At 54.2% G+C, this 115,343-nt stretch carries 106 protein-coding genes and 3 tRNA genes (2 of these 109 cut by a window edge); 56 read left to right on the forward strand and 53 right to left on the reverse strand.

Going from position 1 to position 115,343, the window contains the following annotated elements; translation table 11 throughout:
- A protein-coding gene (locus KWG64_RS05535; protein ID WP_218521177.1) for an MFS transporter crosses the window boundary here: on the forward strand, nucleotides 1-1,056 show its 3' portion. It extends 474 nt beyond the left edge of the window; only the last 1,056 of its 1,530 coding nucleotides appear in the window; its start codon lies beyond the left edge, outside the window; it ends in the stop codon at nucleotides 1,054-1,056.
- Between the two features lie 38 nt (nucleotides 1,057-1,094).
- On the opposite strand, the gene KWG64_RS05540 is transcribed toward KWG64_RS05535, so the two are convergent.
- The gene (locus tag KWG64_RS05540; RefSeq protein ID WP_218521178.1) at nucleotides 1,095-1,673 is read right to left on the reverse strand and encodes a GNAT family N-acetyltransferase; all 579 of its coding nucleotides are present in this window, start codon (nucleotides 1,671-1,673) and stop codon (nucleotides 1,095-1,097) included.
- Between the two features lie 192 nt (nucleotides 1,674-1,865).
- On the opposite strand from KWG64_RS05540, the gene dapF reads away from it, so the two are divergent.
- From dapF to aroQ, 5 genes are all read left to right on the forward strand, one after another.
- Nucleotides 1,866-2,705: a diaminopimelate epimerase gene (gene dapF / locus KWG64_RS05545; RefSeq protein WP_370628603.1), complete on the forward strand. Its 840-nt coding sequence runs from the start codon at nucleotides 1,866-1,868 to the stop codon at nucleotides 2,703-2,705.
- Nucleotides 2,706-3,030: 325 nt separating this feature from the next.
- Nucleotides 3,031-4,410, forward strand: coding sequence for an aromatic acid/H+ symport family MFS transporter (locus KWG64_RS05550; RefSeq protein WP_218521179.1), 1,380 nt, complete (start codon nucleotides 3,031-3,033; stop codon nucleotides 4,408-4,410).
- A 92-nt stretch (nucleotides 4,411-4,502) separates the two neighbouring features.
- Nucleotides 4,503-5,765 (forward strand): gallate dioxygenase, encoded by a 1,263-nt coding sequence (locus KWG64_RS05555; RefSeq protein ID WP_218521180.1) that lies wholly within the window; start codon nucleotides 4,503-4,505, stop codon nucleotides 5,763-5,765.
- Nucleotides 5,762-6,595 (forward strand): amidohydrolase, encoded by an 834-nt coding sequence (locus tag KWG64_RS05560; RefSeq protein ID WP_218521181.1) that lies wholly within the window; start codon nucleotides 5,762-5,764, stop codon nucleotides 6,593-6,595. The genes KWG64_RS05555 and KWG64_RS05560 overlap by 4 nt, the downstream gene beginning before the upstream one ends.
- A 15-nt stretch (nucleotides 6,596-6,610) precedes the next feature.
- Entirely contained in the window at nucleotides 6,611-7,051 is a 441-nt protein-coding gene (gene aroQ, locus KWG64_RS05565) for a type II 3-dehydroquinate dehydratase (RefSeq protein ID WP_218521182.1), read from the forward strand.
- A gap of 4 nt (nucleotides 7,052-7,055) precedes the next feature.
- Here aroQ and KWG64_RS05570 read toward each other — a convergent pair whose 3' ends face one another.
- A complete protein-coding gene (locus KWG64_RS05570; protein ID WP_218521183.1) occupies nucleotides 7,056-8,270 on the reverse strand; it encodes a LysR family transcriptional regulator in 1,215 nt (404 codons plus the stop codon).
- Between the two features lie 151 nt (nucleotides 8,271-8,421).
- Here KWG64_RS05570 and galB point away from each other — a divergent pair, with 151 nt between their 5' ends.
- Genes galB through KWG64_RS05590 form a run of 4 tightly spaced genes read left to right on the forward strand, consistent with a single transcriptional unit; the run spans nucleotide 8,422 to nucleotide 11,910 of the window.
- Nucleotides 8,422-9,168, forward strand: a complete 747-nt coding sequence (gene galB, locus KWG64_RS05575) for a 4-oxalmesaconate hydratase (protein ID WP_218521184.1) — start codon at nucleotides 8,422-8,424, stop codon at nucleotides 9,166-9,168.
- Entirely contained in the window at nucleotides 9,165-9,890 is a 726-nt protein-coding gene (locus tag KWG64_RS05580) for a 4-carboxy-4-hydroxy-2-oxoadipate aldolase/oxaloacetate decarboxylase (RefSeq protein WP_218521185.1), read from the forward strand. The genes galB and KWG64_RS05580 overlap by 4 nt, the downstream gene beginning before the upstream one ends.
- 9 nt (nucleotides 9,891-9,899) lie before the next feature.
- Complete coding sequence (locus KWG64_RS05585) at nucleotides 9,900-11,024, forward strand: 4-oxalomesaconate tautomerase (RefSeq protein ID WP_218521186.1); 1,125 nt, start codon at nucleotides 9,900-9,902, stop codon at nucleotides 11,022-11,024.
- Nucleotides 11,017-11,910 (forward strand): DUF1932 domain-containing protein, encoded by an 894-nt coding sequence (locus KWG64_RS05590; protein WP_218521187.1) that lies wholly within the window; start codon nucleotides 11,017-11,019, stop codon nucleotides 11,908-11,910. The genes KWG64_RS05585 and KWG64_RS05590 overlap by 8 nt, the downstream gene beginning before the upstream one ends.
- 701 nt (nucleotides 11,911-12,611) lie before the next feature.
- On the opposite strand, the gene KWG64_RS05595 is transcribed toward KWG64_RS05590, so the two are convergent.
- From KWG64_RS05595 to KWG64_RS05625, 7 genes are all read right to left on the reverse strand, one after another.
- Complete coding sequence (locus KWG64_RS05595; RefSeq protein ID WP_218521188.1) at nucleotides 12,612-13,568, reverse strand: ABC transporter ATP-binding protein; 957 nt, start codon at nucleotides 13,566-13,568, stop codon at nucleotides 12,612-12,614.
- Complete coding sequence (locus KWG64_RS05600) at nucleotides 13,568-14,581, reverse strand: ABC transporter ATP-binding protein (protein ID WP_195812611.1); 1,014 nt, start codon at nucleotides 14,579-14,581, stop codon at nucleotides 13,568-13,570. The genes KWG64_RS05595 and KWG64_RS05600 overlap by 1 nt, the downstream gene beginning before the upstream one ends.
- 1 nt (nucleotide 14,582) lies before the next feature.
- On the reverse strand, nucleotides 14,583-15,494 hold the full coding sequence (gene ddpC, locus KWG64_RS05605; protein ID WP_152326901.1) for a D,D-dipeptide ABC transporter permease: 912 nt from the start codon (nucleotides 15,492-15,494) through the stop codon (nucleotides 14,583-14,585).
- Between the two features lie 4 nt (nucleotides 15,495-15,498).
- The gene (locus tag KWG64_RS05610; protein WP_195824515.1) at nucleotides 15,499-16,515 is read right to left on the reverse strand and encodes an ABC transporter permease; all 1,017 of its coding nucleotides are present in this window, start codon (nucleotides 16,513-16,515) and stop codon (nucleotides 15,499-15,501) included.
- Nucleotides 16,516-16,673: 158 nt separating this feature from the next.
- On the reverse strand, nucleotides 16,674-18,254 hold the full coding sequence (locus KWG64_RS05615; protein ID WP_218521189.1) for an ABC transporter substrate-binding protein: 1,581 nt from the start codon (nucleotides 18,252-18,254) through the stop codon (nucleotides 16,674-16,676).
- Nucleotides 18,255-18,300: 46 nt separating this feature from the next.
- Nucleotides 18,301-18,882, reverse strand: a complete 582-nt coding sequence (ddpX, locus tag KWG64_RS05620) for a D-alanyl-D-alanine dipeptidase (protein WP_218521190.1) — start codon at nucleotides 18,880-18,882, stop codon at nucleotides 18,301-18,303.
- Between the two features lie 30 nt (nucleotides 18,883-18,912).
- Complete coding sequence (locus KWG64_RS05625; protein ID WP_218521191.1) at nucleotides 18,913-19,785, reverse strand: MurR/RpiR family transcriptional regulator; 873 nt, start codon at nucleotides 19,783-19,785, stop codon at nucleotides 18,913-18,915.
- A 407-nt stretch (nucleotides 19,786-20,192) separates the two neighbouring features.
- Here KWG64_RS05625 and KWG64_RS05630 point away from each other — a divergent pair.
- Nucleotides 20,193-20,268 (forward strand) — tRNA-Asn (locus KWG64_RS05630).
- A 50-nt stretch (nucleotides 20,269-20,318) separates the two neighbouring features.
- On the opposite strand, the gene KWG64_RS05635 is transcribed toward KWG64_RS05630, so the two are convergent.
- Nucleotides 20,319-22,082, reverse strand: a complete 1,764-nt coding sequence (locus KWG64_RS05635; protein ID WP_218521192.1) for an EAL domain-containing protein — start codon at nucleotides 22,080-22,082, stop codon at nucleotides 20,319-20,321.
- 398 nt (nucleotides 22,083-22,480) lie between these two features.
- Here KWG64_RS05635 and KWG64_RS05640 point away from each other — a divergent pair, with 398 nt between their 5' ends.
- Nucleotides 22,481-23,239 carry an EAL domain-containing protein gene (locus KWG64_RS05640; protein ID WP_195812615.1) on the forward strand — a complete coding sequence of 253 codons (759 nt, stop codon included), beginning with the start codon at nucleotides 22,481-22,483 and terminating at the stop codon, nucleotides 23,237-23,239.
- 68 nt (nucleotides 23,240-23,307) lie between these two features.
- On the opposite strand, the gene KWG64_RS05645 is transcribed toward KWG64_RS05640, so the two are convergent.
- Entirely contained in the window at nucleotides 23,308-24,222 is a 915-nt protein-coding gene (locus KWG64_RS05645; protein WP_218521193.1) for a GGDEF domain-containing protein, read from the reverse strand.
- A gap of 725 nt (nucleotides 24,223-24,947) precedes the next feature.
- Here KWG64_RS05645 and KWG64_RS05650 point away from each other — a divergent pair.
- A complete protein-coding gene (locus KWG64_RS05650; protein WP_218521194.1) occupies nucleotides 24,948-26,237 on the forward strand; it encodes a glycoside hydrolase family 68 protein in 1,290 nt (429 codons plus the stop codon).
- Between the two features lie 175 nt (nucleotides 26,238-26,412).
- On the opposite strand, the gene KWG64_RS05655 is transcribed toward KWG64_RS05650, so the two are convergent.
- From KWG64_RS05655 to KWG64_RS05665, 3 genes are read right to left on the reverse strand one after another with little or no spacing between them, the layout of a single operon-like run.
- Nucleotides 26,413-26,715 carry a PTS sugar transporter subunit IIB gene (locus KWG64_RS05655; protein WP_218521195.1) on the reverse strand — a complete coding sequence of 101 codons (303 nt, stop codon included), beginning with the start codon at nucleotides 26,713-26,715 and terminating at the stop codon, nucleotides 26,413-26,415.
- A gap of 12 nt (nucleotides 26,716-26,727) precedes the next feature.
- Nucleotides 26,728-28,038: a PTS sugar transporter subunit IIC gene (locus tag KWG64_RS05660; protein WP_255562093.1), complete on the reverse strand. Its 1,311-nt coding sequence runs from the start codon at nucleotides 28,036-28,038 to the stop codon at nucleotides 26,728-26,730.
- A 13-nt stretch (nucleotides 28,039-28,051) separates the two neighbouring features.
- On the reverse strand, nucleotides 28,052-29,470 hold the full coding sequence (locus KWG64_RS05665; RefSeq protein WP_218521196.1) for a glycoside hydrolase family 1 protein: 1,419 nt from the start codon (nucleotides 29,468-29,470) through the stop codon (nucleotides 28,052-28,054).
- Between the two features lie 441 nt (nucleotides 29,471-29,911).
- Here KWG64_RS05665 and KWG64_RS05670 point away from each other — a divergent pair.
- A tRNA-Ser gene (locus KWG64_RS05670) sits at nucleotides 29,912-30,001 on the forward strand.
- A gap of 314 nt (nucleotides 30,002-30,315) precedes the next feature.
- Here the strand turns inward: KWG64_RS05670 and astE are convergent.
- The 5 genes from astE to KWG64_RS05695 are packed head-to-tail and all read right to left on the reverse strand — an operon-like array spanning nucleotide 30,316 to nucleotide 36,483.
- Nucleotides 30,316-31,296 (reverse strand): succinylglutamate desuccinylase, encoded by a 981-nt coding sequence (gene astE, locus KWG64_RS05675; protein ID WP_218521197.1) that lies wholly within the window; start codon nucleotides 31,294-31,296, stop codon nucleotides 30,316-30,318.
- A gap of 18 nt (nucleotides 31,297-31,314) precedes the next feature.
- Nucleotides 31,315-32,658: an N-succinylarginine dihydrolase gene (gene astB, locus KWG64_RS05680; protein WP_218521198.1), complete on the reverse strand. Its 1,344-nt coding sequence runs from the start codon at nucleotides 32,656-32,658 to the stop codon at nucleotides 31,315-31,317.
- An 11-nt stretch (nucleotides 32,659-32,669) separates the two neighbouring features.
- Complete coding sequence (gene astD, locus KWG64_RS05685; protein ID WP_195812620.1) at nucleotides 32,670-34,148, reverse strand: succinylglutamate-semialdehyde dehydrogenase; 1,479 nt, start codon at nucleotides 34,146-34,148, stop codon at nucleotides 32,670-32,672.
- Nucleotides 34,145-35,218, reverse strand: a complete 1,074-nt coding sequence (astA, locus tag KWG64_RS05690; RefSeq protein ID WP_218521199.1) for an arginine N-succinyltransferase — start codon at nucleotides 35,216-35,218, stop codon at nucleotides 34,145-34,147. The genes astD and astA overlap by 4 nt, the downstream gene beginning before the upstream one ends.
- Nucleotides 35,219-35,262: 44 nt before the next feature.
- A complete protein-coding gene (locus KWG64_RS05695; RefSeq protein ID WP_218521200.1) occupies nucleotides 35,263-36,483 on the reverse strand; it encodes an aspartate aminotransferase family protein in 1,221 nt (406 codons plus the stop codon).
- Between the two features lie 765 nt (nucleotides 36,484-37,248).
- On the opposite strand from KWG64_RS05695, the gene KWG64_RS05700 reads away from it, so the two are divergent.
- From KWG64_RS05700 to KWG64_RS05735, 8 genes are all read left to right on the forward strand, one after another.
- Complete coding sequence (locus KWG64_RS05700) at nucleotides 37,249-38,238, forward strand: autoinducer 2 ABC transporter substrate-binding protein (RefSeq protein ID WP_195812623.1); 990 nt, start codon at nucleotides 37,249-37,251, stop codon at nucleotides 38,236-38,238.
- A 151-nt stretch (nucleotides 38,239-38,389) separates the two neighbouring features.
- Nucleotides 38,390-39,928, forward strand: a complete 1,539-nt coding sequence (locus tag KWG64_RS05705) for a sugar ABC transporter ATP-binding protein (RefSeq protein ID WP_218521201.1) — start codon at nucleotides 38,390-38,392, stop codon at nucleotides 39,926-39,928.
- Nucleotides 39,921-40,910 (forward strand): ABC transporter permease, encoded by a 990-nt coding sequence (locus tag KWG64_RS05710; protein ID WP_218521202.1) that lies wholly within the window; start codon nucleotides 39,921-39,923, stop codon nucleotides 40,908-40,910. Before KWG64_RS05705 ends, KWG64_RS05710 begins: the two co-directional genes overlap by 8 nt.
- A 1-nt stretch (nucleotide 40,911) precedes the next feature.
- Entirely contained in the window at nucleotides 40,912-41,865 is a 954-nt protein-coding gene (locus KWG64_RS05715; RefSeq protein ID WP_218521203.1) for an ABC transporter permease, read from the forward strand.
- Between the two features lie 29 nt (nucleotides 41,866-41,894).
- A complete protein-coding gene (locus KWG64_RS05720; RefSeq protein WP_218521204.1) occupies nucleotides 41,895-43,535 on the forward strand; it encodes an FGGY-family carbohydrate kinase in 1,641 nt (546 codons plus the stop codon).
- Nucleotides 43,532-44,140, forward strand: coding sequence for an SIS domain-containing protein (locus tag KWG64_RS05725; protein WP_218521205.1), 609 nt, complete (start codon nucleotides 43,532-43,534; stop codon nucleotides 44,138-44,140). Before KWG64_RS05720 ends, KWG64_RS05725 begins: the two co-directional genes overlap by 4 nt.
- Before the next feature lie 144 nt (nucleotides 44,141-44,284).
- Complete coding sequence (locus KWG64_RS05730) at nucleotides 44,285-44,653, forward strand: hypothetical protein (protein WP_218521206.1); 369 nt, start codon at nucleotides 44,285-44,287, stop codon at nucleotides 44,651-44,653.
- Nucleotides 44,653-45,138 (forward strand): YbjP/YqhG family protein, encoded by a 486-nt coding sequence (locus KWG64_RS05735; protein ID WP_218521207.1) that lies wholly within the window; start codon nucleotides 44,653-44,655, stop codon nucleotides 45,136-45,138. Before KWG64_RS05730 ends, KWG64_RS05735 begins: the two co-directional genes overlap by 1 nt.
- Before the next feature lie 51 nt (nucleotides 45,139-45,189).
- Here the strand turns inward: KWG64_RS05735 and KWG64_RS05740 are convergent, their stop codons facing one another.
- The gene (locus KWG64_RS05740) at nucleotides 45,190-46,623 is read right to left on the reverse strand and encodes a PLP-dependent aminotransferase family protein (protein ID WP_218521208.1); all 1,434 of its coding nucleotides are present in this window, start codon (nucleotides 46,621-46,623) and stop codon (nucleotides 45,190-45,192) included.
- A gap of 368 nt (nucleotides 46,624-46,991) precedes the next feature.
- Between KWG64_RS05740 and spy the strand changes: the two genes are divergently transcribed.
- The 3 genes from spy (at nucleotide 46,992) to KWG64_RS05755 (ending at nucleotide 50,172) form a co-directional block, all read left to right on the forward strand.
- Nucleotides 46,992-47,501: an ATP-independent periplasmic protein-refolding chaperone Spy gene (spy, locus tag KWG64_RS05745; RefSeq protein WP_218521209.1), complete on the forward strand. Its 510-nt coding sequence runs from the start codon at nucleotides 46,992-46,994 to the stop codon at nucleotides 47,499-47,501.
- Between the two features lie 306 nt (nucleotides 47,502-47,807).
- Nucleotides 47,808-49,874 (forward strand): carbon starvation CstA family protein, encoded by a 2,067-nt coding sequence (locus KWG64_RS05750; protein ID WP_218521210.1) that lies wholly within the window; start codon nucleotides 47,808-47,810, stop codon nucleotides 49,872-49,874.
- Nucleotides 49,867-50,172 carry a YbdD/YjiX family protein gene (locus KWG64_RS05755; protein ID WP_195812634.1) on the forward strand — a complete coding sequence of 102 codons (306 nt, stop codon included), beginning with the start codon at nucleotides 49,867-49,869 and terminating at the stop codon, nucleotides 50,170-50,172. The genes KWG64_RS05750 and KWG64_RS05755 overlap by 8 nt, the downstream gene beginning before the upstream one ends.
- 53 nt (nucleotides 50,173-50,225) lie before the next feature.
- Here the strand turns inward: KWG64_RS05755 and nac are convergent, their stop codons facing one another.
- From nac to KWG64_RS05770, 3 genes are all read right to left on the reverse strand, one after another.
- Nucleotides 50,226-51,152, reverse strand: a complete 927-nt coding sequence (gene nac / locus KWG64_RS05760) for a nitrogen assimilation transcriptional regulator NAC (RefSeq protein ID WP_195812635.1) — start codon at nucleotides 51,150-51,152, stop codon at nucleotides 50,226-50,228.
- Between the two features lie 318 nt (nucleotides 51,153-51,470).
- Complete coding sequence (locus tag KWG64_RS05765) at nucleotides 51,471-52,256, reverse strand: SDR family oxidoreductase (RefSeq protein ID WP_218521211.1); 786 nt, start codon at nucleotides 52,254-52,256, stop codon at nucleotides 51,471-51,473.
- Between the two features lie 49 nt (nucleotides 52,257-52,305).
- Nucleotides 52,306-53,205 (reverse strand): GntR family transcriptional regulator, encoded by a 900-nt coding sequence (locus KWG64_RS05770; RefSeq protein ID WP_218521212.1) that lies wholly within the window; start codon nucleotides 53,203-53,205, stop codon nucleotides 52,306-52,308.
- Between the two features lie 192 nt (nucleotides 53,206-53,397).
- Between KWG64_RS05770 and KWG64_RS05775 the strand changes: the two genes are divergently transcribed.
- From KWG64_RS05775 to KWG64_RS05815, 9 genes are all read left to right on the forward strand, one after another.
- Entirely contained in the window at nucleotides 53,398-54,216 is an 819-nt protein-coding gene (locus KWG64_RS05775; RefSeq protein ID WP_218521213.1) for an ABC transporter substrate-binding protein, read from the forward strand.
- A 49-nt stretch (nucleotides 54,217-54,265) separates the two neighbouring features.
- On the forward strand, nucleotides 54,266-54,979 hold the full coding sequence (locus tag KWG64_RS05780) for an amino acid ABC transporter permease (RefSeq protein ID WP_101078755.1): 714 nt from the start codon (nucleotides 54,266-54,268) through the stop codon (nucleotides 54,977-54,979).
- Nucleotides 54,980-54,989: 10 nt separating this feature from the next.
- Nucleotides 54,990-55,733: an amino acid ABC transporter ATP-binding protein gene (locus tag KWG64_RS05785; RefSeq protein WP_152326870.1), complete on the forward strand. Its 744-nt coding sequence runs from the start codon at nucleotides 54,990-54,992 to the stop codon at nucleotides 55,731-55,733.
- Between the two features lie 82 nt (nucleotides 55,734-55,815).
- Entirely contained in the window at nucleotides 55,816-56,979 is a 1,164-nt protein-coding gene (locus KWG64_RS05790; RefSeq protein WP_218521214.1) for a M20 family metallopeptidase, read from the forward strand.
- Between the two features lie 10 nt (nucleotides 56,980-56,989).
- Nucleotides 56,990-58,087 (forward strand): mandelate racemase/muconate lactonizing enzyme family protein, encoded by a 1,098-nt coding sequence (locus KWG64_RS05795; protein WP_218521215.1) that lies wholly within the window; start codon nucleotides 56,990-56,992, stop codon nucleotides 58,085-58,087.
- Nucleotides 58,084-59,274, forward strand: a complete 1,191-nt coding sequence (locus KWG64_RS05800) for a Xaa-Pro peptidase family protein (protein WP_229893159.1) — start codon at nucleotides 58,084-58,086, stop codon at nucleotides 59,272-59,274. Before KWG64_RS05795 ends, KWG64_RS05800 begins: the two co-directional genes overlap by 4 nt.
- Nucleotides 59,275-59,310: 36 nt before the next feature.
- Nucleotides 59,311-60,231, forward strand: coding sequence for a dihydrodipicolinate synthase family protein (locus KWG64_RS05805; protein WP_218521216.1), 921 nt, complete (start codon nucleotides 59,311-59,313; stop codon nucleotides 60,229-60,231).
- A gap of 220 nt (nucleotides 60,232-60,451) precedes the next feature.
- The gene (gene vapB, locus KWG64_RS05810; protein WP_152326865.1) at nucleotides 60,452-60,685 is read left to right on the forward strand and encodes a type II toxin-antitoxin system VapB family antitoxin; all 234 of its coding nucleotides are present in this window, start codon (nucleotides 60,452-60,454) and stop codon (nucleotides 60,683-60,685) included.
- Nucleotides 60,685-61,104, forward strand: a complete 420-nt coding sequence (locus tag KWG64_RS05815; RefSeq protein WP_218521217.1) for a type II toxin-antitoxin system VapC family toxin — start codon at nucleotides 60,685-60,687, stop codon at nucleotides 61,102-61,104. The genes vapB and KWG64_RS05815 overlap by 1 nt, the downstream gene beginning before the upstream one ends.
- Here KWG64_RS05815 and KWG64_RS05820 read toward each other — a convergent pair.
- Nucleotides 61,090-62,292: a gamma-glutamyl-gamma-aminobutyrate hydrolase family protein gene (locus tag KWG64_RS05820; RefSeq protein ID WP_218521218.1), complete on the reverse strand. Its 1,203-nt coding sequence runs from the start codon at nucleotides 62,290-62,292 to the stop codon at nucleotides 61,090-61,092. The genes KWG64_RS05815 and KWG64_RS05820 overlap by 15 nt on opposite strands.
- A gap of 204 nt (nucleotides 62,293-62,496) precedes the next feature.
- Here KWG64_RS05820 and KWG64_RS05825 point away from each other — a divergent pair, with 204 nt between their 5' ends.
- The 4 genes from KWG64_RS05825 (at nucleotide 62,497) to KWG64_RS05840 (ending at nucleotide 66,389) form a co-directional block, all read left to right on the forward strand.
- Nucleotides 62,497-63,705: a pyridoxal phosphate-dependent aminotransferase gene (locus KWG64_RS05825; protein WP_218521219.1), complete on the forward strand. Its 1,209-nt coding sequence runs from the start codon at nucleotides 62,497-62,499 to the stop codon at nucleotides 63,703-63,705.
- Between the two features lie 150 nt (nucleotides 63,706-63,855).
- A tRNA-Asn gene (locus KWG64_RS05830) sits at nucleotides 63,856-63,931 on the forward strand.
- A gap of 307 nt (nucleotides 63,932-64,238) precedes the next feature.
- On the forward strand, nucleotides 64,239-65,558 hold the full coding sequence (shiA, locus tag KWG64_RS05835; protein ID WP_218521220.1) for a shikimate transporter: 1,320 nt from the start codon (nucleotides 64,239-64,241) through the stop codon (nucleotides 65,556-65,558).
- Nucleotides 65,559-65,690: 132 nt separating this feature from the next.
- Nucleotides 65,691-66,389 carry an RluA family pseudouridine synthase gene (locus KWG64_RS05840; protein WP_218521221.1) on the forward strand — a complete coding sequence of 233 codons (699 nt, stop codon included), beginning with the start codon at nucleotides 65,691-65,693 and terminating at the stop codon, nucleotides 66,387-66,389.
- A gap of 6 nt (nucleotides 66,390-66,395) precedes the next feature.
- On the opposite strand, the gene KWG64_RS05845 is transcribed toward KWG64_RS05840, so the two are convergent.
- The 4 genes from KWG64_RS05845 to KWG64_RS05860 form a co-directional block, all read right to left on the reverse strand.
- The gene (locus KWG64_RS05845; protein ID WP_195824454.1) at nucleotides 66,396-66,935 is read right to left on the reverse strand and encodes a DUF2058 domain-containing protein; all 540 of its coding nucleotides are present in this window, start codon (nucleotides 66,933-66,935) and stop codon (nucleotides 66,396-66,398) included.
- A gap of 58 nt (nucleotides 66,936-66,993) precedes the next feature.
- Entirely contained in the window at nucleotides 66,994-68,922 is a 1,929-nt protein-coding gene (dhaR, locus tag KWG64_RS05850; RefSeq protein ID WP_218521222.1) for a dihydroxyacetone kinase operon transcriptional regulator DhaR, read from the reverse strand.
- Nucleotides 68,923-69,034: 112 nt separating this feature from the next.
- Nucleotides 69,035-70,132, reverse strand: a complete 1,098-nt coding sequence (locus KWG64_RS05855; protein ID WP_218521223.1) for a glycerol dehydrogenase — start codon at nucleotides 70,130-70,132, stop codon at nucleotides 69,035-69,037.
- Nucleotides 70,133-70,314: 182 nt separating this feature from the next.
- Nucleotides 70,315-70,539: a hypothetical protein gene (locus tag KWG64_RS05860; protein WP_218521224.1), complete on the reverse strand. Its 225-nt coding sequence runs from the start codon at nucleotides 70,537-70,539 to the stop codon at nucleotides 70,315-70,317.
- Between the two features lie 182 nt (nucleotides 70,540-70,721).
- Between KWG64_RS05860 and dhaK the strand changes: the two genes are divergently transcribed.
- From dhaK to KWG64_RS05885, 5 genes are all read left to right on the forward strand, one after another.
- Nucleotides 70,722-71,792 (forward strand): dihydroxyacetone kinase subunit DhaK, encoded by a 1,071-nt coding sequence (dhaK, locus tag KWG64_RS05865; protein WP_218521225.1) that lies wholly within the window; start codon nucleotides 70,722-70,724, stop codon nucleotides 71,790-71,792.
- 10 nt (nucleotides 71,793-71,802) lie between these two features.
- The gene (gene dhaL, locus KWG64_RS05870) at nucleotides 71,803-72,435 is read left to right on the forward strand and encodes a dihydroxyacetone kinase subunit DhaL (protein WP_218521226.1); all 633 of its coding nucleotides are present in this window, start codon (nucleotides 71,803-71,805) and stop codon (nucleotides 72,433-72,435) included.
- A 10-nt stretch (nucleotides 72,436-72,445) separates the two neighbouring features.
- A complete protein-coding gene (gene dhaM / locus KWG64_RS05875) occupies nucleotides 72,446-73,885 on the forward strand; it encodes a dihydroxyacetone kinase phosphoryl donor subunit DhaM (protein ID WP_218521227.1) in 1,440 nt (479 codons plus the stop codon).
- A 76-nt stretch (nucleotides 73,886-73,961) separates the two neighbouring features.
- Complete coding sequence (locus KWG64_RS05880) at nucleotides 73,962-75,536, forward strand: AMP nucleosidase (RefSeq protein WP_255533945.1); 1,575 nt, start codon at nucleotides 73,962-73,964, stop codon at nucleotides 75,534-75,536.
- A 114-nt stretch (nucleotides 75,537-75,650) separates the two neighbouring features.
- On the forward strand, nucleotides 75,651-77,081 hold the full coding sequence (locus tag KWG64_RS05885) for an EmmdR/YeeO family multidrug/toxin efflux MATE transporter (RefSeq protein WP_305080195.1): 1,431 nt from the start codon (nucleotides 75,651-75,653) through the stop codon (nucleotides 77,079-77,081).
- Nucleotides 77,082-77,090: 9 nt separating this feature from the next.
- On the opposite strand, the gene KWG64_RS05890 is transcribed toward KWG64_RS05885, so the two are convergent.
- Both KWG64_RS05890 and KWG64_RS05895 read right to left on the reverse strand, forming a co-directional pair.
- Nucleotides 77,091-77,777 (reverse strand): response regulator, encoded by a 687-nt coding sequence (locus KWG64_RS05890; protein ID WP_195824705.1) that lies wholly within the window; start codon nucleotides 77,775-77,777, stop codon nucleotides 77,091-77,093.
- 3 nt (nucleotides 77,778-77,780) lie between these two features.
- Nucleotides 77,781-79,409 (reverse strand): sensor histidine kinase, encoded by a 1,629-nt coding sequence (locus tag KWG64_RS05895; protein ID WP_218521228.1) that lies wholly within the window; start codon nucleotides 79,407-79,409, stop codon nucleotides 77,781-77,783.
- A gap of 375 nt (nucleotides 79,410-79,784) precedes the next feature.
- Here KWG64_RS05895 and KWG64_RS05900 point away from each other — a divergent pair, with 375 nt between their 5' ends.
- The 9 genes from KWG64_RS05900 to KWG64_RS05940 all read left to right on the forward strand — a co-directional run bounded on the left by KWG64_RS05900 (nucleotide 79,785) and on the right by KWG64_RS05940 (nucleotide 87,878).
- Nucleotides 79,785-81,149, forward strand: a complete 1,365-nt coding sequence (locus KWG64_RS05900; RefSeq protein ID WP_152326848.1) for a 2-hydroxycarboxylate transporter family protein — start codon at nucleotides 79,785-79,787, stop codon at nucleotides 81,147-81,149.
- A gap of 58 nt (nucleotides 81,150-81,207) precedes the next feature.
- Complete coding sequence (locus KWG64_RS05905) at nucleotides 81,208-82,077, forward strand: fumarylacetoacetate hydrolase family protein (RefSeq protein ID WP_218521229.1); 870 nt, start codon at nucleotides 81,208-81,210, stop codon at nucleotides 82,075-82,077.
- 73 nt (nucleotides 82,078-82,150) lie between these two features.
- Entirely contained in the window at nucleotides 82,151-83,245 is a 1,095-nt protein-coding gene (gene citC, locus KWG64_RS05910) for a [citrate (pro-3S)-lyase] ligase (RefSeq protein ID WP_218521230.1), read from the forward strand.
- Between the two features lie 15 nt (nucleotides 83,246-83,260).
- The gene (citD, locus tag KWG64_RS05915; RefSeq protein WP_218521231.1) at nucleotides 83,261-83,551 is read left to right on the forward strand and encodes a citrate lyase acyl carrier protein; all 291 of its coding nucleotides are present in this window, start codon (nucleotides 83,261-83,263) and stop codon (nucleotides 83,549-83,551) included.
- On the forward strand, nucleotides 83,548-84,423 hold the full coding sequence (gene citE / locus KWG64_RS05920) for a citrate (pro-3S)-lyase subunit beta (protein WP_101075837.1): 876 nt from the start codon (nucleotides 83,548-83,550) through the stop codon (nucleotides 84,421-84,423). Before citD ends, citE begins: the two co-directional genes overlap by 4 nt.
- 30 nt (nucleotides 84,424-84,453) lie before the next feature.
- Nucleotides 84,454-85,980 carry a citrate lyase subunit alpha gene (citF, locus tag KWG64_RS05925; protein WP_218521232.1) on the forward strand — a complete coding sequence of 509 codons (1,527 nt, stop codon included), beginning with the start codon at nucleotides 84,454-84,456 and terminating at the stop codon, nucleotides 85,978-85,980.
- Complete coding sequence (gene citX / locus KWG64_RS05930; protein WP_218521233.1) at nucleotides 85,980-86,519, forward strand: citrate lyase holo-[acyl-carrier protein] synthase; 540 nt, start codon at nucleotides 85,980-85,982, stop codon at nucleotides 86,517-86,519. Before citF ends, citX begins: the two co-directional genes overlap by 1 nt.
- Nucleotides 86,497-87,336, forward strand: coding sequence for a triphosphoribosyl-dephospho-CoA synthase CitG (citG, locus tag KWG64_RS05935; protein WP_218521234.1), 840 nt, complete (start codon nucleotides 86,497-86,499; stop codon nucleotides 87,334-87,336). The genes citX and citG overlap by 23 nt, the downstream gene beginning before the upstream one ends.
- Nucleotides 87,333-87,878, forward strand: coding sequence for an alpha/beta hydrolase (locus KWG64_RS05940; protein ID WP_218521235.1), 546 nt, complete (start codon nucleotides 87,333-87,335; stop codon nucleotides 87,876-87,878). The genes citG and KWG64_RS05940 overlap by 4 nt, the downstream gene beginning before the upstream one ends.
- Before the next feature lie 8 nt (nucleotides 87,879-87,886).
- Here the strand turns inward: KWG64_RS05940 and KWG64_RS05945 are convergent, their stop codons facing one another.
- Together KWG64_RS05945 and KWG64_RS05950 are read right to left on the reverse strand one after the other, a co-directional pair.
- On the reverse strand, nucleotides 87,887-88,363 hold the full coding sequence (locus tag KWG64_RS05945) for a DUF805 domain-containing protein (protein WP_218521236.1): 477 nt from the start codon (nucleotides 88,361-88,363) through the stop codon (nucleotides 87,887-87,889).
- A 92-nt stretch (nucleotides 88,364-88,455) separates the two neighbouring features.
- On the reverse strand, nucleotides 88,456-89,523 hold the full coding sequence (locus KWG64_RS05950; protein ID WP_165058031.1) for a LacI family DNA-binding transcriptional regulator: 1,068 nt from the start codon (nucleotides 89,521-89,523) through the stop codon (nucleotides 88,456-88,458).
- Nucleotides 89,524-89,800: 277 nt separating this feature from the next.
- On the opposite strand from KWG64_RS05950, the gene KWG64_RS05955 reads away from it, so the two are divergent.
- Entirely contained in the window at nucleotides 89,801-91,057 is a 1,257-nt protein-coding gene (locus KWG64_RS05955) for a maltoporin (protein ID WP_152326838.1), read from the forward strand.
- A gap of 345 nt (nucleotides 91,058-91,402) precedes the next feature.
- On the opposite strand, the gene KWG64_RS05960 is transcribed toward KWG64_RS05955, so the two are convergent.
- The 6 genes from KWG64_RS05960 to KWG64_RS05985 form a co-directional block, all read right to left on the reverse strand.
- Nucleotides 91,403-91,720, reverse strand: a complete 318-nt coding sequence (locus KWG64_RS05960; RefSeq protein ID WP_195812664.1) for a glucose PTS transporter subunit EIIB — start codon at nucleotides 91,718-91,720, stop codon at nucleotides 91,403-91,405.
- 74 nt (nucleotides 91,721-91,794) lie between these two features.
- The gene (locus KWG64_RS05965; RefSeq protein WP_218521237.1) at nucleotides 91,795-93,858 is read right to left on the reverse strand and encodes a beta-galactosidase; all 2,064 of its coding nucleotides are present in this window, start codon (nucleotides 93,856-93,858) and stop codon (nucleotides 91,795-91,797) included.
- Between the two features lie 63 nt (nucleotides 93,859-93,921).
- Entirely contained in the window at nucleotides 93,922-95,073 is a 1,152-nt protein-coding gene (locus KWG64_RS05970; RefSeq protein ID WP_370628609.1) for an arabinogalactan endo-beta-1,4-galactanase, read from the reverse strand.
- 64 nt (nucleotides 95,074-95,137) lie between these two features.
- A complete protein-coding gene (locus KWG64_RS05975; protein WP_195812667.1) occupies nucleotides 95,138-95,989 on the reverse strand; it encodes a sugar ABC transporter permease in 852 nt (283 codons plus the stop codon).
- 14 nt (nucleotides 95,990-96,003) lie between these two features.
- Complete coding sequence (locus KWG64_RS05980) at nucleotides 96,004-97,305, reverse strand: carbohydrate ABC transporter permease (protein WP_195824704.1); 1,302 nt, start codon at nucleotides 97,303-97,305, stop codon at nucleotides 96,004-96,006.
- A 101-nt stretch (nucleotides 97,306-97,406) separates the two neighbouring features.
- Nucleotides 97,407-98,633 carry an extracellular solute-binding protein gene (locus tag KWG64_RS05985; protein ID WP_195812668.1) on the reverse strand — a complete coding sequence of 409 codons (1,227 nt, stop codon included), beginning with the start codon at nucleotides 98,631-98,633 and terminating at the stop codon, nucleotides 97,407-97,409.
- Nucleotides 98,634-98,909: 276 nt separating this feature from the next.
- Between KWG64_RS05985 and KWG64_RS05990 the strand changes: the two genes are divergently transcribed.
- The gene (locus KWG64_RS05990) at nucleotides 98,910-100,013 is read left to right on the forward strand and encodes an ABC transporter ATP-binding protein (RefSeq protein WP_195824435.1); all 1,104 of its coding nucleotides are present in this window, start codon (nucleotides 98,910-98,912) and stop codon (nucleotides 100,011-100,013) included.
- A gap of 140 nt (nucleotides 100,014-100,153) precedes the next feature.
- Complete coding sequence (locus KWG64_RS05995; RefSeq protein WP_218521239.1) at nucleotides 100,154-101,113, forward strand: D-2-hydroxyacid dehydrogenase family protein; 960 nt, start codon at nucleotides 100,154-100,156, stop codon at nucleotides 101,111-101,113.
- Nucleotides 101,114-101,176: 63 nt separating this feature from the next.
- Here the strand turns inward: KWG64_RS05995 and tmaR are convergent, their stop codons facing one another.
- The 3 genes from tmaR to KWG64_RS06010 form a co-directional block, all read right to left on the reverse strand.
- Nucleotides 101,177-101,509 (reverse strand): PTS system regulator TmaR, encoded by a 333-nt coding sequence (tmaR, locus tag KWG64_RS06000; RefSeq protein ID WP_152326830.1) that lies wholly within the window; start codon nucleotides 101,507-101,509, stop codon nucleotides 101,177-101,179.
- Between the two features lie 160 nt (nucleotides 101,510-101,669).
- Nucleotides 101,670-102,767 (reverse strand): FUSC family protein, encoded by a 1,098-nt coding sequence (locus KWG64_RS06005; protein ID WP_152326829.1) that lies wholly within the window; start codon nucleotides 102,765-102,767, stop codon nucleotides 101,670-101,672.
- A gap of 507 nt (nucleotides 102,768-103,274) precedes the next feature.
- Nucleotides 103,275-103,655, reverse strand: coding sequence for a DNA repair protein (locus tag KWG64_RS06010; RefSeq protein WP_218521240.1), 381 nt, complete (start codon nucleotides 103,653-103,655; stop codon nucleotides 103,275-103,277).
- Nucleotides 103,656-104,142: 487 nt separating this feature from the next.
- Between KWG64_RS06010 and KWG64_RS06015 the strand changes: the two genes are divergently transcribed.
- Entirely contained in the window at nucleotides 104,143-105,204 is a 1,062-nt protein-coding gene (locus KWG64_RS06015; RefSeq protein WP_218521241.1) for an acyltransferase, read from the forward strand.
- On the opposite strand, the gene KWG64_RS06020 is transcribed toward KWG64_RS06015, so the two are convergent.
- From KWG64_RS06020 to KWG64_RS06070, 12 genes are all read right to left on the reverse strand, one after another.
- Complete coding sequence (locus tag KWG64_RS06020; RefSeq protein WP_218521242.1) at nucleotides 105,205-105,600, reverse strand: tail fiber assembly protein; 396 nt, start codon at nucleotides 105,598-105,600, stop codon at nucleotides 105,205-105,207.
- Nucleotides 105,600-107,264, reverse strand: coding sequence for a phage tail protein (locus KWG64_RS06025; RefSeq protein ID WP_218521243.1), 1,665 nt, complete (start codon nucleotides 107,262-107,264; stop codon nucleotides 105,600-105,602). Before KWG64_RS06025 ends, KWG64_RS06020 begins: the two co-directional genes overlap by 1 nt.
- A gap of 64 nt (nucleotides 107,265-107,328) precedes the next feature.
- Nucleotides 107,329-107,991, reverse strand: coding sequence for a hypothetical protein (locus KWG64_RS06030; protein ID WP_218521244.1), 663 nt, complete (start codon nucleotides 107,989-107,991; stop codon nucleotides 107,329-107,331).
- Nucleotides 107,992-109,119, reverse strand: a complete 1,128-nt coding sequence (locus tag KWG64_RS06035) for a baseplate J/gp47 family protein (protein WP_255562094.1) — start codon at nucleotides 109,117-109,119, stop codon at nucleotides 107,992-107,994. It lies immediately after the preceding gene.
- 4 nt (nucleotides 109,120-109,123) lie between these two features.
- Nucleotides 109,124-109,378: a hypothetical protein gene (locus KWG64_RS06040; RefSeq protein ID WP_255562095.1), complete on the reverse strand. Its 255-nt coding sequence runs from the start codon at nucleotides 109,376-109,378 to the stop codon at nucleotides 109,124-109,126.
- A 118-nt stretch (nucleotides 109,379-109,496) separates the two neighbouring features.
- A complete protein-coding gene (locus KWG64_RS06045; RefSeq protein WP_255562096.1) occupies nucleotides 109,497-110,114 on the reverse strand; it encodes a phage baseplate assembly protein V in 618 nt (205 codons plus the stop codon).
- A gap of 8 nt (nucleotides 110,115-110,122) precedes the next feature.
- Nucleotides 110,123-111,238, reverse strand: a complete 1,116-nt coding sequence (locus tag KWG64_RS06050; RefSeq protein ID WP_218521247.1) for a phage late control D family protein — start codon at nucleotides 111,236-111,238, stop codon at nucleotides 110,123-110,125.
- Entirely contained in the window at nucleotides 111,238-112,230 is a 993-nt protein-coding gene (locus tag KWG64_RS06055) for a hypothetical protein (RefSeq protein ID WP_218521248.1), read from the reverse strand. Before KWG64_RS06055 ends, KWG64_RS06050 begins: the two co-directional genes overlap by 1 nt.
- Before the next feature lie 10 nt (nucleotides 112,231-112,240).
- A complete protein-coding gene (locus KWG64_RS06060) occupies nucleotides 112,241-113,935 on the reverse strand; it encodes a hypothetical protein (RefSeq protein ID WP_255562097.1) in 1,695 nt (564 codons plus the stop codon).
- Nucleotides 113,928-114,497, reverse strand: a complete 570-nt coding sequence (locus KWG64_RS25610) for a hypothetical protein (protein ID WP_255562098.1) — start codon at nucleotides 114,495-114,497, stop codon at nucleotides 113,928-113,930. Before KWG64_RS25610 ends, KWG64_RS06060 begins: the two co-directional genes overlap by 8 nt.
- A gap of 66 nt (nucleotides 114,498-114,563) precedes the next feature.
- Nucleotides 114,564-114,929: a hypothetical protein gene (locus KWG64_RS06065; protein ID WP_218521249.1), complete on the reverse strand. Its 366-nt coding sequence runs from the start codon at nucleotides 114,927-114,929 to the stop codon at nucleotides 114,564-114,566.
- Nucleotides 114,930-114,990: 61 nt separating this feature from the next.
- Nucleotides 114,991-115,343, reverse strand: the 3' portion of a protein-coding gene (locus KWG64_RS06070; RefSeq protein WP_218521250.1) for a hypothetical protein. It continues 85 nt past the right edge of the window; 353 of the gene's 438 nt are visible here — the last part of the coding sequence; the start codon falls outside the window, past its right edge — the gene reads right to left on this strand; the stop codon is at nucleotides 114,991-114,993.

The following is a 115,343-nucleotide window of genomic DNA, read 5'->3' on the forward strand; positions in this document are numbered from 1 at the left end:
ATTTCGGGCTTCTCTATCGGTGCCGTGCTGGCGGCGCAGGCATACAGCTACATCGTTCCGGCTTTCGGCTGGCGGATGCTGTTTTACATCGGATTACTGCCGATCGTTTTCGCGCTGTGGCTGCGTAAAAATCTGCCCGAAGCCGAAGACTGGAAAGAATCTCAGCGCCAAAACCAGCAAAGCAAACAGCCCAGTGACCGCAATATGGTCGATATTCTCTATCGCAGCCGCCTCAGTTATCTCAACATCGGGCTGACTCTTTTTGCCGCCGCCGCGCTGTACGCCTGTTTCACCGGCATGGTGTCTGCGCCTTTCATCGCCGTGCTCGGCATTGCCTGCGCCGCCATTTTCATCTGCTTCATGGTGCAAACCAGCGGCGAACGCTGGCCGACCGGTGTGATGCTGATGCTGGTGGTGTTTTGCGCCTTTCTGTATTCGTGGCCGATCCAGGCATTGTTACCGACATACCTGAAAATAGATCTGGGTTATGACCCGCATACCGTCGGCAACGTCCTGTTCTTCAGCGGGTTCGGCGCGGCGGTCGGCTGTTGCGTCGGCGGCTTCCTCGGCGACTGGCTGGGCACACGCAAAGCCTACGTCACCAGCCTGCTGATTTCTCAGTTGCTGATTATTCCGCTGTTCGCCATCAAAGGTTCGGACATGCTTTTCCTCGGCGGGCTGCTGTTCTTACAGCAAATGCTCGGTCAGGGCATTGCGGGTTTACTGCCTAAACTGCTCGGCGGATATTTTGATACCGAACAGCGCGCGGCCGGTCTGGGTTTCACCTATAACGTCGGTGCGCTGGGCGGCGCACTGGCACCGATACTGGGCGCGTCGATTTCTCAGCATCTCAGCCTCGGCACTGCGCTGGGTTCGCTGTCATTCAGCCTGACGTTTGTCGTTATTTTGCTGATTGGTTTTGATATGCCTTCCCGGGTACAGCGTTGGATCCGCCCTTCCGGCCTGAGAACGCACGACGCCATCGACGGCCAGCCCTTCAGCGGCGCAGCGGGGGTAAAACCGGCGTTTCAGAAACCGGGATGCGCGCGCAGTTAAACCGGCAGACAGCAAAAGGGCCGCTCAGGCCCTTTTCTTTATGCCAAATTCCCGCGTTTAAGCCGGTACAGGCAATGCTCCTCAAGCCAGTTTCCCTTCTCCACCGCCGGATGATTGAAGTTTTCACTGATATCACACGTCATCCCCATTTTCTTCATCACCGCCTGCGAACGCACATTCGGCAGGGCTGTAAAGGCCACGATTTCATCCAGCCCGGGCTGTTCAAATCCGGCATTCAGCGCTGCATGCGCCGCCTCGCTGCAATAGCCTTTTCCCCACACGTCAGCACGAAGCCGCCAGCCGATTTCCACACACGGCGTAAACGGCAAATCATAACCGGGCGTATGCAGGCCAACAAAACCGATAAACTCACCGGTGTCACGCAGCTCAACCGCCCAGATCCCCCAGCCGCGCACTGCAATCAAATCCCGGCAACGGGTGAGCATCTCGTCGCTTTTTTCACGGGTCATTGTGGACGGAAAAAACTCCATCACCCGCGGGTCAGCATTCATTTCGGCAAACGGATCGGCATCGCTGTCGCGCCACTGCCGCAGCGTCAGGCGGGGAGTCACGATTTTCAGTGGCGGAAAGGCCACCGGAACGGTAAAGATTTCCATGAATAACTCCTTGTTGTGGCTCGCGGAATAACCGGCGAAAGTGTTTATTACCACACGCGGCGCGAATTTTACATTCGTGAACTCATCAGCCCGGAAATCCGCGTGGTAAATCCCGTCAAAATAAAGCTGACAAACCGCCGTTTTCCCATTACATGTATTCATATCAATGATGAATATATTGGGATCACAAACATGCTTTTTCACCGCTATCACGGGCTGGGTAACGATTATCTGGTCTGCCACCACAGCGTCGCCAGCCTGCTGACAAATCAGCAAATTCAGCGCATCTGTGACCGCCATTACGGCATCGGTTCTGACGGATTACTGATCGACATCGATGACGCAGAAATCCCGACATTGCGCATCATCAATCCCGACGGATCCGAGGCGGAGAAAAGCGGCAACGGCCTGCGCATTTACGCCCGTTATCTGTTTGATATTGGCCGCGTCGGGCATGCGCCGTTTCTGGTGAATACGCTGGGCGGTCAGGTGCGTTGCGAAGTCACCGAAGGCGCGCATCAGGTGATTGTGGATATGGGGCAGGCAAAATTTTCGCCGTCGGCGTTACCGGCGAACATCGAAGGCGACGACGCGCTGGCGTTACCGCTGGTCGTCGGCGGGCATCAGCTCAGCGCCACACTGGTGTCGATGGGCAATCCGCATTGCGTGATATTGGTGAAAAAGCTCGACCTGGATTTAGTCAGACAACTGGGCGCAGAAATAGAAACGCTGGCGATTTTCCCGAAACGCACCAACGTACAGTTTGTTGAAGTGACGGACCGCAACAATATCAGCATCGGGATCTGGGAACGCGGGGCCGGTTACACGCTGGCATCCGGCAGCAGCAGTTGCGCCGCCGCCAGCGCCATGCGCAAACTCGGACACGTGGACGACAACGTCACGGTGCATATGCCGGGCGGCACACTGGCGATAAGCTTCAGCGGTGATTTTCAGGTCAGCATGCGCGGACCGGTGCAAAAAATCGCCTCCGTCACGCTCGATGACGACTGCTTTTGGGACATGTCGGAATAAATTTCCTCCGCCCTTTTCTCCCCGCTCTCTTTTCATTTTCACATTAACCTCCCCCGACGGCAGCCAGCCTGCCGTTATTCGGTTACCCGTCGTGATAAACAAAACTCATACCTGCATAATGATTTTATGGCAGACAGCGCGCTTTCCAGCCCCTAAGTTGGTTATCAGGAAGCACCACAATGAATAACCAACTCATTGTTTAATAAATAAAATAATCTTAATAAAACCCCATCACGGCGCGCCGGTGTGCTCCGGAAGTCAGTGAGTATTTTTTCAAAGTTTTAATCCGATCACATATTAATAAAAAAAACAGAGAGCGTACCCTATGAGCAACAACACCATCGTGGATGTTAAAACGTGGATAGACGAACGCCCGATATCAAAATATCAATGGGTGGTTCTGGGGCTGTGTTTCATCATCATTATGTTCGACGGCTACGACGCGGCGGTGATGGGTTTTATCGCCCCGGCGCTGATTGAAGACTGGGGCATCAGCCGTGCGGAAATGGGGCCGATCCTGGGTGCCGCCATGTTCGGCGTCGCCATCGGCGCACTGATTGCCGGGCCAAACGCCGACCGGTTCGGGCGAAAACGCGTCCTGATGTGGTCCATTCTCTGCTTCGCCCTGTTCAGCCTGCTGAGCACTTTCGCCCGCACGCCGATGGAAATGGCCATTTTGCGCTTTCTCACCGGCCTCGGTTTAGGCGCGGTCATGCCCAACACCGTCACGCTGGTCTCGGAATATATGCCTGAGCGCCGCCGCAGCCTGATGATCACCGTGATGTACAGCGGCTTTAACGTCGGCTCCGGTGCCGGTGGCTTTGTCGCCGCCGGTTTGTTACCGCATTTTGGCTGGAAAGCAGTGATCTTCGCAGGCGGCATTGTGCCGCTGCTGATGCTGCCATTGCTGATGTGGATCCTGCCGGAATCGGCGATGTACATGGTGGTGCGCAACGTTGCGAAAGAGAAGATCGCCAAAGTACTGACCCGCGCCGGTGGCCTGTTCAGCGCGGAAACTAAATTCGTCCTCAAGGCGCCGGTGATTCAGAAAAAAGCCAAAGTCTTCCAGTTGTTCACCAACGGTTACGCCAAAGGCACGGTTGTCCTGTGGGTCACGTATTTCATGGGGTTGTTCGTGATTTACCTGCTCAACGGCTGGCTGCCAACCATTATGCGTAACGGCGGTTTCTCGCTGGAACGCGCCGCCATCGTCGCCGGTTTATTCCAGCTCGGGGGCACCTTCGGCGGCCTGATGGTTGGCGGTCTGATGGACAAATTCACCGCGAAACGCGTCATCGCCGGTTTCTACATCATGGGCATGGTAAGCCTGCTGTCGCAGGGTATCGGCAACTTCGGCCCGGACGTGCTGGCGCTTCTGGTCTTCATCAGCGGCGTGTGTATTAACGGCGCACAGACCGGGCTTCAGGCGTTTTCCCCGGCCTTCTACCCGACCGAAATGCGGGCCACCGGCGTCTGCTGGATGCACGGCATTGGCCGCAGCGGCGCCATTATCAGCTCGTCTATGGGCGGCATCCTGCTGGGGGTTTTCTCCGGCGAGAACATGATCTTCATTATTCTGGCGTTGCCTGCCCTGCTGGCCGGCCTGAGTATTCTTTTGCACCGCGCGGCACACCCGGCCGAGATGATCAAAGGCGTTGATATTACTGACATCCCGGAGTTGTCGCGCACCATGAACATCCGCTAACCTTGCGTTAGCCTCCTGATAATTAGAAACATAAATACACTGACGCAGCGGCTGCGTTGCGATTACCCTACAAAAAGTTCAGAGGATTTAAGATGGCTAAGATCATAGGCGGTTTAGCGGTTTCACATACCCCGACTATCGGTTTTGCAGTGGATCACAACAAACAGGACGAAAGCGCCTGGGCACCGATTTTCGAGAGTTTTGCGCCGATGCAAAAATGGCTCGAAGAAAAGAAACCCGACGCGCTGGTGTATATCTTCAACGACCACGTCACGTCCTTTTTCTTTGATCACTATTCGGCGTTTACGTTAGGCATTGATGATCACTACGAAGTCGCGGATGAAGGCGGCGGCCCGCGCGACCTGCCGCCGGTGAAAGGCCATGCGGCGCTGTCTCAGCACATCGGTGCCAGCCTGATGGCAGACGAATTTGATATGTCGTTCTTCCAGGACAAACCGCTGGATCACGGCCTGTTCTCGCCGCTTTCCGCACTGATGCCGCATGAAAGCGGCTGGCCGACGCAAATCGTTCCGCTGCAAATTGGCGTGTTGCAGTTCCCGATCCCGACGGCGCGCCGTTGCTACAAACTCGGTCAGGCGCTGCGCCGCGCCATCGAAAGTTTTCCGGAAGATCTGAACGTGGCGATTGTCGCCACCGGCGGCGTTTCCCATCAGGTTCACGGCGAACGTTGCGGCTTTAACAACCCGCAATGGGACGAACAGTTTGTCGATATGATCGTGAACGACCCGGAACGTCTGACCGAAATGACGCTGGCGGAATTCGCCACGCTTGGCGGGCTGGAAGGTTCGGAAGTCATCATGTGGCTGGTGATGCGCGGCGCACTTTCCGCCAACGTGAAGAAACTGCATCAGGCCTATTACCTGCCGTCGATGACCGGTATTGCGACGCTGATCCTCGAAAATCAGTCCCGCGAAGCGCCGGTGGACGTGCAGCAGCGTCAGCGCGATAAAATCGCACAACAGCTGGCGGGCGTGGAAAAACTGCCGGGCACCTATCCGTTTACTCAGGCGCGCAGCCTGAAAGCGTTCCGCATGAACCGGTTCCTGCATCGCCTGATCCAGCCCGCGTGGCGCGAGCGTTTCCTCACTGACCAGAACGCGATGTTTGCCGAAAACAAACTGACCGCTGATGAACAAAAACTCCTGCGCGAACTCGACTGGCGCGGGATGATTCATTACGGCGTGAGCTTCTTCCTGCTGGAAAAACTCGGTGCCGTGGTGGGCGTGTCCAACTTACATATTTATTCCGCGATGCGCGGTGAAACGCTGGAGGAATTCCAGAAGACCCGCAATCAGCAAGTTCTCTACTCGGTAGCAGGTAAAGCGAAAGCATGACGATATTTGAGCAACCCAAGATCGACACCCATCATCACGTGTTTGATCCGGCGCGCTTCCCGTACCTTCCGGACACGCCGTACCGTCCGGAAGGACACGAGATTGGCACCGCCGATTATTACCGCGCGGTGATGCAAGCCTACAACATCCGCCACTCCCTGATTGTCGGCCCGACGTCAGGGTATAACACCGACAGCTCATGCCTGCTGGATGCGCTGGAAAAAGGCAATGGCCGCTTCAGGGGCATCGCCGTGGTGCCTTTTGAACTTCCGCTGGATAGACTCGCCGCGCTCAAACAGGCCGGCGTGGTCGGTATCGCGATGAATGTGGCGATGCTCGGCACGGCACCTTTTTTACACCTCGACGCCCTGATGGGACGCCTGACCGAACTGGACATGTTCGCCGCCATTCAGGTACAAGGCGACCAGTTGCTGGCACTTTTGCCGCTGATCAACCGCACGAAAACCCGTTTGCTCATCGATCACTCCGGCCGCCCCGATGTGACGCAGGGCTTGCAGCAACCGGCGTTTCAGGCGCTGTTACAGCTCGCGAGCCAGCAACGCACCTGGGTGAAACTGTCCGGCTTATCGAAATTCAGCCGTCAGCCTTTTCCGTATCAGGACGGCCACGCTTATCAGCACGCGCTGCTTGAGGCATTCGGCGCGGAACATTGCATGTGGGGTTCCGACTGGCCGTTCCTGCGCGCAGAACACCGGATGGATCTCGGCACGTTGCTGATGCTGGTGGAACACTTATTCCCGGATGAGAAAACGCGGCACCAGATCCTGTGGCAGACGCCAAAAGACCTGTTTGGTTTTGCAGATTACTGAAGAAAGGAAGACCCGATGAACTACAAAATTGCCGTCTTTAACGGCCCGAACCTGAATCTGCTCGGCACCCGCGAACCGGAAACTTACGGTTATGACACGCTGGCCACCATCGAAACACTGTGTCATCAGACCGGGAAAAGCTGCGGTGCGGAAATCGAATTTTTCCAGACCAACCACGAAGGCGATTTGATCGACCGCATTCAGGCCTGCCGCGGCACCACCGACGCCATCGTGCTGAACGCCGCCGCCTGGACCCACACGTCTGTCGCCCTGCGCGACGCCGTCACCGCCGTCAGCCTGCCGCTGTACGAAGTGCATATCACCAACGTGCATAAACGCGACGCGTTCCGCCACCACTCATTCCTCTCCGACGTTTCCGTCGGTGTCATCTGCGGTTTCGGCATTCAGGGCTACGAATACGCCATCCGCCAGGCGGTGGTGAACTTGAGTCAGTGAACCGCTAGCTGCAAACCTGCCGGATTTCCTCCACCAGCGCCTGTGCGGCGGGGGAAAGCAGGCTTCCTGCGCGGAAAGTCAGGCCGATGGCGCGGTGTGTATCGGCCAGATCCAGCGGCAGTTTTATCAGCTCGCCGCTTTCCAGTTCATGCTCAAGCTGGCGGGCGGAAACGGCGGCCAGCATATCCGAACCGAGCAGCAAGCCGCGCACGATGCCCAGATCGCCGCTTTCCACCACCGGATCGGGCGGCGGAATTTCCATCGCGGTAAAGCTGTTGTCCAGTAAACGTCGCGCCGGGGTTTCCGCCCGCGGTAAGACCCAGCGCGCGGTACGCAGATGTTCCTGCGTTACCGGTTCACTGAGCAGCGGATGCCCTTTTCGCGCCAGAATCACCATGCTTTCAGTGAACAGCGTTTCTGTCACCATATCCGCCGCATAATCGCTCGAACGCAGCGCGCCGAATATGAAATCCACCTCGCCCGAACGCAACTCAGACGCCAGCGCGCTGAACGCGCTTTCATTGGTGATCACTTTGACGCCGCCGTAACGCTGCGTCAGCCCGATGATCGCCTGCGGCAGCAAACGTGTTCGCCCGAGCGGCAGCGCGCCGACCTGCACGGTGCCTTCCAGCACGCCACGACGGGCGGCGATATCGGCGGGAATATGCCGCAGTTCGTTAAGCGCACGACGCAAATTCGGCACGATATCCTGCCCTGCCAGCGACGGCATCATGCCGTGCGGCGTGCGTTCCAGCAGCGCCAGACCGGCACCGTTTTCCAGCACTTTTAATGCCGCGCTAACCGCAGGCTGGCTCAGCCCGAGCAGCGTGGCGACCGTCTGCATATGCCGCGTTTTACACAGCGAAATGAAAATCTGTAAACGACGCACGTTAAACAGATACAGCGGTTCAGTTTCGCTGCGCGTTTGCCCGGCTTTGCCGTGTAATTTCGCCAGCTGCGACGGGATCAGCCGCAGTTCGGCAATTGCCCGGCGCGCACGCGGCAGCACGCATTTACCAAAATCGGTGAGCAGCATTCCGTTGGCATGACGTTCAAACAAAGGCACGTCGAGAGCCTGTTCCAGATCGCGGATCGCCCGCGTCACCGCCGACTGCGTGCGGTAAAGCTCATCGGCGGCACGCGATACACTTCCCTGATCGACCACCTGACAAAAAGCGCGTATTTGCATCAGGTTACTCAGCATCTCGTCTTGTGCCATCCCCTTCTCCCGTCAGGTTTTTTTTCGTGACATCCCTCAGCAATATAAATAAAACGCATACCCCCTGCAATCAAATGAATTACCCGCCGCAGGCTCGGACTGACAGCATGGAACTCAGGCAATCTGATCACCCTAAACCCAGGATCTATCCATGACTCAGCCAAAAAAAGATGAAAGCAAAAGTGCATTAGTCGTCAGCGCCCACTCCGCCGATTTCGTCTGGCGTGCAGGCGGTGCCATCGCGAAACATACGCAGGCCGGTTACGCCGTTCACATCGTTTGCCTGTCTTTCGGCGAGCGCGGCGAATCCGCCAAGCTGTGGCGCAAAGGCAATATGACCGAAGAGATTGTGAAAGCATCCCGTCGCGAGGAAGCGATGGCCGCGGCTGAAATTCTGGGTGCTACCGTCGAGTTTTTTGATATGGGCGATTATCCGCTGCGTGCTGATAAAGCATCGCTGTTCAGCCTGGCCGATGTTTACCGCCGCGTGCAGCCGCATTTCGTTCTGACGCATTCCCTGAAAGACCCGTACAACTACGATCATCCGATGGCCACCCATCTGGCGCAGGAAGCGCGGATTATCGCCCAGGCTGAAGGTTATAAACCCGGCGAAACCATCGTCGGCGCACCGCCGGTTTACTGTTTCGAGCCGCATCAGCCGGAACAGTGCGAATGGAAACCTGACGTGCTGCTCGACATCACTGACGTCTGGGACAAAAAATATCAGGCGATTCAGTGCATGGCCGGTCAGGAACATTTGTGGGAATACTACACCCGCGTCGCCCAGCAGCGCGGCGTTCAGGCCAAGCGCAACGTCGGCATCACCAGCACCAAAAACATCGTTTACGGCGAAGGTTATCAGAGCATCTTCCCGCGCGTGACGGAGGATTTAGCATGAGCTTAACCGGCAAAAAAGGCGTGGTGGTGCGCAATATTCCACGGGCAAATTCTGTTGATGTCACGGCGCTGGCCGCTTTTGGCGTGGCCACCGTTCACGAAGCGCAGGGCCGTACCGGATTGCTGGATCCGGCAATCCGGCCGATCCAGCAAGATTGCGCTATTTCCGGCAGCGCCGTCACCGTGCTCACCGCACCGGGCGATAACTGGATGTTCCACGTCGCCGTCGAACAATGTCAGCCGGGCGATATTCTGGTGGTCGCACCGACGTCGCCCTGCTCCGACGGATTCTTTGGCGATCTGCTGGCCACTTCGCTGAAAGCACGCGGCGTGGTCGGGCTGGTGGCAGATCTTGGCGTGCGCGATACCAAAACGCTGCGTGATATGGGGTTCCGCGTGTGGTCACGGGCGGTTTATGCGCAGGGTACGGTGAAAGAAACGCTCGGATCGGTCAACGTTCCGGTGGTCTGCGCCGGTCAGCTGGTGTATCCGGGCGATGCCATTGTGGCGGATGACGACGGCGTGGTAGTGGTTCGCCGCGAAGACGTCGCGCGGGTGCGTGAAGCCAGCCGCCAGCGGGAAGCGCTGGAAGAAAGCAAACGGGCGCGGATGGCCGATGGCGAACTCGGGCTGGATATTTACAACATGCGTCCGCGTCTGGCCGAAAAAGGGCTGAAATATTACGACTCTACCGCGGAGCTGGAACTGGCCGCCAAACGCTGAGGAACCGTTATGCCACAGACCCGAATTCCCTGCCTGTTAATGCGCGGCGGCACGTCTAAAGGCGCCTTCTTTCTGGCTGACGATCTGCCGCGGGACCCGGCTTTACGCGACCGCGTTTTGCTGGCCGTTATGGGGTCACCCGATCCGCGCCAGATAGACGGGCTGGGCGGTGCCGATCCGCTGACCAGCAAAGTGGCCGTTATCCGCCCTTCTGCCCGCGCTGACGCCGATGTCGATTACCTGTTTGCGCAGGTTAACGTGGACAACGCCGTCGTGGACTACGGCCAGAACTGCGGCAATATTCTGGCCGCCGTCGGCCCGTTCGCCCTCGAACGGAATCTGATTGCCGCCCGAAACGGCATCACGCCGGTGCGTATTTATATGGAAAACACCGGGCAGATTGCCACGGCGCATGTCCCGGTTGAAGACGGTCAGGTTTGCTATCAGGGCGATTTGCGCATCGACGGCGTGCCGGGCACGGCGGCAAAAATCAGCGTGGAATTTGCGGATATCGCCGGTTCCAGCTGTGGCGCATTACTGCCTACGGGCAATGCGCGGGACGTTTTCGACGGTACCGAAGTCACCTGTATCGATAACGGCATGCCGGTGGTTCTGCTGCGCGCGGCAGACTTAGGCCGCAGCGGCTATGAAAGCCGTGAACAGCTCGACGCCGATTCTGAGCTGAAAGCGCGTCTCGAATCGATCCGTTTACAGGCTGGTTTTAAAATGAATCTCGGCGACGTTTCACAACGTACGGTGCCTAAAATGACGCTCATCGCGGAACCGCGAAACGGCGGCGCAATTTCCAGCCGGACGTTCATTCCGCACCGCTGCCACGCCTCGATTGGCGTGCTCGGTGCGGTCAGCGTCGCCGGTGCCTGTCTGATCCCCGGCTCGGTGACTGAGGGGCTGGCGCACACGCCGTCCGGCGAGATTCATGGCGCGGCATCGCTTATCAGTGTGGAACACCCGACCGGCGAATTCAGCGTAGAGCTGCAACTCGACCCCGCAAAAGACGGCGCACAACGGCTGGCCGGATGCGCCCTTCTGCGCACCGCCCGCCTGATTTTTGAAGGCCGCGTCGCCATTCCCGCCAGCGTCTGGAGCGGCCACCAGGAGGCAGAGCATGACTGACATTACCCGTATAGCGATAATCGGTTTAGGCGAGGTCGGCACCATCCTTGCCACCGATTTGAAACAGCAGGATCCGGCGCCGGACATCGTCGCGTTCGATAAACAAACCGGCTCCGGCATCATCCGCGAACGCGCACAACGCGCAGGGATCCGGCTGGCAGATTCACTGTGCGAAGCGCTCGCAGGCAGCCAGATTATTTTCTCCGCCGTGACCGCAGCGGAATCCCTGAACGTCGCCACCGCCGCTGCGCCTCATATCACGGCGCAGCACACCTTTCTCGATCTGAACTCCGTTTCCCCGAACACCAAACGCGCCGCGATGGCCGCAATAGAACAGGCTGGCGGCCATTACATCGACGTCGCCGTCATGGCCCCTTATCCGCCCGCACGGCTGAAAACACCGCTATTACTGGGCGGCACACACGCGCATACCGTCAGCGAATGGCTGAACCAGTGCGGGTTTAACAGCAAAGTCCACAGCAACGTGGTCGGCGAAGCATCGGCCATCAAAATGTGCCGCAGCGTGATGATCAAAGGGCTGGAAGCCCTGACCGCCGAATGCCTGAGCGCTGCGCGTCAGTACGGTGTCGAAAACGAAGTGCTGGCCTCGCTGCACGCCAGTTTCCCGTCACTCGGCTGGGACGACAAATTGCCGCATTACCTGATCAGCCGGATTGCCGAACACGGAAAGCGCCGCGCCGAGGAAATGCGGGAAGTGGTAAAAACCCTGGAAGATGCCGGCGTCGCAGGCGCCATGAGCAGTGGGATTGTGCGCGTGCAACAAGGGGTTGTTGATGAACTGGCGGCAAAAGGGGTGAGGTATTCGGACCTTGAGCCGTTTAATTGGGTGAGTATGGTGGATCTGATTATGTCTGGCCGGACATAAAGCGGCTTGAATGTACGGATGCCACGAACTGGCGGTTCTAAATGCTGACCGGGAAAGTTTCGGTTTTACACTTGCAGTGAGAGGCTCGCGTTTGACCGGGAAAGTTTCGGTTTTTCAATTGCGGTGATCGCTCAACTCAGGTCAAAACCTTGGGTTGCCACCCAAACCGGCCTCAAGGGTGGTCTGTCGCCACCACCCTTGAGAATCCCGGGCTCTTTAACTGCGCGCTATCGCTGGGTCGACGGACATGTTCTGGCATATCGGCGTGTGGCGCAAAATCTTGCCGCTTCGCGGTGCCTTCCCAACGGGCTTCGAGCCTTGCGGTCTCGAACCCTCGGTCAGCAAAATTTCTGAGCGCGCCAGCTTGCCTTTCTTAAAGATAAAACCAGTCCGCTTTTGAATTGAGAAAGCCATTGGCCGCTTTCAAAACGACGTTGAGTGAGAGGTGAGAAACGGCGAGAGTCTCTTTTCTCGCTGGTTCGAATCCGAAATGAGAGGACCGCGCAGCGGCGGCGTTTGCGGCACTAGCCGGAGCTTCTGGAACATAGCCAGCGAGCGGCAGCGCGCAGTTAAAAAAGCGCGGGTGTCCAGAGGGCGCGCGCTTACGCGCCCTTTGGGCCAGTTTGGGCGGCGAGCCCAAGGTTTTACCAGTTTGGGTGGCAACCCAAGGTTTTGATGTTTATTACGGTTACAAAGCGCTCTTATGCCCGCTCCGGCATAACCCGATGACATCTCACACTGATCCCCTCATTTCCCCCACGCAGATCCTGCGGTAATTGGCATCCATCGCCCGCCAGCGGGCATCGCTCCCGGAAATAGCATCCCATCGGGAGGTTCCGGTTGCTCGGTAACTCCCCTTTTTTATCGACGACGCCGTCATCTAACAGCCGTCCGGCGCGGGGCACGGAATCGAGCAGCAAACGGGTGTACGGATGCTGTGGTTCTGTCAGCACTTTTTCTGCGGCGCCCAGTTCGACGATCTGCCCGAGGTACATTACCGCCACGCGGTCACTCATGTGGCGCACGACGGAAACGTTATGGGAAATCAGCACGAACGTCAGGCCGCGCTGGCGTTGCAGTTCCACCAGCAGGTTGAGGATCTGCGCCTGTACGGAAATATCCAGCGCCGAGGTAGGTTCGTCGAGCACGATGATGTCCGGCTCTGACGACAACGCGCGAGCGATGGAAATGCGCTGGCGCTGACCGCCGGAGAATTCATGCGGTAAACGTTCCAGATATTCTTTGCGGATGCCGACCTGCTCGGCCAGCGTGGCGGCAAGTTCGCGGCGTTCGCGGCTGCTGTTGTGTTTCTGCACAAATACCGGTTCGGTGATAATTCGCCAGACGGGCAGACGCGGATCGAGCGACGATTGCGGATCCTGAAACACCATTTGCATGCCGGAACCGAACCACGAATTATCATGACGCGCCCGGTGAACTTCTCCGCTGCTTGGCTTTTGCAACCCCATCAGCAACTGAGCCAGCGTGCTTTTACCGCAACCGGATTCGCCGACTATCCCCAGCGTTTCGCCGCGAATGATATTCAGATCCAGCCCGTTGAGCGCGTGGACGTAACCGGTCGGTTTGCCGCGCCAGTTAAAACTGGCGGGGAAACGCACGCGGACATCCTGCAATTCGACTAACGCTTCAGCAATCATCAGGAAATCTCCTCAGTGCGGTGGATGGGGATTTGCGGATGCCAGCAGGCCACCGACTGACGCGGAAATTGCGGCAACGGCGCGAGCCCCGGCGTTTGGGTGCAGCGGTCATCGGCGTGATTACAGCGTCCGCGAAACGCACAGCCCTGCGGCAGTTTCGAGAGATTCGGCACAGTGCCCGGAATGGCTTTGAGCAGGCTGCGCGGTTCGCCATTTTCAGGCGCTGCCTGCAACAGGCCGATGGAATACGGGTGCGACGGCGAGTCGATCACGTCCGTCGTATTGCCGCTTTCAATCACATGCCCGGCATACATCACGTACACGCGGTCGCAAAGTTGTGAAACCACCGCCATGTCGTGGGTGATAAATAAGACGGCGGTGCCACTGGCGCGGGCTTTACGCTGCAAAAGGCGAAGAACCTGACGCTGGACGGTGACATCCAGCGCAGTCGTCGGTTCATCGGCGATAATCAGTTCGGGTTCGCAGGAAAACGCCATCGCAATCAGCACGCGCTGGCGCATGCCGCCGGAAAGCTCGAACGGATAACGCGACATCACCTGCTCCGCGTCAGCAATCTGCATATCCTCCAGCAGGCCGGTGGCTTTTTTCCAGGCCTGCGCTTTGCTGATTTTCTGGTGCAGGCAGATCACCTCGCACATCTGCCGCCCGATTTTGCGCGTCGGGTTCAGCGCGTTCATCGGTTCCTGAAAAATCATCGCCACCCGCGCGCCGCGAAGCGTACGCATCTGTTCTTCACTGGCGTGGACCACATCGGTGCCCAGCATGCGTAATTCGCCGCCCGTCACGGTAAAACCGTCCGGTGGCAGAAGACGCATCGCCATCATCGCCGTGACTGATTTACCGGAACCGGATTCACCGACTACGCCGACAATTTCGCCCGCACGGACCGACAGCGATACCTGATTGAGCGCTTTCACTTCGCCGCCGTAGACCGGGAAAACCAGTTGCAGGTTGTCGATTTCCAGAACCGGCGCGTTGTTTTGTTCCGCCATTTCAGCGCCCTCTGCTTTTCGGATCGAGCAGGTCGCGCAGACCGTCGCCGAACAGGTTAAAACCGGTGGCGGTGATCAGGATCGCCACGCCGGGGAATGCGGAATACCACCACTGGTCGAGAATATAATTGCGGCCATTCGATACCATCGCGCCCCATTCGGCGGTCGGTTGCTGTGCGCCAAGGCCGATAAACCCTAAGGTTGCGGCCATCAGAATCGAGGTGCCGATATCAAGTGATGCCTGCACCACCAGCGGCGGCATCACGTTGCGCAAAACGTGCCAGGTAATAAGATGCCAGCGCGATGCGCCAAAGGTGCGCGTGGCCTGCATGTACGCCTGATGACGCAGCATCAGTGTCTGGCCGCGCGCCAGCCGGACGTAAAACGGAATGCGCACCACGGCAATCGCCAGCATCGCGTTGAACAGACTCGGCCCGAGCGCCGCCGCGAGCGCCATTGTTAAGACCAGCGACGGCACCGACAGCATGATGTCCATGCAGCGCATAATCAGCGCGTCCACCACACCGCCGACCACGCCGGAAAAACAGCCAAGCAGTGAGCCAATCGTGCCCGCAATAATCACCACCGCCAGCCCGGCGGCAACCGATTGCTGGCTGCCGATCAGCACGCGGCTGAACAGGTCGCGACCGACTTCATCGGTGCCAAACCAGTGCGCGGCAGACGGTGCCTGCAAGCGGTCGGTGAGGCTGATGGCGTTCGGATCGTGCGGCACCAGCCACGGCGAAAAAATCATGATAAAAAGGACGATGAGCATGATCGCCAGCCCGAGCATCGTCAGCGGGCTGCGGCTCAGCAGATGGAACGTCCGCCGCCAGGTGGCGAAGCGCGGTTTGACGTCCGGCGGCACAATACCCGCACGGTGATTATTCACGCCAGGTTCAATTACAGACATTCGCTCACCCCTCCCGGCCAATGCGCGGGTCAATCCACACATACAGCAAATCCACGCACAAATTGACGATGACGTAAGCAAACGACACCACCACCGCAAAGCCCATCACCGCCGGGAAATCCAGCGCCTGAATAGAATTCACCACATAAGCGCCCATCCCCGGCCAGGCGAAAACCGTTTCGGTCAGCACCGCGCCGTAAAGCAGATCGCCCATCGCCAGCCCGAGTACGGTCACGGACGGGATCAGCGCATTCGGCAGCGCGTGACTCAGAATCACCCGCCAGCGCGATAAGCCGTTGGCACGCGCGGTGCGGATATAATCTTCACTCAGTTGTTCAAGCATCGCAGAACGGATTTGCCGCGCCACAATACCCATGTGGACGAACGCCAGCGTCAGCGCGGGCATCGCCAGATGCTGAAGACTGTTCCAGAACGTGTCCCAGTTACCAGTCAGCAGCGAATCGAGCACATAAAAGCCGGTGATATTGGCCGGCGGATCCAGCCAGTCGTCCAGCCTGCCGCCGCCCGGCAACAGGTTCAGATGTCCATAGAAGAGAATTATCACGCCCAGCCCCAGCCAGAATGCCGGGGTGGAAATCCCCAGAACCGACAGCAAACGCACCAGATGATCGGGGAATTTATTGCGGTACACCGCCGACAGCACGCCCAGCGGAATACCCAGCACGATGGCCAGAAACAACGCGCTGACGGCCAGCTCGAGCGTGGCGGGGAAGAAAGCCCTGAGATCGTCGAGAACCGGCCTGCCGGTGCGGATCGACGTCCCCAAATCGCCGTGCAACAGGTCGCTCACATAACGGAAAAACTGCACATACAAAGGCTGATTCAGCCCGAGCTGCTCGCGGATATGTTCGACCATTTCGTTGCTTGCACGGTCACCCGCCAGCAGACGCGCCGGATCGCCGGGGATCATGTGCGAAATGATAAAAGTGATGACGCAAACGCCCGCCATCACCAGTATCAAACCCCAGCATCGCTGACGGATAAGAGTCCAGAAAGTCATATTTCCCCTTAAAACCCTTCATATTTCGCGCTGCTGATGCGTTGGCTGCGCTCACTCACCCCGGTCACATAGTTCACTATGCTCCCGGGGATTCCTTCACTTGCCGCCTTTCCGCAACCCGAACTATTTTGGGTTTAAAGCGGAAATCCTGCGGATAATTACTTCTTGCTCATTTGGGCAACGTTAAAGACCTGCTCAAGCATCGGGTTGAAAACGAAACCTTTGACGTCTTTGTTCATCGCGACCTGATAGTTTTTCTGGAACAGATAGACATACGCCGCTTCGTCGATGACAATTTTCTGCGCCTGCTGGTAGTAATCCGTCCGCTGTTTCTGATCCGTTACCGACACCGCTTTTTTCAGCAGCGCATCGACGTCAGGATTGGAATAGAACGAACGGTTGCCCGGCAGCCCTTTTTTGTCGGACTCGAACCAGTAGTTCATGAACATGTACGGATCGGCGAAATCCGGGCTCCAGTTACCGATCGAAATGTCGTAATCGCCCTGCCCGATACGGTCGCGCATGGTGGCGTTCGCCAGTTTTTCCAGCTTCACGTTGATCCCGGCCTGACCGAGGCTGGCCTGTACGGCAAGCGCGATGGATTCCCAGTTCGGATCGTTATCGGAATAGAGGAAATCCAGCGCCTGCGGCTTGTCTTTCACTTTTTCCAGATCGGCTTTCGCCTGTGTCAGATCCAGGGTGTATTGTTTGGCCGTCGGGTCAAAACCCCACATGCCATCCGGGATCGGCCCGCGCATTTGTTTGGCGTTACCGCCGAGAATGCCCTTCACCATGCCCTGATAATCCACCGCAGAAGAAATCGCGCGGCGCAAATCCACCTGATTAAGCGGCGTTTTGGCGTTGTTGAGATACAGATACGTCACGCGCAGCGACGGGAATTCCTCAACCGCTACTTTGTCTTCTTTCTTCAGCGCCGCCAGCTGGTCCATCGGCAGGGAATCGGCAATGTCCAGATCACCGCGCGACAGTTGCAGACGGCGCGTGGCGCTCTCACCAATAATCTTGACCGTGACACGCTTAAAGGCCGGTTTTGCCCCGTTGTAGTGCGGGTTCGGCACCAGCACCAGTTGCTGGCCTTTCTGCCAGCGATCAAGTTTATACGGGCCGGAACCGGCGGTATGACCGGCCAGCCAGGCCTTGCCTTCATCAGCCGGATTGGCTTTGGAAATTGCCGGATTCACAATGCCCGCACCGTCATTGGCCAGCGTATACAGGAACGGCGCAAATGGCGTTTTCAGCGTGAACGTGACAGTCAGCGGATCCACCACCGTCACCGTCATGTCTTTTGGAAAGGCTTCCGACGGCCCCTGCGCAATTTTCATCAGGCGCTCAAACGACCATTTCACCGCACCGGCATTGACGTCGGTGCCGTCGTCGAATTTCGCGCCCGGCTTGAGTTTAAATGTCCAGACCAGTTGATCCGGCGACGCCGTCCAGCTGGCCGCTAAGTCCCCTTCCACCTGCGTGGAGCCTTTGCCGTTTTCGGTTTTGTACTGCACCAGACGCTGATACGCCGGATACGTCACCGTCCAGTCGTTGTTGTCGATTGTCACCGCCGGATCCAGCGTTTGCGGGTCAGCGGCTTTACCGATCACCAGCATGTCTTTCGGAACGGCGGCCTGCGCGGCAAAACTCAAACCTGACAGGGCGAGAAAAATGGCACCGGCGATCCGTGTTTTATGGGTTTTACGGAACGTGCTGATTGCTGTGTTGCTCATCGGAGAACTCCTGGCTTCATGAAAAGTGATAAGAGACTTGCAATGATTACGCGGCGTTAACCGGCGGATAGCAGCCGAACCGCTCGTCCAACAACGGATACGTTTTGGCATCCGGTAATTCGAAGTGCCACCACTCGCTGGTGATGCCTTTAAAACCGCCCGACGCCATCACGGCGTTGAGCAGTAAACGGTTTCGCTGGATCACCGGCGGCAAATCCGGGTAAAACGGGTGCGAAACTTCGGTCATTTCATCAAATCCCGCGCCCATATCCAGCACATCGCCCTGTTCATCAAGCAGCGTCAGATCGACCGCCACGCCCCGGCTGTGGTGCGAACCGAGTTTGATATCCACGACGTAATCCGGATTCGGGAATGCCGCCCATAAACAGGCCTGCGCCGCCTGCGGCCGGTAGGCGTCGTAGATTTTCAGCCGGAATCCCGCCAGCTTCGCGACCGCATTGCAGCGCACCAGCGCAGCGGCCGCGTCGGGGTGCAGCAGGCAGCGCGATTCACGGTAAATCGGCTGACCGGTCAGGTTATCGGCGGTGGCATATTTCAGGTCGATCACCGCGTCTGGCAGGCTTTGCGCCAGATCAATCAGGGCAACGTCGGGTATTTTTGTGTTCATCAATAAACTCTGTCCGCTGGTTTTAGAAAATTACGATTCAAATTGTCCGAGCTGTTTCTGCAAAATCCGGTTGTTCGCCAGCCGCTGTTCCACATCGTTCCCGCGCAGTTCCAGCACCGAAGAACACAGCAGGTTGAAGAGGCAGCTGAGCGGCGCCATCGAATCCCAGAACTGGCCGGTATCCGTTTTCACCTGCAATAAATCGACCGGATAATCGCGCGCCCACGGACAGTAAATGTCGGTGATCAGCGCCACGTTCAGGCCACGTTCGCAGGCCGCTTCGCAATAGGTTTGCGCCATTTTTGAGTAAGCGCGGGTATCGGTCACCACCAGATAAGGCTGCGCGAATTCCGAATTTAGCGATTCCACGTAAGTGCCGGAAAGCCCGTCGGCGAAATAGACTTTCGGGCGAAGATATTCGAGATAGCTCGCAAAATTATTGGCGATGCCCCGCACCGACTGAATGCCGAGAATAAACACCGCGTCGGCCTCTGCCAGACGGCGGCTGACCTGCGCAAAACTGTCGGTCTGCGCCAGCTGATAAACATGATTAATGGCTTCAAGTTCGAGCGTCAGCGATTGCTCTAATTTTTCCTGTTGCGGCTGTTTGCTACGTTCGCGGTAAGCGCCCAGGCGGTCAGTGACGACCCACGGTTGATAGGCAGTTCCGCTTTGCTGGCGCAGCGTTTGCTTGAAATCATCCAGGTTGCGGTAGCCCAGGCTGCGCAGGTAACGCCCGACAGAAATGCCGCTGGTCGCCGCGCTGCGCGCAATGCTGTCGGCGGTTTCGAACGGAATTTGCGCCAGATTCGCCAGCAGATATGCGGCAATGCGCTTCCCCGTCGGCGTTTGCGCGGAGAATGACGCTTCGATTTGTTCAATCACATCCTGCGCTGGCTGCATCGGTTAATCCCCTGTTGCTGCTTTTGTTGCTTCATTGTCAAAAAACTAGCCGTTGTTAGTAAAATAACAATGCACGGGGTGTGCCAGTTCCCACAAATGTGTGAAATTTGTGCAGCAGATCGGAGTTTGTGACGATTTAATGAACAAAAAGTGGCAAAGAACGTGCTTGGAAATTTGTAAAACGCTGCTTACACGCAACCACTGCACAACAATCAGGCAACTTGTGGTTGTTTTTAGTGCAAAGGGTTTACGGGAAGATGAGAAAAGAAGTAAAAATGGGAGAGGATTTAATCACTTTGTCTTAAGAGTCAACAAGTTGGATATTAAGAGAGCACTCAGGCAAGTTTTTGCGTTAACCCTTTGACATGCCCACAGCCAGTCGCTATTATTCGCCCCGTTCCAACGATTCCTCTGTAGTTCAGTCGGTAGAACGGCGGACTGTTAATCCGTATGTCACTGGTTCGAGTCCAGTCAGAGGAGCCATATTAGAGACGCCCGCTTAAGGAAACTTAAGCGGGCGTTTTGCTTTTGGATTAAACCTGACTTTTATTTCTGTCGTGATACCAGACTTCCAAATCACCGGCCCTCATCGGCCTGGCGTAAACATAACCCTGTACCTCGTCACACCCCAACCCACGCAGGATGTCGACCGTTTGGTCATCTTCCACACCTTCGGCCAGTACTACGTAATCGAGTTGCTTAAGCAACCTGACAACGTTGCGCACAATGATTCGGCTGGCTTTATCGCTGGCAATTTTACTGACTATCGAACGGTCGAGTTTAATGATGTCCATGGGGATCTGACGCAGATAATTGATATTGCTGTAGCCCGAACCAAAATCATCCAGTGAAATTTTAAATCCGCGTAACTTCAGCATCTCAAGCCCGTTGAGAGCCGCCGGGCTTTCCAGCATTTTCTCCGTTTCCAGACACTCCACACCCAGCAAAGCGGGTGTCAGCCCGGCATTTCGCATTTTATGGTCGAGTTCATCCGCAAAATCGGGCCGCGAAAAATCACTGGCGGCCAGATTAATTGAAACAGGCAGAGAAATTCCCTGATCGCGCCACAGTCCTAACTGGGCGATGGCATGATCAATCACCCACCCCGTGAGTTCCCGCATCAGGCTGGTCCGTTCCACCAGCGGGATAAACAACCCCGGTAAAACCTCACCGTGCGTAGCATGCTTCCAGCGCAGCAGCGCTTCGACGCCCGTAATCTGACCGGTCAGCAGCGAAACTTTCGGCTGATAGACCAGATACAATCCCCGGTCTTCGTGGAGCGCCTCTCTCAGCCCCGTGAGCAGGCTGAAATCATTCTTCTTACGGTTATCCAGCACTTCATCGTAGGTCATATACCGGTGCCCGTGACTTATCGCTTCATGCAATGCACTCACCGCGCGACGCAGGATTTCACCTGGCATCATGGCGTTATCACAGCAGCCTGAATCGCCGATATGAATATCCAGATCCAGCGGAACCTCAGGGTTGATTTTGGCCTGTATTCCCCGCAGACAGCGGGCGACATTTTCGAGGGCCGAATTCTCTTTATCGTGAGTGAAATAGGCAAACCGCCCCACCGCCACGGCGTAAAGTTGTTCGGTCAGTTGCAGCCGGGCCTGAAGCTGCACCGCCATGTCGCGCAATAAATTTTCCACGGCGGTCATGCCCAGTGACCGCGCCATTTCGTACGCAAACGGCATGTCGATACAGTCAATGATGACGAGTTTGAACGTGTTCTCTTTTGACACAGCGATATCTTTAAGCATCCGCTGCCGGTTCGGCAGCAGCGTCACAATGTCGATATATCCGACGTTATGCCAGGACGCCAGAAAGCCCGACACTAACCCGGCCAGCTGTTCAAAAATATTAATCTGCTCGCCGGACAGAGTGCGCGGTTGGGTATCTAAAAGGCACAATGTCCCTACGGCGACCCCATCCTGCGTTTTGAGCGGGCAACCGGCATAAAAGCGAACAAAAGGCGCCTCAGTAACGGCGTCATAAGTTTTGAAATCCGGATGACGTTGGGTATCCGGGCAAATATACGTTTCGCCTTGTTCGTGCGTGATTGTGCAAAACGCTTCGCCGAGGCTCGTTTCCGTTACCGTCATATTCTGGGCGGATTTGATGTACTGTTTTTCATCATCCAGAACTGAAACAAAGCACATCGGCATATCGAGAAGCTGGCAGGCCAAAAGTGTATATTTTTTTAACGCCTCATCCCGGACCTCATCATGGCTCTTGAGCAGGTTTATCGCTGCGCGCTTTTTACTTTCATCGCTGCTGAGATCAGTCAACATAGCAATACTCCGTTGTAATGAGTCTTTTCTATTCCCTTGCCTGTGGTCATACCTTCGTTAGCCTGACAAAGGTGACAACATTGGCGTCACATCACATCCTATCGCCACATTATAAAGTTTCCCAGTAAATGTCGGCGTCAGCTACCGCATGCTGCCCACACCGTATTGTGAACAGATCCCTAATAGAAAACCCGTGCCGGTGGTGTGCGCGGAAATATCCATAACGGACAGCCCTCGAAAATATTATGATTGCTAATGTTTTTATCCGTTTTTTAAAAAGATATAACGCTTAAAATCAGTCAATTAGATTTGTTTCATCGATCAATAGATATTAATCAATAGGTTTTATCATAGGAAAGATCGATCGATATGTGTTTATTAATTCGCGAAAGTGATCAATGATCACCTCTGCGAAATGGCGGACTTTTAAGGAGGAGATGATGTTGCGTTTAAATTTTCAAGTCTCATGCAAATTCAGATGTGAGCCTATCTATAGTGTCGGAGGTTTACTACACGCAGTCGAATTATTAACTGGCTTCGAAGGTGGATACAGCGGCGGAAAAATCGAACCTCAAAAATTTATCAGTTCCCTGGATACAAAATCTAAACACCAGTTATTGCTAGCACAGCTCACTGAAATTAACGCGCGATCCCCGTTTTTTAAACGAAATAAATTGCTTTGCTCCCTCAATATCGACCAAAGCATGGCAATTATGATATTGGAAGATCATCATATAAAAGAAATCCTGGACAGTAATGATTTTATAAGACTGGAAATATCTGAACGTTTCCCCAAAATAGATAAATTAGAAGGCAATATTCTGGTAGACACGCTGTCCGGCAAATATAAACTATGGCTCGACGACTACGGTACTGATTTCAGCAATATCAATACGCTGAAAAACACCCAATTTGAATCAGTCAAAATAGATAAAAAATTCTTTTGGGAAAATGGTGATTCCGTCATGTGGCCAACCATTATCGATAATATCAGCCAGTATTGCAGCTCAATCATTGTTGAAGGTGTTGAAACCGGAACCCAGCTAAGAAATCTGCGATATAGCGGCGTCTCCTGTGCACAAGGTTTTCTGTTCCCATCCGTTCCCCTGGAAGATATTGAAATACTGATGCCCGGGAAAGGTCAAACGCATTTATAAATAAGCTAATCTATCCTGTAAACGATAGCGATAAATGAGTCATCTGCCGCGACGTAAAAGCAACAATGTCAGGCGGCGGATTCACTGAGTGTCATGGTCTTATTTTTTCCGCTCGTTTTGGCTGTATATAGCGCGTTATCCGCGGCTGCTATGGTTTCAAGCACAGATTGTGTCTCAATGTGCTCAGCCAGGCCTATGGAAACGGTGACATGTACTTCATGGCTGTCTAACTTTATATTGCTGTCCTGAATAACAAGCCTGATGTCCTCTGCTATCCTGGCTGCATTCGCTAAATCAGCGTTTATAAAAACAATGAACTCTTCCCCGCCATATCTGCCGACGAAATCATTGTCCCTCACATTTTCCTTCACAAGATAAGCAATTCTTTTAATCACTTTATCGCCAAAAGGATGCCCGAAGGTATCATTCAGATATTTAAAGTTATCAATATCCAGCATGAGCACACAAAATTTCTCACCATAAGATTCATTCAGTGATTCAATATAGGCATCAATACTTCTCCGGTTGTTGATCCCTGTAAGCGGATCTGTTTTTGAAGCCTTTTTGAAAAACAACTCTCTTTTAGATAAATTAATTAAGTTATTTAAAAAAACATAAACCAGCGAGATATACAGCAAACTCAGAATGGTTTTAATTATGGCAAGAGTCCAGTAGCCATTTTCATTGAGGGCACTGATGTGCGTGAGCAAATTAAAGGCTTGTGCAATGCAGTATGAGTATATTACGTAACGGATCCGCATCCGTCCCCTGAGATTAAAGAGGAGTAACATCACAAAATAAACAAGAGAAAACGCATCATAGAATGTCGATATCCCAAATAAAAAAACAGCACTGACAATCAGGCTTGCAAAGAATGTCGGATACCCGAAGACAATAAGGCCAAAAGTGATTGGGGATATAACAACACTGTAAATACTTGTATTATGTTGCTCCCCGAAATTGAATAAATAAATGCTAGCCAAACCCAGGACTATTCCTAGCAATATTTTCAATGATACGTGTTCACTCAGAGCAGCGCTGTAGTTTATCAATGGAATGGAGATACAAGTATAGGTGATGCATATACCCACGAGCGTGTTAATAAACGTTAACTCTATGAAGTCCATAACAAGGTAGCCACTGTAATTAAATCACACGAAAGAGTGTATCTTTTCCACAAACAAGTAACAAGGAAGCCTGTCAGGTAGAAGCTGGCGTTGTTATCAGGAATATTTGCTTGTTTTTACGAAGATACACTTTCCTGTATGCGTAGCGAACAAGTTTTTTCCACAATATTATTGTTTCAGACAAGAAAAAGCAGGTTTTATAACTAAAAAATTTCACCACTGAATCAGGAAGATTTCATGTTGATAAAAAAGAATTCATTAATTTTTCTAAAGCATTGTAACTTCTGCAACTCGAAATAAGGCCTTCGTTATGGGTTTTTATATTTCAAACTCTTACAAATCGGCTGTTCCTCTGTATGTACCCGGATAACTTTTAAGAAAAAAATACCAATTCATATTTATTCCATTTAATTCACTCCGCGCCCTGCCGTCTCTCACACAACCCGATCTGCTTTATCAGATTATTTTTATTCTTCAATATTAATCCTGCCAGATGGTCCTGAATTTATAAATCTGACGGGCAAAATGGTGAGTTAATAAATTGGATTTTAATTTTTACTTTGAAAATGATGAGGTGGTTTATGAGTAAGATTTATGACAACGATTTGCAGGAACAACCGGCGAAAAATTCAAGCATCTGGACACGTGCAGACGCCTTGAAAGTGAACGAAAATGACCCGACAACAACGCAACCGCTGGTCAGTTCTGATTTCCCGGTAATGAGTGACACTGTGTTCATCTGGGATACCATGCCACTGCGTGATATTGACGGAAAAGTACTCTCAGTTAATGGCTGGTCCGTTATTTTCACACTGACTGCTGATCGTGAGCCTGAAAATCCTGACTATATTGATGCCAATGGTAACTACGATATTGCTCTGGATTGGAATAATCGTCATGGCCGTGCAAAAATGTGTTTCTGGTATTCCAAAACAGGGAAGAATTGGAAGTTTGGCGGCCGCGTAATGAAAGAAGGCGTTTCTCCTACGACCCGCGAATGGGCTGGCTCACCTATTTTGTTAAATAATCAGGGTGAGATTGATCTGTATTACACAGCGGTCACGCCGGGCGCTACGATTGTCAAAGTCCGTGGCCGCATCACGACCTCTAATAAAGGTGTGAGTCTTAGCGATTTTACAGACGTGAAGGCACTGTTCGAGGCTGACGGCAATCTTTACCAGACAGAAGCACAAAACCCGTACTGGGGTTTTCGCGACCCGTTCCCCTTCCGCGATCCAAAAAGCGGCAAATTATATATGTTATTTGAAGGAAATGTGGCCGGTGCGCGGGGTACACATATTGTCGGCCCTGACGAGATCGGAGATGTTCCGCCGGGTTATGAAAATGTGGGTAATTCACGTTATCAGACAGGTTGCGTTGGTATTGCAGAAGCCGATGACGACAATGGGGATATCTGGACATTGCTCCCGCCGCTGGTGACCGCGGTTGGCGTGAACGACCAGACCGAGCGCCCGCATTTTGTGTTCCAGGACGGTAAATATTATCTGTTCACAATCAGCCATAAATTTACTTATGGTGATGGTTTAACAGGGCCGGATGGGGTCTATGGCTTTGTCAGCGACGAGATTTTTGGACCTTATGTTCCGCTCAACGGTTCAGCATTAGTGCTGGGGAATCCGCCATCTCAGCCTTTCCAGACCTACTCGCACTACGTCATGCCCAATGGATTAGTGACGTCATTCATTGATAGCGTCCCTGCAGACAAAACTACCACCGGTATGGATTACCGCATCGGCGGCACGGAAGCACCAACGGTCAAAATCAAGATTAAGGGTGATCGCACTTTTGTGGTCGATGAATATGATTACGGATACATTCCGCCAATGGCTGACGTAATCCTTAAAGCCTGACCCTCTGCGTTTCTGGCTTACGTTAATACTTGTTTGCCTTCAAAATGCCCGGTGCGCTGCATCGGGCATTTTTTTCATTCAATCAGAAAGTTAACCTTAAGTTTCACCCTGCCTGAGGCACTCCTCACGGGAACTTAAGCATGCGTTTCACCTCACGGCAAGCAGCGAATCTGACTTAACCCTTTAAAGCAATCGCCTGCGCCAGAACTGCGACTCCGTTCATCCGGCCATAACTGATCATGTCGATGGCGGCCACCGGCCTTGTTCCCTGCGTGACCGTTTCGACCCGCGCTTTCAGATACGCCACCTGTGGCCCGAGCAAGATCACATCGGCTTTCGCCCACTCTTCGTTCAGCCGGACATCCGGAATTGCCCAGATCTCAGCCTCGATATTTTGCTCTTTTGCCGCCGTGGTCATTTTGCCCATCAGCATGCTGGTCGACATCCCTGCATTGCACACCAGAAGAATTTTGATCATGGTTACGTCCTTTTATGAGTGAGTTGACTGCGCCATCGCGACGCGTTCGGCAAATTTGAGAAATGGCAGGTAGAACATGACGGTCAGCGCGATCAGCACGCCCTGCAAAACCGCAGCGCGCCAGTCTCCGCCGGTTGCCAGAAACCCCGAAAGCAGCGGCGGCGTGGTCCACGGGATCTGCACGGTGACATGATTAATCCAGCCCCACGCCGTGGCGTAGTAGGCGATCGTCAGGCTGAAGACGGGCGCCAGCACAAACGGGACGATCAGCGCAGGATTAAATACGATGGGTAACCCGAAAATAATCGGTTCACTGATATTAAACAGGCACGGCGCGGTCGCCATTTTGGCGATATCGCGGTAATCCTTTTTACGGCTAAAAATGAAGATGGCAATCAGTAAACCGAGGGTGTTTCCCGAACCGCCCATCACGCCAAACGTGTCCTTAAACGCCATACAGATAATGTTGGGAATTTCCTGATGCTGCGCAAAAGCTAAGGTGTTCTCCTGCATGTTGTTCAGCAGGAAGGGATCAAGCACCGCACCGGAAATCACGCCCTGATGGATGCCCACCGAGAAGAAAAGATTGGCGACCGTGGTGATAAACAGAAAGCCCGGCAGACTGGTGGTCACGGATTTCAGGGGTTGCTGGATGAGCGTCGCAATCAGCGTATTCACATCCAGGCCGCTCAGCGTTTTGATGGCAAACGACCCGGCCGCGAAGAAAATCATAGTCAGCATCACCGGGATCAGCGTGTTGAAAGAATTGATAACCGCTGGCGGAATTGCGCCGCCGCTGATATTGACCTGCAAGCGTTTATTGCCCGCAAGACGGATAAACAGCGACGCCACCATCAGCCCGGTGAGAATGCCGACAAACATTCCGGCGGAACCGGTCGAGGCGAAACTGATGCCGCCGGTCACTTCCACCGGTTGCTGTGAAATCAGCGCCGTCAGATGGACGGTTTCAGGCATAAAAATCACCACGACGGAAACCGATAACAGCACCGGCGCAATAGCATTCTGGTAGTTTTTGTTCTGACACAGGTGATACGCGCCTGCCGCCGCTATCAGAATGGAAATGAAATTCAGCGAGCCGTTGACGATCGAATTTCCGATGGTCTGAACCTCGGTCAGATGCATCGGATTAACAAAACCGGACAATATCCCGTCCGGTTTTAACAGAGTGTTATTGAGCAACACCATCAGTCCGGCCAGAACAAAAAACGGCATCAGCGAGGCAAATGCATCGCGCAATGAGCGCAGATGCACCTGCCCGCCGATATGCTGGGCCACCAGCACGGCTTTATCCATCAGTTTCATGATTATTTCCCTGTCAGAATTCGGTATAGAATCCGTCGAATTCAAATCCATTTTCGTCACTGAGCTTTTTATAAAACTCACCGCTTAATTTAAGCGTGCGTGTTTGTGAAGTGAGATCTAATGCCACCAGCCCGTAACGGTTTTTATAGGCATTAATCCACGACCAGCAATCAATAAAGGTCCACAAATGGTATCCGTTTATATTACAGCCCTCACTGATTGCCTGATGTACATAGATCAGATGATTCTTGATATATCCGATTCGATAAGTATCCTGAACCTGGCCGTTTTTAATAAACCGCTGTTCGTCGGCAACGCCCATACCATTTTCAGAAATAAAAGATTCAATATTGCCGTAATTATCACGGATATCGATGCAGAGATCGTAAATCCCTTTTTCGTAAATTTCCCAGCCACGATGAGGATTAAAACGACGGCCCGGCATCACATAACTTTCGAAGAACCATTCAGGCATAAACGGGGATTGCGGATTCACGGCGGCAGAGCGCGCTTTGACCCGGCGCGGCTCGTAATAATTCAGGCCGAGGATCTGAACGGTATTGTCGCGGATGACGGCTAAATCGTCCGGCGTGCAGGACGGTAAATGGTTGTATTGTTCCAGCGTATCAATCAGTTTTTTCGGGAACGTGCCTTTAACGGACGGATCGAGGAAGCTGCGGTTGTAGAACAAATCTGCGTATTCCGCCGCCTGTTTATCGAAGCCGTTTTCACTGCGCGGATAGGTCGGGCTCAGGTTAAGAATAATGCCAATCTTACTGGTCAGGTCGTGGCGTTTAAACGCTTCAATGGCTTTAGCGCTGGCCAGAAGCGTGTTAAAAGCGACCTGCACGCCGCGCTGAAAATCGACGACATTCGGGTAATGAAAATCTTCCATATACCCGCCGAGCACTGGCCCCAGCGGCTCATTGAACGTAAACCAGTGGAAAACCAGATCGCCAAATTCAGTGAAACAGGTATCGGCAAAACGGACGTAGGCTTCCACCACTTCTCGACTTTCCCATCCGCCTTTTTGCATCATGCGTTCAGGCATATCGAAGTGGAATAAATTGGCAAACGGCCTGATACCGCTGGCATTCATCTCCCTGAGTAGATCGCGGTAAAAAGCCACCGCCTCCGGGCTGACGTCACCGTCTCCTTGCGGAAATAACCGTGCCCAGGAAACCGACAGGCGAAATGAGTTATGTCCGGTATCTTTCATCAGCTGAATATCTTGCGGATAACGGTTAAAAAAATCCGTTGTGGTCTCGGTATTCACGCCCTGATAAAAACGGTTCGGCTCTTTATCCCACGACATATCCCATTGCGTGCGCCCTTTGCCGGTATTTCCCCTGCCTTCTGCCTGTTCTGCCGACCAGGCACTGCCCCACCAGAATCCTTCAGGAAAATTAAGAAACTTTTTGTCGTGATGCATTATGTCGTCCTTTAATAGCCATCGTTGCCGGTTATTTTGTTGAATTCCGTTTATTGAACTGCGTCAGCATAGAATTAAATGCGCACCTGAAAATGAATGATTAAGGCTTTAGTTTATTTCTGTGAGCTGTTTCCAGTTTCAACTTCAAGGCGCTATTGAATATCAGGCGTCCGGCATACTCTCGGGAAAATAGTCGCCCCGATGCTAATTCATAATTTTAAAATATGAATTTCTAGAATTTAATATAAATTTAGTATTATTAATGTCAGGTTATTATTTTTAGACCCGCGAATTGCCCGCAGAGAACAGCCACCGTTTACTAAATCGTCGTCCTGAATGCTCTGTGAGCGTCTGACACAAAACCCCGAAATTCTGCTTGACCCTTCGGGGCTGTCTCCCTATAGTAGCGCCCCGTTGCAGCGCTTGCGGTGTAACAAATCCGGTGAGGTGTCTGAGTGGCTGAAGGAGCACGCCTGGAAAGTGTGTATACGAGTAATCGTATCGAGGGTTCGAACCCCTCCCTCACCGCCATATAAAAGAAAAAGGTCCTGATGAAAATCAGGACCTTTTTCTTTTATAGTCTTAAAGCATCTAATTCCATGATTCTCATCCATGAAAAAGGCGGGGTTTACCCGCCTCTGTGAGGTCAATATCCTTTAGAACCAGTCATATTCATCAAACATTGCTTCCATGACATCCTCCGGCAACTGTGGTCATTACGTTTTCATGTTATGAAAACATGTAATAAATTCAACATCCTGCTGAATTTCCTGAGCACAAAATACGCAGAATAAAACCGGCTTGCAATACTGTAGGAACAATTCAGGAATGCGTCTCGCAAAAATCTACATCTTCGCCAGCATCAGACCTGCTCTCAGCCCCAGCGCGACGTTCGGGTTCGGGAAAAGCACCACTTCCTCCTCTTCTTCCACCCGATACGTTTTGCCGGTTTCTTTCGCGATCACTGCGCCTTTTTTAAAAGGCGTGAAGTTCAGCGCATCGGCGGGAACAAACAGATGGAAATCTTCCTGCGAGCGGATCACATCCTGCACCACGCGGAAATGCAGCATAGGCTCGGAGGTTTCACGGGCAGGCAGAGGCTCGCCGCTGACCAGGGTTTCCAGCCCGCGGCGGATCCCCGTGAACTGTGAGTGATCGTTGTTGCCAAACGGCAGCGCTTTACCCAGTTCTAACGTACAGCTGTCTGCCTGAAATACTTCACTGCTGAAATGGGTAAATGTGCCGCCCGGCGAGCGGTGATGCACCAGCGCGTCCAGCCCGCATGCGCTGAGCCATGCCAGCATCGCCTCGCTTTTTGGTCTGGTCTGTAACGGCAACAGCCCGAAGCGCTCATGCAGGGAGCCGCGAATGGCGGTGTGCAAATCATAATGAAAACGCTGTGCGGCACCCGCCGCCGTGGCGCTGCGGTAAAACAGCGCCATCGCCTGCTCGAGTTCCTGCGCCCGTCGCGTTTCATCATTCGGTGTATAACGTGCGTGACGTCCGCCAAACATGCGGTTCATATCGGCGTCAGCAAACCGCTTATTGAGTCGCATGGACGGCGGATTGCCCAGCAACACCAGCAACCGTACCCGCAGCGCTCTTGCGCCGGAAAGCAGTTCACCGGTCAGCTGATTCAGCAGTTCTATCGGCGCCGTTTCATTGCCATGAATCCCCGCCGAAATCACGACGGCGGTGTCACAAGGCACACGCGGCGACAGTTCGAGAATGCCCTCGCCACGCCACTGCCAGTCCAGCGTTTCGGTTAGTCCGGCCGGTTCAGTGACCGGCCCGCCCGCCAGCGTCACCGCTAACAAATCAAACATAACTCACTCCTTTGAGGATCAGCGCTGGAACGGGTAAATGGCACCCAGCCCGAGAATGTTGGTCAGCTCATCCAGCGCAGTGCGCACTTCGGTCAGCAGTTGCGGATCCGCCAGATCTTTGGCCTGCATCCGGTCACGGTAATGCGTATCCACCCACGTATTCAGGCGCACAAACTGGCTGTCGCTCATGATCGACGCCACATTCACCGCATTCAGCTCATTCCGGTTCAGCGCCACGCGCAACCGCAGGCAGGCCGGGCCGCCGCCGTTTCGCATACTTTCACGTAAATCAAACACTTCAATCTGATCCACCGGCCCGCCGCTTTCGACTAATTCGGACAAATAGGCCCAGACGCCGCTGTGCTGGCGCGACTCTTCCGGCACCACTAACAACATTTTGCCGTCGGATTTGGTCAGCAGTTGGCTGTTGAAAAGATAGGTGGCCACGGCGTCATCCAGAGAAACCTTCGCCTGCGGCACTTCAATCGGCTGGAAATCCAGTTCCAGTGCGGCCATTTTGCGGCGGATTTCACTGAGCGCGCTGGCCGTATTCACAAACGCCTGCTGATGATGGAACAGCACGTTGCCGTTGCTGACCGAAATCACATCGTTATGGAAAACGCCGCTGTCGATGGCCTGCGGATTTTGCTGGATAAACACCGTTCTTTTTTCATCGAGCTGATGCAAACGCGCCACCGCGTCACTGGCCAGACGCGTCTGGCGCGCCGGATAACGCACCGGTTCGTTTTCGCCGGTCACCAGCCCGTCGCGGCCATACACAAAAACCTGCACGCCGGGTTTGTCATACGCGCCACATAACCGGTTATGGTTGGCGGCACCTTCATCACCTAACGCGGCCACCTGCGGCAGCGCTTCGTGATGCGCGAAATAACGATCCGCATGGAACGTCGCGCGCAAAATGGCCGACGTGGTTTCGGCTTCTATCGCCCGGTGAAATTTGTTATTCAGGTTAGCGACGGTGAAATGCACACGCCCGTCGCCGCTGTCCGCCGAAGGGGAAACCGTCGCCGCATTCGCCACCCACATGGATGACGCCGAACTCAGCGACGACAACAGACGCGGCGAATACGCCTGCGCTTTTGCCAGCACTTCGCGATCGCTGCCACCGAATCCCATCTTACGCAACGTGCTGAGATGTGGCCGTTCGTGCGGCGGCAAAATCCCCTGCGCAAAGCCCAGATCGGCCAGCGCTTTCATTTTCAGCAGGCCCTGTTTCGCCGCCAGACGCGGGTTAGCGACGGCGTTCTGATTTTTAGTCGAGGCTTCATTGCCGAAAGACAGCCCCGCGTAGTGGTGCGTTGGCCCGACGAGTCCGTCAAAATTTGCTTCACATCCAGACATTCCAGCTCTCCTCAGGTTGTGCGGAAATCAACACCCGGCGACAGCGTCGCAGGAAGTTCCAGCTTGTCTGTTTCCAGCGAGGCCATCGGCCACGCGCAGTAATCCGCTGCATAATAAGCGCTCGGGCGATGGTTACCGGAAGCACCAATACCGCCGAATGGCGCATTGCTCGATGCGCCGGTCAGCGGCTTGTTCCAGTTCACAATCCCCGCCCTTGCTTCCAATAATAGCTGCTCAAACTGAACGCGCTCTGTTGAAATCAGCCCGGTCGCCAGCCCGAAGCGGGTCTGATTGGCGAGACGGATGGCGCTGTCAAAATCGCTGTAACGGTAAATGCTCAGCAGCGGGCCAAAATATTCTTCATCCGGAATGCCGGCCACGCCGGTGAGATCAATAATCCCCGGCGTCAGCACCGTATTCAGCGGATCCGGACGCGTCAGCAGCAACAGTGGTTTGCCGCCGAGCGCCAGCAATTCGTCCTGCGCTTTCAGCATGTTGCGCGCTGCGGCATCGGAAATCACACCGCCCATAAACGGTTGAGGCTCGTCATTCCAGCCACCCACGCGCAGCTGCATCGTGACATCCAGCAGGCGCGCGATAAATGCATCACCCGCCGCGCCTTCTTTCACCAGCAAACGGCGCGCGCAGGTACAACGCTGCCCGGCAGAAATAAACGCGGACTGAATGGTCAGATTAACTGCGGCATCGATATCCTCAACCGGTTCGACGATCAGCGCGTTATTGCCGCCCATTTCCAGCGCCAGAATTTTTTCCGGCTGCCCCGCCAGCTGGCGATGCAGCTGATACCCCGTGCCCGCGCTGCCGGTAAACAGCAGCCCGTCGATATTCCCGCAGGCCGCCAGCGCTTCACCGGTCGTGCGCCCGCCCTGCACCAGATTCAGCACGCCTTCCGGTAAACCGGCCTGCTGCCAGAGTTTCACGGTTTCTTCCGCCGTTTTCGGCGTCAGCTCGCTTGGCTTGAAAACGAGGGTATTGCCCGCCAGCAATGCCGGAACGATGTGGCCGTTTGGCAGATGACCGGGGAAGTTATACGGCCCGAACACCGCCAGAACGCCGTGCGGACGGTGGCGTAATACCGCTTCGCCGTCCGGCATCGCGGTGTGTTTTTCGCCGGTACGCTGCTGATTGGCTTCCAGAGAAATGGCCACTTTGCCGATCATCGCCTGGATTTCTGTCAGCGTTTCCCAGCGCGGTTTGCTGGTTTCCTGACTGATGATTTCCGCCAGACGGGTTTTATGTTCGGTCAGTAAATCCGCAAAACGTTTAATCACCTCGCTACGTTCAGCCACGGTTTTACGGGCCCACGCCGGAAACGCCGTGCGTGCTGCCGTGCAGGCCATTTCAACGTCTTGCGCGTCGGCGCTCAGTGCCGACCACAACAACGTGTTATCCGCCGGATTGGTTTTGCTGAGCTGCGCGCCTTGCCCGCTGCGCCACTGGCCCTGAATAAAGAGTGCAGGTTGCATCATGCGAGACTTTCCTTTTTGTGAAATTGTGTCGGTTGGGTGGCGCTGCTGCCGGGAAAAAGTGCCACGGCGCGCAGGCTGTCGCCTTCACGAACGCCGAGTATGTCGGCTTCGCGGGCGTTTAACTGAACAGATTCCGGCGAATCGCCGCCGGGGATCAGCAAGGCCCGGAAATTCTGGTACTGCTCGTTGGCGACCAGATATTGCGGCTCGTCACGGTCAGCTCGATGTTCTGCCAGCCGGGCTGGCAACAGGCGGCTTTCTCTGACGGCGCGCAGCGAATCAATTTCGCCTTCCAGCGTCGGGCCCGCGTCAAAAATATCAACGTAGCCTTCGTAGCGCAGCCCTTCTCCTTCCAGCACAGCGCGCGCCGGTGCGGTTTGCGGATGGACAGCACCAATCACTTCCCGCGCTTCGTGGCTGAGCAGTTCGGTGTACAGCGGATGTTTCGGCATCAGTTCGGCGATAAAGGATTTTTGCCCCATACCGGTCAGGCGGTCGGCTTCGGCGAATTCCATACCGAAGAAATGCCGCCCGACGCTGTCCCAGAACGGAGAACAGCCGTTGTCGTCGGACATCCCGCGCATCTCCGCAATCACCTTGCGCGAGAAATATTCGCGAAAAGCCGCCAGAAACAGGAAGCGAACTTTTGATAACAGCTGGCCGTTTTTCCCGTGGCGATAATCCGGGTCGAGGAACAGCGTGCAAAGTTCGGTGTAACCGGTGTGGTCGTTGCTGAGAAACAGCGTCGGCACCGGTTTGTAGATATTCAGGCTTTTTGAGGCATGAACCAGCGTGCCGAGGCGAAAGTTATACCAGGGTTCGCTCAGCCCGACGGCCACTTCGATGGCGCTGACGCCCACGACTTTTTCAAGTTCCGTGTCTTCGAGCACAAACAAATAGCCCTGATCGGCTTTCTCAAGGCGACCTTCCCAGGTCGCCACCGAACGCTCAATGCGTCCGCGTAAATGCGCTTCATCCTTGGGCAAAGACGTTAAACCGATGCCGGTTTTGCCTGACAACAGCAGGATATCGGCGAGATCGCCGGGCCGCACAGGTCGAATCAACATCATGATGCTCTACCTCTTTCATCCCAAAGCTTATTTATGCCAGACCATCACACGCAAAGGCGCGCCACGGCGCGTTCCAGGCGGTTCAGCCCTTCTTCAATATCTGCACCCGGAATAATCAGCGATGGCGCGAAGCGCAGCACGTTTGGCCCGGCAATCAGCGCAATCAGCCCTTCCTCGGCTGCCAGCGTATTCAGCTGTTTCGCCTGATCTTTATAGCGTTCACTCATCACCGCGCCGAGCAACAGGCCTTGCCCGCGCACTTCGCTGAAGACGTGATAACGGTCGTTAATGCGTTTCAGGCCGTCGATAAACCACTGGTGACGTTTCTGCACGCCCGACAGGACTTCCGGCGTATTGATCATCTCAAAAACTTTACCCGCCACCGCCGTCGCCAGCGGATTGCCGCCGTAGGTAGTGCCGTGCGTGCCCGGCTGGAACAGAACGGCGTAGCGGTCAGTCGTCAGCATCGCCCCAATCGGGAAACCGCCGCCGAGCGCTTTGGCGCTGGTTAAAATGTCCGGCACCACGCCGTAATGCTGGTAGGCATACAGCTCGCCGGTGCGGCCCACGCCGGTCTGGACTTCATCAAAAATCAGCACCGCCTGATGTTTGTCGCACAGCTCGCGCAGCCCTTGCAGGAATTGCGCATCGGCAGGCACCACGCCGCCTTCGCCCTGAACCGGCTCAACAATCACGGCACAGGTACGCGAAGAAATCTGGCTGGCAACGGCGGCCAGATCGTTAAACGGCAGATGCGTAATGGCCGGTGGCAACGGCGCAAAATCTTCGGAATATTTAGGCTGACCGCCAGCGGTGACGGTGAACAACGTGCGGCCGTGGAAGGCGTTTTTGAAGGCAATAATCTCGTTCTTATCGCCACCGGCTTTATGCCCGTACAACCGCGCCAGTTTGAGCGCCGCTTCATTGGCTTCCGCACCGGAATTACAGAAAAAAACTTTGTCGGCAAACGTCGCGTCGATCAGTTGTTTTGCCAGACGCAGCACCGGCTCGTTGGTATAGCCATTGCCCAGATGCCAGACTTTATCGGCCTGCTCATGCAGCGTTTTACGAATTTCAGGGTGCGCATGTCCCAGCGCATTCACCGCAATACCGCCTGCAAAATCCACGTAGTCTTTGTCGGCCTGATCCCACAGCCAGGATCCTTCGCCACGCACCGGAATAAACGCGGCCGGAGCGTAAACCGGCACCATCCAGTCATCAAAGTTCTGGCGGCTGACATTTTGCGGCTGCTGTTGGTGTTCCATATAAACCTCTTTATTAAGTCTCAGTGACTGGCTGAATTCAGGGTGACCGTTTCCGCCCCCCGGACTGGCAGGGAATACAGTTATTAATTTGTTATTTAAAAGTTAATAAATAATCTCACTCAGTCACATCATAGATTGCAGTCTTCGTGCCAGCAAAGGGAAAAAGTGAATAAAAAAGGCGACACCCAGAAAAAACAACCACTTAATACCGCCTGTTATTCACTTAAATTGCATAAAAAATGAATAAAAGAAAAAATCCCCTTTTACAGCAACGAGGGGAAAGGAATGAGTATGCAGGGAATTATTTTGATTTCTGATGGCAGATATTGTGCAGGATTGTGATCTGGCGCTGATGCGCTCATGCACCGCGGCAGCACATCGCCCGATAGCAGTGCAATCACGCACCTGTTTGGGGCATTTCCGCCCCGTGACCGTGTTCACATTCTGCGCAAATAAAAACGTGTGAGGACGTTTTAGGGCTCAAAAATCCATCAGCTTTGTTTTATTGATACGTGATTGTTATCCAATTGTTATATATGTGTGATCTTGTTATCGGTAACTTCAGTTCCCTCTGACACGCCATGCCTTAAATTCGAATTTATGAAACTTAAATTTAACCTTATTGATTATATAAATTAACAATTACGGGCTTTGATCACACTCCGTTCACGAGCACGCGAAAAGCGCTTTCCCGTTAAGTTAATCTCTGATTGCGGCATTTACCCCGACCGCCCCTACACAAACCCTCATAAGAAAGGTACAGACATGAAATTTAACCTCGCATTAGTCAGTGCATGTGTGGTTTCAGCATGCATGTTATTCACGACACCGACTTTCGCCGCCAATAAGCCCTACGACATCGCCGTCGTGGCGAAGGTCACTGGCATTCCCTGGTTCACCCGCATGGAAGTTGGCGTAAAAGAAGCGGCGCAGAAACTGGACGTTAACGCGTATCAGGTGGGTGCTTCAACGCCAGACCCGGCTCAGCAGGTGAAAGTCATTGAAGATCTCATCGCTAAAAAAGTGGATGCGATTATCGTGGTGCCGAACGATGCCAAAGTGCTGGAACCCGTGCTGAAAAAAGCCCGCGATCAGGGCATCGTGGTATTAACCCACGAATCTCCGGATCAGCAGATTGGTCAGTGGGATATCGAAACCATCGACAGCCAGAAATATGCTGAAGCCAATATGGATGAGCTGGCAAAAGATATGGGCAGCAAAGGCGGTTATGCTATTTATGTCGGTTCCCTTACCGTGCCATTGCATAACGCGTGGGCTGATGCGGCAATTAAATATCAGAAAGAAAAATACCCGGATATGCACGAAGTCACCTCACGTTTGCCGGTGGCTGAAAATATCGACAAGTCCTACTCCACCACGCTGGATCTGATGAAAACCTATCCTGATCTGAAAGGGATTATCGGTTTCGGTTCACTTGGCCCGATCGGTGCCGGTCAGGCCGTACAGCAAAAACGTGCGAAAAATAAAATCGCCGTCGTCGGTATCGCGATGCCAGCACAGGCCGCGCCTTACCTGATGCGCGGTGACATTAAGAAAGTCCTGCTATGGGATCCGAAAGATGCCGGTTACGCGCTGGTTACCGTTGCCGACCAGCTGTTGCAGGGTAAAGAAGTGACGAAGGATCTGACCATCGACACCTTAGGGAAAGCCGATGTGGATACCGAAAAACACGTGATTCGCTTTAATAAAATCCTCGAAGTCACACCGGATAACGCGAAATCACTCGGCTTCTGATTTCATAAAATAGTTTTCATTTTTACCGGAGATACATTATCTCCCGCGCCACACCAGGGGAATGAAACAAATAGGGCGTTGTTTGTTGTGCCGTATTTGTTTCCCCCAATTTCATCAAAAGAATAACAACGAACGCTGTAAGGATTATGTGATGAATATACTCACTCCGTCGTCCGGTTCGCTTACGCCCGCCGTTCCTGCTGAGGCGTTTATCAGCCTCGATAAAATCAGCAAAAAATTCCCCGGCGTATTGGCACTGGATAATGTCTCGCTCACCTTAAATAAAGGCGAAGTGCATTGTCTGGCGGGCCAGAATGGCTGCGGGAAAAGCACAATTATTAAAGTCATTTCAGGCGTTTATCAGCCGGAAAAAGGCGCCGCAATTACGCTGGACGGCAAACTCTTTCATTCCTTAACGCCGCAACTCTCTTCTTATTACGGCATTCAGGTGATTTATCAGGACCTTTCTTTATTCCCCAATTTATCGGTGGCCGAAAATATAGCGATTCACCGCTATCTGCCGGGCGGCGACTTTTGGGTACATCGCGAGGCAATGCGCAAAAAAGCGATAGCGGCCATGCAACGGGTTGGGGTTTCTCTCGACCCGGATCGTAAAGTCGAAAAGTTATCGATCGCCGACCGTCAACTGGTGGCAATATGCCGGGCAATCGCTGCTGACGCCAGCCTGGTGATCATGGATGAACCCACCGCGTCACTGACCCGCACCGAGGTGAACGGCCTGCTGCGGGTGGTCAATGAGCTGAAAGCGGCGGGCATTTGCGTGGTTTTCGTCAGCCACCGTTTAGATGAAGTGATGGAAGTCGCCGACCGGATAAGTGTCATGCGCGACGGCAAACTGGTCGGCACCTATCCGGCGAGTTCGCTCGACAGCAACGAGCTGGCCTTCCTGATGACCGGGCAACGTTTTAGCTACAGCCATCTGCCGCACCGCGCGCCCGCTGAAGCGACACCGCTGCTGGAAGTCAGCCACCTGAGCCGCAAGAGCCAGTATCAGGATATTTCGCTGTCGCTGCGTCAGGGCGAAATTACCTCGATTATCGGCCTGCTGGGATCGGGGCGCACCGAACTGTGCCTGAGCCTGTTTGGCATGAGCCAGCCTGACAGCGGTGAAATCCGCGTAAACGGCAATGCGGTGAAATTTCACAGTAACCGCGACGCTATCCGCCACGGCATCGCGTATGTCTCTGAAGATCGCCTGACGCAAGGGCTGGTCATGGAGCAGTCAATTTATGACAACACGCTGGTGTCCATTTTCGACAAGCTGCACACCGCCACCGGCCTGATGGATCATCGCAAAGCGGCCGCCGTGGTGAAAGATCTGATCCGCGACCTGAACATTAAAGTCTCGGACAGCGCGCTGCCGGTGAAAACGTTATCCGGCGGGAATGCGCAGCGAATCGCCATCGCCAAATGGGTGGCGACGCAGCCACATATTCTGATCCTGGATTCGCCGACGGTCGGCGTGGATATCGCCAACAAAGAAGGCATTTACCGTATTGCGCGCGATCTGGCGGAGTCCGGCATGGCCGTTCTGATGATTTGCGATGAAATTCCCGAAGCTTATTACAACAGTCACCGCGTGCTGGTGATGCGCAAAGGCCAGCTGGTGGCGGAGTTTGCTCCGCACCAGAGCAGCGAAGCGCAGATTGCGGAGGCAATCAATGGATAACAAAAAGCTCTCCAGATTATTTTCTCAGCACGAATTCTGGCTGGGATTACTGGTTCTGCTGCTGGTCATCGGTCTGAGCCTGCGCACCAGTGAATTTATGACGCTCGGCAATCTCACCGACGTCGCCACCAGCTACGCCATTCTCGGCATTCTGGCCTGTGGCCTGTTCGTGGTGCTGATTGCCGGCGGCATTGATATCTCCTTCCCTGCCGTGACCTCAATCGGCCAGTACGTGATGGCGAGTTACATCATTCACCACGGCGGCAGTTTTCCGCTGGCGTTTGCGATGTCGATGGGCACCGGTTTGCTGCTCGGGCTGGTGAACGGATTTCTGGTCTACTGGCTGCGCGTTCCGGCAATTATCATCACCATTGCCACGCTGAACCTGTTTTACGGTTTGCTGGTTTATCTGACCAACGGCACCTGGCTGTACGGTTTCCCGGACTGGTTTATGAACGGCATCAGCTGGTTCTCGTTCACTGCCGCCGACGGCTATGACTACGGCCTGACATTGCCGCTGCTCAGCCTGCTCGGTGTGATTATCGCCACCGGCGTACTCATGAACCGCACCCGCGTAGGCCGTCAGATTTACGCGATGGGCAGCAACCGTGACGCCGCCTCGCGCCTCGGGCTAAACATTCTGCGTCTGCACTTCTACGTTTACGGCTTTATGGGTTTGCTGGCGGGCATCGCGGCAGTCGTACAGGCGCAAATCACCCAGTCGGTCGCGCCCAACTCCCTGCTCGGTTATGAGCTGACAGTGCTGGCAGCGGTGGTGTTAGGCGGTACCAGCATGACCGGCGGGCGCGGTTCGCTGACCGGCACCATTCTCGGCGTAATGCTGCTGGCCTTCCTGCAAAACGGGCTGACATTACTGAGCATTTCGTCTTACTGGCATCAGGTTTTCAGCGGCGTGATCATTCTGGTCAGCATCAGCAGCACCGCGTGGAACGAAAAACGCAAACTGGCGAAGGGGATGTGACATGACGAGCTTAACCCGAATTCTCCCCGGCGACCGCATCATCCGCTTGCAGTTGCTGATCATCGTCGCTGTCGCCGTGTTGTTTTCCTTCACGCTGGGCGGCAGTTTTTACAGCGTCGGCAATTTCCAGTCGATTTCCTCGCAGCTGCCGATTCTGGGCATGCTGGCGTTAGGCATGGGCATCACCATGCTGACCGGCGGTATCAACCTTTCCGTCATTGCCGGGGCTAATACCTGTTCGCTGGCGATGGCTGCGATTCTGGTGGCGCATCCTGACCAGCCGGGTTATTTCGCGCTGGCGATGCTCGCCGGGCTGGCCGTTGCAGTGGTGATTGGGGTGCTGAACGGCGCGCTGATTGCGTACGTCGGCGTTTCCCCGATTCTGGCAACGCTCGGCACCATGACGCTGATTGCCGGGCTGAACATTTTGCTTACCAACGGCGCAGTAATTTCAGGCTTCCCGGCGGCGATTCAGTATCTGAGCAACGGCAGCCTGCTGGGTATTCCGGTCGCCCTGCTGCTTTTCCTGCTGGTGGCGCTGCTGCTGTGGGTTTTGCTGGAACACACCACACTCGGCCGCAGTTTGTATCTGATGGGTTCCAACGAACAGGCCACGCGCTTTAGTGGCGTCAACACACATAAAGTCACCATCGCTGTGTACGTACTTTCCGCCCTGCTTGGCTGGGGCGCGGCGCTGCTGATGATGTCTAAATTTAACTCGGCGAAAGCGGGCTACGGCGACTCGTATCTGCTGGTGACCATTCTTGCGTCCGTGCTTGGCGGGATCAACCCCGACGGCGGATTCGGGCGAGTCATCGGGCTGGTGCTGGCGCTGATCGTCCTGCAAATGCTGGAAAGCGGCCTGAACCTGATGGGCGTCAGCAGTTACCTGACGATGGCACTCTGGGGCGGCGTCCTGATCCTGTTTATCGCCTTACAAAACAGAAAATCTTAAGCGAATTGCTTTTACCGAAGGGAAAAAACATGGCGAGTTATTTTATTGGAGTTGACGTAGGAACCGGCAGCGCCCGTGCGGGCGTCTTCGACATGACCGGCCGCATGGTCGGTCAGGCCAGCCGCGAGATTACGCTGTACCGCCCAAAAGCCGATTTCGTCGAGCAGTCTTCCGATGAGATCTGGCAATCCGTCTGCAACGCCGTCAAAGACGCGGTGAATCAGGCCGACATCAACCCGATTCAGGTAAAAGGCATCGGCTTTGACGCCACCTGTTCGCTGGTGGTGCTCGATAAAGAAGGTAAACCGCTGACCGTCAGCCCGTCCGGCCGCAGCGAGCAGAACATTATTGTGTGGATGGATCACCGCGCCATCACGCAGGCCGAACGCATCAACGCCACCGGCCACCGCGTGCTGGAATTCGTCGGCGGGATTATTTCGCCAGAAATGCAGACGCCAAAACTCCTGTGGCTGAAACAACATATGCCGACGACGTGGAATAACGTCGGGCATCTGTTTGATTTGCCGGATTTCCTGACCTGGCGCGCCACACAAAGTACCACGCGTTCACTGTGCTCCACGGTTTGCAAATGGACCTATATCGGCCACGAAGACCGCTGGGATCCGAGCTATTTCCGCCAGATTGGTCTGGAAGATTTGCTGGAAAACAATGCCGCTAAAATCGGCAGCGAAGTCAAAACCATGGGCGAACCGCTGGGCCACGGCCTCACCCAGCGCGCCGCCGCTGAAATGGGGCTGATGGCCGGAACCGCGGTCAGCGTCTCCATTATTGATGCGCACGCGGGCAGCCTGGGCATTCTCGGTGCCAGCGGCGCATCGGGTGAATCGGCCGATTTCGATAACCGCATCGCGCTCATTGGCGGCACTTCTACGGCGCATATGGCGATGTCCCGCAGCGCACGCTACATCGGCGGCATCTGGGGGCCGTATTTCTCCGCGATCCTGCCGGATTACTGGCTTAATGAAGGCGGCCAGTCCACCACCGGGGCGCTGATCGACCACGTGATTCAGTCGCATCCGTGCTATCAGGATTTACTGAAACAGGGCAAAGACAGCGGCAAAACCATTTATGAAATACTGAACGGTCTGCTGCGCAAAATGGCGGGTGAACCGGAAAACATCGCGTTCCTGACCAAAGACATTCATATGCTGCCCTACTTCCACGGCAACCGTTCGCCGCGCGCCAACCCGACGCTCACCGGCACGCTGACCGGCCTGAAACTCTCGCGCACGCCGGAAGACATGGCGCTGCATTATCTCGCAACGATCCAGGCGCTGGCGCTCGGCACCCGTCATATCATTGAAACCATGAATCAGAGCGGCTACCGCATTGATACCATGATGGCGAGCGGCGGCGGCACCAAAAACCCGGTGTTTGTGCAGGAGCATTCCAACGCGACAGGCTGCGCGATGCTGTTGCCGGAAGAGAGCGAAGCGATGTTGCTCGGCAGCGCCATGATGGGCACCGTGGCCGCCGGTGCCTACGATTCACTGCCCGAAGCGATGGCCGCCATGAGCCGTATCGGCAAAACCGTCACGCCGCAAACCAACAAAATCAAAGAGTATTACGACCGCAAATACCGCGTATTCCACGAGATGTATCACGACAGCATGAAATACCGCCGCCTGATGCAGGGAGAAGAAAAATGACCGCTGACGAGGAATTTCAGCTGGCGTGCCAGGGCTGGCGGACGTACAGCCAGGAACTGCTGGCACTGCAAAACCATCTTGACGCAGATATCTGGCGTCAGTTGCTGACGCTGGTGACCGGTTGCAAAGGCAAAATTGCCGTCACCGGCGTCGGCACTTCCGGCATTGCAGCACGTAAAATTGCGCACATGCTGGCGTGTGTTGAACAGCCGTCGGTGTATCTCAGCGCCACCGACGCCGCGCACGGCGACCTGGGTTTTCTGCGCAGTGACGACCTGATTATCCTGGTTTCACGCGGCGGAAATTCCGAAGAACTGACGCGCCTGTTGCCGACGCTGAAAACCAAAGGCGTCGCCATCATCAGCGTGACAGAAAATCTGGATTCCACCATTGCGCGCGCCGCCACACTGGTCGTGAAAACGCATATCCAGCAGGAAATCGACCCGCTCAATATGCTGGCCACCACGTCCATCGTTCTGGTGCTGGCCATTTTCGACGCGCTGTGCGGCAACATCATGCTGCGCAACGGCTTCGATCAGCAAAGGCTTCTGAAGGTGCATCCCGGCGGAAATGTCGGGAAGACATTAAGGGAGCAGGATTTGTGAATCCGGGCGGGGAATAATCGTTTCGGCTAATGCGTTTGCGTATAACAAATCTCTGAAAGTGACTCAACATGCATTGGTTTTATTGTTCTGTTGTTTTTCGCGGCGTACCTTGTCTGCTCAATTTATCTCAGATTAAGGAAGATTATGAGCTGGAACCGGGATGCCGCAATATCACATATCAGGACAAATGCAGGCTCACACTCTATTCATCGCTGTGCACGTTACACCCGGCAGGCGATAGAGGCTGGCGGCGTTCATCTGGACAATATACCTGATGCGAAAGACTACGGTGCTTCGCTTGAACGCGCCGGGTTCAGGGAGGTGCCTGCCGGTTCAACTTTAGTCGCGGGAGATGTGGCAATAATTCAACCCTACCAGGGTGGTAATCCATCGGGACATATGACGATGTACGACGGTACAACATGGTTTTCAGATTTTCGCCAAACCAGCATGTATCCCGGCCCGGGATATCGGAACACCCACCCGACCTACAAAATTTACCGGAAGAACTAATGCGCATACTTATCCTATTAGCTCTCAGCTTGTTAACAGCGTGTTCTTCCCGTTCCGATGATAATCAGCTGGCGATTAATCAGGTCACCGGGTTTTATGGATTTTATCTTGCGGCTTTTCTGAAAGATCCTCCTCCGACGTATGAGTCGCCCGAAATGCGTCATTATGTAGCAACTGACACCTTAAGCCGACTTGCCGCCGTGGATAAAATCCCGGAACAGGAGATCGTTAGCGCAGATTACTTTACGTACACGCAAGATTATGACGCAGCGTGGATCCCGGCGTTTAATACCGGGTCCGTACGCAGTATTCCGGGCGGAAAAGTCGTGGATGTCTGGCTTGGGATCGACCACGGAAAGAGCCTTCACCTTGAGACGTATTTGAAACGTGAAAACATGACGTGGAAAATTTATCGGGTACGCAATATCTCTGATAATTATGAAGCCCCGATTTTCAGCGCGGGAAGGATCCAGCGCGGCTGGTAATCCGTAAAACCTCCACCGTCTGAAAGACGGTGGAGGTTAAGCACTTCCCGGTTACTCCCGAATTTCCTCTGCCACCAGCGCCGCCAGCACTGAAATAGCGCGGGCGGTGTGCGGTCCCCATTCGAATGAAGTATTGATGCGCAAACAATGTCGGAAACGTTCGTCGGCGGAAAACATCGTGCCCGGCGCGACGCTGACGCCTTTGGCCAGTGCGCGCTGATAGACACGTGCGGCGTCCACGTTATCGCCCAAATCGAGCCAGAGGAAATAGCCGCCCTGCGGTTGGGAAACCGAAACCTGTGCGGGGAATTCTTTGATGATGGCGTGATGCATCGCCATTTGCCGCTGTTCCAGCACACGGCGCAGGCGGCGTAAATGGGTGTCGTAACCGCCCTGCTGCCCGCCTTTTTGCAGGAAATCTGCCAGCGCCAGCTGCACCGGCACGCTGGCGGATAACGTACTCATCAGCTGCAAGCGTTCAATACGCTCAACGTATTTCCCTGCCGCCACCCAGCCGACGCGAAAACCCGGTGCCAGACATTTAGAAAATGAAGAACAATGCAGGATTTCGCTGCGGTACGCCGACGCCTTCAGCGGCACCGGGCGTTCACTGCCAAAATACAGTTCGCTGTAAACATCGTCTTCGATTAGCGCCACCTGATGCCGTTGCAGGATATCCACCAGACGCGCCTTATTTTCAGACGGCATTGTGCAACCGAGCGGGTTCTGAAAACTCGACATCAGCCAGCAGGCTTTGATCGGATAGGTTTCCAGCGCTTTTTCCAGCGCATCGGGATCCATACCAAAACGTACGTCGGTCGGAATAGCGATCGCTTTCAACTTGCGCCGCTCTATGGCCTGCAACGCGCCATAAAATGCCGGGGATTCAATCGCCACCCAGTCACCCGGCTCGGTCACGGCCTGCAAACTCAGCCCTAAAGATTCCATCGCGCCAGATGTAATGACGATTTCATCGGGCGCAACTTCTATACCATTCTGAGCATAACGGCGGGCAATGCTGCGGCGCAGTTCTTCGTTGCCCGGCGGCAAATTAGCGATGGCGCTGTGCGGTGACATCCGGCGAACGGCGCTGGCAAGCGACCGCGCCAGACGCGGCTGCGGGAATAATGTCGGATCGGGAAATGCCGAACCCAGCGGTACAACGGAAGGATCCTGCCCCGCTTTCAGGATATCGAAAATCGCATCGTTGACGTCTACCTGCTCGGCGGCGTGCAGGCGTTCATCGGGCTGGCGACGAACCGGACGCTGCAAACCTGCCGCGACGTAATAGCCTGACTGCGGGCGCGCAACGATCACGCCCTGACTTTCCAGCAACTGGTACGCCTGTAACACCGTCATCAGGCTCAGCCCGGACTGTTTGCAGGACTCACGCAAGGAAGGCAGGCGGTCGCCCGGCAGCCAGACATGAGTGTCGATTTGTCTGCGCAAGGTGCGCGCGAGAGTTTCGTAGCGGGATTCAGTCATGGGCACTCTGCACTGTTATAGAAGGTGTTAACGAAAGGGTAACTATTATGCCGGTGTTTGCCCACTTCCGGCGATGTAAACCCGGCATCAACAGCAAACAATCTTTACTTAAGAAGTCTGGCGGCCAAACATTCACCATGTTAATGTGTGAACTCACCGCATTACTCAGATTTATCTGAACTTCCATTCATGCCTGTTCTCGCAACCTTACGCTTTCTAAACATTTTCTCCACGATCGGCTGAAAAGTGACACTTCGGCTTTCACTCTTTTACATCTTGCTCGCATTACTATTCATTGGATTCAGTAGACTTGCTTTCGTTGAAACAAAACGGGCGATGTGCCTGAATCTCCAATGAGGAATTTAATTATGCGTAAACTTACCGCAATGATTGTGGCTTCAACTCTGGCTCTGAGCTCTGCTTCTTTAGCGTTTGCTGCTGAAACCACGGCCACTCCGGCAACTGACGCACCTGCTGCGACTCACGGCAAAATGATGCACCATAAAGGCCCGCATCATATGAACCCGTTCGCAGGTCTGAACCTGACTGAGCAGCAGAAAACTCAGATGAAAGAAATTATGAAAGACAGCGGCGCACGCCCTGACCGCGCTGCAATGAAAGCGCAGATGGATCAGATGCACACCTTAGTCGCTTCAGACAGCTTCGATGAAGCGAAAGTGAAATCGCAGATTGATACCATCACCAAAGCACAGTCCGACCGCATGCTGGATCGCGCACGTGCCGAAAACAAAATGTATAACCTGCTGACACCTGAGCAGAAAAAACAGTTCAACGAGAACTACCAGAAACGCGCTGCCAAAATGGAACAGATGCGTGACCATAAACCAGGTCAGCCAAAACCCGCTGACGCTGAGTAATCTTCAGGGCAGTTAAGCCTGAAATCCTGACCCGAACCGGCCTTTCACAGGCCGGTTTTTTTTCGTTTTATCTCTACCCCGCCACAACTTTAATGTCATCCGACCAGTCTTCCCGTCGCAAAGCGTCAACCGCATCACATTTTCATCTTTAACTTCATACTTTCCTTTTTAAAAACACTATTTTTACCCAGTAATTTAACAAAGTCGCAACGCGCACTTCGCCGTCCGACCCATACCTCTCATTCTCATACTCTATAGAAAAAATGGCCAGCCTCGTGCCGGACCACTGACAAGGAGTTGCATATCATGAAAAGCGTCAAGTCCGGGATAACCTGGCTGGTGGTGGCGTTAATCGGCGCCTTCGCCTTCGGGATGCTGGCTTTAAGCCGCGGAGAACACGTCAACGCCCTGTGGCTGGTGGTGGCCGCCATTGCCTGCTACAGCATTGCCTACCGTTTCTACAGTCTGTTTATTGCTGAAAAAGTTTTTGAACTCGATGACAATCGCATGACGCCGGCCGAGCGTCATAATGACGGGCTGGATTATGTCCCGACCAATAAATGGGTTTTATTTGGCCACCATTTTGCCGCGATTGCGGGTGCAGGTCCGCTGGTCGGGCCGATTCTCGCCGCACAAATGGGCTTTCTGCCGGGTACCATCTGGATTTTGGTCGGTGTGATGCTCGCCGGTGCCGTACAAGACTTCCTGATCCTGTTCATTTCGACCCGCCGTGACGGCCGCTCTCTGGGTGAAATGGCGAAGCAGGAACTGGGCAGTTTTGCCGGAGTTGTGACCATGCTAGGCGCGTTGGGCGTCATGATCATTATTCTGTCTGCGCTGGCATTAGTGGTAGTGAAAGCGCTGGCCGACAGCCCGTGGGGCTTGTTCACGATTGCTGCCACGATCCCGATCGCCCTGTTTATGGGGATTTACATGCGTTTTCTGCGTCCCGGAAAAATTGCCGAAGTGTCGGTGATTGGGTTCGCGCTGATGATGCTGGCGATTGTTTACGGCGGAAATGTCGCAGCGGACCCGGTCTGGGGCCCGTTTTTTACTCTGCACGGCACAACGCTGACCTGGGTTCTGGTGATTTACGGCTTTATCGCTTCAGTTCTGCCGGTCTGGCTGTTGCTGGCGCCGCGTGATTATCTCTCAACGTTTCTGAAAATCGGCGTAATCATTGGTCTGGCGGTGGGTATCGTCTTCGCCATGCCGGAGATGAAAATGCCCGCGGTTTCGCGGTTCATCGATGGCACCGGCCCGGTCTTCTCCGGCAGCCTGTTCCCGTTCCTGTTTATTACCATTGCCTGCGGCTCAATCTCAGGTTTCCACGCGCTGGTTTCCAGTGGTACAACACCCAAACTGGTCGAGCGCGAAAGTCATATCCGCTTCATCGGTTATGGCGCAATGCTGATGGAATCTTTTGTCGCCATCATGGCGCTGATTTGCGCGTCAGTGATCGACCCGGGCGTCTACTTCGCAATGAACTCCCCGGCGGCGCTGATCGGGACAACCGTCGAAAACGCCTCTCAGGTGATCAACGGCTGGGGCTTTGTAATCACCCCTGAAATTCTGACGCAAATAGCCAAAGACGTGGGCGAGAATTCCATTCTCTCCCGTGCGGGTGGCGCGCCGACTTTCGCCGTCGGGATGGCGCACATTATTACCGACGTTTTCAACAGCCGCGCCATGATGGCGTTCTGGTATCACTTCGCCATTTTGTTTGAAGCATTATTTATTCTGACGGCCGTGGATGCTGGTACCCGTGCCTGCCGCTTCATGGTGCAGGATCTGGTTGGCGTAGCAGTTCCTTCGCTGGCGAATAACCGGTCGTGGGTGGGGACGATTGCAGGGACAACAGTCGCCGTAGCGGGCTGGGGTTTCTTCGTTTATCAGGGCGTGGTCGATCCATTAGGCGGCATCAATACTTTGTGGCCATTATTCGGCATCGGTAACCAGATGCTGGCTTCCATGGCGCTGATTCTGGGTACTGTGGTGCTGTTCAAAATGAAAAAACAGCGCTACGCGTGGGTCACAATTTTGCCGACTGTCTGGCTGTTTATTACCTCTATGACCGCAGGCTGGCAGAAGATTTTCCACGAGAAACCCTCTATCGGATTCCTGGCACAGGCGAAAAAATTCAATGCCGGGATCGAAAGCGGGGAAATCATCAAACCGGCTAAAACCCTGGCTGATATGCACACCATCGTGCTGAATAATCAGATTAACGCCATTCTGTGCGGGTTCTTTATGCTGGTGGCGGTCACTATGCTGATTTCAGCGTTCTTCGTGATCCGCCGTGCGCTAAATTCTGCCACACCAACGGTACACGAAACGGCTGTTGTGCAACGTCGTGAGGCGCGCCATGTCTGAGTCACGTTCGTTATTTAAAACGCCCCGGCTTACCGCGTTCCATATCATCCGCTGCCGTCCGCTGTTCATTGTCGAGCCGAAACCGCACAACATCGCCGGGTGGCTGAGACTGGCCGTTAAGCGGACGGCGCAAAGTTTCAGGCTGATGGTAGGGGTTCAGGATTACAGGAACTACGTGGCACATATGCAGGTGAGGCACCCGGAAATGGCCCCCATGACTGAGCGGGAGTTTCACCGCCGGTGTCTGGAGGCGCGGTTCCCGAGTGAAGGCGGGAAGATGGGCAAGTGCCCGTGTTAAACACTGAAAAATACCTCCCCTTGTAAAAGGGGAGGACGTCTTTACAACCGCAGTCAGCTTGCCGCCAGCAGCGGTTCGCGTTCTGACGTGGCCTGCTCAAAGACCAGCGACAGCAAGATTTTCTTCACCGCCGCCGCTTCCTGCGACAAGGCCAGCGTTTCTGAAACACACAGTGAAAGCGGAACCTGAATCGCCGGGCTGCTGATGCACGACATCCACGCTTTGGCCGGGCCCGTCATGGCGCGGGCGGCGGATTCCGGCAAAATGGTGGCGCCCAGACCGCTGGCAACTGCCGCCGTCAGCGTGGCGGAGGACTCGATTTCACCGATAATATTGGCCGTCAGGCGGCGAACCGCCATGGCATCGTCAACCAGACGGCGCATCACGTTGTAGGAACGCGGCATGAACAGGTTGAGTTTCGCGACATCACACAGCTCGACATATTTTCCCGGATTGGGCACGGCATGCGTCCCGACCAGATACAAATCTTCTTTCATCAGCGGCTGGCTGCTCAGCCCGACATCGTTATTTGTGCCGTACAACACCGCCATATCCATACGGCCGTTGAGCACTAAATCCCCGAGCGCCGTGCCGAAATTTTCGTTGAGATACAACAAAATGCCCGGATGTTGTTTACGCACGGCCTGCAATAACGGCAACGCCAGCTGGGAAGCCGCAGTGCCCGGCGCAAGCCCGACGGACACCTGCCCGCTCAGCGACTGACCCGCGCTGTTCACCGCACCGTGGATCTGATCACACTGACGCAAAATCGCCTGCGCATGTGAATAAAGAATGTTCCCGGCTTCAGTGGGCGTCACGCCGCGCTTGGTGCGAATCAGCAATTGTTGCTGCAATTCCCCTTCCAGCGTCGCCAGTTGCTGGCTCAGTGCCGGTTGTGCGATATGCAGAACATCAGCGGCCTGCGTCAGGCTGCCGATATCGACGATTTTCACGAAGTACTTCAGACGTCTGAGATTCATCTCTGTCTCCATTTGGCCCGGAAAGGGAACACCGTTTGGTAATGATTAGCGTGACTGATAAAAGCAAGATCTGCGCCAATCTCCGTGGGGCAGATGAAATAGCGGCTCGCCGCAGGCTAATGCCACGAAACATAAGAAAAAACGATTGCTGAGACGTTTGAAAAAACCGGCGGGGTAAAAAAAACTTAAGTGAAATAAAACCGAACTGTCCATCGTGGTGCACCAACATAATGCATTCTTATGAACAAGGCTGAAGGATTAGTCAGGTTAATACCGGCAAAAGCCCCCGCAAAACCCCGGGGCCTTTGCCGTAAAAAATCACACCGACGGGATCATTCCGCCGTCAACCCGGATAACAGAACCGGTCACATAAGAAGCCTGCTGGCTGGCGAGAAATGCCGCCACCGCGCCGTATTCTTCCGGTTTGCCGTAACGTTTCGCCGGAATGCCCGCCGCACTTTTCGCCGCCACGTCTTCAACGGAAACACCTTCACGCCCGGCGCGCGCAGCATCCAGCTGCCCCAGACGCCGCGTGGAAATCCGCCCCGGCACCATTACGTTCACCGTAATACCGTCAGCCGCCACTTCAGATGCCAGGGTTTTTGACCAGCCGACCAGCGCCATGCGCAGCGTGTTGGATATCCCGAGATTCGCGATCGGAGCCACAACGCCGGACGAAGTGCTGGTGATAATCCGCCCCCAGCCTGCGTTATGCATATCCGGCAGCACTTTGTCGGTGAGAAGAATCAGCGGGCTGACCAGCGTCGCAAATTGACTTTGCCACAGTTCCGGCGCAACCCCTGCGGCTTTGGTCGGTGGCGGCCCGCCGGAGTTGTTGACCAGAATACCGACCGGCCCGTACGTACGGCGGATTTGCATCAGCACATCGTCAAAACTTTCCGGTGCCGTGAGATCCAGCACCCACGCCTGCGCCGTTCCGCCCTGCCCTTCGATAAGGCTGACCGTTTCCTGCAATGCGGCAAGCGTTCGCCCGCAAACCGCGACCTGAGCGCCTTCCGCTGCCAGCGCAATCGCCATGGCCCGGCCCAGACCGCCGCCCGCGCCGCTGACCAGTGCCACGCGGCCCTGAATCCCAAAATCCATCACTTTTTCCTCTGGTTAACGTACGAAAAATTAAATTTCAATCAAAGGATTACCCAACTTTGCTGACCTTGTTGAGCACCATCTGATAAGCCGATTGCAGGTGGCTGCGCATCATTTCTGCCGCCTCCTCCATCCGCCCTTCCAGCACGGCGTCGATGATGGCGACGTGTTCGCCGCACCATTCGCGCACACGCTGTTTATTGGTGTAACTGCCGAACTCAAGCAGGCGTCGCAGCCGGTTTTGCTGCTGGATCGCCTGTAAAACAAAAATATTGCCGCTGAATTCCGCCAGCATTTCGTGGAACGTGGCGTCCGTTTCGAAAATCTGGCGGCCATCAACGGCGAGAATATCGGGGTGAGTAATCAGATAGATATGCTGCATCCGCAGCCGCCGGAGCGCGCTTTTGTCGGCGTGAAATCCCGCCCCCAGCATCGCACCCGGTTCAATCATCAGGCGGAATCCGTAGCCGTTGCTCAGCGCCACGTCGGTGTTGAGCGTCGGTAAAAATGACCAGCCATGTCCCTTGTTACGGGCGACCAGGCCGTCCTCAGATAACCGGAGCAACGTGCGCGCCAGCACACCGCGGTCGGCTTCATAGCGCTGGGCGATTTCCGTTTGCGTCAGGGAATCCGGCAATTTTCCGGCGATGCGGTCTTTGACCAGCTGCTCGTACAGGTCCTGATCGCTGGTGGCCGGAATATCGATGCTGATGCGCTGAAGTTCATCGAAGGCTTTCAGCAGGAAAAAACCCTGATTGCGGCGCGCTTCGATAATTCCCAATTCACACAGCAATTTCAACGCAGTACGCACCGGTGTGCGGGAAACGCCGAGCATATCGGCTAATTGTTGCTCCCGCAGATGGTGACCTGGCTCAAATTTTGCTTCACGTATCAGGTCAAGGATTTGGTTTGCCAGACGCCTTCCGCTGGCTGTCGTAGTTTGGGTCATGGAATAGCAACACCTGAAAGTATTTGTTGTTTAGGTTTGTACAATATCACAAGCCTTGAGGATGGTGAAGTCTGGTTAAAAAGCCCCCAAATCGTGCAACAAATGCACCAAAAAAGAGCCTTGACTCGCAAATTTAATTGTATTTAATGAGACACAAAGAGCAATCCTGCTCATGGGAAACTGGAGTCTGTCATGTCAAAAAAAGCTTTTTTGCGCCGATATGCCGCCGTCTCTCTGGCCGCAATTTGCCTGAGTGCCCCGCTGTTCAGCCAGGCCGCCGAGCCTGCTCTGGTCAGCAAAGGTCAGCTGACGTACGGCACCGCTGCCACATTCATGCCGTTTGAATTTACGAAAGACGGCAAGCTGACCGGCTTCGATATCGACCTCATCACCGCCTTGTCGAAAAAGCTGGCGCTGACACCGGAACCGATGTCGATGGAATTCAAAGGACTGATCCCGGCGTTGCAGGGCAAACGTCTGGATATCATCAACTCCGCGATGTACATCAACCCGACCCGCTCTGAACAGGTTGATTTCGTGCCTTACCTGAAAATCGGCAGCCGCGTGATTGTGGTGAAAGGCAATCCGGAAAAAATTACTGGCCGCGATTTATCCCTGTGCGGCAAAAACATCGCCGTCACATTGGGCGGTATCGAAGAAAGTCAGGCGCGGGCAGATAACCAGAAATGTCTGGATGCCAAAAAACCGGCGCTCACTGTGCTGACCTTCCCGGCCGCAACCGATTCTGCGGTCGCTGTGGCGCAAAAACGCGCTGACGCCGAATTCCTCTCCACGCCGGGCGCGGTCGCGCTGCTGAGCGAAAAAGCCGACACCTTCGAAGCCGTCGGGGCGGAGTTTGAAACCGACACGCACATTGGTTTTGCGGTGCGTAAAGGTGATGCCGAAATGAAATCCCTGCTGGAAAAAGGCTTACAGGACGTGGTGAAAGACGGCACGTACCAGAAACTCATCACCAAATGGCAGTTCCCGGCTTCAGTGTCCATTTTCTGATGTTGTGAAGTCCGGCCTTAAAGCTTTGCCCTGACGTTGAGGAAAGTTCATGTCGCTTGATCTTGTTTGGCAATACCTGTTCTCACCGGCGTTCTTTCAGGGCGCATTAATGACCTTGTTGTTAACGGTGTGCTCGTTGTTCTTCGGCATTATTGCAGGGCTGATTCTGGCCCTGCTCCAGGAGTCCCGCTTCCGGGCGGGTTCCGTTCTGGCGTTCTTTTATCTGTGGTTGTTTCGCGGCACGCCGGTTCTGTTCCAGATTATTTTTGTCTACAACGTACTGCCGACTTTCGGCCTGCGTTTCTCGGCGTTCACCTGCGCCGTTATGGCGCTCTCCTTAAATGAAGGCGCGTACATGGCTGAAATTCTGCGCTCCGGTTTACAGGCCGTGCGCAGCGGTCAGCGCACCGCCGGGATGGCGCTCGGCATGACCCAAAGTCAGATCATGCGCAAGATTGTGTTGCCGCAGGCCGCGCGCATCGTGCTGCCGCCAATGGGCAACCAGATGATCAGCATGCTGAAATCCAGCGCACTGGTGTCGGTGATTGCCGTGCAGGAGTTACTGCTTATCGCCAACCAGACCGCCAGCGCCAGTTTCCGTTATTTCGAAGCGCTGTGCGCCGCCGGGATTTATTACCTGGTGCTGACGTCCATTTTCATGGTCGGACAGGCCTGGCTGGAACGCTCGCTTGACCCGAAAAAGCGCAAGAAACCTGCGCTGTCTTTGACCGAACGCCTGCTGCGCAGCAGCACGCCAAACTGAGGAGAAGCCCGTGAGTAAATCCAAACCGGTTCTGGAAATCATCGGCGTCGATAAACATTTTGGCCCGCAGCATGTGCTGAAAAACTGCTCCCTGAATGTGGCACAAGGGGAAACCGTGGTGCTGATTGGCCCGTCGGGTTCGGGGAAATCCACCCTTCTGCGCTGCATTAATTTGCTGGAGCCGGTTCAGGGCGGGTCGATTTTCTTTCGCAATAAAGACATCACGCATGCCAGCGTCGAGCCGCACAAACTGCGGCAGGACATCGGCATGGTGTTCCAGAACTATGAACTGTTCTCACACCTGACGGCAGCGGAAAACATCATGCTTGCGCCGATGACCGTGCTCGGCGTCAGCCGCAGCGAGGCCGAAGCGCAGGCGCTGGAACTGCTGGGCAAAGTGCGCATTCCCGACAAAGCAGATTCATTCCCGGACGAACTTTCCGGCGGCCAGCAGCAGCGCGTGGCGATTGCGCGGGCGTTAGCCATGAAGCCAAAACTGATGCTGTTTGATGAGCCTACGTCGGCGCTGGATCCGGAGATGATCCGCGAAGTCCTCGACGTGATGGCCGATCTCAGCGCGGAAGGCATGACCAGCATTGTCGTCACGCATGAAATGGGCTTTGCAAAACGCGCAGCCAACCAAATCGTCTTTATGGAAAACGGCGAGATTATCGAAAACGCGACCGGCGAAAAATTCTTCGGCGGCGACGTCAGCCTTCGGGCACAACGCTTCCTGGATCAGATTTTACATTGATCCTTTTACCCGGAATCACCCCCGTATTGCGCCCTCACCAGGGGCCAGTTTTGCCACAAAAAAGATATTTCAGGAGACACCGATGAGCCTTTCATCGCCCGATATCAGCAGAATGAAACGCGATCTGGCCGCACTGGTCGCGATTAACACCGAAAACCCGCCAGGGCGCGAACGTGAAGCGGCCGAACTCATCAGCCAGATGCTGAGTGAAATCGGCTTCGACATGACGCTCAGCGATTACGCGCCGGGGCGCACCAACGTCATTGGCCGCCTGGAAAACGGTGACGGCCCGTGTTTTGCGTTTAACACGCATATCGATGTGGTGCCCGCCGGAGAAGGCTGGGCACAGGATCCGTTCACGCTGACCGAGCGCGACGGCAAGTTATTTGGCCGCGGAGCCTGCGATGCCAAAGGCCCGCTTGTGGCCATGATTGAAGCCATGCGCTGGCTGGCCGCCAACCGTAACGACTGGAGCGGCACGCTGATGGCGATTTTTGTCGCCGATGAGGAAGTCGCCAGCGAAGGCGCGAAGTTTTATGTCCGCGAAGCACCTGCTCACATTGATTACGTGGTGATTGGCGAACCGACCTCCAACACCACTTATTCCGCGCACAAAGGCAGTTTGCGTCCGCTGGTTCGCGTTCACGGCGTGACCGCGCATTCCGGCACGCCGGAGCTGGGCGAAAACGCCATTTTCCGCGCCGCGCAGTTACTCGGCCTGGTCGAAGAAACCCACGAACACAGCGTGCGCTGCCGCTGCCATCCTCTGGTCGGCAACGCCAGCCTGACCGTGACGCGCATCAGCGGCGGACACGCCGATAACGTGCTGCCGGGTGCCTGCGAATTACTGCTCGACCGCCGCATGGTGCCGGGCGAAGACGAAGACGCGGTAAAACAGGAAATTCAGGATTTACTGCAACTGGCTCACGACAAATTCGGCGTGCGCAGCGAAATCATCACCTTTAAACCAACCACCGGCGGCGCGACCGAAACCGATTCTGAAGACCCGATTGTGCTGGCGGGCGTTGAAGCCTGCGCCGCGCAGGGCAACCCGGAACCCGGACCGTTCGGTTTTCAGGGCGGCTGCGATCTGGTGCATTTTCGCAGTCTCGGCACGAAGGGCATCATTATCGGCCCCGGTTCGCTGGCGGTGGCGCATAAGCCTGATGAATTTATCCCGATCGACGAATTCATTGCGGGCAGCAAAATCTACTGCGACGTTGCGCTGAAAATGCTCAAACGCTGAGGAGCCGCCGGTGAAAGCCACTTTGTATCGCGCCGATTTACGCTACCCGCACCTGCAACTGCACACCGCGTCATCCGGCACCATTACCGGGCTGGATACGTTGTATCTGTTGCTGGAGGAGAAGAATTTTAACGGCATCGGTGAAGTGCGTATCAACATTGCTTATCTCAACGGCTACAGCGCTGAACTGGTATTAAGTGATGTGATCCGCGCCCTGCGCATGCTGGATCTCAGCCAGCCTGCCAGTACGTTGTTGCTGAATCTTCCGGCGCTTTTAGCCGATTTTCTGGCACCGACGCGGATGCTGATAGACATCGCGCTGCATGACCTGATTGCACGCCAGAACGGGCTCAGCGTGGCAGAACTGGCGGGCGCAGAAAATGCCGAAACGGTGAGTTACCACACCAACCAGACGCTGTTTTGGACGCCGATGGATGAAATGCTCGAACAGGCCACGGCGTATGTCGAACGGGGTTTTACGCAGCTGAAACTGCGCGTCGGCGTCGCATCCTTTGCCGAAGACGAAGCCCGGCTCAGCGCCCTGCGGCGGCGTTTCGGCCATGAAATCCGTTTATCGGCGGACGCTAACGGCCAGTGGCAGCCGGAAGAAGCGCGCAGTCATCTGCTGGCGCTGGCGAAATTCGAGATGAGCTACCTCGAACAGCCGGTTTCCGATGCCAACGCGCACTTTTATCCGGTACTGGCCGCCGCCAGCCCGGTGCCGCTGATGCTCGATGAAAGCATGAGCAGTGAGGCTGATTTAGAACGCATTTTGCAGCTTGAAGGCAAAATTATGGCGCACCTGAAACTGGTCAAAATGGGCGGCATTGCCCCCACACTGGCCGCCGCCAAACGGCTGACCGCCGCCGGTGTGCCGTTCATGATCGGTCAGATGAATGAGGGAGGCGCCGCGACCGCCGCTGCCCTGCACGTCGCCCGCGCCAGCCAGCCGCGTTATGCCGAACTTTACGGTGCCGACGGGCTGGGCAACGACCCGGTTCACGGCCTTTCCTATCACCAGGGGATGCTCAGCAGCCCGTCCGGCGCAGGGCTGGGCATCAGCTTCACCCCTTCTCAGACAGAATTTATTCAGGAGTTTGCACAATGAAAGCACAGTCAGTTTCCCTGCCAGACCTTGGCAGCGTCGTTCCCGGCGCGGAATCCGCGTTTCGCGAAGAAGAGTATCAGCAGCGCATTGCGCGGGCGCGTCAGTTACTGGTGAAAGCCGGTCTGGACGTCATGGTTATCACCGGCCCGGAAAACATTTTTTATCTGACCGGCCAGCAGACGCCGGGCTATTACACCTTCCAGACGCTGGTGTTGCCGGTGGAAGGCGATCCGGTATTTGTTATCCGCCAGCTGGAGTATTTCAACTTCATCTCCAACACCTTTATCCGCGACGCGGCGATTTACACCGACGGCGATAATCCGGTGAATTTCCTGCTCGACATGCTGAAAGCGCGTGGCTGGATGAAGAGCCGGATTGGCATCGACAAACGCGGCTGGTTCCTGCCGGTTGCGGTTTATGAAGCCTTACAGGCTGAGATTGGCACAATCCACGACGCCGCTGGCGTTATCGAACAGTTGCGGGCAGTGAAATCCGCCGCCGAACTGGAAAAAATGGCGCATGCGGCCCGTTACGTTGATGCCGGAATGCTTGCCGGACGCGCAGCCATTGCCGCAGGAGCCACTGAAAACGATCTGGTTTCTGCCATGATGGGCGCGGCCATTGCCGCCGGTTCCGAATACATGGGCATGGAACCGCTGGTGTCCACCGGCCCGCGCACCGGCGTGCCACACGGAACCTGGCGTCGCCGTAAGATCCTCGACAACGACCCGATTTTCCTCGAAATGGCCGCCACGCATGACCGCTATCACGCGGCTCTAATGCGTTCCGCGTGGCTCGGCAAACCGCCCGCGGTTGCACTGGAAATGGAAAAAGTGTGTCAGGAAGCGCTGCAAGCCGCACTCGACGCCATCCGCCCGGGTGCCACCTGCGAAGCGCCGCATCTGGCCTGTCAGGCCGTGATTGACCGCGCCGGTTACACCGATAATTTTAAGAAACGCACCGGTTATTCCATCGGCATTTCGTTCGCACCTGACTGGGGCGAAGGCGCCATCCTCAGCCTCTACAGCGGCATTACCACCGAATTACAGCCGGGCATGACCTTCCACATTCCACCCGCACTGCGTATTTACGGCGAATTTACCGTGGGCGTCAGCGAAACAATTGTCGTGACCGAAACCGGTTATCGCGCGCTGGGCACAGTTGACCGCCCGTTGTATTTACTCTGATTTTGCCAACCGCTTCGTTTTACAGGAATTGAATAAATGAAAGACATCAGTGAAAGTCAGGCCCGCCTGAAAGGTATTTTTAACATCACCGTGACGCCGTTTACCGCCAGCGGTGAGTTCGATTTCGCCGGGTTATCGCGCAATATCGAACGCGTTATCGGGCTGGGTTATGACGGTATTTTGATCGGCGGCACTTATGGCGAATTCCCGGCGATGACCGCTGACGAACGCGCCACGTTGTTCCGCCACGTGATGGAAGTGGTCGGCGATCGCGTGCCGGTCATGCTGTGCAGCGCCGGTTCCGACGCCCGCGTGGTGCGCGATTTAACACAACTGGCGGGCGACCTTGGCGGCCTGCCGATGGTGACACCACCGTTTGTTTCTGAAGTCACCGACGCGCAAATCATCAGCTTCTTCAAACAGATGGCACCGCTGTCACGCACCGGGATTCTGGTGTACAACGCGCCGGGCATTGGCATCACGTTGCCGCCGGTCGTTCTGGAACAACTGGCAGATATCGAGGGCGTTGTCGGCATCAAACAGGGCGATCTGAACCCGACGGCGATAGACCAGATTGCCAACCGGCTGGGCGGACGTCTGCGTCTGTTCTGCGCCTCAGACCTGGCGTTTTTAGGCCCGATGATGTGCGGTTTCGACGGCATCAGCACCACCAACAGCGGCGCGTTGCCGGAAATTATTCTGGCGACGTACCGCGCGCTGGAAAGCGGCGATGCAAACACCGCCCGCGAACTTCACCGCCTGTGGTATCCGTACCGCGCCCTCGCCCGCCGTTACGGCCAGCCGCAGCTGGTGAAAGCTGCCATGAACCTGCGCGGCTTCGACGGCCACCATGTTCGCGCGCCGCTGATTGACCTGGAACCCGGCATCATCAGTCTGGTTGAGCAGGAATTGCAGCGTCTGGCGGCAGACCCGCGTTCCGGCGTCACACTGAAGTAACCCCGTTTTCCAGAGGCTCCCCGTAAATATTGCGGGGATTTTCTTTTGTTGCAGCTTTTTCCCCGAGCCATCCCGCAAAATCCAACATCCGCTAATTTCTTTCGTTGTCTTTCACATTCCGCGTATATACCTTTGCACTATATTTTTCAGGCGCGTAAACTTTAGCCAGAATTTGTCGGGCTATTTGCCGGGCTAAGGTCACGTAACTGGAGAAAGCACCATGTCAAAAGGGTCAGTATTTTTAAATAACCGGACGCAAAGCGTTCGTATTCCGGCAGAGTGCCGTTTTCCTGATGAGGTAAAGACTGTGACGATAAGAAAGGTAGGGAACTCGCTGGTACTCACACCGGCTGAAAGCACATGGGATAATTTCTTCCACAGCGACCTCAGCGTTTCCGCTGATTTCATGGAAGAACGCGGCTCTCAACACCAGACGGATCGGGATACGTTTTAATGCTGACTTACCTGCTGGATACCAATATTGTCATTTATATCCTGAAGCGGCGTCCGATGAGCGTGCTGGCAAAATTCAATCAGCACGCCGATCACATGGCGATCTCCATGGTGACCTATGCGGAGTTACTGCACGGCGTAGAGAAAAGCGCCAGCCCGCAAACAAATAGAAAGGTGATTGAGGACTTCGTCTCTCATTTGCACATTGTCGATTACGACCAGAAAGCCGCCGCGCATTACGGGCATATCCGCGCCATGCTTGAAAAAAGCGGCAGCCCGGTCGGCGTAAACGACATGCATATTGCCGCACAGGCCCGCAGCGCCGGCATGGTCATGGTGACCAACAACCTGAGAGAATTCTCACGCATCGACGGCTTGCTCATGGAGAACTGGGCCGGTCCGGTGTTAACTGCGCTTTAACGCTGCCGCTTTCAAAAACGCCGTCAGCAACGGATGCGGTTTTATGCGCAGTGACGACAGCTCAGGATGCCCCTGAACGCCCAGATAAAAAGGGTGTTGCGGGAATTCAATGCCGTCTGCTATCTGCCCGGTAAGATCGGTCCCGCTGATGCGCAGCCCGTAAGCTTCCAGCCCGGCTTTCAGCGCCGGCTCAAGATGGAAGCGGTGGTTATAGCGCACGGTAAACGTCTCGCCCAGGATCTCGCGCAATTTGCTGTCGGGCTGCGTCAGCATCGTATGGTTGCCCAGCCGGTGAACCGGAAACGCCGGTGTATTGCTCAGCGGAACAAAGGTTTTAATCTCCGCGTCCGGGTCGGCTTCGGCAAGATTAGCCTGCAAACAGCCGATCATTTTCTGCACGATTGCCGTGGTCATGGTTTGCATTCCGAGACATAACCCGAGGATCGGAATATTGCGGTTCAGCGCGTAATGCGCGGCACTGATTTGCCCGCTGACGTTACACATCGCCGCCCCGCCCGGCAACAAAATGCCGTCCACGTTTTCCATCACTTCATGGAGATGATCTTCCAGCGCCATGGGCGCGGCGTAAACGACATCCAGCGAAAGCGCGAGCGCATCTGCCGCATCACCCAGCGCCGCCAGCGTGGCCGGATAAACGCTGCACTGGTCAGACTGCGCGCCGACCAGCGCAATGCGTAATGTCGTGAGGGTTTGCGGCGGCGTATTTTTGTTTATCCAGCGCCCGTAGTTATCACGCCACCAGCAACCAAGCGATTCATCTTCCATACCGTGGCGGCTGAAGGCATAGCCCTGATTCGAACGCTCCACGTTGATCAGCTCATAATCGAACGCGCTTTCACGCACCTGCCGGGCAATCTGCGTGAACTGAATGAGCTGCATCGGCCCGAGCGGGATAATGACATCCTGCGTGCCATAGGTTTCAAGTAATTCGCCCAGCTCCATCACTTTACCGGCGCTCTGCGGATTGAGCCTCTCGGTCCATAACAACCCGCTGGTCATCAGTTGCCCTTCCCCGATGACGTGCTGGCAGGCATCGGGATACAACGCGACGTCCCAGCTCACCGGCAGATGCGCCAGCGGTAAATGCTTTTGTGCAGCCAGTATTGCCGCCATCGCCCCGTACAAGGAAGGCTCAGGCGTGTCATGCGCAACAAAAATAAAAGCCATAAGAGAACCTTGAAAAATAAAAGGAAAGTTCAGGCAACCCGCTGACCCCAGAGTCAGTTTAGGGATTGCCGTACCATTTCCGCCGGCAAAAAAGCTGCTCTATACGAATAAATTATGAGCAAAGCAAAAAGAAGAATGATAAGTTTAAATTGGTTTTAATGATTCACATAATACAATTTTGTTATTGTTCAAACAGGGGAAACAATGTCTGCTGACTTTCTAGCACCTCGTTTACGTCGTGTGCGCCCTTCGCCGACGGCGACGATTTCCGACCAGGTCCGCTCGCTGAGCGCGGCGGGCATGGATGTCATAAACCTCGGCGAAGGCGAACTTGATTTCGATACGCCTGCACATATCAGGCAGGCAGGGATCGAAGCGATTGTACAAGGTGACACAAAATACACGGCTGTCGCCGGTACAGCCGCGCTCAAACAGGCCATCATTACTAAGTTTAATCGCGAAAATCAGATAGGCTACCGCGCGGATGAAGTGATTGCGGGCAGTGGTGCCAAGCAGTTGATCTTCAATGCTCTTTTAGCCACAGTTTCTTCGGGCGATGAAGTCATCATACCTGCGCCGTACTGGGTGTCTTACCCGGATATGGTCGCGCTGGCAGAAGGCGAACCGGTCATTGTGCCCTGCCACGAGAAGCATGGCTGGAAATTGCAGCCGGAAGATCTGGCGGCCGCCATCACGCCGAAAACCCGTTGGGTGATCCTCAATTCCCCGAACAACCCGACCGGTGCGGTGTATTGCGCCGCAGAATTACACGCACTGGCCGCCGTTTTGCTCGATCACCCGCACGTACTGGTGATGGCCGACGATATCTATGAGCAAATTTGTTTTGTACCGGGCATTTTTGCCACCCTGGCAAACGTTGAACCGCGCCTGAAAGAGCGCGTTCTGACCGTTAACGGTGTCTCCAAAGGCTATTCAATGACCGGCTGGCGTCTTGGGTATGCCGGCGGCCCCGCGTGGCTGATCTCGGCGATGCAAATTCTGCAATCTCAAAGCACCTCCAACCCGAGCTCAATTTCTCAGGCCGCGACGGTCGCCGCGCTGGAACAGGGCAGCGATTTCATCGCCGGCTGGATAGAAATCCTGCAACGCCGCCGTACGATGATTATGAATTGCGTTAATGCCATCAGCGGGCTCAGCGCGGATACACCGCCGGGCGCTTTTTATGTCTTCGCGAATTGTCAGGGAATGCTGAGTAAAACAACGGCTTCGGGCGATATTCTCCGGACAGACGAAGATTTTGCGGCTTATCTCCTGAAATCCGCCCATGTCGCCACGCTTCAGGGCTCCGCTTTTGGTGCGCCTGGCTATTTGCGCATCGCTTACGCTATTGACGACAGCCGCCTGCAGGAAGCCTGCGAACGGATCACCCGCGCCTGCGCGGAACTGCGTTAACCTTTAAAAGGCCTGTTTGCGTGCAAAAACGGGCCTTTTTGACTCTATTCTCAACAACTTGCCTAAAGTATCAGCAAACGCACGCATTTATGCAGTTTCCCCTTTGACATGCCCACGGCCAGTCGTTATTATTCGCCCCGTTCAAACGATTCCTCTGTAGTTCAGTCGGTAGAACGGCGGACTGTTAATCCGTATGTCACTGGTTCGAGTCCAGTCAGAGGAGCCATATTAGAGACGCCCGCTTAAGGAAACTTAAGCGGGCGTTTTGCTTTTGTGTTTCCCCGTTTTTCGGGCGGTTCCGCACGCTCTGCCTCATCGCGTTTTGCCCTCCGCCGCCGGATAATTATCTGCGCATCTGCATTCCCTGAGTTAAATCCCCCTTTCGACCCTGCTGTTTTTGCAAAAGCGTTTTAACCTGACGGCAGTCCCTGTAGTCTCAACAGCGGCTGATTTTTGCTGTGCACGACGTATTACCTTTTTGCCTATTTTAATAACTAAAAATTTTAGAAATTTAAGGAACGGTCAGAACAACTATGGACTCCACGCTCATTACTCCCCGCCCCGATAAGGAGATACCTTCACTTAACCGCGCACGCCGCGCTGCCTGGGGCAGTTTTGCCGGGGCCGTGGTCGACTGGTTCGATTTTTTACTCTACGGCATTACCGCTGCGCTGGTGTTTAACAGCGAATTCTTTCCGCAGGTCGACCCGACGACGGGCACGCTTGCGGCGTTTGCGACCTTTGGCGTGGGCTTTTTATTCCGCCCGCTCGGCGGCATTGTTTTCGGTCATTTCGGCGACCGTTTAGGCCGTAAACGCATGCTGATGATGACTGTCTGGATCATGGGCATCGCCACCGCGTGTATCGGTATTCTTCCGTCGTATTCTGCAATTGGCTGGTGGGCGCCTGCTTTGCTGGTCACGCTGCGCGCCATTCAGGGGTTTGCGGTGGGCGGCGAATGGGGCGGTGCGGCGCTGCTGGCCGTTGAAAGTGCGCCCTCCGGCAAGAAAGCTTTTTACAGCAGCGGGATCCAGATGGGATATGGCGTTGGCCTGTTGCTGTCTACCGGGCTGGTCTCACTTATCAGCAGCCTGACCACCAACGAACAGTTCCTGAGCTGGGGCTGGCGTTTGCCGTTCCTGTTCAGCATTGTGCTGGTGCTGGGCGCGCTGTGGGTGCGAAACGGCATGGAAGAATCGGTGGAGTTCGAACGTGCGCAGGCCGAACAGCCGAAGCAGGCCAAAAAGCGTCTGCCGGTGTTCGAAGCGCTGTTCCGCCACCCCGGCGCGTTTTTGAAAATCATTCTCCTGCGCCTGTGCGAACTGCTGACGATGTACATCGTCACCGCGTTTGCGCTTAACTATTCGACGCATAATCTGGGGATGTCACGTGAACTGTTTCTGAATATCGGGCTGCTGATCGGCGGTGTGAGCTGCCTGACCATCCCGATGTTCGCCTGGATGGCCGATCGTTTCGGACGTCGCCGTATCTACATTACCGGCGCAATCGTCGGCGCGCTGAGCGCTTTCCCGTTCTTTATGGCGCTGGATGCGCGCTCAATTGTGGGCGTGGTGATCTTCTCGCTGCTGCTGGCGAATATCGCCCACGATATGGTGGTTTGCGTGCAACAGCCGATGTTTACGGAAATGTTTGGCGCCGGTTATCGTTACAGCGGCGCGGGCGTGGGGTATCAGGTTGCCAGCGTGGTGGGCGGCGGTTTCACGCCGTTTATTGCTGCCGCGCTGCTGACATATTCCGGCGGTGAATGGCATTCCGTGGCTATTTATCTGATGGCCGGCTGCCTGCTTTCGGCACTGACAGCGATACTGATGAAGTCGCCAAAGCCGCACTGAATTTACGTTCGCATCTGAAAACGCCCGCTCAGAAAACCTGAGCGGGCGTTTTGCTTTTCACCGGGTCAGCCGGGTCGTCAGCGGGCTGAAAATTGGTTATCATCCGCTCCCACTTTCCCTTCGGTTAGCCTGATGTCCGCGATTATCGATACCTTTGTTGCCCCGCCGTGTCATGACGAAATAGAGATCCTCTTTCAGGACGACCATCTGGCGCTGATCAATAAACCTGCCGGGTTGCTGAGTCTGTCGGGCAAAAACCCGCAAAACCTCGATTCCGTACATTACCGGCTGGTCAGGATTTTCCCCGGCTGCACGCTGGTGCATCGTCTTGATTTCGGGACTTCCGGGCTGATGGTGATTGCACGGAATAAGGCAATTAACGCCGCCCTTTGCCAGCAGTTAAGCCAGCGTACGGTCACGAAAGTCTACGTCGCGCTGCTCTGCGGACATGTGGGGGAAAATGAAGGGGTGATTGATGCAGCGATTGCTAAAGATCCGGCGCTGTTCCCGCTGATGTCAATTTGCGAAATCAGCGGAAAGCCCGCCCGCTCGCACTATCGGGTGCTTGAGCGCTTTGAGCAACAACGGGAAGACGGAACGTTACTGCCGCTGACGCGGGTGCAGCTGACCCCGGAAACCGGGCGAACCCATCAGCTGCGCATCCACTGCCAGCAACTGGGCCACCCTATTTTAGGCTGCGACCTGTACGGTGGCCTTCTGCTGCCCGGCACCGAAAAGACACCGCGCTTAATGCTGCACGCCAGTGAACTGAATTTTGTTCACCCGGTCAGCGGAGAACCGGTCAGCGCGCGGTGTAACAGCCCGTTCTGAAGCTGATTACCACATCAGATCATCAGGCACTTTGAAATCAGCGTACGGATCTTCTTCGTCCTGCTCTTCCTGGCTCAGCGCGCTGTTTAAGACGATGCTGCTGGCGTCACGCTGTGCAATTTTATCCGCGACGCTGGCGGGGATAATCGCGTACTGACTCTCACCGTTGCTGTCCGTCACCAGACGCGCAATCGCAAGACGGCCGCTGATCAGCTGAGCCTGCGTTGTCTTATCGACAAAAACCTTTTTAATCAGATTATTATCGGTGAAGTTAAAGCCGATATCACCTTTAGAAATGTCGATACGGTTCATCTCAATCAGCTGTTTCACCTGCGCTTTATGTTCTTTCGACAAAGCCGCTTGTTTTTGCTGTTCGTTAAGCTGCTTGTCACGCTCAAGCTGGGCTTTTTTGTTTTCTTCCACAGCCGCTCTGGCCTCACGCGACTGAACGCGCGACTTTTTGGCCGTTCTCTGGACTTTATCCATTTTCTTGGAGGTTACCAGTCCCGCTTTCAGCAGCTGCTCTTGTAAGGTGAGTTTTGTCATCTTCGTTTCTAAATCCGTTGAATAATTTCCTGGATTATACCTGCAAATTTAGCCGCAATCAGTTCGAATGACTGCGTTTAAACTGGCTGGCATCGATCTCGTATTGCTTCATTTTCCGCCATAGCGTGGTTCGCCCGATGTTTAAAAGCTGAGACATTTCCCGGACACGGCCGCTGGTGACGCGGGCGGCGTGGATAATGGCCTCTTTCTCAATGGAAGAAAACGTGAGGCTGGCAGGCATCAGCGTGGACGGATTCTCGCCCGCCGGACGTTCAGAAAATAAGTATTCCGGCAGATGACTCAGGCGGATACGGCCGTTTTCGCTGCTGATGGCGATATTTTCAATGACGCTGTTAAGCTCAAAATCATTGCCCGGCCAGGAATACGCCACCAGCTGGGCCAGCGCGTCGTCATCAACTTTCAGTTTAGACGTAAAGCGTTTTTCCAGACTGTGCAGCCGGTTATGTACCAGCGACGGAATACTGCTGCGCCGCGCCCGCAGTGGCGGGATGACAATCTCAAAAGAATGCAGCGCGTAGTAAAGCTGACGGCTGAAGCGGTTTTGTTCGACCAGCGCGGAAAGATCCACCGTCGTCGTGGCAATCACTTTGACGTTCACCGGGATCAGCCGCCGCGCGTCCAGCCGCGTCAGGACGCCCTGCTTGATCACCTGCAACAATCCCGACTGCAACTCCGGCGCCAGATACTCAATTTTTTCCAGGAATAACGTGCCGCCGTTGGCCAGTTCCAGACGGCTGAGCCGCCCTTTAGCATCATCGGTGGGCGCATTGCCCATGAGATCCTGCCCCAGTGCGCTGTCGGCATAAAGCTGACAGTTCACCGCAATATACGGGCCGCCGGCACATTCGCTTTCATTGTGAATGGCCTGGCTGAGCAGCTCTTTGCCCACGCCCTCTTCCCCGCATAACAGCACCGGAAAACCGCCCCGCGCTGCCTGCCGCCCGAAATGAATTAACCGGCGCGATTCCTGATCGTCGGCGGACATCTGCTCAAACGTGTGGCTGACTTTGCCGAGCTGGCTGGTCATCAGCTGACGCATCTGTTCTACCGGATGCAGCAGCATAATAAAGCTGATGCCCTGCTCTTCAACGATCGGTTTAAGGGTAATCACGGCGTCGATAAACTGATGCTGGCTCTCAAACGTCACTTCGGTGTGGTTCAGCCCGCGCGCGTGTTTGATGGCGCGGCGCAACAACGCGGGCAGCGTCACCAGCTCGCTGAGATTTTTCCCCTGGCTGACCTGCGCATCCAGATGCAAAAGCGTCGCGGCCTGAACATTCAGAAACTGCAAAACGCCCTGCTCGTTCCACGCCATCACGCCGTCATCCATGCTTTCCAGCAGGCCGTACATCTGATTGAGATGCCGGTTGGATTCCGCCAGCAGGCTGTCGGTGATGAGTGAATTGCCCACTTCGCGCGCGACCGCCAGCGTCAGGGACAAATCAGACGACGCCTGCTGTTCATTCAGGCAGCAAAGGGAAATCGAACCCGAAAGCCGCCCGTGGTTATCAAACACCGGCGTGGTGCTGAACGACCACGGGTGAAGCGCCTGTTTAAAATGCTGCTCGCCACGGGTTCTGACCGGCTGCCCGAGCAGCGCCGCCAGCGATAACGCACAGCTTCCGATAATACTTTCGGCACAATAACTACCCGCCAGAAAACCTAAACCGGCCAGCTGCGCCAGCGTGTACGGGTCGCCGCAGCAGCAGAGAATACAGGCCGATTCATCGAGAATCAGCAGTGCGCAGGGCCGGTTGTCCATGTATTCCCAGGCATCTTCCAGCGCTGCCTGGCCGATGGTCAGCAGCGTGGTTTTGCGCCGGCAAATCGATTCAAACGTCAGCCCCTGCGCCTGATGCGGCGGCTGCCAGGTTTCACGCTGCATAAACCGGTCGCAGCGTTGCCATGACCGCGCGATAAGCGAAGAGACTTCTTCTTTTTCCACATCCTGTTCCCGGCTTGTCATAACCTTTTCCGTTTATGTGTCATAAAAAACCCCTCTGATCCGCATTTATCGCAGAGTCAGAGGGGAAACGTTATGCCGCAGATGAGCGGTCAGATCAGTTATTTGCGGCGGATCAGCGCGCCAGCCACTGCTGCCCCAGTTTATCTGCGGTCACGATGGCGGCGTAAACGCTGTCCGGCGAAACCGGGAAAGGCATGTTGTGAATGGTTTCCCCTTCCGCACAGGTCGCCTGCGCCACCGCCATAATCTTCGCTTCAATCCCCTCTTTCACGCCCATTTCGCCCAGCGTTACCGGCAACCCGACCTTGTGGCAAAAACCGAGAACGGTTTCGATTTCGTCCATCGGGCTGTTTTGCAGCACCAGTTGTGACAGCGTGCCAAACGCCACTTTTTCGCCGTGATAAAGATGATGGCACTCTTCCAGAATTGTGAATCCGTTATGGATTGCGTGCGCCGCGGCCAGCCCGCTGCTTTCAAAACCAATGCCGCTGAGATAGGTATTGGCTTCAACAATGCGTTCCAGCGCCTCAGTGACCACACCGGCATCGCAGGCCAGCCGGGCTTTTTCCCCTTCCGCCAGCAGCGTATCAAAGCACAAACGCGCCAGGCTGAGCGCCGCCACCGTAGATTGCCCGCCCGCCATGCTGGTGGCGCGGGAGTCGTAACAGGCTTTGGCTTCAAACCAGGTCGACAGCGCATCGCCCATTCCGGCGACCAGCAAACGCACCGGCGCTTTCGCGATAATCGTGGTATCCATCACCACCATGTCCGGGTTTTTCGGGTAAACCAGATACTCTTCAAACTCCCCCGCTTCGGTATAAATCACGGACAGTGCGCTGGTCGGCGCATCCGTTGACGCAATCGTCGGCACCACAATCACCGGCAATTTCTGGTAATAGCCGATGGCTTTTGCCGTATCCAGCGTTTTGCCGCCGCCGATACCGACCACGCCCTGACATCCCTTTTGTTTCAGGATGGCAATCAGGTGGTTAATTTCGGCGTGACTGCATTCGCCTTTAAAGCGTTCCGCGTGGCTGCTGACGCCGTAGTCGTGCAGGCCGTTAATCACTTTATCCCCGGCGAGCTTCATCACGAAGTCGTCAGCAATCACGAAATAGCTCTCCGCCAGATTTTTAGCGTATTGCCCGAATGACGCAGACGCGTCAGCGCCCTGAAGATATTTGGCCGGAGATTGAATGACTTTCAGCATTGTTTCGCCCTCAGATAGTTCATGTTTGCAGAATGTCGCCGGTTCACGTTCTGCTCTGCTTTCAACAACCTGCGTAGCGAAACGTTGTCCCGACGTGATGCAATCACTCTAGGGCTCGCGAAGCACAAAAAAATCTTTCGCGTTTATGTTCTGATTTGAAACCTTGTGAAAAACAATGCGTTTCATAATGAAACGTAAAACCATAAAAAATGTGCGGATTGCGATCGCTGTCCGCCGTTTTCTTCAAAATCATTCACCACAGCAAAACAACGAAACAGCCCGTCGTGCTGAAAATCGCAGTGCAGGCGCAAAAAAATGTCTGTCGTGGTTCTATCTTTGCCGTGAATGGCCGTCAGAAAATAGCGCTGCGTCCCAGTTTCGGTTTTTTCCTTTCCAAAACGTTCCATTTAGAAACAAAAACCTCTGATTCATGTTCCGTATTGGAACTCATTTTTCCGAAATTCTTTTTGCCGCTAACTCATCCAGAATCACTCTACCGGCCAGGTGACCATGACCGGTAACCCTACGCACGATGACTGCCACCGCCTATAAGGGGCAGCTTCAGACAACCTCCGACGGAGTACGAATAATGAAAAAGCTCATTAACCGTGTAGAAGATGTACTGAGTGAACAATTGAGCGGGCTGGCAAAGGCCCACCCGGAACTGACACTTCACCAGGATCCTGTTTATGTCACCCGAGCCGATGCGCCCGTGGCCGGAAAAGTGGCGCTGCTTTCCGGTGGCGGCAGCGGTCACGAACCGATGCACTGCGGTTTTATCGGCCACGGAATGTTGGCTGGCGCGTGCCCCGGTGAAATCTTCACCTCGCCGACGCCGGACAAAATGTTCGAATGCGCCATGCACATCGACGGCGGCGAAGGCGTTCTGCTGATCATCAAAAACTACACCGGCGACATTCTTAATTTCGAAACCGCCACAGAACTGCTGCACGAAAGCGGCGTAAAAGTCTCCACCGTGGTGGTGGATGATGACGTTGCGGTCAAAGACAGCCTGTATACCGCCGGACGCCGCGGCGTAGCCAATACCGTGCTTATCGAAAAACTGGTGGGTGCCGCCGCTGAACGCGGTGATTCTCTGGACGTCTGCGCTGAACTGGGGCGAAAACTCAATAACCTCGGCCATTCCATCGGCATCGCACTCGGTGCCTGCACCGTGCCTGCCGCCGGACAACCCTCTTTCACGCTCAAAGATGACGAAATGGAATTCGGCGTCGGTATTCACGGTGAACCGGGCATCGACCGCCGCCGCTTCAGTTCGCTCGATCAGACCGTGGATGAAATGTTCGACACGCTGCTGGAAAACGGCACTTACAGCCGCACGCTGCGCCAGTGGGATACCGCACAAGGCAGCTGGCAGGATGTCCAGCAAGGTAAACAGGCGCTGGGCAACGGAGACCGCGTGATTGCGCTGGTCAATAATCTGGGTGCTACCCCGCTGTCTGAACTTTATGGCGTTTATAACCGCCTCGAACAACGCTGCCAGCAAACCGGTATCACCATCGAACGCAATCTGGTTGGCGCGTACTGCACCTCTCTGGATATGGCAGGGTTTTCCATCACGCTGCTGAAAGTCGATAACGACACGCTCGCATTATGGGATGCGCCGGTTCATACCCCCGGCCTGAACTGGGGAAAATAAGGAGCAACACATGTCACTGAACAGAAATCAAATCGTCAACTGGCTATACCGCTGCGGGGATATTTTCACCCGGGAAAGTGACTTTCTGACCGGGCTGGATAAGGAAATCGGCGATGCCGATCACGGCCTGAACATGCACCGGGGGTTCAGCAAGGTGGTAGAAAAACTGCCGTCTATTGCCGACAAAGACATTGGTTTTATCCTCAAAAACACCGGCATGACGCTGCTGTCCAACGTCGGCGGTGCCAGCGGCCCACTGCTCGGGACGTTCTTTATCCGCGCCGCGACGGTAACGCAGGCGCACCAGAGCCTGACGCTGGAAGAGCTGTGCGGGATGATCCGCGAAGGCGCAGAAGGTGTGATCAGCCGCGGCAAGGCCGAGCCCGGCGATAAAACCATGTGCGACGTCTGGCTGCCGGTGGTCGATTCACTGCGTCAGTCGGGCGAACAGCATTTGTCCGTCACCGCCGCGCTGGATGCGGCCAGCGAACGGGCCGAAGCCGCCGCGCATGCCACCATCACCATGCAGGCGCGCAAAGGTCGCGCCAGCTATCTGGGCGAGCGCAGCATCGGTCATCAGGATCCGGGCGCAACCTCGGTGATGTTCATGATTCAGATGCTGGCAGCCGCAGCCAAAGAGTAAGGAAAACGCGATGGTAAACCTGGTGATCGTTTCTCATAGTGCCCGGCTGGGCAATGGCGTCGCAGAGCTGGCCCGGCAAATGTTATCGGGCGATGACTGCAAGCTGGCCATCGCTGCGGGCATTGACGATGTGGATAATCCGATTGGCACGGACCCGATCAAGGTGATGGAAGCCATTGAGTCCGTCGCCGATACCGATCATGTGCTGGTGATGATGGACATGGGCAGCGCGCTGCTCAGTGCCGAAACCGCGCTCGATTTACTCGATCCGGCGATTGCCGCCAAAGTCCGGTTGTGCGCGGCTCCGCTGGTTGAGGGGACGCTGGCCGCCACGGTCAGCGCAGCGGCCGGTGCCGGTATCGACAAAGTGATTAACGACGCAATGAACGCTCTGGAGGCAAAACGCGTTCAGCTGGGTTTACCGCCGCAAACGCCGCCATCGCCGGTGTTGGCCTCTTTTGCCGATGATCGTGACGCGCGGTCGGCGTCGGTGGTGATCAGAAATCCTAACGGTTTGCATGTGCGCCCGGCCTCGCGTCTGGTTGCCGCACTGTCCGGCTTTGATGCCGAACTGGTTCTGGAGAAAGACGGAAAACGGGCAACGCCGGACAACATCAACCAGATTGCCCTGTTGCAGGTGCGCTGCAATGACCCGCTGACTTTGCTGGCACGCGGACCTCAGGCAGACGCTGCGCTGGCCGCATTTACCGCGCTGGCGGCCGAAGATTTTGGCGAAAGCGCGGAGATCGCGAAAGCAGAAAACCCTGCGCCTGCTCCTCTTCTTACCCGCGTGGAGGGCAGCGCCGTGCTGTGGGATTTACCGCATCAGCTTCCCGGCCTGCAACCCTGCACGGACGTCTTGCAGGAACAGCGCAATTTAATGCGCGCCATCGAACTGACGCTGGACGACCTGAACGCGCTCACCGTCATGGCCGAAGAAAAATACTCCGCCGATATTGCCGCCATATTTTCCGGCCATCACATGCTGCTCGATGATGCAGATTTGTATGAAGAAGCGTGCCGGATCATCAGCGAGAAATATTGCAGCGCCTCGTGGGCGTGGGATTCGGTCATGACCGACCTGAGCAAACAATACCGACAGCTCAACGACAGCTATTTGCAGGCGCGTTATATCGATATCGAAGATTTGCGAAACCGCACGCTGGCGCACCTGGCGGGCAAATCCGTCGCGCAGCCGGCCATCGGCTGGCCTGCGATTCTTATCGCCGACGACATTTTCCCCTCAACGGTTTTGCAGCTCGATGCGCAGCAGATCAAAGGCATTTGCCTGCGCGCGGGCAGCGATGTTTCCCACAGTGCGATTATTGCCCGCGAGGCCGGTATCGCGTTTCTCTGCCAGCAATATGACGCACTGAAAAATATTATTCCCGGCGACGGTCTGACGCTCGATATGGCGCAAAAACGCGTGATCCGCCCGCAGGCCGGGTAAACACCGCCAAAACTTCGCATCTTGCCCGCCGGGAAAATGGCGGGCTTCTCCGGTTCAGATTCTGGCGTTTCCTTTCATGCTCACTTCATGCGCTCATAAAATCATCATCCGGCCGCCGCGCTCCAATAAAACATTGGCGGCTCCGGCCAGACAAGCCATATTTAGAAAGAATGATGATGAACGAAGCACAAAGGAAAAACGTATGGATAACAAATCCCTCACCTCCGCACAGGCGATTGATAAGCTCGAAGAGATGTACAACAACTCTGTTGCCGCATTGCGGGATGCGATTAAAGATTTCATCGTTCAGGGCAAGCTGCCGGATGTTGCGGCCAGAGCTGCCGGGCTGTTTGTTTACCCGGAATTACGCGTCAGCTGGGACGGCGTCACGCCCGCGAAAAACCCGACCCGTGCCTATGGCCGTTTTTCACATCCGGGGCGTTATGCCAATACCATCACCCATCCCGAGCTGTTTCGCGATTACCTGCTGGAACAGCTTTCCCTGCTCGAAGAAGAATATGACGCGCTGATTGAAGTCGTGCCGTCACAGCAGGAAATCCCCTATTCCTACGTGATCGACGGTTCAGATCTGATGCTGGATCGCTCAATGAGCGCCGGGCTGGCAAAACATTTCCCGACCACCGAGCTTTCGCAGATTGGCGATGAAACCGCGGACGGCCTGCAATATCCCGGCGATACTTTCCCGCTTTCGCATTTTAATGCGCTGCGCGCCGACTTCTCGCTGGCCCGTCTGCGCCATTACACCGGCACGCTGATCGAACATTTCCAGCCTTATGTGTTGTTCACCAACTACACCCGTTATGTCGATGAGTTCGTGAGCTGGGCGTGCGCGCAAATCGCCGATCCTGAAAGCCCGTATGAAGCGCTGGCTTGCGCAGGCAGCGTATTTATCACCGCTGAGACGCAAAACCCGGAGCAGGCCGTTTCTGATCTGGCGTGGAAAAAACACCAGATGCCCGCCTATCACCTGATTGCCCGCGACGGTGCAGGCATTACGCTGGTCAATATTGGCGTTGGCCCGGCGAATGCAAAAACCATCTGCGACCACCTTGCCGTGCTGCGTCCGCACGTCTGGCTGATGATTGGTCACTGCGGCGGGCTGCGCGAAACGCAGTCCATTGGCGACTACGTGCTGGCGCACGCCTATCTGCGTGACGATCATGTTCTCGACGCCGTGTTACCGCCGGACATCCCGATCCCAAGCATTGCCGAAGTGCAGCGCGCGCTGTATGACGCCACAAAAATGATGAGCGGCATGCCGGGCGAAGAAGTCAAACAGCGTCTGCGTACCGGCACCGTGGTGACGACCGACGACCGGAACTGGGAACTGCGCTATGCGGCTTCTGCGCTGCGGTTTAACCTCAGCCGCGCCGTGGCCGTTGATATGGAAAGCGCCACCATTGCCGCGCAAGGCTACCGCTTCCGTGTGCCATACGGCACGTTGTTGTGCGTTTCTGACAAGCCGTTGCACGGCGAAATCAAGCTGCCGGGACAGGCTAATAAATTTTACGAAGGCGCTATCTCGGAACATCTGCAAATCGGCATCTGCGCCATCGACCTGCTGCGCGCCGAGGGCGATCATCTGCATTCACGCAAATTACGTACCTTTAACGAACCGCCTTTCCGTTAATTCTTTTTTAACAATTTAATTAGAGCTTTGGATGAAAAAGACTTTGCATAATGCGAAGTCTTTTACCATCATAAATTAAAACGCTGTTCTACTTTCTGCCACCCTGGAATTCTCTTGCAAAACGTCATCGTCTCTTTGCGCAAAGCCATCGAGCGCACGCCCTGGTATCCGAAACGGCGTTCATACCGTACGTTGTTCTGGCGTGAAATAACGCCCCTCGCAGTACCGATTTTCTTCGAGAATGCCTGCGTTCTGTTAATGGGCGTGTTGAGCACCTTCCTCGTCAGCTGGCTGGGTAAAGAAGCGATGGCCGGAGTCGGGCTGGCCGACAGTTTTAACATGGTGGTCATCTCTTTCTTCGCTGCCGTCGATCTGGGGACCACCGTTGTCGTTGCATTCAGTCTGGGCAAACTTGACCACGAACGCGCCCGCGCGGCCGCCCGCCAGTCACTGGCGATCATGACCGTTTTCGCCGTGTTTCTGGCGGTGCTGCTTCAGTTTTCCGGGCATGTCATTATCGACATGATTGCCGGTAACGCTGAACCTGAAGTGAAAGAAATGGCGCTTTCTTATCTTCAGATGAGCAGCTGGAGTTATCCGGCTGCTGCCATTGCGCTGATCGGTTCCGGTGCCCTGCGCGGTGCCGGTAATACCAAGATCCCGATGCTGCTCAACGGCGGCATGAACATTCTCAATCTGGTCATCAGCAGCGTGCTCATTTACGGCTGCTTCGGCTGGCAGGGTTTCGGCTTTATCGGTGCCGGCCTGGGGCTGACGATTTCCCGTTATATCGGCGCCGTGGCGGTCATTTTTGTCCTGATGATCGGCTTTAATCCGTCGCTGAAAATCTCCCTCAAAAGTTACTTTCTGCCACTCAATACCAACATTCTGCGCGAAGTGCTGGGCATCGGTATTCCAGCCAGTATTGAATCCGTGCTGTTCAACGGCGGCAAATTACTGACGCAGGTCTTTGTGGCGGGCATGGGTACCAACGTGATTGCCGGTAACTTTATTGCCTTCTCGATTGCCGCGCTGATTAACCTGCCGGGGAACGCCTTAGGGTCGGCCTCGACGATTATTGTCGGCACCCGTCTGGGCAAAGGGCAAATCGCCCAGTCCGAACGCCAGCTACGGCATATTTTCTGGTTATCGACTTTCGGGCTTTGCGTGCTGGCCTTTATGTCTGTGCCATTCGCCGGGCTGCTGGCGCGTTTCTACACCAATGAACAGGACGTTATCGACGTCGTAAAAATCCTGATCTGGCTGAACGCCGCCTTTATGCCGTTCTGGGCCGCCTCCTGGGTGTTGCCTGCCGGGCTGAAAGGCGCGCGCGATGCCCGTTTCACCATGTACGTTTCCATGGTCGGCATGTGGGGCTGCCGCATCGTGGTGGGCTACTTCCTCGGTATCGTGCTTAATTTCGGCGTCGTGGGTATCTGGCTCGGGATGTTCCTCGACTGGATCGTTCGCGGTATCTTTTTCTACTGGCGTATGGCGAGCGGCCGCTGGTTGTGGAAATACCCGAGAGAGAAAAAAGCGCAATAACGCCCTGCATTACGCCCGCCGGTACATCCGGCGGGGATGTCCGATTTTCCCGTACAGCATTTCCACCCGCAAATCCCCTTTCTGAACGCAATGCTCGAGATACCGGCGGGCGGTGGTTTTACTTAACTTCGTTTCACTGACCACTTCATCGACCGAATAACAGCGCCCGGCATCCTGCATAAAAATCGCTTCTACCAAATTCAGCGTGTTCTCTTCGATGCCTTTGTTTCCGGCCTTGGGCGTGAAGTCTTTGGCCTGTAACTGATAGAGACTGTCGACGTTTTGCTGATCGACCACTTTCCACGCCCGCTGCGTCTGGCTGAACTGAATGAACCGCTCCAGCGACTGTTGCAGACGGTTCCAGGACACCGGTTTGAGAATGTAATCAAATGCACCAGAACGAATCGCCTGACTGCACGTGTTCATGTCGCTGGCCGCCGTGATAAAAATCACCGAGCAATGCGTTTTCTTCAGCACATCGTTTTCAAGCAGGGAAATCCCCTGTCCGTCCGGCAAATAGTTATCCAGCAGTAACAGCTGCGGCCGCTTTTCCTCAATCAGCACCTTCGCTTCCCGCAGCGTGGAGGCCATCCCCACCAGCCGCAGCCAGCGGTGATTATCGATAAGCTCGGCGTACAGCTGCGCCAGCTGGTTTTCATCTTCCACAATCATTACGTCAATCATTTCAGCTTGAATCATTTATGCTTTTCCCGTTGTTCCGGTTGAATGGACCGGCAGCCCGTTAGGTATGAAGACAGAGAAAACAGAACCCGTCGGGGAGTTATCAGAAACTTCAATGGTGCCACCCGCGTGGCTGACATAGCTGGCAACCAGATGCAGCCCCAGCCCGTGATCCCCTTCCCGTTTGGAAGTCACACCGAGCGAGAAAATCTGCTCACGTCGCTCCGGCGCAATACCGACGCCCTGATCGGCGACTTCGATCACCAGATCCGCGTGGGTAGAAACGATGTATACCTCAACCGGCCCGGCATTTTCGCCGCGCAGCAGGGTGGCTTCGATGGCGTTATCCAGCAGGTTACCGATAACCGACATCAGCTCTGTTTCACTCAGCGTCGGGGGCAAATGCGTTAATTCACACGCCGGATCGAAGGTCAGTTCTACGCCCTTTTCACGCGCACGCGCATATTTCCCCAGCAGCAATCCGCACAGTCTGGGCGAACAAAACCGCGCCGAGACAAAATCCAGCAGTTCCTGCGCACTTTCCGATTGCGCTTCGATATACCGGATCGCTTCATCGTAACGGCCCATGTGCAACAGCCCGGCCAGCGTTGCCGTCCAATTAAGCTGCTCATGGCGCATCACCCGCAGGTTATCGGCATAACGCTGCACCTGACTGAGCTGAATGCTCAGGCGATCGATGTCGCTGCAATCCCGGAAGGTAATCACCCATCCCTGAAGCTGATCTTCAAGCATGATCCGCACACGGCTGGCGACCACTGTCAGGTTGTTGAACAGGCAGATTTCATCGTGAATATCTTTCTCCAGCATCACCTGACGATCAAAAAAGCTGACCGGCGCAATCACCTCTTCCAGCGGTTTTCCGCGCAGTTCCCGCGAGGGTACGTCCAGATTCAGCAGTTTTTTCGCCGCCTGATTAATCACGGCAATACGCGACTGCCCGTCAATTGCGATCACGCCTTCGTAAATGGATTCCATCAGCGCTTTTTGCTGACGAACCAGCAGACCGATTTCACGCGGCTCCAGCGAAAACATCTGCTTTTTAATCGAGCGCGAGAAAAACCACGAGAACGTAAACAGCGCCAGCAGGAGCGTCGCGGCGGCCACCAGAATACGGATGGCTTTCTCGACGGTCAGCGTATTAATGTGGCTGGTCAGATACCCCACAGAGACGATGCCGATGACGTGGCCCTGCGCATTTAAAATCGGCGCCTTGCTGCGCAGCGACAGCCCGATACCGCCGAGGCGCACGGTGGTGCTGCTTTTACCCGCCAGCACATCGACGTTGTCGTCGCCGACCAGCGCCTTACCCACGCGATCGGCATAAATGGAATGGAAAAGATGCATCGCTTTTCCGTCACCAATCACCATATAACTCGCGTCACTGTGCGCGGATATATTCCTCATCAGTCTGTTAATTGCAGAAACATCCTTATTTTCCACTGCGGTAATTAACGACGGTATAAGTGCAATTTCTTCTGCCTGTACTTTTGCACGCACACCCATATCTTCATATAACTGACGTTCAATATCGTGATAGTAATAAATCCCCACTATTGAAAACAGCGTGACGAATAAAACCACAAGATAAATAAAAAGCTTTATCTGGAAAGAGGGTCGAAACCGCATCGGGACATCCGTTATAAAGAGCGCTGAGATAATTATTAACAATGACGGTACTTTATCATCCGGGGCTATTTCTGTCAGACGGGAAAATCAAAGTTGCGAGGCACGCCGCAGAACAACCGCAGGCGCAGCAAGCCCCCTGCGGCTGATGGCAAAGTTCACAACAGTTATTTCACCATAAATTAACAGTAATATTATAATTACAAATAACACCATAAAAACCACAGAAAAATATATTAAGGAAAATCCTAAGAGTTAATTAAAACCATAAAAACCTTTCACTCCTTTAAAATACCGGTGTTAACTTGCGGGACTTCACATAATACCGGTTATTATCTCTCTTACACTCCCTGCACAAATTGACACAGGGGATTCATCATGAGTACAACCGACGACACTTATTCTGTTCCCGCGGGTTCGGTACCTGCAAAACAGCTCTCATTAAAAGATAAATGGTGGCACATTCTCGACACCTGGAAAATTGGCATTATTCCTTTACCACTGTTTGTGATGGCCGGTGTGCTGATTGCCATCGACTGTCTGGACGGCAAACTGCCGAGCGATATCGTAGTGATGGTGGCGACGTTAGCGTTCTTCGGCTTTGCCTGCGGCGAGTTCGGTAAACGTCTGCCGTTCATCGGCAAAATGGGCGCCGCGGCGATTTGCGCGACCTTCATTCCCTCCGCACTGGTGTATTACGGCCTGCTGCCGGACGTAGTGGTCGAATCCACCACGAAATTCTACAAAAGCACCAACATCCTTTATCTCTACATCTGCTGCATTATTGTCGGCAGCATTATGAGCATGGATCGCAAAGTGCTCATTCAGGGCTTCATGCGTATTTTCTTCCCGATGCTGTGCGGTGAAGTGGTCGGCATGCTGGTCGGGATGGGCGTGGGGCTGGCACTGGGCATGGAACCTTTCCAGATCTTCTTCTTCCTGATCCTGCCGATTATGGCCGGGGGGGTGGGTGAAGGCGCAATCCCGTTGTCTATCGGCTACGCCACGTTGCTGCATATGGATCAGGGCGTGGCGCTGGGCCGCATTCTGCCTATCGTGATGCTCGGTGGCCTGACCGCCATTGTTATCTCGGGCTCACTCAATCAGCTCGGTAAACGTTATCCGCATCTGACCGGTGAAGGCCAGCTGATGCCTTCCGCCAAAAATGCCACCGCAGATAAAAGCGCGCTGTCGGCAACCAGCGGTAAAACCGATGTCACCACCATTGCCGCAGGCGCCCTGCTGGCGGTTCTGCTGTACATGGTCGGCATGCTGTTACACAAACTGATTGGCCTGCCTGCACCGGTCGGCATGTTGTTTGCCGCGGTGGCGCTCAAGCTGGCGCACGGCGTTTCACCTCGCCTGCTTGAAGGTTCGCAGGTGGTGTACAAATTCTTCCAGACTTCCGTGACCTACCCGATTCTGTTTGCCGTGGGCGTGGCTATCACGCCGTGGAACGAGCTGGTCGCCGCGTTCACTATTTCAAATCTGCTGGTCATCGTCAGCACGGTCGCAGCGCTGGTTGCCACCGGCTTCTTCGTGGGCAAGAAAATCGGTATGCACCCGATTGATGTCGCCATCGTGTCCTGCTGCCAGAGCGGTCAGGGCGGCACCGGTGACGTCGCCATTCTGACGGCGGGCAACCGTATGCAACTGATGCCTTTCGCACAAATCGCGACCCGCATCGGCGGCGCGATCAACGTTTCGGTAGCCCTGCTGGTTCTGGGGAATTTCCTGGTCTGACAGCGGTATCCGGCAAGCACGATTGTGATTTTTGATTGATTCAATTCAGGACATATTTATGAAACTGGCAAGTTATCTTTATCAGGGGCGCAAGTCCTACGGCATCGCAACGCAGAGCGGCATGATCGACCTCGGCCGCCTTCTCGGCCAGCGTTATCCCGACCTCAAAGCTCTGCTGGCGGGCGACGCACTGTCACAGGCGCAGGAACTGGCCAGCCGACCGGCAGATCTGAGCTTTGACGACCTGACTTTTTTGCCGGTCATTCAGAATCCGGAAAAAATTCTCTGCGTCGGCATGAATTACGCTGAAAAACGCAAAGAGTTCGATCAGCACAATCCGGCACCGACGCTGTTTGTCCGCTTTGCTGACTCACAAACCGGCCACGCCTCCCCGATCATCAAACCCAGCCGTTCGGTTGAGTTTGATTACGAGGGCGAACTGGCCGTCATCATCGGGTCAGCGGGCGAAAATATTTCCCACGAAGACGCCCTTTCCCACGTTGCCGGTTACAGCTGCTACATGGACGGTTCCGCCCGCGACTGGCAGCACACCTGGTTTACCGCCGGTAAAAACTGGCGGCAGACCGGTGCTTTTGGCCCGTGGATGACCACGGCGGATGAAATTCCTGATCCGCATGCGCTGGCAATCCGTACCTGGCTGAACGGCAATATGGTTCAGGACGACAACACCCGCAGCATGATCCACAAGGTTGCCGAGCTGATTGAGTACATCAGTACCTTTACCTCACTGAGCGCAGGCGACGTGATCATCACCGGTTCTCCGGGCGGCGTGGGCAAGAAACGCGTACCGCCGCTGTTTATGAAACCCGGCGACCGCATTGAAGTGGAAATCGAAAAAATCGGTCATCTCAGCAACGTGATTGTTGCCGCGGACCGTCAGGTGAGCCATGCACCGGCCGCCCATTAACGTGTTAAACGCCGGGCTTCGTGCCCGGCATGCTCCGAGTTATTTGAACAATACCCGATATCAGGAATGCATTATGTTCAGCCGTGACGAACCCGACTTTCACGTCATCACCACAAGCCAGGCACCTCAGGGCCTGCTGGCCGATATCCGCGCCCTGCTGCATCAAAGCCAGCTGGGCATGGATGATGATATCGAGTATTTCGTAGTGGCCCTTTCCGGCAGACGGCTGATCGGATGTGCAGGTCTGGTCAGTAACACCATCAAGTGCGTGGCTGTGGCGGCAGACTGGCGCGGCGAAAATCTCAGCGCCAGATTGCTCAGTGAAGTCGAAAACTTTGCGGTTCAGCGCGGCAAACTCCACCTGTTTCTCTACACCCGTCCCGGCAATCTGGAACGCTTTCGCGGCTGCGGATTTTACCCGCTGGTGCAGTGGGACAACGTCGCGGTGCTGATGGAAAACACGCCGGTCGGCATCAGCCATTATTGCCGCGCCCTGAAGCGCCATTATCACGAAGGTCAGCGCGTTGGCGCGGTAGTGATGAATGCCAATCCGTTCACGCTCGGCCATCGTTATTTGGCGGAACAGGCGGCGGCGACGTGCGACTGGCTGCACGTTTTTGTGGTCAGCGAAGACGTGTCGTATTTCCCGTTTCAGGAAAGGCTGGAAATGGTGCGTCAGGGCGTCGCCGATTTGCCGAATGTCACGGTTCACGCCGGTTCTGAGTACATGATTTCACGCGCCACGTTTCCCGGTTATTTCCTTAAAGATGCCGGGCTGGTGAACCAGACCTGGAGCGCGATGGATCTGCTGATTTTCCGCCAGTATATCGCCCCGGCGCTGGGCATCACGCATCGTTTTGTCGGCAGCGAGCCCTTTTGCCCGGTCACGCATCAGTACAACTGTGACATGCACGACTGGCTGGAAACGCCCTCCCGTTCGGCCTCAAAACCGCTGACCGTTATTGAACTGCCGCGCAAACGCCATGCCGGTGGCATCGCGATTTCAGCCTCGGAAGTCCGCGCATTGCTGAAAACCTGTCAGTTACCGCGCATCCGCGACATCGTTCCGCCCAGCACGTATGCACACCTTGAACACCATTATTGCGCTGAAGCGCCCGCCGAAACGGCGCGCAGCGATGAACTTATTATTTCTACCACTCTTTGTTAAAGCAGGAAAAAACGAATGAAAATTGTGAAGGAGGCGCTGGCAGGTACGGTTGAATCCAGCGATTTGCTGGTAAAAATCGCCCCGGCCAGCGAGCTGAGCGTGGTGATCAACAGCGAAGTGATCAAGCAGTTTGGCGACCAGATCCGCCGCGTTGTGAACGAAACGCTTGAAGCCCTTGGCGTGAAAGAAGGCTTACTGATTATTGAAGATAAAGGCGCGCTCGACTGCGTTATCCGCGCCCGCGTGCAAAGCGCGGTACTGCGTGCAGCACAGGAAGAAGATATTCACTGGGAGACGTTACGATGAAAAAACTCCGCCGCAGCATGCTGTTCCTGCCAGGGGCCAGTGCCGCCATGTTATCCACGGCATTTATCTATCGTCCTGATTCCATCATGTTTGATCTGGAAGACGCCGTTTCCCTGCGCGAAAAAGACACCGCCCGCATTCTGGTGTTCCACGCCCTGCAACACCCGATGTACAAAGATATCGAAACCGTCGTGCGCATTAATCAGCTCAGCACGCCGTTTGGTTTGAAGGATCTGGAAGCCGTGGTACGCGCGGGTGTGGACGTGGTTCGTCTGCCGAAAACCGATACGCCGGAAGATATTTTCGAGCTGGAAGCGCACATCGAACGCATCGAAAAAGACTGCGGGCGAGAAGTCGGTTCCACCAAAGTCATGGCCGCCATCGAATCGGCTATTGGCGTCATCAACGCCGTCGCCATTGCCCGCTGTTCGCCGCGTCTGATTGGCATCGCGCTGGCCGCTTTCGACTATGTGATGGATATGCAAACTGAGCGCGGTGACGGCACTGAGCTGTTCTACGCCCGTTGCGCCGTGCTGCACGCAGCACGCGCCGCCGGTATCGACGCCTTTGATGTGGTGTATTCCGATATCAACGATGAAGCCGGTTTCCTGCGTGAAGTCGAGCTTATCCGCAAAATGGGTTTCAACGGCAAATCCCTGATTAACCCGCGCCAGATTGAGTTGCTGCACAACGCTTACGCGCCGACGCAGGAAGACGTGGATTACGCGCGTCGCGTTATCGCCGCCGCAGAAGAAGGCGAGCGCAAAGGCCTCGGCGTAATTTCGCTCAACGGCAAGATGATCGATGGCCCGATCATCAACCACGCACAAGTGGTGCTTGAACGCGCCAGCGCCTCCGGCGTGCGTCGCTAGCCCTCAATTTTGCACAGGAATATGAAGAGAATGAGCCATTTAACAGAAATGTTGCACAGCCAATATCCCGGCATGAAGCATCTGGTTGCTTTCGACGGTGCGCACCGCACCACGCCGTATCTGTCCGATCCCGATGCGCGCCTGCATCGTAAATTATGCGATTCGCTGGAACAGGCTATTGCCCGCAGCGGCCTGAACGACGGCATGACTATCTCCTTCCACCACGCTTTTCGCGAAGGCGATCAGGTGATTAATCATGTCGTCGGCACGCTGGCGCGTCTGGGTTTTAAAAATCTGACGCTGGCGTCCAGCTCTCTGATGACCTGCAACGACGCGCTGATCGAACACATCCGCAGCGGCGTGATTACCCGCATTTATACCTCGGGGATGCGCGGCAAACTGGCCGACGCCATTTCGCACGGCCTGATGGAAGAACCGGTACAGATCCATTCGCATGGCGGTCGGGTGAAATTATTACAAGACGGCGAGCTGAACATTGACGTCGCCTTTCTGGGTGTTCCGTGCAGTGACGAATTCGGCAACGCCAACGGTACGCACGGCAAATCCTGCTGCGGTTCGCTGGGCTACGCGATGGTGGATGCGCAGTTCGCCAAAACCGTCGTACTGCTGACCGAAGAACTGGTGCCCTTCCCTAACATGCCCGCCAGCCTGGTGCAGGATCAGGTGGATTACATCGTAAAAGTCGATCAGGTCGGCGACCCGGCAAAAATCAGCGTGGGCGCAGCGCGCGTAACCAGCAATCCGCGCGAGCTGATGATTGCCCGCACGGCAGCCGAAGTCATTGAACATTCCGGCTATTTCAAGCCCGGTTTTTCGATGCAAACCGGTTCCGGCGCGGCGGCAACGGCCTGCACCCGTTTCATGGAAGAAAAGATGGAACGTAACCAGATCACCGCGCGTTTTGCCCTCGGCGGCATCACCGGCAGTCTGGTGGATTTGCACGAAAAAGGATTGATCGAAACGCTGCTGGATACGCAATGTTTTGACGGTCAGGCCGCAGCATCGCTGGGGCGCAATCCGCAGCACATTGAAATTTCCACCAATGTTTACGCCAATCCGGGGGCCAAAGCCGCAAGCTGCGATCAGCTGGATATCGTCATTCTGAGCGCACTGGAGATCGACACCGATTTTAATGTGAACGTGATTACCGGTTCCGACGGCGTGATGCGCGGCGCATCAGGCGGCCATTGCGACGTCGCCAGCGCCGCCAACCTGACGATTGTGGTTGCGCCACTTCTGCGCAGCCGCATTCCGACCGTCGTGCGCCGTGTCACAACCCGCGTCACACCGGGCGAAAGCATTGATGTGCTGGTCACTGACCACGGGATCGCCGTCAATCCGGCACGCCCTGAAATCCGCCAGCGACTCGAAGAAGCTGGCATGAAAATCATGGACATCGAAACGTTGTATCAGCGTGCCATTTCCCTGACCGGCGAGCCGAAGCCGATTGAGTTTACGCAGCGCGTGGTGGGCGTGATCCGTTACCGCGACGGCAGCGTGATTGACGTCGTTCATCAGGTCAAAGAGGACGCATAATGACGATTTTGACGCCTGCCAATGCAGGCGTCAGTCTGGAGGATTTGCTGGCGGCAAAGGAAAAGCGTGCGCAGCGGCAAACCGACTGGCTGACACAATTCCCACACACCCTGATTTCCCTCACGCTGGTGACGCCCGGCGCGGTGAAAGACAGCGTGAGTTATCGCCAGGTTATGCGCGAAGCGCTGGGCGCGGCGGAAACACTGCTGTTGCAACGTGGCTGGCCGGTGCTGAGGCATGCAGTATTCTGGTTGCCGACCGGTGCGGAAGCGTTCTGGAGCATTGAGCACCCGGCGCCGGAAGTGAAAGCCGCTACCGTAGCGCTTGAACAGTCGCATGCGCTGGGGCGTTTATGGGATTTCGATGTGATCTGCCCGCAGGCTGGCGTTGTAGGCCGCCGGTCGCTGGATAACGCCAGCCGCCGGTGTCTTATCTGCGACGGCCCCGCACACGCCTGTGCGCGTTCGCGCCGGCATCCGTTGCCCGACGTGATCGCAAAAGTGGAGGCGCTGATTGATGGCTGGCATCGCACTCGCTGAACCGCAGGTTTGCACCGACATCGCCACACTGGCGGCCGACGCGCTCCGCCAGGAAGTCTGGCTGACGCCTAAACCCGGTCTGGTGGACAGCGCCAATAACGGTTCACACAGTGACATGGACTTGCCGATGTTTTTGCGTAGCATCGGTGCGATTACGCCGTGGTTGCATCAGTTTTACCGGCTCGGCCAGCAGGACGCAGCGCAACCGGCAACATCTGTGCTGAAGCGGATCCGCCCTGCCGGTCTGGCCTGCGAGCAGGCGATGTTCGGCGCTACAAACGGCATTAATACGCACAAAGGCGGCATTTTTTCTTTGGGAATTTTGTGTACGGCGGCAGGCCGGATCAGCGCCCGTCAGCAACTGCTGACCCGCACGGCGTTATGCGCCGAAGTGGCCGCGCTCACGCAAGGGCTGGTGGCACGGGAATTACAACATTGCCGCCAGCCGGTGACCGCAGGAGAACGGTTGTTTCAGGCGCACGGCATGACCGGCGCGCGCGGCGAAGTGCAGAGCGGATTCGTGACGTTGCGCCGCCATGTTTTGCCTTACTGGCAGACAGAAACCCAGCCTGAACGCCGCGGTCTTAACGCCCTGCTGCGCCTGATGGCGTTTAATCCCGATACGAATCTGGTGTCACGCGGCGGGCTGAGCGGGCTGCATTTTGTTCAGGATTATGCCCGTAAGTTGCTGAAAAGCGGCTGGCAAAAAGAGGATTTACAGGAGATGGATCAGGCGCTGATATCCCGGCATCTCAGCCCCGGCGGCAGTGCCGATTTGCTGGCAATCGCGACCGTACTGATGGCTTTCCCGCAATGAATGAGAATGCAGACATCACGCGGATGCTGGTTCCCGGTTTACGCGACAGCGAAGCCGGACACTGGCAAAGCCGCTGGCATGAACAAAATCCGCAGTGGCTGCGGGTGAAACAGCGCGACTGGGCGCAGGTGGATCTCGAAGGTTGGATCACCGCCATTGACCGCGAGCAGAAGCTGGCTAAAAGCCCGTTGCTGCTGATTGGCCACAGCTTTGGCGCGCTTGCCAGTCTGGTGTGGGCGAACCGCCATCCGCCGCTTTGCGCAGGCGTGATGCTGGTCGCCCCCGCTGAACCGATGCGTTTTGGTCTGGACGATGACATTTTACCTGAGCCGCTGGCGGTTCCCGGTCTGCTGGTCGCCAGCCATACGGATCCGTTATTGCCTTTTACCCGCGCACAGTTCTGGGCGCAGGCGTGGGGCTGCGAGCTGGTGGATATCGGCGAGGCCGGGCATATCAATGTGGAATCGGGTTTCGGAGAATGGCCGTGGGGGCTGGCAAAACTGGAAGAGTTTGCCGCGCGGCTGGCGGCAAACCCCCGTTGAAAATGTGCTTAACGAACGATGCGGTTATCTGCTTCCGGTGCCGGTTTGGATTTCACGCAGCACAGGTAAATCATCACCAGCAGCGGGATCCAGCCGAGCACGATACCCAGCGTAATTTTCATCCAGACATAGGTTTCCGGTGACGCGTATTCCATCAGGATCATGTTGAGCAAACGCGACACAATTCCTGCCAGATAAACACCGCCGAACCACCAGCCGGAGCGGTTGATGTCGTGCATGCGGCGGATGCCGACCGCCAGAATAGGTAATGCCAGCGCCAGCGCGTAAATGGTGTAGGCCATACCGGCATAGAACACGCCGTAAGGGTTTCCCGCCAGCGCCATCACGGTCGCCACCGTCCCCGTCAGCAAAATCATCAGCAAGATATTGACCAGCGTGAACACCCAAAACTCTTTGCGGGTCGCACGCCCTTCAAACTTCACGTACCCTTTCCAGCCCCGAACAAAACACTGCCATACGGTCATTCCGTCATATCCTTTTGTTTATCGTTTGAAATTTTTCATATCTTAAACGCTATCAAAAGCATTCTGAAATCTTTATTTACATCTGCCGGACATCACTGGCCGCGCAGCTGTCGGGCAAGTTTATCGAGCTGATCGGCGATCTGGTTAAGGTCTTTGTCCGGCTGTCCCGGCGCGCGCGTGGAGTTTCGCACGACCAGTTGCGCAGGCAAAATACGCGACGTCGTGTCCGGCTCCGTTGCCAGCAAAAGCCCGACGGCTTCTTTGCTTTGCAAATCGAGATCCAGAGAAACCGTGGTCAGCGCCGGATGAAAGAATGCGCTGTCGTAGGTGTCGTCGTAGCCGATAATAGAAACCTGTTGCGGGATCGCCACGTTGTGCTGATGCAGCGCGCTGATCACGCCCAGCGCCATCTGGTCATTCCCTACCAGCAGGGCCGTAAACTGCGGCGTCTCGCGCAAAATCTGCAACGCGCCGTAGTAACCGCTTTTGGCACTCCAGTCGCCGTGAACCACCGTCACCGGCTGTAATCCTTTTTCGGTCAGCGTTTTCTGCCAGCTTTCCAGACGCAGGCGCGAAGACACCGACTCTTCCGGCCCGGCCAGCAAGGCAAATTCCCGATGCCCCAAATCAAGCAGATATTCCACGCTGGCGCGGGAACCATCGGCCGGATTAAAGCAGACGTTAAACACCGGGCTGGTCGGATCCACATCCAGGAACAGGCAAAGAATGTCGCGGTTGTTCTCGTAAATGCGTTCGGCCTCGGCACTTTCCAGCGGGATGTTGATGATCACGCGCTCAACCCGCTGGGATTTCAGCTCGTTAATGGAGTCCTGAATGCTCTGATTCACGTCCTCGTCAATCATCGAAATCAGTACCTGATACCCGGCCTGATGGGCATATTTCTTCACCGAAGCGGCAATTTGCGACGGTGCGTGCAGCGCCAGCGAGGTTGTCACCAGCCCGATCGTAAAACTCTGTTTTCCCACTAACTGCTGCGCCAGCCGGTTGGGTACATAACGCAGCACTTCAATCGCCTGCTCAACTTTCTGGCGCGTGGCGTCGGACACATTGGCCGACTTGTTTAAAACACGCGAAACCGTCTGATAGGAAACACCGGCATAGCGGGCAACGTCTTCTAATGTCGAACTTTTCGATTTCATGCTTTTCCCGTTTTGCAGCCCGTGATTTTACGCAATCTCATGATAATCGAGCCAAAGTACGGGATCTCATTTAAAAGTTCAATCTGAGAACCGTTTGACTTAAAAGTTATACGTTAACATTCGTTAAATTCGTGATTTAAATCACCAGACGTTTATTTTAAACACACAAGTTGTAGATCTCCTTCACAATTCACACTGTGTTAAATTGATCATTATTGTTTCTGGGTATCTTATAGATTCCGTAAATGTGAACGTAATACATAAATAAGGAAAAATAATGAAACACAACTTACGTACTCTGGCTGTGGCGGTCTCTCTTGGGCTGGTGACAGGCCCCGCAGTGGCTAACGACATTGATTTTCATGGATATCTGCGCTCCGGATTGGGCGTTTCCGGCAGCGGCAGTCTGGAGCAATTTCAGAAAAACAAAGTCGGTCGTCTGGGCAACGAAAATGACACTTACGGCGAAATCGAACTGGGCAGTGAAGTTTACAAAAAGGACGATGTGAGTTTTTACGTCGATTCCATGGTCAGCATGGTGTCCGACGGGTCCAACGATGACGAAAACACACTCAATGATGATGCGCAATTTGGCCTGCGTCAGCTGAATCTGCAAATCAAAGGGCTGGTGCCGTGGGACAAAGATGCGGTGATCTGGGGTGGTAAACGTTATTACCAGCGCCATGATTTACATATCATCGATACCAAATACTGGAACATTTCCGGTGCTGGCGCCGGTGTGGAAAACCTGAAAATGGGCGAAGGCGCGCTGTCTGTGGCCTGGATCCGCGGCGATGCCAATGATGTGGATTACCGCGTAGACGGCGATAACGATGTCAATATCAACTACATCGACGTGCGTTATGCCGGTATCAAACCGTGGAGCGGCGCGTGGATGGAAGTCGGTGCCGACTACGCCATGCCAAACCTGACGCACGATCAGAAAGACTACGGCGGCCTGTATGACGCGGAAAATGGTGTGATGCTGACCGGTGAAATCAGCCAGGATATGTGGGGCGGCTACAACAAGCTGGTTTTACAGTATGCCAACAAAGGTCTGGCGCAGAACATGATTTCCCAGGGCGGCGGCTGGTATGACATGTGGAACTACACCAACGACGCCAGCGGTTATCGCGGCATCATCACCGGTCTTATACCGATCACCAGCAAATTCAGCCTCAATCACGTTCTGACATACGGCCATGCGGAAAACATCACCGACTATACCGATACGACAGAACTGGTTTCTCTGGTTGGCCGTGCGCAATATCAGTGGACGGATTACGTGCGCACCATCGGTGAAGTCGGTACGTTCTACCAGAAAGACGATTACAAAAATGGCACTAACTATAAGCAAGGCGGGCAGAAATATACGCTGGCGATGGGTCTGGCGGCCGGTCCTGAGTTTATGTCACGCCCGGAACTGCGCGTGTTCGCCTCTTACCTGAATGATTCAGAGCACGGCAATACGTTTGAAGACCACACCAAATCCGATACTTGGAACTTTGGTGTGCAGGTAGAAGCCTGGTGGTAATTCCCTGTCGTCCTTGAAGCCGCTGCTGCGTTAGCTTCGTTTGCTCACCCGAATCACTGACATCAGTCAGCTCATCGGGATTCGCTCACTTGCCGCCTTGCCGCGCCTGCAATGACTTAAGGGAAAAGTAAGAAGTTATATTTATTAAAAACCTCATTGTAATTAACGCTCAGGGTTTAACGCATTTTCTCTTGTAGGGGATCGTGACGTTTTTGTACCCGCACAGCAGCATCATTATTATTTAGAATAAAGCAAGAAACAATAAAGGCAGCCTTGTGTCGGGCTGCCTTTATTTATTTCAATGCTCTTCTTTTATTTAATACGCCAAATTAAAACCTGGTTCAATTACTGACCTTTTAAGCCAAATTTCTCGGTCATTAATTTCTTCAGGCTGTCGGACTGTTTACCGAATATCGCATGGACTTCCTGCCCGATGATCACCACGCCAATCGCGCCGGTCTGCTGGATAGCACCGGAGTTAACCCGCCTGAGTTCTTTCACCGTAACGCGCAGTCGTGTGATACACGCATCGACGTTAATAATATTTTCGCGTCCGCCTAACGCATCAATTAATAACGCTACGTCCGTTGACGGCGGAACGTCATCTTTAGGGTTTTTATTCTTTGCGGAAAAGACATGCATGAAATCTTTAATATTAACCATAATGAATACCCTCTTTCAGAAATGAAAAAACGTGCAGAAGGGAATATTCCCCGCTGCACGTTTGTGATTAAAAATTATCGGGAGACTTTACGCGTCAGTATCTGGCAACCGAATGCCGGTAACGTTAATTTGTGCGGCAATATTCCGCCGTGAACCATATCCTGATAATCGCCCGGCAAACTGACAGTCTGGCTGTCGCTGCAATAGTTTTGCAGGAAGATGAATTCACTGTCGCCGTCGGTACGGCGTGCGGCGGTGACACCTTCCGGCAGCGTCGTGCTGATGGCGCGCGGCAGGTTCATCTCTTTCGCCAGCGCGGTGAAGAAATCCGTCTGGAACTGTTGATCGTTGCGCGACGCCACATAATACGCCTGCCCTTTGCCGTACAGATTCACGGTCACCGCAGGCGTTCCGGCGTAGAAATCATCGCCGTAGGTTGCCAGCGCTGCCGCGCCTTCGAGGTGGATCACTTCGCACAATTCGGAAACCTGATACGGCCCGTTCAGCCCCAGCGCGTTGCCTTCAATACCGCAAACGCTGTTGTGCTGTTCGTCTGTCAGGCTGTCGATTTCTTCCGCCCAGATGCCCAGCACCGGACGCAATGGACCGGGGAATCCGTTGAGGAAACACAAATCCGTTTCGTTGACGATGCCGCTCCAGTAAGTGGCGACAAAGCGCCCGCCTGCCTGCACAAAGGCGCTGATCCGCTCGCCGACGCCTTCGCGCACCATGTACAGCATCGGGGCGATGACTAAGTCGTAACCGTCCAGTGCGCAGTCAGCGTTAATCACGTCAACCGCAATGCCCTGCGCCCACAGTGCCTGATAATGCGCGGCCACGGTGTTTTCATAATGCAATCCGGCGTTGCGCGGCCCCATCGCATCGTCCATCGCCCAGCGGCTTTCCCAGTCAAATATGATCGCAACTTTGGCTTCCACGCGGCTGCCCGCGACCGGCGCTAAGGCCGAGAGGATTGTGCCGAGTTCCGCCACTTCACGACCGACGCGGGTATTGATGTGCCCGACGTGATCAACCACCGCGCCGTGGAATTTCTCGGAAGAGCCACGGCTTTTGCGCCACTGGAAATACTGCACCGAATCCGCACCGTGCGCGACCGCCTGTAGCGAGGACAAAATGTGCATCCCCGGTTTTTTCAGTTTGCTGGTCGGCTGCCAGTTGGTGAAGCTCGGCGTCGATTCCATCAGCACGAACGGCTGGCCTTTTTTGAGCGTGCGCATCAGGTCGTGATACATCGCGGTGTACGCCGCCAGCCCGATATCGTCTTTTCGCGTGTGCCACATCGGGTAGCTGTCCCACGAAATGAAATCCAGCACGCTGGCGAGTTTCCAGTAATCGTAGTCGTAGAAATATTCCATGAAATTGGTGGTCGCCGGTAATGCCGGGTTTTCGGCTTTCAGCGGGCGGATCTCTTCGCTGTAAAAACGCGTGACCTGATCGGTATTAAAGCGACGCCAGTCGAGATTCAAACCATGCACCCCGGTTTCGCCCTGCGGCGACGGCGATTCGATCTGCGACCAGTCGGTATACGTATGGCTCCAGAAAGTGCTCCACCAGGCGTTGTTCAGCGCGTCGAGGGTTTCATAACGGGCTTTCACCCAGCCACGGAACCGTTCCTGACACAAATCACAATGGCATTCGCCGCCATATTCGTTGGAGATATGCCAGCCGATCACCGCCGGATGATGCGCATACCGTTTTGCCAGCGCCGTGTTCATCTGCTGCACTTTGTCGCGGTACACCGGCGAGGTCATGCAGTGGTTGTGACGCCCGCCGTGCAACGCTTTTACGCGGTCGCGCCCGACGCGTAATACTTCCGGATATTTTTGTGACATCCACGCCGGACGCGCGCCGCTTGGCGTGGCCAGAAACACCGAGATGCCGTTTTCATGCAAACGGTCCAGCACCTGATCCATCCAGTCAAAGGTATAACGTCCTTCTTCAGGCTCCAGCGCTGACCAGCTGAAAATCCCGACAGACATGACATTACAGCGCGCCTCTTTCATCATTTCGACATCGCGAATCAGTACTTCCGGGCTTTTCAGCCACTGTTCCGGGTTGTAATCCGCGCCGTGTAACAGGCCGGAAATCTTACTGCTCAGAAGAGGGAATTTCGTCATGTTAGGTCCTTACGAACTTTAAGAAATAAAACTCCCCGGCCAAATTAGCCGGGGAAAAGGGGATCAGTTGAAGACCTTAATGGAAGGAAGAACCTGACCGGCGCAGCTAAACAGCGCCTGATTTTCGCGGGCATTGCCCTCTTTCCAGTGGTCGTTGATGTAGGTCATGCCCGCCGGTGTTGCCCAGCCTGCGCCATTAACCGGGATCCACGTCGGTTCCCAGTAGAACAGGCCTTTGCCGCGATGACCGGGCACGCTCACCAGGCTTTTGATCATGTCGCTGAGGAAATCGGCCTGCCCCTGCACCGTGCCCGGATAGCCGCCGTCTTTGGCTTCTTTGGCGGTGAAGCTGTTCTCCGCGGCGTCGCAGTTTTCAAGGGTGTAACCGTAAGCCACTTCGACCACGATCACGTCTTTGTTGTAGCGTTTGCTGATGTCGTCCATGTTGGCCTGTAACGCGGAAATCGGGCCATTCCAGTAGGTATAAAACGACAGGCCGATAACGTCGTAAGGCACCTTGCGCTGGTTGATTTCATCGAACCACCAGCGGAAGGTGTCGTTCTTGGTGCCTTCGGCCAGATGCAGCATGATTTTGATGTCTGACGGGTTTTTCTCGTCGGCCCTGACGCCGGAAATCGCCGCATTCAGCAGCCCGGCCAGACGGTCAAATTCACCGCCGCCCGCGCCCCAGCTTTTGCCTTCCGGCCACAAAATTCCGCCGTTCATTTCGTTGCCGACCTGCACCATATCCGGCACCACGCCCTGTTGGCGGAACTGCGCGATCACGTCGCGGCTGTAATCATGAATGGTCGTTTTCAGCTGCGGATAATCCATTTTTTCCCAGGCTTTCGGCTTGAACTGTTTGCCGGGATCGGTCCAGAAATCGCTGTAATGAAAATCGAGCAGGATTTTAAAACCCTGCGCTTTGGCGCGTTTCGCCAGTTCCAGCGTGGTCGGCAGATCGTTATTGCCGCCGCCGTAAGGATGCCCCTGCGCGTCTTTCGGATCGACCCACAGCCGCAGACGCACGTAGTTGAAACCGTTCTGCCTGAGGATCACCATCGCATCGGTCTGTTTGTGGTTCTGGTCGTAGAACTTGCCGCCGTGTTTTTCCACGTCAATCAGCGTGGAAATATCCGCACCCTTGATGAAATCCGCCGGGACATTGGCGACTTTTTTGATGACCACGTCCTGCGCCACACAGGAAAAAGACATCGCCAGCAGCACGCAGGCCACGGCGCTTTTCGTGAAAATCTTCTGGGTAAAGAGAGTCATGTGATTATCCTTTGGTGCTGCCAGCGGTCAGGCCGGAGACGAAGTATTTTTGTAAGGCGAGATAGAAAATCGCCACCGGCACGGCAATCAGCACCGCGCCCGCTGCGTACGTGGTGTAGCTCGCGCCCATTTTCTGTGCGACCAGGTTGTAGAGACCAATCGGCAGCGTGTATTTATCCGGCGTGCGCAAAATGGTGCTGGAGAGGATGAAATCGCCCAGCGGCCCGGTGAAGGAAAACAGCGCTATCACCGCCAGAATCGGCTTCGACAGCGGCATGATGATTTCGATAAAAATGCGGAAATTCCCCGCGCCGTCCATGCGTGCCGATTCATCCAGATCTTTCGGAATAGCGTCCAGATACCCTTTCATCAGATAGGTGTTCATCGGGATCATGCCGCCGACGTAAATCAGCACCAGCGCCAGATGGCTGTTGATCAGGCCGAGCAGCTGCGCCAGAACGAAAATGGCGATCAGCGCCGAAAACTGCGGGATCATCTGCAATAACAGAAACAGCATCAGCCCGTCTTTGCGCCCTTTGAAACGAAAGCGTGAGAAGGAATAGGCGGTGAAGCTGACACAAATCAGCGTCAGCACCATGGTCAGGAAACTGATTTTCATCGAGTTCCAGTACCACGCCATGTAATTCACCTGCCCGTTGAACAGATCTTTGTAATGCTGGAAGGAGAGGTTCTCCGGAATAATCGACGTGCTGAGCAGGCTGTTCCCCGCATTCAGCGACGCGCCGACGGTCCAGATCAGCGGATAAATAATAATGACCGCCACAATCAGTAACAGGAAATAACTCAGCGACAGGCGGATAAACCGGTTTCTTTTAATACTGCTGTTCTTATTCATCAGTTTGCTCCCGCTTACGCCATATCATCTTGTTTAAATGAATTGGTTGAACGGAATTGCCACAGCGCAATACCGACAACAAATATCGACAGCAAAATCGTAATGGTCGCGGCAATCGCATATTGCGAGGAAGACATGGTGAGTTTATAAATCCACGACACCAGAATATCCGTTCCGCCTGCATTCGATCCCGCCACGGCCGGGCCGCCGTTATTAAACAGATAGATAATATTGAAGTTATTAAAGTTGAAGGTGTATTGCGTGATAATAATCGGCGCAATGGAATACAACACCAGCGGCAGCGTAATGGTTTTTAATTTCTTCCAGGTGCTGGCTCCGTCCATCGTGGCGGCTTCGTACAGGTCGTTAGGGATCGCCTGTAATACGCCGGTGGTCATGGCAAAGACGAACGGGAAACCGAGCCAGGTCTGCATCATGATCAGAGCCGTTTTGGTCCAGAACGGATCGGTCATCCACGCTTTAGGTTCAATGCCTAACGCCGCCAGTATCCCGTTGTTAATCACGCCAAACGAGTCGTTAAACATCCCGGCGAAGACCAGAATGGTGACGAAGCCCGGCACCGCCCACGGCAGGATAAGTACGGTGCGGATAAGCGCCTTGAAGCGCAGATCTTTCTGGTTCACCAGAATCGCCAGCATCACGCCTACAGTGCATTGCAGCGTGGTCGCCAGTACGGTCCAGACGACGGTCCACTGTAAAACATCGAGTAACGTCGAACGCCAGATATTGAGCGTGAAGATATTAATAAAGTTTTTGAATCCCACCCAGTCAACTAATTTAGCCGGCGGCGTGTGATATAAATTGTAATTGGTAAAGGCAATGGAGAAGCCGAAGATAATCGGGAACACCACCACAAAGACCAGCAGAATAAAACCGGGCGTAATCATTAAATACGGAAAACCTTCGCGCAGCAGCAAATGATATTGCTTTCTGACGCTGGGTAATTCCATGCCCGCATCGCGGCGTTTTCCGTTAATCCACGCATCACGCAGGCTCCAGTAATAAAAGCCTGCGCCGAACGCGCCGATTAATACGCTGATAATTCCTTTCGCCAGCAGGAATATCGAGTTATCGCGCGGGACTTCTTCCCCCAGCGTATAAAGCCCCCACATGCCCTGTTGCAGGAAATCATAAAAAACGCCAACGAAACAAAACAGAATGATAAAAAACAGAATTCCCTTGGCCCATTGCCGGTTATAGAACTGACCGAAACCGGGAATGAATGCCAGAGCCAGTGCCACCGGCGCGTGATGGCGGGCAGACAGTGGCTCCTGGTTTTCCTCATGAAGACGCATAGACACAAAGATATTCCTTTCACTGTGAGGGAGTGAAATCACTCCCTCATTTCAGACGTACAGCCGTTTCAGATGCGGTTGCCGATGCCGTTACCCGCAGATCACTCGTTGCTGGCTTTCGCGGCTTCAATCTGCATTTGGATATTTTTCACGGCGTCATTGAGCGCCGCGTCCACCGGCTGTTTGCCAGTTACGCCCAGCTGGATCCCGTTGTTCGCCGGGCCCCAGACTTCCTGCATTTCAGGTACGCCGGGCATCGCCGTGGCGCGCGTTGACTGCTCGGCTACCGCATTGGCTTTCTCGTCATTTTTGATCATCGGGTCATTCACCAGCGCCGTCAGTGCCGGGATTTCCTTGGTCACTTCGTAGCGCACCTTGGCGTATTTCGGCTGGTTGATGAAGGTGATGAATTTCTCGGCCAGCGGTTTTTGTTTGCTGTAGGTCGATACCGCATAACCTTTAACGCCCAGGAATGAGCTCATCGGTTTGCCGTTCGGCAACAGCGGCAGCGCTTTCACGCCGTAGTTGATGCCGGCAGCTTCATAAGGCTGGAACGCCCACGGGCCGGTGATGACGGCGGCGGCTTTCTTCTCAGTAAACAGCGAGTCGATGGCGTTCAGGCCGTTGTCGCCGGTGATCCCCGCCGGGAATAAACCGTCGGCATAGAATTTTTTCAGGTACGTGACGGCTTCAATGCTGCCCGGTTTGTTCAGGCCGATATCGTCGACGTTGATCTCCCCTTTGGCGTCTTTACCGAAGATGTAGCCGCCCATGGAGGCCATCGCGCCGTAGGCGTAATAGACTTCGTCAAATTTGGCGAGCAGGCCGTATTTGCCCTTCGCCCTTTCCGCTTTCGAGAAGGTGTAATACTCGTCGAGCGTCGCCGGGGCTTCCGGCAGCAAATCTTTGTTGTATATCAGCACCAGCGTTTCGACGGCTTTCGGCACGCCGTAGGTGTGGCCCTTGAGCTGAAACGCGTGAATAGCCGATGGCGTAAAGCTGTCGGTGAACCCTTTGTCGAGCGTCAGCGGTGCCAGCAACCCCTGTACCACGGCGGTGCCGAGCTGGTCGTTCGGGATCACCACCACGTCGGGGCCGATACCCGCCGGGCCGTCGAGACGCAGTTTTTCAGTCTGTTGCGCATACGGCGTTTCCTGCACCACAACTTTGACGTTGTTCTCTTTTTCAAAGTCTTTTACGGCATCGGAAATGCCGGAGGATTTCTTAATATCTTCCCAGACAAGTAGCTGTCCTTCGGCTGCCCGCACGGCCTGGCTGCTCAGACTTAATGACATCAGTACCAAGGCAGTAAGGTGTGTAATTTTCATTGTTGCTCCTGGATGTGAAGGTATAACATTTTTGTGTGTATAACAACGACACCCAATCAACACCCAGCGATACAAACCCTTTAAATGCTGAATACAAAGTGATTAATGTCGTCATAAATATCGTGTTACACGTTAGACTTATAACCCGTAAATCACTACCAAAAGATGTGTATTGTGTGATCACAACTGCAAAATTCGAACCCGCTCGTGCAAACGTTTACACAAGGTGGTTATAGTCCGAAATATCAGCGGTATGAATTTATTACGAGGTCAAACATGTCCAGCATCAGGCTTAAAAATGTGGTTAAGCGTTTCGATAAAACGGTGACGTTGCATGGCATCAATATTGATATAGAAGACGGCGAATTTACGGTGTTCGTCGGGCCATCCGGCTGCGGGAAATCCACATTGCTGCGCATGATTGCCGGGCTGGAAGATATAACGGAAGGTGATGTGTATATCGGCGAGCAGCGGGTGAATGACGTTGACCCGTCGCGCCGCGGTGTGGCGATGGTGTTTCAGTCTTACGCGCTCTATCCGCATATGACGATTGCCGAGAACATGGGTTACGGCCTGAAAGTGAACGGCGTCCCGAAAGACGAAATCCGCCATCAGGTGGAAATGGTCGCCAAAACGTTGCAGCTTTCCCATCTGCTGGACAGAAAACCGAAGCAGCTTTCCGGCGGCCAGCGCCAGCGCACCGCCATTGGCCGCGCGATTGTGCGTAATCCGCAGGTCTTTATGTTCGATGAGCCGCTTTCCAATCTGGATGCCGAACTGCGCGTGGATATGCGTCTGCACATTTCCAAGCTGCATCAGGAACTGAAAACCACCATGGTTTACGTGACGCACGATCAGACCGAGGCCATGACGCTGGCCGATAAAATCGTGGTGATGAACTACGGCAAAGTCGAGCAAATGGGCGCGCCGATGGATTTGTATTACAACCCGGTAAATCAGTTTGTGGCCGGTTTTATCGGATCACCGAAAATGAATTTCCTGCCTGCCGAAGTGCTGAGCTGGCAGCCCGACCGGCTTGAAGTGCGCCTGACGCCGGAGAAAACCCTGACGCTGGCGCTGAGTACCCGCGAGCTGGCGGCGGGTGACAAAGTGACGCTGGGCATTCGCCCGGAACATCTGCTTTCCCATGAAACCGAAAATCAGCTGGAATTTAACTGCGAGGTGGTTGAGCGTCTGGGCAACAGCACCTATCTGTTCGGCCAGTGTTACGGCACCGACGGGTTTAAAATGCTGCTGCCGGGCGATATGGCCTTTAATCCGTATCAGAGCCTGACAACCTGGTTCGACGCCCGGCGCTGCATGGTATTTGGTGAAGACGGCCTGCGCATCAGTGCCGCCAGCCTTTCACATCTGCATTAATGCCATTATCAATAACCGCCCTTCGCCGGGCGGGTATTCCTGCTAAGACTCAGTTGCAAAAGAACCTGCCGCCCTGCTTCACCTCCGAGTAAATTCAGTGCTATACCTCTTTATCTCCTTTTTACAGATGAGGAAGTTCCATGCCCATGCAATGCCTGATCCTGGATGATTATCAAAACGTCGCACTGTCTCTGGCCGGCTGGCAGGCGCTCGCGCCGCAGGTGGAATGCCGCGCGCTGACGGAGCATATCAGTGATGAAGACCAGCTGGTCGCGCAGTTACAGGACGCAGAGATTGTGGTGATCATGCGCGAACGCACGCCGTTCAGCGCAGCGCTGTTTGCCCGTCTGCCAAAGCTACGGCTGCTGATCACCTCGGGAATGCGCAACGCGTCGGTCGATCTGGCCGCCGCCCGTGAAAATGGCGTGACGGTTTGCGGAACGGGCAGCGGTTCGACGGCGCCGGTTGAGCTGACCTGGGCGCTGATCCTCGGGCTGGCGCGGCATCTGGTGACGGAAAATAACGCGCTGCGCCACAACGGGCCGTGGCAAAGTACGGTCGGCACCGGGCTGAGCGGCAAACGTCTCGGCCTGCTGGGATTGGGTAAAATCGGGCAGAAAGTGGCGCTGATTGCGCAGGCATTCGGGATGGACGTCAGCGCCTGGAGCCAGAACCTGACCGCCGAACGCGCCGCTGAGCATGGCGTCGAACTGGCGGCATCGAAAGAAGCCTTGCTGAAAAACAGCGATGTGGTGTCAGTGCATCTGGTCCTGAGTGAGCGCACGCGCGGGCTGCTCGGCGCAACGGAACTGGCGCTGATGAAACCCGAGGCATTGCTGATCAATACCTCGCGCGCCGCGATTGTCGATCAGCCTGCCCTGCTGCACGCCCTGCAAACCGGGCAGATTGCCGGTGCCGGGCTGGACGTTTTCGAAACAGAACCGCTGCCGCCCGCCGATCCGTTCAGAACGCTGCCTAACGTGCTGGCGACGCCACATCTGGGCTACGTTTCCGACGGCAACTATCAGGCATATTTCCGTGAAGCCGTCGAAGACATTCAGGCATTTCTCGCCGGAAACCCGGTGCGGACGCTGAGCTAAGCCGGATTTCAGGCAAAAAAAAACCGGGCATAAACCCGGTTTTTTCTTTAAGCGGCAACGAAATTATTTGGTTTCGTTGGCTTTGATTTCGCCCAGTGCTTTCAGCTTTTTGGACATTTCACGACGTTCTTTCGACAGGTCAGCATTGCGGATGATGTAGTCATCAACGCGATCTTCATAATCGCCGCGCATGTTAGCAATGATCGCCTGAATTTCTTCGATGCTCATGCCTGGTTTGATGTAATCACTCAGGTTGTCGAGCAGCAGAACGCGTTTCTGGTTGTCACGGATTTTCTTTTCGTTATCAGCGATTTCGCGTTGTAATTTGTTTTTACGACGGAAAACACGCACAAACTCCAGAACGTCCTGGAAACTCGGCTTATTGATATTGTCCATTTTAACACCTTCGATTAAGTTACACAGATTCAGTGACTGATTTGCCGCAACCCGATTTGACGCTACAGGAATAGCTAGCGTAGCAAAAATCGGGCAGTACGCTCAGATAATCGTCCAATGGCCCCATCTTACCCGTTTTAGGCCACAGACAAAAATCCCTTCATGCTTTCGTTGTTTTACCGCTGATATTTTGAGCTTCTTCTTTTTGCATCACCATGGTGATCAGGTCGCCCATTGAGCGCAACTGCTCCGCCACCTGCGTGCTCAGCCAGACGTAACCGTAGACCTGTGCTTCCAGGTGATTCGCGGCATTCATCTCGGTAAGCAGCGCTTTCAGCTCTTCAGCAGATTCATTCAGCTCATGGCTGATTGCCACTTCATCGCCCCGCGTACCGTTGAGCAACATCAGACTGAGTTTCTCCAGCGTGCTGAGCATCAGCAATTGCGCGCTACGCAGTGTGCGGGCATTGAGCATCAGATAATGGCTTTCGCGCGAACTCCAGTACGCATCGGCCAGCAGTTCCAGCGTACACAACAGGTTGCGGCTGAGCGTCTGGATGGCGTCAAACGCCTCACGTGGCACATGCGATTCTTTGCTGGCCGGCGCAAACAGCGAACGCATTTTCACCATCTGGCTCATGGTACTTTTCATTTTTCCGTGCAGATGCGGACGTTCCAGCATGTTCGGCGACAGCCACGCGCTGTAGAGTTTGTTCAGCGACATCAGGTAATCGGCCATCTGCATGCGCCAGTGAATAAACGCGCGCTGCGGATAAATGCTGGCAAACAGCAGCGCCAGCAGGGAACCGAAAATCACATCTCCGGAACGCCACAGCGCCATCTCCATGTCGCCCGGCCCTGCACCGCACACCACCGCCAGCGTGATGCCAATCAGCAGCGCCATGTAGGGCCGTTTGCCGAGCGTCAGATATCCGCTGACAAACATGACGACGCCGCACCAGACCAGCATCACCGGCAGCGAATACAGCTCGAGCCACAGCGCGATCAGGCCGGAAACCGAGCCGAGCACCGTACCGGTAATGCGCTCCAGCACGCGCTGAACCACATTTCCCCAGAACGAAATCGGCCCCATGACCACCACCAGCGTAATCAGCGGCCAGGTGCCTTCGGGGATTTCAGTCAGACGGACAATCAGGAATGTCAGAATAAACGCCACCGCGATGCGCAGCGCATGAGTAATACGGTAGTTACGGTAAATGACGTTATCCAGCGGAGAAATTTTCTTGTCGAGACGCACGTTTAGCCTGCCGTAAGGCGAAAATTCAAAGAAGGCGTTAAGTCTAGCTGAGTTACCAGAGGTGTTCACCCTGCTTTAGTCAGGGTTTTGGCAGATTGATGCTGAATTTTGCGACGTTTTGGACGTTATCCCGCAGCGTCACGGATTTTGACATGACTTCACTGCGCCGGATGGTATCCTAATCACCGTTTCGCCCCTATTTCCGCACTGATAAGGTTATCTTCGTAATGTCAGACAAGCCGCAAAAAACCTTCTACTTTCATGATTACGCACATTAGACCTTAAAGCCCTGATTTTGCTACCACACAACTGAAAGCCCATTGAGACATGTACGCAGTTCTGTACTCATGCCCATTTTCACTGCCTCTTCGGTTTAAAGTTTTCTGAGATACTCTTTCCAAATTTTGCATATGCCACTTCCCGCCTATATGCACTAAGAGTAATGTCTCTTGGCGGCGTACATAGCACCGCAGAACTGAAAACATTGAACGGATGCGCATCCACTTTTCAGAACACCACCGTGTCATCGAACACTTCATTCCGCATATCCAATATTACATGCGTCACCACTCCCAGAACCTCAATTGAGTCATCGACCACCTCATCACCAAATGAGATGAATCGCTTGTCTATTGTCGATTCAAGGCCTCGCCGGAGTATGGTTATCAAACGCCAAAGCTCAACCTCTCCATCAACTCTCGCCAGCAGCCGGTGACCGTCTACTGGTTTAATGGACGTGTCGATAATCAGAATCGCCCCAGAATTGATGCCTTCCCCGAGATAGCGTTCGACAACATGCAGCCTGGATGATGCCCCACCGAAACGGCATATTTTGTTGAGGTCAATCCCTGCCTCTACGTAGTCAGTTGCTGGTGATGGAAATCCCATAGATTCCTCCTACCTCACATAGCCCATGTTCACCAAGAAATAGCGCTTCTCTTCACCGTGACAGTCTGTGTAATCACGAAAGAACGACTGATGTTTAGCTATCCAATCGTTCGCATCCTGAAGTGACCAGAAGTGATTAACCTTAGCCAGCTCCTGAACGAATCGGACTGTGTTCACCACCTTCCCGCGCTTGGGGTCTACTGTGATGCTCCTGACGAAAGCGCCTTTTATGTCGTAATACTTAGCCATAACCAACCCCCACAAAATACTGTTTATTCATACAGTATAATCATGAGAGGTTCGCCTTGTGAAGGTCTGTGGGGTAGAGAATTTTTAGAGGACTGTTCTGTAAAGCAATTAAAACCCATCAGGTGTGATGAGGGGAAGATGACGTTTCCCGCAAGAAAAATTATTATTCATTCCATGAATCTTTCCTTAACAATCCACGTGCAATATACTTTCCTATCGCTTACAAAACGTAGACACAATGAAAAACAAAATAATTTTTGCCGATCAGTTGCGCGTAGTTGCCTTTTTGTGTGTTGTTACAGTCCACTGGATGGCGACGTATTTTGTAATGCCGCAACTTGTTTCTGACTTAACGCGATCTCCGCTCTATTCCGCCGTAGACCCTGGCTTATACCTGAAGTTATTCCCCCCTTTTCTGCCATACTTCAATTTTGGACCATTCGGGGTGGCTATATTCTTTATCATAAGTGGGTTTGTAATACCTTTTTCATGCCGGGCAAAATCGGCAAAAGGTTTTTTAGCGGCTCGACTTCTTAGGATTTACCCAGTTTATATCCTATGCGCAATCATAACCATTCTAACGGTTTTGTTAACATCCAGATATTACTGGGGTATTGATGCACACTATTCAATAAAAGAGATTGTATCTAACCTAACACTAACTCACACGTTGCTTCTAACTGGCTCAATAGATGTTGTTAATTGGACACTTGCTATAGAGGTTAAATTCTACATCGTCTGTCTGTTATTGCGTCAATTAATAATAAAAAACAAATATTATCCATTTATAATTATATCGCTAATTACTATTGCAATAAATAGATTTAACCTTCAATCAGCCGGTCAGTTGCCAAAAGAGATGGTATTCATATCATTCATGTTTATTGGTGTATTATTCAACTACTTATATACCGGAGCAATCTCTTTACATAAATTCATATCCCTAGCCGTTCTGCAATTCTACTTGTTCTATGCTGGAATGAGATACAGCGAACTAGCACACCAGTATGAAACTGAAGTCATGAGCGCTGCATATGCAATGCTCATGTTCTCATTTTGCTACGTATTTAGAGATTCATTCCGGGATAATGTTATTCTTAGGTATTTATCAGGAATAAGCTTCCCATTTTATGCGTTACATTGCGTCATTGGATTTTCCTTACTAAGGATTTTATCAAATGAAGGGATTAGTTATAAATATTCCTTTGTCATATCATTCATAGCAATAACCGCCTTGGCATCTTTAGTCCACTTCTCAGTAGAGAAGTCATCTATTAGACTAGGGAAAAGAATCAAGTGATTACGGGGATGTAGGCCACAAAATATCAGGCGCTGTTGAAATGTCAACGGCGTCTACTAACTGTGCATACTTCATCCAATTTGTCAGCTTTTCTTTGTCCGTACTTGTTATAATTCCTAAAGAAAGTTGTGTTTGCCAAATTTGGGTAGTGTCATTTATGCCTTGAAGAATTAATTGTTTTTTGATGTTGGCCTGAGAAATCAGCTCTTCTTTTGGTAATTCTTCCTCTGCTGGAGCTGTAAACTCACCATCAACTACTGAATATCCAATCCCTACTGTTTCTCCATCCTTTATTTTAATGGCGGATTGGCCGTTTGATGGTGACCAATCGCTTTCTCCATCCCATGTTGCAATATTTGTCACAATACCCGACTCAACCACTGCGTAGTTATTCATTAAGCATACTCCCACACATAAACAATTCCTGCACCACCCGCGCCACCATTGGTTACAACTGATGCACTTGTGTAACTGTAAGCCCCGCCTCCGCCAGAACCATTACGACCAGGGCGTCCGGTTGTTGAGCTTCCCACTGTGGATAAGGGGACTCCGCCAGCACCTTTACTGGATGCTCCTCCGCCACCAGAAACATACCCGGATGCCAGAACTAAACCCTGTCCGCCAGCCAAACCCATAGCATTATAAATGTTACCACCCGTTGCATCTCCACCACCTCCATTAAACGTGAGTTGAGTAGCCCCTACTGCAACGGCAGTTCCAGCGGGACCAAATGTGCCACCACTCGCTGATAGATATGATCCAAAACTGCTGTTACCACCAGATGTGGCAATCGCCGAGGTTGTTCCTCCGCTACCACCTGCTCCAACAGTTACCGAGGTGGGCGTTGTAATGCTTGATAGTTGCAGTAGCGATGACGCCGTTCCGCCGCCGCCTCCACCGCCACCCATCGAAACCTGGCTTGACGTTGTGTATAAAGCCGCGCCTCCACCACCGCCGCCAGCCACCACCTCAACTACAATTCTGGTAGTGCCGGCTGTCGGAGTGTAAGTTCCAGAAGAGGAAAACTGCTGAATATTAAGAAGCCTGCCAGTAGCTTGCCCTAGTTGCATGGCATGGTTTGATTGTGAGGCTGCGGCGACAGCCAAAGCTCCACCAGAGTTACCGCAGAGAACCCAAGCAGTCAGTGTGCTATTCCACTCGACCTCAATAAGGCCATTAGCGACGATCTCGCCACCCTGCAATGCTTGGTTTGCGTGTGAATAAATAGGGTAAGAAGAACCACCATTCGCGGCAAAAGTGCTTGAACCAGTGTTTGCCACTTTTGCTTTGAAAGTGAAACGCATGCCATCTGATAGCGTTGGAATAGCGGGAACGAACTGAGCAACATAAGCATTTGCAGCGCCCGTATCTACCGCGTAGGTCATCGTGCATTGCTGAATAGCTGCCGCCAGCCCTGCTGCTGGTAAGAATGGAGCATTAGCGGCTACAGAAATGTTTGCCGCAGTAACTGTCGTAGCTCCCTGCGCGACGGTGATCACCCATGCTGCGGTATAGCCAGTATCAACTGAAGGTGTGGTTTGCGTGCCCGTAGTTGCGGCTACACCAGCCTTGATCGCAACAGTACAAACACCAGAACGAATGGTGTTCTGCGCAACGCCTGAGTTGTTAGGCCCACTGTAAGCCACCGAAGGATTGCTCGCATTATAATAAGGAAGAACCGTTGAGCCAGAATCCGTGTCAGTGTAAGTCACCTGAACCAGATAGTTGATACTCTGCCCCGCAGTTGTCGGAGCAGTCAAAGTAAACGCTGTTGAAGAAAGGACTACACCCTGCTTCAGAATAGTATTCACAGTATCAGCAGCAAGTGATGAATAGGCGATATTATCAACGTTCTGTACGCTGTAAATTTGGCCTCTCGCTACGTTAATTACCATCGAAGCCGGGCTTGAAGGTGTACATTGCAGGCCATGTAAATAGGTTGTTGAACCCATCATTGCAGAGGATAGCTTAGCCAAGCCCATCATCGCGAATTTATTGGAATACAATAAATCGGTCTCAAGCGGGATAGCGCCTGGGTATACCATAATTCTGTCAGTCATTATTTTTATCCAATAAAAAACCCGCCGGAGCGGGTTGGGTTATATGTTTGAATTAATTGATTGGTTATTGCAGGCGAACCCACACGATAGTGCCTTCCATTTTCACTGCCGCCACGGCTTCGTAGACCTGCTTGTCAGTAATAGAGCCGGTAATCATGCTTTGTGATGCATATTCGCCACGAGATGGCACGCTATAACCTGATGGCGTTGAACTATATCCGGAAATATATGGAATCCCTGAACCTGCTGGTCGGAACGCCGTGACGAATGCCTGATATGGCAGTAATTGAGAGCCATAGCCTCCGGCGAGCCCATACCCAATCATAGGTCCACCATACGAACCGGTGTCCAATGGTCGTTGGGGTTCAAAAATAACGGGATACTTTCCTGTTAAATCGAAAAGAATGTCATTTATCGCTTTTCGTGTGCCGCGCTCTCGAAGAATATTTATTTTTATCGTATTTCTGAATAATTCGTCTGATTGCCCAGCCGAACGCTGTAAATTATCACCAAAGAAATCATAGGCAATAATATCCAGCCAGCCGTCAGTTGCTGTGCTTATTCTCGTTTGTAGTTGAGCATAAACATATAACGAATAACACCACGACAGAGATTGTGCGCATGCCTTTAGGATTGCTGTGATAATTGGATGGTCATCACCAAACCACGTCGGCGGAATTAACGCCTTTAGGCGAGTAAGAATATCACTCTGATCACCAGTTGCCATTTAGCTCACCGAAATTGTTCCTGCGCGTATAACCTGCTTGCCGGAGGCTGCGAGGTCAGAAGTGCCGCCGTTGAGTGTTACACCCGACACGTTCGTTACAAATGAGCTTGCACCGTATGCAATGGTCGCAAGTTGCGTATATGGCAATAACTGCCCGAGTGACAGGCTTGCAATGTAGGTCTGAATAGCTTCAGTCACTATTGTGACAATATCCGAATGCGTTGCTGACGGGTCTGTGGTTATTGTCATGACGACATTCGCCGTTACCAATGTCGGAGGAAATACTCCGAAAGTCACCGTGAACCCGCGCACAGCATCGATAGCTGCATAAGCCTGATTGATGAAGGTCGTTGTAGGCGCACCGCTCCCATCATCTACTACAGCGTAGAAATAACCAGGCTGAGCATTCCCGTTGTAGGCATAATTTTCAGTCAATGTGTAAGTCACGCCGCTTTGCATGCTAGAAAGCGCATAGCCTATCGCTGCCTTTGTTGCCTTAGACAAAGAAGCGATCCAGAGAACGAATCTCGCCCTGAATGCATCATCGCTTTCAGCATCTTCACCGTTAACGAATGTAGTCGAATTCGTCACGGTATCGACGTATTGGATTGAGCCGGAGATGATCGTGATTGTTCCGGCCTGTGCATTTCCTGCTGCGCCTGCTGTATTGGCTTGCACCGGCACGGTTAGTGAGCTCACACCTGCCGCAATGACATAACCCAATTGTGTCGGGTCATAGGCCGCATTAGTCGTGTCGGTAGTGACAGTGTAAATCTGGGTTCCGTCAGTTGTCGTAACCTCTGAACCAACAGGAATCAATGCCTGATTGGTTGCCGTGAAGCGACTGAATGTCACCTGCCCAGGTGCTTGCACCGCGGGCAGACGAGTGAAGCTGAAATCTGCCATCCAGCTATCAAGGTCAGCACCTGAGCACGTAGCAGCGCGGGTGGTGACAAGCAAATTAACAATGAGTTGCTGAATCCACATCGCCACACCGGAGTTGGACTCGACAATAGCGCGTAAAATACTCCCGATTGCGAGGTCAACAAGTCCAGCCGCACTGGCCTGCATTGCGGTGACCTGGTCGCTCACCAGAGTGGCGAAATTTTTAATGTTTAGAGATGCCACGCGATTACCTCGTCACGTCAAAACTGAGTGTTGCGGGAGTGCCTGAAACGGCATCGGTGTACTGAATGGAGCAACTGACGCCCATATCAATCAGGGTCAGGGTGACGGTTGGCTCTGGAGTTGTCGCTACGGAGTCCTCCAGCAACATTTGCCCGAGAATAAGCGCCTTCCATTCGTTCACATTGACCGAATCACCTACTTTTTTGCCAAGTCCAGCCCCGTATTCTGGATGGAACAGGTAATCACCTGGATTCGTCATCAGCCGCCTTAATACACGCTGAGTTCCGCGCTCAGTGCCAGACACTGGGCGCAGGTCACCCGTCGGCGAGGTGCTAATGTCGCCGCCGATATAGTGGTAAAGGTCATACATGGGTCACCTACAGCTGAGTAGTTGGAATATTTGTTGAGCCGCTGCCGGTCTGAACGCCGTTATGAACGTGAGCGTCGAATACGTCACGTATTTTCTGAACAGTGTCTTTAGCGCCGTTCTGGTCTTTGATGCTTCCAGAAACCTGTAGATTTCCGTTCACCTGTGTGGTTGATGCATTGATCGTCAGGCCTGACGCGAAATTCATTGTGCCAGTCCCATCGCCGTTCATGACAACCGTTGAGCCGCCACCATCGGTTACGGTCACCTTTTTGTCGTTGGTGAGCTTGATTGAGGAGCCTGACGAATCAATAACCCAGAACTGACCAGAAGGTGGGCCCGGACACCGATCGACATCATTGAAGAACTGACCAACTGCCATCCCCACGCCAACCATGCCAGAATCAAATTCAACCTCTATCACCGCACCAATGACCGGCCCCGCAACAATCCCAAATCCATTCCCCGCCCAGATAGTGGCGAGCGGTATCCAGCCCGTTTCATTTTCTGTGGGCTGAAGTGCAACCTTCACGGAATAACTTTCAGGGTCATACGCGGTGACGATACCCTGCCGAGTCCCGCTGAAACCGGCATTGGCCTGTTGCGCCCTGCCAGTGACGGCATTCATTAATTCTCTCACTGTGAAACCTCCAATGCAGGACTGTGGTTTTTCCCTGAGATGGTCATCGTGTAACCGGTGTCCCAGCTCAATGTCCGGCGCACACTGTCGCAGTAGTAAAGCTGGTCAAAGGGACTGGCTGTCCCTTCAATGCGTACCATCGTTTCCGGCGTGAGGAGATTGTCGCCAGCAGTTGAGCCAGTGAATTTCATCTCATGCTGGATAACCTCTCGGTAGATTTTCTGGGCTAAAGCAGTAGCAGATTCAGGTGATAGCCCGTTTCGAATTACGCGATATACCTGCGTCTTAGCAGTTGCATTGCCCGGCGTAGTCCCTTTCGCATACTTTGGGTACGAGGCGATGAATTGTTGGTTTTTACGCTTTGCATTCCAGCTCAATACCTCGACAGTGACCCCCTTAGAAATGGTCAGTGCACGAGAAAATGAAAGGTCTTCTGACATGTTGCACTGCGGATAAGCCAGTGTGCCCGGCGGCTGCCAACGGATCACGTAGTTGTCAGCTTTTGCTGGATCAGTAACAGGAGCGAACACCAGATTCTCGCCATCCACGTAGACATTGAAGTTCTCAATGCCTGCCAGCGTGGTGATCAAGTCCCATTCCGTTTGTTCACCGGTCAGGTGCGCTGAGTCTATTTGGTAGAATTCGCCAAACCTGCCAGTCGTTGCCGTGACCACTGGCGTCAGGCCATGCCGCTGAGCAAGGATTGTGGCTATCTGTGAGCTGGTGTAGTTTTTGAAGCTCTCACCTGCCGATTTGGCGTCAATCATCAACGCTGTCAGGTCGCGCCCATCCGCCGTTATCTCAAATCGTGCCGGGTCAAAGTGCCAGGTGTCGATATTGCCGACAATCAGCCGCTTTTCATCTGTGCCGGACTGACTGATAACAGAAACTGAAAGCTCAACTTGAATCGTAGTCTGCGCCGCCCAGTAACTCAGCAATCCCATATCCGCCGGTAATGCCGACGTTGCCAAAGTCAGGTTAAACGTTCCTGCACCTCGGAATGAGTTGTTCTCAACATCAAACGAGACGAAAGGAACCTCTACCCCATTCAAAAGACAACGCCCGCTGATTTGGCGGGCGCTGGAGGTAATAATCGGATTGTTTACGTCCATTATTGGCTCGTAGGGTTAGATGGAATGATTATCGTGTTGATGCCGGTCAGTTGCGGGTCTGTCAGATTGTTTGCTGATGCCAGACTACTCCACAGAGATGCATCGCCATACTGGTCTGATGCGACCTGATAGAGATTCCCTCCGCTGAGAGTCACCGTCTTAACGCCGTCTGCCGTCTGCCCTGACTGCACGTTTTTGTTAAGCCTGCCGAGCACGCTTTGAAGACTGTAAAGCGCCGGAGTTCGGGTTGTTAAGTCGGCCTGAGTCAACAGATTGCTGATGGTTTTTGAAATTGGGTTGCCCGGAACAAGGCCGCCCAGCGTAGTGATATCGTTAGCCGCTGATTCAAGCTGCCCGATTGTCTGCTGAACGATGACCTGCGCCGCTACTATCGGCCTGACTATCGTCTGAACGGTGTCCACAGTGGCGTGGGCGATATCTGTTACGGCTTTGACCGCAGACTGAACAGTCGTCACGGCAGAGGTTACCGATGAAACGTTGATAATATTTGACAACCCCAGCGCGGTACCCACATCACTGTTTACCAGAGCATCAAGAGCACCGGTCAATGCATCCACGCGCAGTGGTGAAGCGTTGTTCGATACTACGGCCACTTCAATCGTGTATGGCCTGCGGTAGATGAACTCATACGTTGGCGTAAAAGCGGTGATGACCACAGTGAAGCTGTAACCATCAAGCGTCAATGTTACCTGCTCCCCAGCATCTCGCATTCTCTCCAGTTGCGTTACCCGGTCACCCGATTGCGCTCCTGTAAAAATGCCAGACCATGACAGTGGGTCATACTCAACACCAAGAACATCAATCGTGCGTTTGCCGCCGATCATTTGATGCAGAACTGTCTTCTGTTTGCCGGGTATCGCGATACGCTCAGGGACTTCGAAGTCGAGAAACTCGAAGCCCCCGAGGATTAGACGTGTTGCGGTTGGATCTAACCCCTGTGCGAAGTTATTCAGTGCGCTTGTGAACGACATGATCACTCCGTTAGTTGGTTGATGCTGCGCTTACTTGACCCGGGTATGTCATCAGCATGGACGAGTCGAAAGCACTTGGGCCAGATGGGGCTTTGGTCGCTTCTCGTGTCTGATGTTTGGTGACACCGGTCGCAATCTGCTTGCCGTCCATATTAATCGTGCTGTTAACTTGGATTGTCTGACCATTCTTAGGGGGAGGAACAGGAAACGTATTCGGCTGATAAGGGACGCCAGGGTTATTCTTTGCCCAGTTTTCTCTCATAAGCTTGTCGCGTTCGCTCATTTCCCCTTTCTGTCCAACGATCTGGTCATACGGACGACCTTCCCGCATAGCTTGTATTCTGTTGTAAATCTCTCTCGCATTTGCTGCCAGTACGCCTGCAATAGCCAGCGTCACTACATCCGGCAAGCCGCCCAGTGTTTTGCTTAAAAGCGGCAATCCTTTTGAGCCAGTTAATAACTGAATTGGAGACATCAAAGCGCCCGCCGCATGCTTCAGCAACCAGAAACCGCCACTAAGGGCCGCCAATCCCGTTACCGCTAACGCAGCCTGACCGACAAACTTCGCTAAATCAGGATATTTATGTGCGATATCCGTCATTTTCTGAAGCGTTGTAGATAGTGCATTTAATCCCTTGGTGAATACATCCAGCAGGCCGCCGTCTTTACCCATGACTAACTGAAGGTTCTCCCACTTTTTCTGAAAGTCGATCACCTTACCGTTGTAGGTTCCTCCGACTGCATCGTATGCAGGGTTGAGTCCACGAGCCATCCCATACGATTGCACGGAGTGTTCAATGGTCTTCATTTGCTTATCGATGAGGTTGAACATCTTGCCGCCAGTGCGCCCAAATATTAAGGCGTTTTCCCGCTGAATTTGGTCTTCACTGAGGTTTTGTTTTCTGTACACCGGAAGAATCATGTTTTCATAGAAATCTACAGGTGATTCGCTGAACAACTTAGAGTTGATAAGCGGGTTGCCTTTGAATTTCTTGATGCCGCCCTGGCTATTCCACTCGATTCTTTTGTTGTCCCATACCCCCATGTTAACCAGCTCATGCGCTACCTGATTTGGCAGTTTTACAATACCGTTAAGGCGGTTGTATGAGGTCATCAGTGCATCACCTGCCGCACTACCTTTGAGCTCACCAATGATGGGCTCAAGCTCAGCGAATAGCGCCTTGTTACTCAGGTTGAATGCTGAAGTACCAGCTTTTGCCATAAACTGTCGGTACTGCGTGAAATCTACGTTGCCGCCGGATGATTGAATTGCCTTGAAACCGGCATCCATAAGTTCGTTGAAGCGCTGTGGGCTCTTGAGACCGCCTGCCGTCTCAACAAAACGTAACATGTCCATTTGCTTCGCGGTCGTAGCCCCTCTGGCATGTTCATCAAGCCCCTGAGAAGCAAAGTTGATTCTTGCCAGAACGGGAGCGGCCATTTTTGCAGCTCGCAATTGCTCTTCTAAAGTTGCCGCTCCTGATTCACGAAACACCCCTTGAGCCTCAGTAAAATACTTCAGCATGTCGGTAGTTGATGATCCAAGTATTTGAGTTGTCTGAGCGAAATTTTCAGCATCTTTCCTGGCTGCTTCACCCATGCCGTACTGATTAAATTTCTCTGTCATGGTCTGGTATTTAGCAGCTTCATCTACAAAACCATCTAGCAACTTAAACCCCAAATAACCTGTTGCCAAATTAGTCATTCCATTGCTGTGTGATCCAGTGCCAGAATTTCCGTTTTGACCACCAGTACCAGGAGGCTGACCGCCCCCCCCCCCATCCGCCTGGAGGCACGCCATTCTTCCAACCATTCCAACTTGAACTTCCACCACTTCCAATCGGAGACGGCAAGCCCATGTAATTTCCACCACCACCTCCGCCATAATTCCGGCCACCTCCTGAAGAAGTCACGCCAGCAGCTGCGCCAAATGCAAGCATGGGCATTGCCCCTGACTGGGTCGCAACAGGCAAGTTTTTGACAGCCGCTTGAGCCTTAGTTGCCTGCTCTGACACTGATCGCATTGCCCTTGCGTACCCATTAGCATCACTTGTGGCGGCATTAAACTGATTTTTCATCACTCGATTCAAACCAGACATTGCCGTTGTGGCTTCTTTGGCAGCAGTGGTGACGGCTCTAATCCTTTTTGCCATCTGAACAAACTTGTTGTTCAACTCCAATGCGTCGCGGCTTACCTGCATCATCTGTCTGGAGATTTGGTCATCCAGTGCGATACGTACAGCGACGCGGTAAGCTTGAATATCCATTCTGACCTCGAATTTTAGGCAATAAAAAACCCAGCTCGATGGCTGGGCTCTGTGAATTCTCTAATATCAATCTATCGATTGAAGGAACGCTTTATAGGCATACCATTTTTCGCCGGATCTTGGCTCTATTACAGCGACGAAAAGCTTGCCCTTTTCTGGATATGCGGGCAGCAGATAATTTTCGTACGCAACAACCTTAAAAGGCCTAACTGAATAGCTTATGCACGAACCGTTATTCAACTGGCTTACATCTGCCTTACCACCTGCTATTGCGGTTTCCTCAATCTCTCTTGAGGCTATTGCCTTATCCAGACTTCTGCAAACCCAGCCGCCGTCTTTTAACTCGGCATTGCCTCCAACTTTAAGGTGCGCGGCATTTGAAATTTGTGGCAAAAGTAACATCGCAAGAGCTAAAGCCAGTGCAGGTTTCATATCTAAATCTCCGAAATGATTTGAACTGATCTTAGCACCCGACTGATGCAAAACAACGCAATTAATATGCCTTAAATCCGTGGATTATTGATAGTCCGACCTCATCCAGGAGGGAATCAACTTTACGCACATATGCTGGGCCGATGAATGGCCTCGGCGGAATTCTTAGTGTCCCCATCTCTTGCCAAAATCCTATTTCACTTTTTGTTCCGACAATCGCAGCCAACCCGATGACCTCACTTTCAATCGAATCTCTCAGCTCACCAGATCGCAGCAATGGTTCGTCTGCTGAGTAACCGGAAGAGACACGCTGCTCCATTGTTGATTGGGCAAGTGACTCCCATGCTTCAAATGGGCCAACTGAGGGCTGATAGATACCCAATTCTTCCTTGGCTGTTTTCTCGATATCCTTGA

The organism is Rahnella sp. PD12R (assembly GCF_019200965.1).
GTDB classification, from domain to species: domain Bacteria; phylum Pseudomonadota; class Gammaproteobacteria; order Enterobacterales; family Enterobacteriaceae; genus Rahnella; species Rahnella laticis.

Bases quoted from the DNA above. Each gene is read 5' to 3' on its own strand.
- KWG64_RS05640 (WP_195812615.1), top strand. From the start codon at position 22,481: ATGATCACCTCTGCGAAATGGCGGACTTTTAAGGAGGAGATGATGTTG.
- ddpX (WP_218521190.1), bottom strand. From the start codon at position 18,882: ATGAACACAAAAATACCCGACGTTGCCCTGATTGATCTGGCGCAAAGC.
- citX (WP_218521233.1), top strand. From the start codon at position 85,980: ATGACGATTTTGACGCCTGCCAATGCAGGCGTCAGTCTGGAGGATTTG.
- KWG64_RS05825 (WP_218521219.1), top strand. From the start codon at position 62,497: ATGTCTGCTGACTTTCTAGCACCTCGTTTACGTCGTGTGCGCCCTTCG.
- KWG64_RS05585 (WP_218521186.1), top strand. From the start codon at position 9,900: ATGCCACAGACCCGAATTCCCTGCCTGTTAATGCGCGGCGGCACGTCT.
- KWG64_RS06045 (WP_255562096.1), bottom strand. From the start codon at position 110,114: ATGAATGCCGTCACTGGCAGGGCGCAACAGGCCAATGCCGGTTTCAGC.
- KWG64_RS05975 (WP_195812667.1), bottom strand. From the start codon at position 95,989: ATGAATAAGAACAGCAGTATTAAAAGAAACCGGTTTATCCGCCTGTCG.
- KWG64_RS05600 (WP_195812611.1), bottom strand. From the start codon at position 14,581: ATGGCGGAACAAAACAACGCGCCGGTTCTGGAAATCGACAACCTGCAA.
- KWG64_RS05995 (WP_218521239.1), top strand. From the start codon at position 100,154: ATGCCCATGCAATGCCTGATCCTGGATGATTATCAAAACGTCGCACTG.
- KWG64_RS05770 (WP_218521212.1), bottom strand. From the start codon at position 53,205: ATGACCCAAACTACGACAGCCAGCGGAAGGCGTCTGGCAAACCAAATC.
- ddpC (WP_152326901.1), bottom strand. From the start codon at position 15,494: ATGTCTGTAATTGAACCTGGCGTGAATAATCACCGTGCGGGTATTGTG.
- KWG64_RS05570 (WP_218521183.1), bottom strand. From the start codon at position 8,270: ATGGCACAAGACGAGATGCTGAGTAACCTGATGCAAATACGCGCTTTT.
- KWG64_RS05665 (WP_218521196.1), bottom strand. From the start codon at position 29,470: ATGCATCACGACAAAAAGTTTCTTAATTTTCCTGAAGGATTCTGGTGG.
- galB (WP_218521184.1), top strand. From the start codon at position 8,422: ATGACTCAGCCAAAAAAAGATGAAAGCAAAAGTGCATTAGTCGTCAGC.
- KWG64_RS05945 (WP_218521236.1), bottom strand. From the start codon at position 88,363: ATGACCGTATGGCAGTGTTTTGTTCGGGGCTGGAAAGGGTACGTGAAG.
- KWG64_RS05950 (WP_165058031.1), bottom strand. From the start codon at position 89,523: ATGAAATCGAAAAGTTCGACATTAGAAGACGTTGCCCGCTATGCCGGT.
- astB (WP_218521198.1), bottom strand. From the start codon at position 32,658: ATGTCTGGATGTGAAGCAAATTTTGACGGACTCGTCGGGCCAACGCAC.
- KWG64_RS05720 (WP_218521204.1), top strand. From the start codon at position 41,895: ATGGCGAGTTATTTTATTGGAGTTGACGTAGGAACCGGCAGCGCCCGT.
- KWG64_RS05560 (WP_218521181.1), top strand. From the start codon at position 5,762: ATGACGATATTTGAGCAACCCAAGATCGACACCCATCATCACGTGTTT.
- KWG64_RS05780 (WP_101078755.1), top strand. From the start codon at position 54,266: ATGTCGCTTGATCTTGTTTGGCAATACCTGTTCTCACCGGCGTTCTTT.
- KWG64_RS05755 (WP_195812634.1), top strand. From the start codon at position 49,867: ATGTCTGAGTCACGTTCGTTATTTAAAACGCCCCGGCTTACCGCGTTC.
- citC (WP_218521230.1), top strand. From the start codon at position 82,151: ATGTTCAGCCGTGACGAACCCGACTTTCACGTCATCACCACAAGCCAG.
- KWG64_RS05610 (WP_195824515.1), bottom strand. From the start codon at position 16,515: ATGACTTTCTGGACTCTTATCCGTCAGCGATGCTGGGGTTTGATACTG.
- KWG64_RS05740 (WP_218521208.1), bottom strand. From the start codon at position 46,623: ATGACTGAATCCCGCTACGAAACTCTCGCGCGCACCTTGCGCAGACAA.
- dhaL (WP_218521226.1), top strand. From the start codon at position 71,803: ATGTCACTGAACAGAAATCAAATCGTCAACTGGCTATACCGCTGCGGG.
- KWG64_RS05805 (WP_218521216.1), top strand. From the start codon at position 59,311: ATGAAAGACATCAGTGAAAGTCAGGCCCGCCTGAAAGGTATTTTTAAC.
- KWG64_RS06050 (WP_218521247.1), bottom strand. From the start codon at position 111,238: ATGGACGTAAACAATCCGATTATTACCTCCAGCGCCCGCCAAATCAGC.
- KWG64_RS05705 (WP_218521201.1), top strand. From the start codon at position 38,390: ATGAATATACTCACTCCGTCGTCCGGTTCGCTTACGCCCGCCGTTCCT.
- KWG64_RS05590 (WP_218521187.1), top strand. From the start codon at position 11,017: ATGACTGACATTACCCGTATAGCGATAATCGGTTTAGGCGAGGTCGGC.
- KWG64_RS05860 (WP_218521224.1), bottom strand. From the start codon at position 70,539: ATGGAACGTTTTGGAAAGGAAAAAACCGAAACTGGGACGCAGCGCTAT.
- KWG64_RS05555 (WP_218521180.1), top strand. From the start codon at position 4,503: ATGGCTAAGATCATAGGCGGTTTAGCGGTTTCACATACCCCGACTATC.
- KWG64_RS05655 (WP_218521195.1), bottom strand. From the start codon at position 26,715: ATGATCAAAATTCTTCTGGTGTGCAATGCAGGGATGTCGACCAGCATG.
- KWG64_RS05815 (WP_218521217.1), top strand. From the start codon at position 60,685: ATGCTGACTTACCTGCTGGATACCAATATTGTCATTTATATCCTGAAG.
- KWG64_RS25610 (WP_255562098.1), bottom strand. From the start codon at position 114,497: ATGGATATTCAAGCTTACCGCGTCGCTGTACGTATCGCACTGGATGAC.
- nac (WP_195812635.1), bottom strand. From the start codon at position 51,152: ATGAATCTCAGACGTCTGAAGTACTTCGTGAAAATCGTCGATATCGGC.
- KWG64_RS05580 (WP_218521185.1), top strand. From the start codon at position 9,165: ATGAGCTTAACCGGCAAAAAAGGCGTGGTGGTGCGCAATATTCCACGG.
- KWG64_RS05615 (WP_218521189.1), bottom strand. From the start codon at position 18,254: ATGAGCAACACAGCAATCAGCACGTTCCGTAAAACCCATAAAACACGG.
- vapB (WP_152326865.1), top strand. From the start codon at position 60,452: ATGTCAAAAGGGTCAGTATTTTTAAATAACCGGACGCAAAGCGTTCGT.
- KWG64_RS05765 (WP_218521211.1), bottom strand. From the start codon at position 52,256: ATGGATTTTGGGATTCAGGGCCGCGTGGCACTGGTCAGCGGCGCGGGC.
- spy (WP_218521209.1), top strand. From the start codon at position 46,992: ATGCGTAAACTTACCGCAATGATTGTGGCTTCAACTCTGGCTCTGAGC.
- KWG64_RS05960 (WP_195812664.1), bottom strand. From the start codon at position 91,720: ATGGTTAATATTAAAGATTTCATGCATGTCTTTTCCGCAAAGAATAAA.
- KWG64_RS06060 (WP_255562097.1), bottom strand. From the start codon at position 113,935: ATGACTAATTTGGCAACAGGTTATTTGGGGTTTAAGTTGCTAGATGGT.
- KWG64_RS05660 (WP_255562093.1), bottom strand. From the start codon at position 28,038: ATGAAACTGATGGATAAAGCCGTGCTGGTGGCCCAGCATATCGGCGGG.
- KWG64_RS06065 (WP_218521249.1), bottom strand. From the start codon at position 114,929: ATGAAACCTGCACTGGCTTTAGCTCTTGCGATGTTACTTTTGCCACAA.
- KWG64_RS05980 (WP_195824704.1), bottom strand. From the start codon at position 97,305: ATGCGTCTTCATGAGGAAAACCAGGAGCCACTGTCTGCCCGCCATCAC.
- KWG64_RS05845 (WP_195824454.1), bottom strand. From the start codon at position 66,935: ATGACAAAACTCACCTTACAAGAGCAGCTGCTGAAAGCGGGACTGGTA.
- KWG64_RS05735 (WP_218521207.1), top strand. From the start codon at position 44,653: ATGCGCATACTTATCCTATTAGCTCTCAGCTTGTTAACAGCGTGTTCT.
- dapF (WP_370628603.1), top strand. From the start codon at position 1,866: ATGCTTTTTCACCGCTATCACGGGCTGGGTAACGATTATCTGGTCTGC.
- KWG64_RS05650 (WP_218521194.1), top strand. From the start codon at position 24,948: ATGAGTAAGATTTATGACAACGATTTGCAGGAACAACCGGCGAAAAAT.
- KWG64_RS05595 (WP_218521188.1), bottom strand. From the start codon at position 13,568: ATGATTGCTGAAGCGTTAGTCGAATTGCAGGATGTCCGCGTGCGTTTC.
- astD (WP_195812620.1), bottom strand. From the start codon at position 34,148: ATGATGCAACCTGCACTCTTTATTCAGGGCCAGTGGCGCAGCGGGCAA.
- KWG64_RS06025 (WP_218521243.1), bottom strand. From the start codon at position 107,264: ATGACTGACAGAATTATGGTATACCCAGGCGCTATCCCGCTTGAGACC.
- KWG64_RS06010 (WP_218521240.1), bottom strand. From the start codon at position 103,655: ATGGGATTTCCATCACCAGCAACTGACTACGTAGAGGCAGGGATTGAC.
- KWG64_RS05550 (WP_218521179.1), top strand. From the start codon at position 3,031: ATGAGCAACAACACCATCGTGGATGTTAAAACGTGGATAGACGAACGC.
- KWG64_RS06015 (WP_218521241.1), top strand. From the start codon at position 104,143: ATGAAAAACAAAATAATTTTTGCCGATCAGTTGCGCGTAGTTGCCTTT.
- KWG64_RS05700 (WP_195812623.1), top strand. From the start codon at position 37,249: ATGAAATTTAACCTCGCATTAGTCAGTGCATGTGTGGTTTCAGCATGC.
- KWG64_RS05775 (WP_218521213.1), top strand. From the start codon at position 53,398: ATGTCAAAAAAAGCTTTTTTGCGCCGATATGCCGCCGTCTCTCTGGCC.
- KWG64_RS05955 (WP_152326838.1), top strand. From the start codon at position 89,801: ATGAAACACAACTTACGTACTCTGGCTGTGGCGGTCTCTCTTGGGCTG.
- citG (WP_218521234.1), top strand. From the start codon at position 86,497: ATGGCTGGCATCGCACTCGCTGAACCGCAGGTTTGCACCGACATCGCC.
- KWG64_RS05840 (WP_218521221.1), top strand. From the start codon at position 65,691: ATGTCCGCGATTATCGATACCTTTGTTGCCCCGCCGTGTCATGACGAA.
- aroQ (WP_218521182.1), top strand. From the start codon at position 6,611: ATGAACTACAAAATTGCCGTCTTTAACGGCCCGAACCTGAATCTGCTC.
- KWG64_RS05900 (WP_152326848.1), top strand. From the start codon at position 79,785: ATGAGTACAACCGACGACACTTATTCTGTTCCCGCGGGTTCGGTACCT.
- KWG64_RS05965 (WP_218521237.1), bottom strand. From the start codon at position 93,858: ATGACGAAATTCCCTCTTCTGAGCAGTAAGATTTCCGGCCTGTTACAC.
- KWG64_RS05790 (WP_218521214.1), top strand. From the start codon at position 55,816: ATGAGCCTTTCATCGCCCGATATCAGCAGAATGAAACGCGATCTGGCC.
- KWG64_RS06055 (WP_218521248.1), bottom strand. From the start codon at position 112,230: ATGTCGTTCACAAGCGCACTGAATAACTTCGCACAGGGGTTAGATCCA.
- KWG64_RS06040 (WP_255562095.1), bottom strand. From the start codon at position 109,378: ATGACGAATCCAGGTGATTACCTGTTCCATCCAGAATACGGGGCTGGA.
- KWG64_RS05750 (WP_218521210.1), top strand. From the start codon at position 47,808: ATGAAAAGCGTCAAGTCCGGGATAACCTGGCTGGTGGTGGCGTTAATC.
- KWG64_RS05715 (WP_218521203.1), top strand. From the start codon at position 40,912: ATGACGAGCTTAACCCGAATTCTCCCCGGCGACCGCATCATCCGCTTG.
- KWG64_RS05635 (WP_218521192.1), bottom strand. From the start codon at position 22,082: ATGTTGACTGATCTCAGCAGCGATGAAAGTAAAAAGCGCGCAGCGATA.
- astA (WP_218521199.1), bottom strand. From the start codon at position 35,218: ATGATGTTGATTCGACCTGTGCGGCCCGGCGATCTCGCCGATATCCTG.
- KWG64_RS06030 (WP_218521244.1), bottom strand. From the start codon at position 107,991: ATGGCAACTGGTGATCAGAGTGATATTCTTACTCGCCTAAAGGCGTTA.
- KWG64_RS05855 (WP_218521223.1), bottom strand. From the start codon at position 70,132: ATGCTGAAAGTCATTCAATCTCCGGCCAAATATCTTCAGGGCGCTGAC.
- tmaR (WP_152326830.1), bottom strand. From the start codon at position 101,509: ATGGACAATATCAATAAGCCGAGTTTCCAGGACGTTCTGGAGTTTGTG.
- citF (WP_218521232.1), top strand. From the start codon at position 84,454: ATGAGCCATTTAACAGAAATGTTGCACAGCCAATATCCCGGCATGAAG.
- dhaR (WP_218521222.1), bottom strand. From the start codon at position 68,922: ATGACAAGCCGGGAACAGGATGTGGAAAAAGAAGAAGTCTCTTCGCTT.
- KWG64_RS05540 (WP_218521178.1), bottom strand. From the start codon at position 1,673: ATGGAAATCTTTACCGTTCCGGTGGCCTTTCCGCCACTGAAAATCGTG.
- KWG64_RS05970 (WP_370628609.1), bottom strand. From the start codon at position 95,073: ATGTCTTTTTCCTGTGTGGCGCAGGACGTGGTCATCAAAAAAGTCGCC.
- KWG64_RS05895 (WP_218521228.1), bottom strand. From the start codon at position 79,409: ATGCGGTTTCGACCCTCTTTCCAGATAAAGCTTTTTATTTATCTTGTG.
- citD (WP_218521231.1), top strand. From the start codon at position 83,261: ATGAAAATTGTGAAGGAGGCGCTGGCAGGTACGGTTGAATCCAGCGAT.
- astE (WP_218521197.1), bottom strand. From the start codon at position 31,296: ATGTTTGATTTGTTAGCGGTGACGCTGGCGGGCGGGCCGGTCACTGAA.
- KWG64_RS05800 (WP_229893159.1), top strand. From the start codon at position 58,084: ATGAAAGCACAGTCAGTTTCCCTGCCAGACCTTGGCAGCGTCGTTCCC.
- KWG64_RS06020 (WP_218521242.1), bottom strand. From the start codon at position 105,600: ATGAATAACTACGCAGTGGTTGAGTCGGGTATTGTGACAAATATTGCA.
- shiA (WP_218521220.1), top strand. From the start codon at position 64,239: ATGGACTCCACGCTCATTACTCCCCGCCCCGATAAGGAGATACCTTCA.
- dhaK (WP_218521225.1), top strand. From the start codon at position 70,722: ATGAAAAAGCTCATTAACCGTGTAGAAGATGTACTGAGTGAACAATTG.
- citE (WP_101075837.1), top strand. From the start codon at position 83,548: ATGAAAAAACTCCGCCGCAGCATGCTGTTCCTGCCAGGGGCCAGTGCC.
- KWG64_RS05625 (WP_218521191.1), bottom strand. From the start codon at position 19,785: ATGCAGCCAGCGCAGGATGTGATTGAACAAATCGAAGCGTCATTCTCC.
- KWG64_RS05905 (WP_218521229.1), top strand. From the start codon at position 81,208: ATGAAACTGGCAAGTTATCTTTATCAGGGGCGCAAGTCCTACGGCATC.
- KWG64_RS05990 (WP_195824435.1), top strand. From the start codon at position 98,910: ATGTCCAGCATCAGGCTTAAAAATGTGGTTAAGCGTTTCGATAAAACG.
- KWG64_RS05820 (WP_218521218.1), bottom strand. From the start codon at position 62,292: ATGGCTTTTATTTTTGTTGCGCATGACACGCCTGAGCCTTCCTTGTAC.
- dhaM (WP_218521227.1), top strand. From the start codon at position 72,446: ATGGTAAACCTGGTGATCGTTTCTCATAGTGCCCGGCTGGGCAATGGC.
- KWG64_RS05710 (WP_218521202.1), top strand. From the start codon at position 39,921: ATGGATAACAAAAAGCTCTCCAGATTATTTTCTCAGCACGAATTCTGG.
- KWG64_RS05985 (WP_195812668.1), bottom strand. From the start codon at position 98,633: ATGAAAATTACACACCTTACTGCCTTGGTACTGATGTCATTAAGTCTG.
- KWG64_RS05940 (WP_218521235.1), top strand. From the start codon at position 87,333: ATGAATGAGAATGCAGACATCACGCGGATGCTGGTTCCCGGTTTACGC.
- KWG64_RS05730 (WP_218521206.1), top strand. From the start codon at position 44,285: ATGAGCTGGAACCGGGATGCCGCAATATCACATATCAGGACAAATGCA.
- KWG64_RS05695 (WP_218521200.1), bottom strand. From the start codon at position 36,483: ATGGAACACCAACAGCAGCCGCAAAATGTCAGCCGCCAGAACTTTGAT.
- KWG64_RS05725 (WP_218521205.1), top strand. From the start codon at position 43,532: ATGACCGCTGACGAGGAATTTCAGCTGGCGTGCCAGGGCTGGCGGACG.
- KWG64_RS05880 (WP_255533945.1), top strand. From the start codon at position 73,962: ATGCTCACTTCATGCGCTCATAAAATCATCATCCGGCCGCCGCGCTCC.